The sequence below is a fragment of the Hydrogenophaga sp. L310 genome (assembly GCF_055703065.1).
The window spans coordinates 57,162-171,851 of sequence record NZ_JBVPZA010000005.1 but is presented as its reverse complement, the minus strand read 5'-3'; the positions used below and the strand labels follow the sequence as shown (position 1 = coordinate 171,851).

Annotated in this window: 103 protein-coding genes and 2 pseudogenes (2 of these 105 running past the window's edge); 33 read left to right on the top strand and 72 right to left on the bottom strand. The window is 63.6% G+C overall.

The genetic code is table 11. The features are described 5' to 3' along the window. The 10 genes from AC0GNO_RS11055 to AC0GNO_RS11010 all read right to left on the bottom strand — a co-directional run. Positions 1–513: the 5' end (the start) of an MBL fold metallo-hydrolase gene (locus AC0GNO_RS11055; RefSeq protein ID WP_008905368.1), read on the bottom strand. It extends 1,128 nt beyond the left edge of the window; the window shows 513 of its 1,641 coding nt (coding positions 1–513); its start codon is at positions 511–513; its stop codon lies beyond the left edge, outside the window. A gap of 31 nt (positions 514–544) precedes the next feature. Then, complete coding sequence (locus tag AC0GNO_RS11050) at positions 545–1,975, bottom strand: vWA domain-containing protein (protein WP_008905369.1); 1,431 nt, start codon at positions 1,973–1,975, stop codon at positions 545–547. Beyond that, positions 1,959–2,927 (bottom strand): AAA family ATPase, encoded by a 969-nt coding sequence (locus AC0GNO_RS11045; protein WP_008905370.1) that lies wholly within the window; start codon positions 2,925–2,927, stop codon positions 1,959–1,961. The genes AC0GNO_RS11050 and AC0GNO_RS11045 overlap by 17 nt, the downstream gene beginning before the upstream one ends. After that, a complete protein-coding gene (locus tag AC0GNO_RS11040) occupies positions 2,899–4,059 on the bottom strand; it encodes an acyl-CoA dehydrogenase family protein (RefSeq protein ID WP_472903943.1) in 1,161 nt (386 codons plus the stop codon). Before AC0GNO_RS11040 ends, AC0GNO_RS11045 begins: the two co-directional genes overlap by 29 nt. A 13-nt stretch (positions 4,060–4,072) precedes the next feature. Beyond that, on the bottom strand, positions 4,073–5,236 hold the full coding sequence (locus tag AC0GNO_RS11035) for an acyl-CoA dehydrogenase family protein (RefSeq protein WP_008905372.1): 1,164 nt from the start codon (positions 5,234–5,236) through the stop codon (positions 4,073–4,075). Positions 5,237–5,291: 55 nt separating this feature from the next. Next, on the bottom strand, positions 5,292–7,253 hold the full coding sequence (locus tag AC0GNO_RS11030; protein WP_008905373.1) for an acetyl-CoA carboxylase biotin carboxylase subunit: 1,962 nt from the start codon (positions 7,251–7,253) through the stop codon (positions 5,292–5,294). 8 nt (positions 7,254–7,261) lie between these two features. Next, positions 7,262–8,881: an acyl-CoA carboxylase subunit beta gene (locus tag AC0GNO_RS11025; RefSeq protein WP_008905374.1), complete on the bottom strand. Its 1,620-nt coding sequence runs from the start codon at positions 8,879–8,881 to the stop codon at positions 7,262–7,264. A gap of 51 nt (positions 8,882–8,932) precedes the next feature. Then, complete coding sequence (locus AC0GNO_RS11020; RefSeq protein ID WP_472903942.1) at positions 8,933–11,065, bottom strand: 3-hydroxyacyl-CoA dehydrogenase NAD-binding domain-containing protein; 2,133 nt, start codon at positions 11,063–11,065, stop codon at positions 8,933–8,935. A gap of 45 nt (positions 11,066–11,110) precedes the next feature. Then, a complete protein-coding gene (locus AC0GNO_RS11015; protein ID WP_008905376.1) occupies positions 11,111–12,319 on the bottom strand; it encodes an acetyl-CoA C-acetyltransferase in 1,209 nt (402 codons plus the stop codon). Between the two features lie 70 nt (positions 12,320–12,389). After that, positions 12,390–13,526: an acyl-CoA dehydrogenase family protein gene (locus tag AC0GNO_RS11010; RefSeq protein ID WP_008905377.1), complete on the bottom strand. Its 1,137-nt coding sequence runs from the start codon at positions 13,524–13,526 to the stop codon at positions 12,390–12,392. A 151-nt stretch (positions 13,527–13,677) separates the two neighbouring features. On the opposite strand from AC0GNO_RS11010, the gene AC0GNO_RS11005 reads away from it, so the two are divergent. The 17 genes and pseudogenes from AC0GNO_RS11005 to AC0GNO_RS10925 all read left to right on the top strand — a co-directional run. Beyond that, positions 13,678–14,367, top strand: coding sequence for a TetR/AcrR family transcriptional regulator (locus AC0GNO_RS11005; protein WP_008905378.1), 690 nt, complete (start codon positions 13,678–13,680; stop codon positions 14,365–14,367). A gap of 24 nt (positions 14,368–14,391) precedes the next feature. After that, on the top strand, positions 14,392–16,005 hold the full coding sequence (locus AC0GNO_RS11000) for a long-chain fatty acid--CoA ligase (RefSeq protein ID WP_008905379.1): 1,614 nt from the start codon (positions 14,392–14,394) through the stop codon (positions 16,003–16,005). Between the two features lie 79 nt (positions 16,006–16,084). Further along, positions 16,085–16,834: an electron transfer flavoprotein subunit beta/FixA family protein gene (locus tag AC0GNO_RS10995; protein ID WP_008905380.1), complete on the top strand. Its 750-nt coding sequence runs from the start codon at positions 16,085–16,087 to the stop codon at positions 16,832–16,834. Beyond that, positions 16,834–17,772, top strand: coding sequence for an electron transfer flavoprotein subunit alpha/FixB family protein (locus tag AC0GNO_RS10990; RefSeq protein WP_008905381.1), 939 nt, complete (start codon positions 16,834–16,836; stop codon positions 17,770–17,772). Before AC0GNO_RS10995 ends, AC0GNO_RS10990 begins: the two co-directional genes overlap by 1 nt. A 99-nt stretch (positions 17,773–17,871) precedes the next feature. Continuing rightward, entirely contained in the window at positions 17,872–19,464 is a 1,593-nt protein-coding gene (locus AC0GNO_RS10985; RefSeq protein WP_034694582.1) for an AMP-binding protein, read from the top strand. Between the two features lie 185 nt (positions 19,465–19,649). Beyond that, positions 19,650–20,468 (top strand): enoyl-CoA hydratase/isomerase family protein, encoded by an 819-nt coding sequence (locus tag AC0GNO_RS10980; RefSeq protein ID WP_372659430.1) that lies wholly within the window; start codon positions 19,650–19,652, stop codon positions 20,466–20,468. 14 nt (positions 20,469–20,482) lie between these two features. After that, a complete protein-coding gene (locus AC0GNO_RS10975) occupies positions 20,483–21,706 on the top strand; it encodes a CaiB/BaiF CoA transferase family protein (RefSeq protein WP_085942575.1) in 1,224 nt (407 codons plus the stop codon). Continuing rightward, positions 21,703–23,685, top strand: a complete 1,983-nt coding sequence (locus AC0GNO_RS10970; RefSeq protein ID WP_008905385.1) for an acetoacetate--CoA ligase — start codon at positions 21,703–21,705, stop codon at positions 23,683–23,685. Before AC0GNO_RS10975 ends, AC0GNO_RS10970 begins: the two co-directional genes overlap by 4 nt. Positions 23,686–23,717: 32 nt before the next feature. Further along, complete coding sequence (locus tag AC0GNO_RS10965; protein ID WP_008905386.1) at positions 23,718–24,503, top strand: enoyl-CoA hydratase-related protein; 786 nt, start codon at positions 23,718–23,720, stop codon at positions 24,501–24,503. 52 nt (positions 24,504–24,555) lie between these two features. Continuing rightward, positions 24,556–25,713, top strand: coding sequence for an acyl-CoA dehydrogenase family protein (locus AC0GNO_RS10960; protein WP_008905387.1), 1,158 nt, complete (start codon positions 24,556–24,558; stop codon positions 25,711–25,713). Positions 25,714–25,724: 11 nt separating this feature from the next. Continuing rightward, positions 25,725–26,903 (top strand): CaiB/BaiF CoA transferase family protein, encoded by a 1,179-nt coding sequence (locus AC0GNO_RS10955; protein ID WP_034694532.1) that lies wholly within the window; start codon positions 25,725–25,727, stop codon positions 26,901–26,903. A 16-nt stretch (positions 26,904–26,919) separates the two neighbouring features. Next, positions 26,920–28,290 carry an MmgE/PrpD family protein gene (locus AC0GNO_RS10950; RefSeq protein WP_008905389.1) on the top strand — a complete coding sequence of 457 codons (1,371 nt, stop codon included), beginning with the start codon at positions 26,920–26,922 and terminating at the stop codon, positions 28,288–28,290. Beyond that, positions 28,287–29,126 carry an HpcH/HpaI aldolase/citrate lyase family protein gene (locus tag AC0GNO_RS10945; protein ID WP_008905390.1) on the top strand — a complete coding sequence of 280 codons (840 nt, stop codon included), beginning with the start codon at positions 28,287–28,289 and terminating at the stop codon, positions 29,124–29,126. The genes AC0GNO_RS10950 and AC0GNO_RS10945 overlap by 4 nt, the downstream gene beginning before the upstream one ends. 34 nt (positions 29,127–29,160) lie before the next feature. Continuing rightward, positions 29,161–29,949 (top strand): citryl-CoA lyase, encoded by a 789-nt coding sequence (locus AC0GNO_RS10940; RefSeq protein WP_008905391.1) that lies wholly within the window; start codon positions 29,161–29,163, stop codon positions 29,947–29,949. 85 nt (positions 29,950–30,034) lie between these two features. After that, positions 30,035–31,081 (top strand): biotin synthase BioB, encoded by a 1,047-nt coding sequence (gene bioB, locus AC0GNO_RS10935; protein WP_008905392.1) that lies wholly within the window; start codon positions 30,035–30,037, stop codon positions 31,079–31,081. A gap of 49 nt (positions 31,082–31,130) precedes the next feature. Further along, positions 31,131–31,547, top strand: a complete 417-nt coding sequence (gene panD / locus AC0GNO_RS10930; RefSeq protein WP_008905393.1) for an aspartate 1-decarboxylase — start codon at positions 31,131–31,133, stop codon at positions 31,545–31,547. Then, a pseudogene (locus tag AC0GNO_RS10925) lies at positions 31,544–32,664 on the top strand (aminotransferase class III-fold pyridoxal phosphate-dependent enzyme); the annotation flags it as partial. The gene panD and the pseudogene AC0GNO_RS10925, both read left to right, overlap by 4 nt. Positions 32,665–32,696: 32 nt before the next feature. Here the strand turns inward: AC0GNO_RS10925 and AC0GNO_RS10920 are convergent. The 5 genes from AC0GNO_RS10920 to AC0GNO_RS10900 form a co-directional block, all read right to left on the bottom strand. Beyond that, positions 32,697–32,948 carry a hypothetical protein gene (locus AC0GNO_RS10920; RefSeq protein ID WP_472904019.1) on the bottom strand — a complete coding sequence of 84 codons (252 nt, stop codon included), beginning with the start codon at positions 32,946–32,948 and terminating at the stop codon, positions 32,697–32,699. A gap of 599 nt (positions 32,949–33,547) precedes the next feature. Next, positions 33,548–33,979, bottom strand: coding sequence for a Zn-ribbon domain-containing OB-fold protein (locus tag AC0GNO_RS10915; RefSeq protein WP_008905395.1), 432 nt, complete (start codon positions 33,977–33,979; stop codon positions 33,548–33,550). Next, complete coding sequence (locus AC0GNO_RS10910; RefSeq protein WP_472903941.1) at positions 33,976–35,175, bottom strand: thiolase C-terminal domain-containing protein; 1,200 nt, start codon at positions 35,173–35,175, stop codon at positions 33,976–33,978. The genes AC0GNO_RS10915 and AC0GNO_RS10910 overlap by 4 nt, the downstream gene beginning before the upstream one ends. Positions 35,176–35,198: 23 nt before the next feature. Then, positions 35,199–36,836 carry a class I adenylate-forming enzyme family protein gene (locus tag AC0GNO_RS10905; RefSeq protein ID WP_008905397.1) on the bottom strand — a complete coding sequence of 546 codons (1,638 nt, stop codon included), beginning with the start codon at positions 36,834–36,836 and terminating at the stop codon, positions 35,199–35,201. 47 nt (positions 36,837–36,883) lie between these two features. Further along, positions 36,884–37,669, bottom strand: coding sequence for a nitroreductase (locus AC0GNO_RS10900; RefSeq protein ID WP_164868400.1), 786 nt, complete (start codon positions 37,667–37,669; stop codon positions 36,884–36,886). Here AC0GNO_RS10900 and AC0GNO_RS10895 point away from each other — a divergent pair. Next, entirely contained in the window at positions 37,668–39,638 is a 1,971-nt protein-coding gene (locus AC0GNO_RS10895) for an AMP-binding protein (protein WP_008905399.1), read from the top strand. The two genes, AC0GNO_RS10900 and AC0GNO_RS10895, sit on opposite strands and share 2 nt — an antisense overlap. Before the next feature lie 54 nt (positions 39,639–39,692). Here the strand turns inward: AC0GNO_RS10895 and AC0GNO_RS10890 are convergent, their stop codons facing one another. The 3 genes from AC0GNO_RS10890 to AC0GNO_RS10880 all read right to left on the bottom strand — a co-directional run bounded on the left by AC0GNO_RS10890 (position 39,693) and on the right by AC0GNO_RS10880 (position 41,351). Then, positions 39,693–40,163 (bottom strand): luciferase domain-containing protein, encoded by a 471-nt coding sequence (locus AC0GNO_RS10890; RefSeq protein ID WP_008905400.1) that lies wholly within the window; start codon positions 40,161–40,163, stop codon positions 39,693–39,695. Between the two features lie 111 nt (positions 40,164–40,274). Next, a complete protein-coding gene (locus tag AC0GNO_RS10885) occupies positions 40,275–41,102 on the bottom strand; it encodes a DODA-type extradiol aromatic ring-opening family dioxygenase (RefSeq protein WP_034694537.1) in 828 nt (275 codons plus the stop codon). A 9-nt stretch (positions 41,103–41,111) separates the two neighbouring features. Continuing rightward, positions 41,112–41,351, bottom strand: a complete 240-nt coding sequence (locus AC0GNO_RS10880) for a CDGSH iron-sulfur domain-containing protein (protein ID WP_008905402.1) — start codon at positions 41,349–41,351, stop codon at positions 41,112–41,114. 189 nt (positions 41,352–41,540) lie between these two features. On the opposite strand from AC0GNO_RS10880, the gene AC0GNO_RS10875 reads away from it, so the two are divergent. Next, entirely contained in the window at positions 41,541–42,452 is a 912-nt protein-coding gene (locus AC0GNO_RS10875; RefSeq protein ID WP_008905403.1) for a LysR family transcriptional regulator, read from the top strand. A 66-nt stretch (positions 42,453–42,518) separates the two neighbouring features. Here AC0GNO_RS10875 and AC0GNO_RS10870 read toward each other — a convergent pair whose 3' ends face one another. From AC0GNO_RS10870 to AC0GNO_RS10775, 20 genes are all read right to left on the bottom strand, one after another. Continuing rightward, positions 42,519–43,496, bottom strand: a complete 978-nt coding sequence (locus AC0GNO_RS10870; RefSeq protein ID WP_008905404.1) for an acyl-CoA dehydrogenase family protein — start codon at positions 43,494–43,496, stop codon at positions 42,519–42,521. Positions 43,497–43,511: 15 nt separating this feature from the next. Continuing rightward, positions 43,512–44,681 carry an acyl-CoA dehydrogenase family protein gene (locus AC0GNO_RS10865; RefSeq protein WP_008905405.1) on the bottom strand — a complete coding sequence of 390 codons (1,170 nt, stop codon included), beginning with the start codon at positions 44,679–44,681 and terminating at the stop codon, positions 43,512–43,514. A 60-nt stretch (positions 44,682–44,741) separates the two neighbouring features. Next, on the bottom strand, positions 44,742–45,911 hold the full coding sequence (locus AC0GNO_RS10860; RefSeq protein WP_008905406.1) for an acyl-CoA dehydrogenase family protein: 1,170 nt from the start codon (positions 45,909–45,911) through the stop codon (positions 44,742–44,744). After that, positions 45,911–47,335 carry an MmgE/PrpD family protein gene (locus AC0GNO_RS10855; protein ID WP_008905407.1) on the bottom strand — a complete coding sequence of 475 codons (1,425 nt, stop codon included), beginning with the start codon at positions 47,333–47,335 and terminating at the stop codon, positions 45,911–45,913. The genes AC0GNO_RS10860 and AC0GNO_RS10855 overlap by 1 nt, the downstream gene beginning before the upstream one ends. Positions 47,336–47,368: 33 nt before the next feature. Further along, positions 47,369–48,019 carry a carbonate dehydratase gene (can, locus tag AC0GNO_RS10850; RefSeq protein ID WP_034694598.1) on the bottom strand — a complete coding sequence of 217 codons (651 nt, stop codon included), beginning with the start codon at positions 48,017–48,019 and terminating at the stop codon, positions 47,369–47,371. A gap of 20 nt (positions 48,020–48,039) precedes the next feature. Continuing rightward, a complete protein-coding gene (locus AC0GNO_RS10845; protein ID WP_008905409.1) occupies positions 48,040–48,828 on the bottom strand; it encodes an enoyl-CoA hydratase/isomerase family protein in 789 nt (262 codons plus the stop codon). A gap of 92 nt (positions 48,829–48,920) precedes the next feature. After that, positions 48,921–49,841, bottom strand: a complete 921-nt coding sequence (locus tag AC0GNO_RS10840) for an MBL fold metallo-hydrolase (protein WP_008905410.1) — start codon at positions 49,839–49,841, stop codon at positions 48,921–48,923. An 82-nt stretch (positions 49,842–49,923) separates the two neighbouring features. Beyond that, the gene (locus AC0GNO_RS10835) at positions 49,924–51,927 is read right to left on the bottom strand and encodes an acetyl/propionyl/methylcrotonyl-CoA carboxylase subunit alpha (protein WP_472903940.1); all 2,004 of its coding nucleotides are present in this window, start codon (positions 51,925–51,927) and stop codon (positions 49,924–49,926) included. A 1-nt stretch (position 51,928) separates the two neighbouring features. After that, positions 51,929–52,729, bottom strand: coding sequence for an enoyl-CoA hydratase/isomerase family protein (locus tag AC0GNO_RS10830; protein WP_034694601.1), 801 nt, complete (start codon positions 52,727–52,729; stop codon positions 51,929–51,931). An 8-nt stretch (positions 52,730–52,737) separates the two neighbouring features. Continuing rightward, the gene (locus tag AC0GNO_RS10825; RefSeq protein WP_034694541.1) at positions 52,738–53,898 is read right to left on the bottom strand and encodes an acyl-CoA dehydrogenase family protein; all 1,161 of its coding nucleotides are present in this window, start codon (positions 53,896–53,898) and stop codon (positions 52,738–52,740) included. A gap of 26 nt (positions 53,899–53,924) precedes the next feature. Further along, the gene (locus AC0GNO_RS10820) at positions 53,925–55,118 is read right to left on the bottom strand and encodes a CaiB/BaiF CoA transferase family protein (protein ID WP_008905414.1); all 1,194 of its coding nucleotides are present in this window, start codon (positions 55,116–55,118) and stop codon (positions 53,925–53,927) included. A 23-nt stretch (positions 55,119–55,141) separates the two neighbouring features. Next, positions 55,142–56,749: an acyl-CoA carboxylase subunit beta gene (locus AC0GNO_RS10815; RefSeq protein WP_034694543.1), complete on the bottom strand. Its 1,608-nt coding sequence runs from the start codon at positions 56,747–56,749 to the stop codon at positions 55,142–55,144. Between the two features lie 46 nt (positions 56,750–56,795). Next, positions 56,796–57,935, bottom strand: coding sequence for an acyl-CoA dehydrogenase family protein (locus AC0GNO_RS10810; protein WP_008905416.1), 1,140 nt, complete (start codon positions 57,933–57,935; stop codon positions 56,796–56,798). An 8-nt stretch (positions 57,936–57,943) separates the two neighbouring features. Next, positions 57,944–59,125 carry an acyl-CoA dehydrogenase family protein gene (locus AC0GNO_RS10805; protein ID WP_008905417.1) on the bottom strand — a complete coding sequence of 394 codons (1,182 nt, stop codon included), beginning with the start codon at positions 59,123–59,125 and terminating at the stop codon, positions 57,944–57,946. Positions 59,126–59,154: 29 nt separating this feature from the next. Then, entirely contained in the window at positions 59,155–59,982 is an 828-nt protein-coding gene (locus tag AC0GNO_RS10800; protein ID WP_008905418.1) for an SDR family NAD(P)-dependent oxidoreductase, read from the bottom strand. Between the two features lie 62 nt (positions 59,983–60,044). After that, positions 60,045–60,461, bottom strand: coding sequence for a MaoC family dehydratase (locus tag AC0GNO_RS10795; RefSeq protein ID WP_008905419.1), 417 nt, complete (start codon positions 60,459–60,461; stop codon positions 60,045–60,047). Positions 60,462–60,471: 10 nt separating this feature from the next. Continuing rightward, complete coding sequence (locus tag AC0GNO_RS10790) at positions 60,472–60,915, bottom strand: MaoC family dehydratase N-terminal domain-containing protein (protein WP_008905420.1); 444 nt, start codon at positions 60,913–60,915, stop codon at positions 60,472–60,474. A 33-nt stretch (positions 60,916–60,948) separates the two neighbouring features. Continuing rightward, positions 60,949–62,133, bottom strand: coding sequence for a lipid-transfer protein (locus AC0GNO_RS10785; RefSeq protein WP_008905421.1), 1,185 nt, complete (start codon positions 62,131–62,133; stop codon positions 60,949–60,951). A 71-nt stretch (positions 62,134–62,204) separates the two neighbouring features. Next, positions 62,205–62,447 (bottom strand): hypothetical protein, encoded by a 243-nt coding sequence (locus AC0GNO_RS10780; protein ID WP_008905422.1) that lies wholly within the window; start codon positions 62,445–62,447, stop codon positions 62,205–62,207. After that, the gene (locus tag AC0GNO_RS10775) at positions 62,444–62,608 is read right to left on the bottom strand and encodes a hypothetical protein (protein ID WP_008905423.1); all 165 of its coding nucleotides are present in this window, start codon (positions 62,606–62,608) and stop codon (positions 62,444–62,446) included. The genes AC0GNO_RS10780 and AC0GNO_RS10775 overlap by 4 nt, the downstream gene beginning before the upstream one ends. A gap of 180 nt (positions 62,609–62,788) precedes the next feature. Between AC0GNO_RS10775 and AC0GNO_RS10770 the strand changes: the two genes are divergently transcribed. From AC0GNO_RS10770 to AC0GNO_RS10715, 12 genes are all read left to right on the top strand, one after another. Continuing rightward, positions 62,789–63,967, top strand: coding sequence for an acyl-CoA dehydrogenase family protein (locus tag AC0GNO_RS10770; protein WP_008905424.1), 1,179 nt, complete (start codon positions 62,789–62,791; stop codon positions 63,965–63,967). A gap of 58 nt (positions 63,968–64,025) precedes the next feature. Next, complete coding sequence (locus AC0GNO_RS10765) at positions 64,026–64,826, top strand: enoyl-CoA hydratase/isomerase family protein (RefSeq protein ID WP_050813860.1); 801 nt, start codon at positions 64,026–64,028, stop codon at positions 64,824–64,826. A gap of 37 nt (positions 64,827–64,863) precedes the next feature. Next, positions 64,864–66,111, top strand: a complete 1,248-nt coding sequence (locus tag AC0GNO_RS10760) for a thiolase family protein (protein WP_008905426.1) — start codon at positions 64,864–64,866, stop codon at positions 66,109–66,111. Between the two features lie 9 nt (positions 66,112–66,120). Beyond that, on the top strand, positions 66,121–66,888 hold the full coding sequence (locus AC0GNO_RS10755; RefSeq protein WP_008905427.1) for an SDR family NAD(P)-dependent oxidoreductase: 768 nt from the start codon (positions 66,121–66,123) through the stop codon (positions 66,886–66,888). Positions 66,889–66,919: 31 nt separating this feature from the next. Continuing rightward, positions 66,920–68,080 (top strand): acyl-CoA dehydrogenase family protein, encoded by a 1,161-nt coding sequence (locus AC0GNO_RS10750; protein WP_182118905.1) that lies wholly within the window; start codon positions 66,920–66,922, stop codon positions 68,078–68,080. Between the two features lie 69 nt (positions 68,081–68,149). After that, on the top strand, positions 68,150–68,884 hold the full coding sequence (locus tag AC0GNO_RS10745) for an ABC transporter ATP-binding protein (protein WP_366935996.1): 735 nt from the start codon (positions 68,150–68,152) through the stop codon (positions 68,882–68,884). Continuing rightward, positions 68,881–70,833, top strand: coding sequence for an AMP-dependent synthetase/ligase (locus AC0GNO_RS10740; protein WP_139019383.1), 1,953 nt, complete (start codon positions 68,881–68,883; stop codon positions 70,831–70,833). The genes AC0GNO_RS10745 and AC0GNO_RS10740 overlap by 4 nt, the downstream gene beginning before the upstream one ends. Then, positions 70,830–71,717: a branched-chain amino acid ABC transporter permease gene (locus AC0GNO_RS10735; protein WP_008905431.1), complete on the top strand. Its 888-nt coding sequence runs from the start codon at positions 70,830–70,832 to the stop codon at positions 71,715–71,717. Before AC0GNO_RS10740 ends, AC0GNO_RS10735 begins: the two co-directional genes overlap by 4 nt. Before the next feature lie 3 nt (positions 71,718–71,720). Continuing rightward, entirely contained in the window at positions 71,721–72,773 is a 1,053-nt protein-coding gene (locus AC0GNO_RS10730) for a branched-chain amino acid ABC transporter permease (RefSeq protein WP_008905432.1), read from the top strand. Between the two features lie 71 nt (positions 72,774–72,844). Next, on the top strand, positions 72,845–74,074 hold the full coding sequence (locus AC0GNO_RS10725; RefSeq protein ID WP_008905433.1) for an ABC transporter substrate-binding protein: 1,230 nt from the start codon (positions 72,845–72,847) through the stop codon (positions 74,072–74,074). After that, complete coding sequence (locus tag AC0GNO_RS10720) at positions 74,068–74,928, top strand: ABC transporter ATP-binding protein (protein WP_008905434.1); 861 nt, start codon at positions 74,068–74,070, stop codon at positions 74,926–74,928. The genes AC0GNO_RS10725 and AC0GNO_RS10720 overlap by 7 nt, the downstream gene beginning before the upstream one ends. Positions 74,929–74,975: 47 nt before the next feature. Continuing rightward, a complete protein-coding gene (locus tag AC0GNO_RS10715) occupies positions 74,976–76,076 on the top strand; it encodes a CaiB/BaiF CoA transferase family protein (RefSeq protein ID WP_008905435.1) in 1,101 nt (366 codons plus the stop codon). Positions 76,077–76,240: 164 nt separating this feature from the next. On the opposite strand, the gene AC0GNO_RS10710 is transcribed toward AC0GNO_RS10715, so the two are convergent. From AC0GNO_RS10710 to AC0GNO_RS10650, 13 genes are read right to left on the bottom strand one after another with little or no spacing between them, the layout of a single operon-like run. After that, complete coding sequence (locus tag AC0GNO_RS10710) at positions 76,241–76,684, bottom strand: PaaI family thioesterase (protein ID WP_008905436.1); 444 nt, start codon at positions 76,682–76,684, stop codon at positions 76,241–76,243. Continuing rightward, complete coding sequence (locus AC0GNO_RS10705; RefSeq protein WP_008905437.1) at positions 76,681–77,559, bottom strand: SDR family oxidoreductase; 879 nt, start codon at positions 77,557–77,559, stop codon at positions 76,681–76,683. Before AC0GNO_RS10705 ends, AC0GNO_RS10710 begins: the two co-directional genes overlap by 4 nt. Further along, the gene (locus AC0GNO_RS10700) at positions 77,556–78,419 is read right to left on the bottom strand and encodes an SDR family oxidoreductase (protein WP_008905438.1); all 864 of its coding nucleotides are present in this window, start codon (positions 78,417–78,419) and stop codon (positions 77,556–77,558) included. Before AC0GNO_RS10700 ends, AC0GNO_RS10705 begins: the two co-directional genes overlap by 4 nt. 9 nt (positions 78,420–78,428) lie before the next feature. Continuing rightward, a complete protein-coding gene (locus tag AC0GNO_RS10695) occupies positions 78,429–80,027 on the bottom strand; it encodes an acyl-CoA carboxylase subunit beta (RefSeq protein ID WP_008905439.1) in 1,599 nt (532 codons plus the stop codon). A 10-nt stretch (positions 80,028–80,037) separates the two neighbouring features. Further along, positions 80,038–80,538 carry an acyl-CoA carboxylase biotin carboxyl carrier protein subunit gene (locus tag AC0GNO_RS10690; protein ID WP_008905440.1) on the bottom strand — a complete coding sequence of 167 codons (501 nt, stop codon included), beginning with the start codon at positions 80,536–80,538 and terminating at the stop codon, positions 80,038–80,040. 2 nt (positions 80,539–80,540) lie between these two features. Next, on the bottom strand, positions 80,541–82,010 hold the full coding sequence (locus tag AC0GNO_RS10685; RefSeq protein WP_008905441.1) for an acetyl-CoA carboxylase biotin carboxylase subunit: 1,470 nt from the start codon (positions 82,008–82,010) through the stop codon (positions 80,541–80,543). Positions 82,011–82,053: 43 nt separating this feature from the next. After that, the gene (locus AC0GNO_RS10680; protein WP_008905442.1) at positions 82,054–83,262 is read right to left on the bottom strand and encodes an ABC transporter substrate-binding protein; all 1,209 of its coding nucleotides are present in this window, start codon (positions 83,260–83,262) and stop codon (positions 82,054–82,056) included. Between the two features lie 55 nt (positions 83,263–83,317). After that, positions 83,318–84,520 carry an ABC transporter substrate-binding protein gene (locus AC0GNO_RS10675; RefSeq protein WP_008905443.1) on the bottom strand — a complete coding sequence of 401 codons (1,203 nt, stop codon included), beginning with the start codon at positions 84,518–84,520 and terminating at the stop codon, positions 83,318–83,320. Between the two features lie 41 nt (positions 84,521–84,561). After that, the gene (locus AC0GNO_RS10670) at positions 84,562–85,608 is read right to left on the bottom strand and encodes a branched-chain amino acid ABC transporter permease (RefSeq protein ID WP_008905444.1); all 1,047 of its coding nucleotides are present in this window, start codon (positions 85,606–85,608) and stop codon (positions 84,562–84,564) included. Further along, entirely contained in the window at positions 85,608–86,480 is an 873-nt protein-coding gene (locus tag AC0GNO_RS10665; protein WP_008905445.1) for a branched-chain amino acid ABC transporter permease, read from the bottom strand. The genes AC0GNO_RS10670 and AC0GNO_RS10665 overlap by 1 nt, the downstream gene beginning before the upstream one ends. Beyond that, positions 86,480–88,348, bottom strand: coding sequence for an AMP-dependent synthetase/ligase (locus AC0GNO_RS10660; RefSeq protein WP_472903939.1), 1,869 nt, complete (start codon positions 88,346–88,348; stop codon positions 86,480–86,482). The genes AC0GNO_RS10665 and AC0GNO_RS10660 overlap by 1 nt, the downstream gene beginning before the upstream one ends. Further along, positions 88,345–89,127: an ABC transporter ATP-binding protein gene (locus tag AC0GNO_RS10655; protein ID WP_008905447.1), complete on the bottom strand. Its 783-nt coding sequence runs from the start codon at positions 89,125–89,127 to the stop codon at positions 88,345–88,347. The genes AC0GNO_RS10660 and AC0GNO_RS10655 overlap by 4 nt, the downstream gene beginning before the upstream one ends. 9 nt (positions 89,128–89,136) lie before the next feature. Beyond that, positions 89,137–89,928 carry an ABC transporter ATP-binding protein gene (locus AC0GNO_RS10650; RefSeq protein WP_008905448.1) on the bottom strand — a complete coding sequence of 264 codons (792 nt, stop codon included), beginning with the start codon at positions 89,926–89,928 and terminating at the stop codon, positions 89,137–89,139. A gap of 571 nt (positions 89,929–90,499) precedes the next feature. Between AC0GNO_RS10650 and AC0GNO_RS10645 the strand changes: the two genes are divergently transcribed. Next, the gene (locus AC0GNO_RS10645) at positions 90,500–91,546 is read left to right on the top strand and encodes an IS110 family RNA-guided transposase (RefSeq protein ID WP_008905449.1); all 1,047 of its coding nucleotides are present in this window, start codon (positions 90,500–90,502) and stop codon (positions 91,544–91,546) included. A 476-nt stretch (positions 91,547–92,022) separates the two neighbouring features. Continuing rightward, positions 92,023–92,488, top strand: a pseudogene (locus tag AC0GNO_RS10640) (IS30 family transposase); the annotation flags it as partial. 120 nt (positions 92,489–92,608) lie between these two features. On the opposite strand, the gene AC0GNO_RS10635 reads toward AC0GNO_RS10640, so the two are convergent. The 21 genes from AC0GNO_RS10635 to AC0GNO_RS10535 form a co-directional block, all read right to left on the bottom strand. Beyond that, positions 92,609–94,315 (bottom strand): electron transfer flavoprotein-ubiquinone oxidoreductase, encoded by a 1,707-nt coding sequence (locus AC0GNO_RS10635; protein WP_008905451.1) that lies wholly within the window; start codon positions 94,313–94,315, stop codon positions 92,609–92,611. 61 nt (positions 94,316–94,376) lie between these two features. Beyond that, positions 94,377–94,886, bottom strand: a complete 510-nt coding sequence (locus tag AC0GNO_RS10630; RefSeq protein WP_008905452.1) for a MaoC family dehydratase — start codon at positions 94,884–94,886, stop codon at positions 94,377–94,379. Positions 94,887–95,030: 144 nt separating this feature from the next. Next, on the bottom strand, positions 95,031–95,663 hold the full coding sequence (locus AC0GNO_RS10625; protein WP_034694552.1) for a TetR/AcrR family transcriptional regulator: 633 nt from the start codon (positions 95,661–95,663) through the stop codon (positions 95,031–95,033). A 95-nt stretch (positions 95,664–95,758) separates the two neighbouring features. Further along, positions 95,759–96,550, bottom strand: a complete 792-nt coding sequence (locus AC0GNO_RS10620; RefSeq protein ID WP_008905454.1) for an enoyl-CoA hydratase-related protein — start codon at positions 96,548–96,550, stop codon at positions 95,759–95,761. A 59-nt stretch (positions 96,551–96,609) separates the two neighbouring features. Further along, the gene (locus AC0GNO_RS10615; RefSeq protein ID WP_008905455.1) at positions 96,610–97,407 is read right to left on the bottom strand and encodes an SDR family NAD(P)-dependent oxidoreductase; all 798 of its coding nucleotides are present in this window, start codon (positions 97,405–97,407) and stop codon (positions 96,610–96,612) included. Positions 97,408–97,655: 248 nt separating this feature from the next. Continuing rightward, positions 97,656–98,912, bottom strand: a complete 1,257-nt coding sequence (locus AC0GNO_RS10610; RefSeq protein WP_008905456.1) for an ABC transporter substrate-binding protein — start codon at positions 98,910–98,912, stop codon at positions 97,656–97,658. Between the two features lie 93 nt (positions 98,913–99,005). Continuing rightward, positions 99,006–100,262 carry an ABC transporter substrate-binding protein gene (locus tag AC0GNO_RS10605; protein WP_008905457.1) on the bottom strand — a complete coding sequence of 419 codons (1,257 nt, stop codon included), beginning with the start codon at positions 100,260–100,262 and terminating at the stop codon, positions 99,006–99,008. A 126-nt stretch (positions 100,263–100,388) separates the two neighbouring features. Further along, positions 100,389–101,240, bottom strand: a complete 852-nt coding sequence (locus AC0GNO_RS10600) for an ABC transporter ATP-binding protein (RefSeq protein WP_008905458.1) — start codon at positions 101,238–101,240, stop codon at positions 100,389–100,391. Between the two features lie 10 nt (positions 101,241–101,250). Beyond that, complete coding sequence (locus AC0GNO_RS10595) at positions 101,251–102,198, bottom strand: branched-chain amino acid ABC transporter permease (RefSeq protein WP_235501455.1); 948 nt, start codon at positions 102,196–102,198, stop codon at positions 101,251–101,253. Positions 102,199–102,329: 131 nt separating this feature from the next. After that, entirely contained in the window at positions 102,330–103,217 is an 888-nt protein-coding gene (locus tag AC0GNO_RS10590) for a branched-chain amino acid ABC transporter permease (protein ID WP_008905460.1), read from the bottom strand. A gap of 3 nt (positions 103,218–103,220) precedes the next feature. Further along, positions 103,221–105,164: an AMP-dependent synthetase/ligase gene (locus AC0GNO_RS10585; RefSeq protein WP_008905461.1), complete on the bottom strand. Its 1,944-nt coding sequence runs from the start codon at positions 105,162–105,164 to the stop codon at positions 103,221–103,223. Then, on the bottom strand, positions 105,151–105,948 hold the full coding sequence (locus tag AC0GNO_RS10580; RefSeq protein ID WP_008905462.1) for an ABC transporter ATP-binding protein: 798 nt from the start codon (positions 105,946–105,948) through the stop codon (positions 105,151–105,153). The genes AC0GNO_RS10585 and AC0GNO_RS10580 overlap by 14 nt, the downstream gene beginning before the upstream one ends. Positions 105,949–106,137: 189 nt before the next feature. Continuing rightward, a complete protein-coding gene (locus AC0GNO_RS10575; RefSeq protein WP_008905463.1) occupies positions 106,138–107,355 on the bottom strand; it encodes a CaiB/BaiF CoA transferase family protein in 1,218 nt (405 codons plus the stop codon). Between the two features lie 9 nt (positions 107,356–107,364). Further along, complete coding sequence (locus AC0GNO_RS10570; RefSeq protein ID WP_008905464.1) at positions 107,365–108,531, bottom strand: acyl-CoA dehydrogenase family protein; 1,167 nt, start codon at positions 108,529–108,531, stop codon at positions 107,365–107,367. A gap of 67 nt (positions 108,532–108,598) precedes the next feature. After that, positions 108,599–109,402 (bottom strand): enoyl-CoA hydratase/isomerase family protein, encoded by an 804-nt coding sequence (locus AC0GNO_RS10565; protein ID WP_008905465.1) that lies wholly within the window; start codon positions 109,400–109,402, stop codon positions 108,599–108,601. Positions 109,403–109,459: 57 nt separating this feature from the next. Beyond that, positions 109,460–110,317 (bottom strand): MaoC/PaaZ C-terminal domain-containing protein, encoded by an 858-nt coding sequence (locus tag AC0GNO_RS10560; protein WP_008905466.1) that lies wholly within the window; start codon positions 110,315–110,317, stop codon positions 109,460–109,462. 11 nt (positions 110,318–110,328) lie between these two features. Then, the gene (locus AC0GNO_RS10555) at positions 110,329–111,249 is read right to left on the bottom strand and encodes an SDR family oxidoreductase (RefSeq protein ID WP_008905467.1); all 921 of its coding nucleotides are present in this window, start codon (positions 111,247–111,249) and stop codon (positions 110,329–110,331) included. Positions 111,250–111,279: 30 nt separating this feature from the next. Then, on the bottom strand, positions 111,280–112,437 hold the full coding sequence (locus tag AC0GNO_RS10550) for a thiolase (RefSeq protein WP_008905468.1): 1,158 nt from the start codon (positions 112,435–112,437) through the stop codon (positions 111,280–111,282). Between the two features lie 61 nt (positions 112,438–112,498). Then, a complete protein-coding gene (locus tag AC0GNO_RS10545) occupies positions 112,499–112,906 on the bottom strand; it encodes a Zn-ribbon domain-containing OB-fold protein (protein ID WP_008905469.1) in 408 nt (135 codons plus the stop codon). Next, on the bottom strand, positions 112,903–114,072 hold the full coding sequence (locus AC0GNO_RS10540) for an acyl-CoA dehydrogenase family protein (protein WP_008905470.1): 1,170 nt from the start codon (positions 114,070–114,072) through the stop codon (positions 112,903–112,905). Before AC0GNO_RS10540 ends, AC0GNO_RS10545 begins: the two co-directional genes overlap by 4 nt. After that, on the bottom strand, positions 114,069–114,690 hold the 3' portion of the coding sequence (locus AC0GNO_RS10535) for an acyl-CoA dehydrogenase family protein (RefSeq protein ID WP_034694615.1). Its footprint extends 545 nt past the window's final position; the window shows 622 of its 1,167 coding nt (coding positions 546–1,167); the start codon falls outside the window, past its right edge — the gene reads right to left on this strand; the stop codon is at positions 114,069–114,071. Before AC0GNO_RS10535 ends, AC0GNO_RS10540 begins: the two co-directional genes overlap by 4 nt.

Genomic DNA, 114,690 nt, shown 5'->3' with positions numbered 1-114,690 from the left:
TTCGTCGGCCACCGGTTCCTGCTGGTCGGGCATCAGCGCAGCGAAGAAGACGGTGTCGAAACGCTTGGGCACGCTGCGGTCCGTGGTCCAGCAGGCCAGCATGCGCGCCTGATCGACCGCCAGTGACCAGCCCTGGGCTTGCAGTTGCGGGTACAGCGCCCGGCTGCGGTCCAGCGCTTGAAGGTGGGTGCGGGTGATGGGCCTGCCATCGGCCTGCACGGCCAGCAGGATGCCCAGTTCCTCGAAGGTTTCCCGCAGCGCCGCCAGCGCCGCCGTGCGGTAGCGTCCGCCCGCGTCGGGGGCGCGCGCCAGCGTGTGTGTCTGGTGGTCGTCGGCGTCCACTCGCCCGCCGGGGAACACATAGGCGCCGGGCAAGAAGCTGGCGTTTGGCGAGCGCCGGGTCATCAGCACTTCGACGCCCAGCGCTCCGTCACGCAGCAGCAGCAGGGTGGCCGCTGGGTGCGCCACGGCCGGTTCTTTGCGGGGGTGCAGTTGCAGGGTGGGGCGGGCCATGGCGGTGTTCCTTGCGCGGGGGATGGGGGCTCTACGCGCTGGCCGAATGGGTGCGCAGCAAGGCGTCGAGTGTGCTTTCCAGGTGGGTGAGGGAATTGCATTCGCGCGCGATGTGGCAATAGGGCGCGTAGCGCTTCATCTCCGAATCGCCCAGGCCCCAGAACGAGGTGGGCTCGGGATTGAGCCAGATCACCCGGCGCGCGCGCTCATAAAGCTGCTTCATGACCTCGACATGCGCCTCGCCGCGGTTGTTGCGCGCGTCGCCCAGGATCAGCACCGTGGTGCGGCGGTCGATGTCGCCCAGCAATTGTTCTTCAATATCGAGCAGGGTTTGACCGTAGTCGGTGCCGCTGCCGCCCACGGCCTGCATCACTTTGTCGACCGCTTGCTCGACCGGCAGCAGCTCGAAGGTGTCGCTCACGTCCACCAGGTGGTTGGTGAAGGCGAAACTGCGCACGTCGCTGACCTGCTCGCCCAGGCTGTGCAGGAACAGCAGCAGAAAGCGCGCGTACTGGCGCACCGAGCCGCTGACGTCGCAGATCGCCACCACGCGTGGCCGATCCACCACCTTGGAGCGCCAGAAGGTCTCGAACATCACGCCGTCGTAGGCCGCGTTCTTGCGCAGGGTCTTGCGGAAGTCGAGCTGGCCGCGCACCCGCTGCTTCTTGCGCCGCGAGTGGCGATCAGCCAGCCGCTTGGCGATTTTGCTGACGATGACGTGCATGCGCGCGAAATCGCGCTTTTCGATGTTGGAGAGCTTTTGCGTTTGCAGGAAGTCGTCGTGCAACTGGCGCGTCGGGGCCGTGCCGAAGAGCGCGAGTTTGCGTTCGACAAAATTGCGAACCTCCTCGAACAATTTTTTGCGCGCCAGTTCAAGCTCCTCGGCGCGCTCGGGCGCCAGCGTCTGGCGTTTGGCGTCAGAGATTTCGCGGTCCAGCAGTTCCAGGCCCATGGCCTGCTGGATCTTCTGGGTGTAAAAACCCTTTTGCGTGAAGAACCAGATGTCGGTCAGGCCCACCTCGCGCGCGGCTTCCTGCATGCGCTTGGCCAGCGCCGCCGAGTCGCCCGACAGCAACAACTGCGACAAGGCCTGGCCGCCGCTGCCCTGGCAACCGCCCGGCCCGCCGGAGCCGGTGGCTGTCTGGTTTTTGGGGCTTTGCTCGGGCGGGTCTTGCGCTGGTGTGGCGTCGGCGCCGGGTTGGACGCCGGGCCGGACCGCGCCGCCAGGGGCTGCCAGGTTTTCAAAAGAGCCGAAACGAAAGAAACGGTCAAAGGCCTCGTCGAACAGGGCGCGGTCGACCGTGGTCTTGGCCAGCGTGGTGCCCAGCGCGCTCTTGAGCAGGGCGCGGTCGCTCCAACCCACCAGTTCGACGGCACGCGCCGCATCGACCTGGGCGTTGAGATGGATTTCAAGGTCGCTGCCGCGCAGCGCCTTGAAAAAGTCTTCAAGCGTGGCTTGCACGGGGACTCTCCGCATCCTTGCGCGCTTGTTGCAGCAGGGTGGACATCTGCTCGTTGGCGGTGGCGATGTCTTGCTCGAACTTGAGGAAGACATTGAGCGTGTCGCGCACCACGTCCAGGTTCAGGTGTTCGGCGTGCAGCAGCAGCAGCGTCTTGGCCCAGTCGATGGTTTCGCTGACCGAGGGCAGTTTTTTCAGGTCCAACTGGCGCACCGCCTGGATGAAGGCCACCAGCTCCCGGTTCAGTGTTACCGACAGGCCGGGCACGCGCCGCTCCAGGATGCGCCGCTCCAGCGCGGCTTTGGGGAAGGAGATGTGCAGGTGCAGGCAGCGGCGCTTGAGCGCGTCGCTCATTTCGCGCGTGTTGTTGCTGGTGAGAAAGACGAGGGGCTTGACCTTGGCCTTGATGGTGCCGAGTTCGGGTACCGAGACCTGGTAGTCGGACAGCACTTCGAGCAGGAAGGCCTCGAATTCGGGGTCGGACTTGTCGATCTCGTCGATCAGCAGCACGCAGCCGCGCTCCTGGTGCAAGGCCTGGTAGAGCGGGCGCGGTTCGAGGAAATGCTCGCTGAAAAACAGGTCGTCGTGCGCATGCAGCTTGTCCATGGAGGCGGCCAGGCCGACGGCGCCCTGCATCATCTCGCCCAGCTTGTCCTTGAGCAGTTGCGTGTAGAGCAATTGCTTGCCGTATTTCCACTCGTACAAAGCCTTGGATTCGTCCAGGCCTTCGTAACACTGCATGCGGATCAGGGGCACGTCGAGAATCTCGGCCATGCCCTTGGCCAGTTCGGTCTTGCCGACGCCGGCCGGGCCTTCGACCAGGATCGGCTTTTCCAGGTTGAAGCCCAGATAGACCGAGGTGGAGATTTCGCGGCTGGCGATGTAGTCGACCGAGGCGAAGGCTTTGGCGACTAGGTCAACGGAATCAAAGTGGGCTTGGTGCAGTGATTTCATGGGTTGTCGTTGATTTCAAAAGGGTTTCTCCGGCCTGGAATTGCCGGGATTCGACGATGCTGCGGGCGATGCCCTGCACCAGGCGCAGGTCGCGCGCCAGGGTGAGCAGGGCCGGTTCATGGTCGTCCAGGGCTGCGGCAAAGGATTCACAGGTGCCTTGCCAGCGATCAAACAGGCGGCGCGCGCCCAGGTTGAACGCCGCCAGCGCCTCGTTGGGGCCATGCTGGTCCAGGTGCTGAGCGGCATGGCGTGCCACGGGCGAGAGGGCATCGAGTTCGAGTTGCAAGCCACCCAGGTCCCGGGTCAAAGCCGGCGTGCGGGCTGCATGGCGAAACCAGCGTGCCAGGGTATCCAGCTCGGCTTGCATGGCGCCGAGCATCGGGCCCAGCAGCAGCGCGTCTTCGATCGCGCGCAGTGGCCGCGCGATGGTGTCGAAAGCCTGCCCAAGCTCGCCCAGGCGCTGGCTTTGCGGCACCCGGCAGCCGACCAGGCGCAGGCCGCAATGGCCGAGCGGCGCCAGTCCGCGCACTTTGTCGTCCAGCTCGCGGGTCAGCCCCGGTGTGTTGGCTTCAACGACGAAGGCATCGAAGCGCTTGCGCCCTTCGTGTTCGCCGCTGACGGCCAGCACGATGATGGCATCGGCGGCCGGGCCGTTGCTGACGAAGGCCTTGTGGCCGTCAAGAAGCCATTCGTCGCCGTCCCGCACCGCACGGCAGCTCAGGTGTTTGGGGTGTGCGCCCGTGCCGGGCTCGGAGATCGCGAGTGCCAGCAGGGTGTCGCCGACCGCTATGGATTGCAGCAGCGCACGATGCCGGTCGCTGCGCAGATTCGGCGCCAGCACGAAGCGCGCCAGCATTTGCTGCATCATCCACGCCATGCCCAGCCCCAGACTGGCGGATTCCCGGGCGACGATGCCGGCCACAGTACTGACCAGCGCGGCGTCCGCTACGGGCGCCCCACCGTCGCTGTCGAAGCCCACGCCGAGCAGGCCGCTGGCGCCGAGGTGGCGCCACCAGGCGCGGGGGAAGCCGTGCGCGCAGTCAGGCGCTGGCGCGTTCGCCAGGGCCAGGCGCATGGCCTCGGGCAGCGCCGGGTCCGACTTGGGTTGCTCAGGGGATTGAGAGCGGCTCATAGGTCCATCCAGATCAGGCGTAAAACCCAAGCTGTCGCGCCGCCAGGTCGCGCATCACTTCTTCGGCGCCGCCACCGATGGCGTTGACCTTGACTTCGCGGTAAATGCGCTCCACCTTGACGCCGCGCATGAAACCGGCGCCGCCGTGCAGTTGCACCGCCTCGCTGGCGCAATAGGCCATGGTCTGGGTGGCCTGGTTTTTCAGCAGGCAGATTTCGCCCACCGGCGTGTCGCCCTCTTCGACGCGCCAGGCGAGCAATTCCAGCAGGGCCTGGGTCGCCTCGACGCGCATGGCCATGTCGGCGAGTTTGTGGCGGGTGACCTGCTGGTCGATCAACTTGCCGCCAAACATCTCGCGCTCACGCGACCAGGCCAGCGCCTCGTCCAGGCAGACACGGGCAAAACCGTTGGCGCCGGCGGCGAGAAAGATGCGCTCGCGGTTGAAATTCTTCATGATGGCTTTGAAGCCCTGGTTTTCCACCCCCACCAGGTTCTCCACCGGCACGCGGCAGTTGTCGAAATACAGGGTGGCGGTGTCGGAGCACCACCAGCCCATTTTTCTCAAGGGCGTTTGCGTAAAGCCGGGCGTGCCTTTCTCGATCAGCAGCAGCGACACGCCGCCCGGCCCCGGCCCGCCGGTGCGCACCGCCACGGTGTAGAAGTCGGCGCGCATGCCGGAGGTGATGAAGGTTTTCGAGCCGTTGACGACGTAGTGGTCGCCATCCCGGCGCGCCGTGGTCTTGAGGTTGGCCACGTCCGAACCGCCGGAGGGTTCGGTGATGCCGAGTGCGCTGATCTTCTCGCCCCGCAGCACCGGCGGCAAGACGCGCTGCTGGAGCGCCTCGCTGCCCACGTTGACGATGGGCGGGCAGCCGATGGTGTGCGACAGCAGACTCGCCAGCACACCGCCAGCACCGCAACGCGCCAGTTCCTGCGCGGCGATGATGGTCATGAACAGGTCGCCGTTGTTGCCGCCATGGCTTTGCGGAAAGCCCAGGCCCAGCAGGCCGATTTCGGCCGCCTTGCGGTACAGATCGACAGGAAAGGACTCGGCTTCGTCCCAGGCATCCACGTGCGGACTGATTTCTCGGGCGACGAAGCGGCGCATCGCATCGCGGAACGCCAGGTGCTCGGGCGTATAGAAGGGACTCTTGGCAGGCAGGGTTTCGGCAGGCATGGGTATTACTCCTCGTGGGTGTGGCGGATGTCGTGCGTGCAGGGCGGTGCGCGCCTCAATCAGGCTGCTCGACCAGCGACACCAACAAGGCGCGCGTGGCCACCTGGTCGCCAGCGCGCACCGCCACTTGGTCCACCACGCCGTCGCGACGGGCCAGCAGTTGGTGCTCCATCTTCATGGCTTCGAGCACCACCAGGCGTTGCCCCTTGGTGACGGTGTCGCCAGGTCGGACGTCAACGGCCAGTACCCGTCCATTCATGGGGGCGAGCACACGTGATTCCGCGCTGCCTGCAGCTGCGGCCGGTGGGTCATAGGTCAGGTCTTCAAAGCTGGCGCTCAGGTCGCCCAGTTCCAGGTGCAACACGCCGCCGGCAAACACCGCAGCCGCGTGCTGTTGCACGCCATCGGCGATCAGGTGCAGGCACTCGCCTTGACGCCCACTGAGGGTGACGTGGTGCAGCGCCGCGCCCACTTCGAGCGTGTAGCGGTGGGCGCCAGTGACCGTGATGTGCACGGCATGTCGGTGTTCGCCCTCGCCGATCAGCATCGGCCAGCGTGCCGGTCCGCTGGAGCGCCAGAGCGCGGCTGCGACCGGTGTGGCGCTGGCTTCAAACCACAGCGTGCCGGCCAGCGCCAGCGCCAGCGAGTCGGGCTGGGGCCGCACCAGCGCCGCAGCGCCGAAGTGATGGGCGATGAAGGCCGTGGTCGTTTCGCCAGCGGCGAAGGCCGGGTGGCTGGCCACGGCTTCGAGGAAGGCACGGTTGTGGGGCAGACCGAGCAGGCGGGTGCGTTGCAGCGCACCGATCAGGCGTCGCCGGGCTTCGTCGCGGGTGGCGCCGTGTGCAATGATCTTGGCGATCATCGGATCGTAGTGAGGGCTCACGGTCTGACCCGATGCCAGGCCGTGGTCAACGCGCACGCCTTCGCCCGTGGGCGGGCTCCAGAGCGCAACATCGCCACTTTGCGGCAGGAAGCCGTTGTACGGATCTTCGGCGTACAGGCGCACTTCGATGGCGTGCCCGTTCAAGTGCACTTGCTCCTGCGTCAGCGGCAAGTGCTCGCCACGGGCCACGGCGATCTGCCAGGCCACCAGGTCCAGTCCGGTGATGCACTCGGTCACCGGGTGTTCGACCTGCAGCCGTGTGTTCATCTCCAGAAAGTAGAAGCGCCCTTCGCTGTCGAGCAGAAACTCCACCGTGCCGGCGCCGACGTAGTTCACGGTGCGCGCAGCCGCCACCGCCGCCGCGCCCATTTGCTCGCGCAGCTGGGGCGTGACCGCCGGGGAGGGCGCTTCCTCGAACACCTTCTGGTGCCGGCGCTGGATCGAGCAGTCGCGTTCGCCCAGGTGGATGATGTGGCCGTGCAGGTCGCCAAAGACCTGGATTTCGACATGGCGCGGCTCAATCACCGCGCGCTCCAGGATGAGCTCTTCGCTGCCGAAGGCGTTGCCTGCTTCCGAGCGGGCGCTGGCCAGGGCGACCGCGAGGTCTTGCGGGCGTTCGACCAGTCGCATGCCTCGCCCGCCACCGCCCGCCGCCGCCTTGACCATGATCGGGAAACCGATCTCGGCAGCCTTCGTGAGCAGCGTGGCATCGGACTGGTCAATGCCCTGATAGCCCGGCACGCAGGGCACGCCCGCCGCCAGCATCAGGCGTTTGGCGCCGGCCTTGTTGCCCATTTTCAGGATGGCCTGCGGGTCCGGGCCGATGAACACCAGCCCGGCGTCCAGGCAAGCTTGCGCAAAGCCGTCGTTCTCGGACAGGAAGCCGTAGCCGGGGTGTACCGCGTCGGCACCGGTGCTGCGCGCCGCCGCCAGCAGCGCCGCAACGTTGAGGTAGCTCTCGCGCACCGGCGCCGGGCCGATGCACACGGCCTCGTCGGCCAGGGCAACATGCAGCGCCTGGGCATCGGCTTCGCTGTAAACGGCCACCGTGCGGTAGCCCAGCGCCTGGGCCGTGCGGATGATCCGGCAGGCGATCTCGCCGCGGTTGGCAATCAGGATTTTGGTGAAGTTCATCAGGGTTCTCACATCCGTGCCACGCCAAAAGTGTTCGAAAGCAAGGGCCTCAACCCGGCTTCCCGACACACCGCCAGGGTGGTGGCGAGCGCGCGGCGGGTGTCGCGCGGGTCGATGATGCCGTCGTCCCACAGGCGCGCGGTGGCAAACAGCGAATGCGATTCGAGGTCAAAACGTGCCAGGATCTCGCTTTTCATGGTGGCCATGGTTTCGGCGGGTGGCTCCTTGCCAGTGCGGGCAAATTTTTCTTCGGTGACGATGCGCATCACGGTGGCGGCCTGCTCGCCGCCCATCACAGCCACCCGCGCGTTGGGCCAGGCGAACACGAAGCGCGGATCGTAGGCGCGGCCGCACATGCCGTAGTTGCCGGCACCGAAGGAGGCACCTGTCATCACGGTGATTTGCGGCACGGTGGCATTGGCCACGGCCTGGATCATCTTGGCGCCATGCTTGATCATTCCGACCTGCTCCACATCCTTGCCGACCATGAAGCCGGTGGTGTTCTGCAGATAGACGATCGGGGTGCCCGACTGGCAGCACAACTGGATGAACTGGGTTGCCTTGGTGGCGCCTTGCGGATCAATGGGCCCGTTGTTGCCGATGAAGCCGCAAGGGTATCCCTCGATGGCACCATGGCCGCACACGGTGCCGGAGCCGTACAGCGGTTTGAATTCGAGGAAGTCGGAGTCGTCGATCACCCGCGCCAGCACTTCGCGCATGTCGTAGGGCTGGCGAAAGTCAACCGGCACCACGCCCGCCAGTTGCTCGACCGGATAACGCGGCTCTTTCCAGATCTTCACCGCGCGCATCGGCAAGCGGTCGTTCCACGGCAGCCGCGCCAAGATGTCGCGTGCGATGCGGATGCCGTCGGCGTCGTCCTCGGCCAGGTACTCGGCCACGCCCGACATCGAACAGTGCATCTCGGCGCCGCCCAGCTCTTCGTCGGTGGCGATCTCGCCGGTGGCGGCTTTTAGCAAGGGTGGGCCGGCCAGGAAAGCCTTTGCACGGCCGCGCACCATGATCACATAGTCGGACATGCCCGGAAGGTAGGCGCCGCCGGCAGTTGAGTGGCCGTGCATCACGCAGACCTGCGGAATGCCCCTGGCCGATAGCCGCGCCTGGTTGGCGAAGCCGCGGCCGCCTTCAATGAACACCTCGCCCACATGCATCAGGTTGGCGCCGCCGGACTCGACCAGTCGCACCACTGGCAGTTTGTTCTCCAGTGCGATGGCTTCGGCGCGCAGGCTCTTCTTCATGCCCATCGGTGTGATGGTGCCGCCCTTGATCGCGCTGTCGGAGGCGATCACCACGCAACGAATGCCCGACACCACCCCGGTGCCGCAGATGATCCCGCCCCCCAGCACGTTCTTCTCGCCGTCGTCGTCGTGCATCCTGAAGCCGGCCAGGGTCGAAAACTCCAGCCACGACGAGCCGCGGTCGAGCAGCAGCGCGATGCGCTCACGCGGCAGCAGCTGCTTGCGGGCGCGGAACTTGGCTTCTTGGCTGTTCGACGTGTTGCGCACACGGTCTTCGAGCGTGCGGAAACTGTCGATCAGCGCGAGCATCTGTGCGCGCTCGCGCAGGAAGCTCTCTGACTGCGGGTCGACTTGACTTTGAATGGCGGGCATGGGTGGTTCTCGCTGAAAGGTCGCAGTGAACGAATGGGGTCACAGGCCTGCTTACAGGTCGTAAAAACGCTCACCCTGATCGGCCATGCGGCGCAGCAGTTGCGGCGGCGCAAAGCGCGCACCGTGCCGCTCGGCCAGGGTCTCGCAGGCCTTGACAAAAGCGGCCAGCCCCAGGCTGTGGATCTGGCCGATTGGGCCGCCCAGGTAGGCCGGGAAACCCCAGCCCAGGATCGCGCCGACATCGGCATCGATGGGCGCCAGCAGCACTTTTTCTTCGAGGCAGCGCGCGGTTTCGACCGATTGGATGAACATCAGGCGTTGCTTGACCTCTTCGACCGTGGGTTGCGTGGCCGCCAGCGGGAACGCCTGCGCCAGGCCTGCCCACAGTTGCTTCTGGCCATCTTGCGGGTAGTCGTAGAAACCCTTGCCGGTCTTTTTACCCAGTCGTCCCAACTTGTCCACCATGCGGTCGCAGACGTCGTCGATGGCGCTGCGCTGGTAGGCCTTGCCGAGGTCGGCGGCGGTCTGTTTCCGGATGCGCGCCATCAATTCGAGCGAGACTTCGTCGGCCAGCGCCAGCGGCCCCACCGGCATGCCGGCCATGCGCCCGGCGTTGTCGATCAGCGCCGGCTTCACGCCTTCGGCCAGCAGCGCCAGGCCTTCGCCGACGTAGGTCGAGAACACCCGGCTGGTGTAGAAGCCGCGGCTGTCATTGACGACGATGGGCGTCTTGAGGATCGCCTTGACGAAGTCCATGGCACGGGCCAGGCATTCATCACTGGTGGCCTGGCCGCGAATGATCTCCACCAGCGGCATCTTGTCGACTGGCGAGAAGAAATGCAGGCCGATGAAATTGGCCGGACGTGCGGACGCCTCGGCCAGCCCGCTGATGGGCAGGGTGGAGGTGTTGGAGGCGAAGATGGCGCCGGGGGCGATCACCGCCTCGGCCTTGCGCGTCACGTCGGCCTTGATGGCGCGGTCTTCAAACACCGCTTCGACCACGATGTCACAGCCTGCCAGGTCGGCGAAGTCGGTGGTCGGTTTGATCAGGGTGAGCTTGGCATCACGCTCGGCCTCGGTCATGCGCTTGGCGGCCACGCGCTTGTTCCACAGGTTCTCGCTGTAGGCCTTGCCCTTGGCCGCGCTGTCGGTGCTGCTGTCGAGCAGCACCACTTCCATGTCGACCTCGGCGGCGGCGAAGGCAATGCCCGCGCCCATCATGCCAGCCCCCAGAATGCCGACCTTGCGGTAGCTGGCCTGAGGCACGCCCTTGGGCCGGGAGGCCAGCTTGCTGGCGGCGGGAATGCCAAAGAACAGCGAGTGAATCATGTTCTTGGCCTCTTTGCCGGTCGTCAGCTTGACGAACTCGCGCATCTCGACCTTGCAGCCGGTGTCGATGTCGACCTGGCAGCCGTTGTAGACGCAGTTCAAGATCGCCTCGGGCGCGGGATAGTTGCCAAAGGTCTTGGCGCGCAGCATGGCGTTGCCTGCGGTGAAGGTTTCGTAGCCCATGGGGCTTTGCACGGCGCCGCCCGGCAGCTTGAAACCCTTGCGGTCCCAGGGCTGAACAGCGGCAGCGGCACCGTCGGTCAGCAGCCACTGCTTGGCGCGGGCCAGCAGTTGGTCGGCCGGCACGACTTCATCGACCAGACCCGCTTCCAGGGCTTTTTTCGGGGCGAGCTTTTTGCCTTCGAGCAGGAAGGGCAGCGCGTTGCGCACGCCGATCATGCGCGGCAGACGCTGCGTGCCGCCTCCGCCCGGCAGTAGGCCAAGGGCCACCTCGGGCAGGCCGATGAGGGCCTTAGGGTTGTCGGCGGCAATGCGTCGGTGGCAGGCCAGCGCGACCTCGTAGCCGCCGCCAAGCGTGGTGCCGTTGAGGGCCGCGACGAAGGGCTTGCCGCTTTTCTCAATGCCGCGCATCAGGGCGTGCAACTGGGTGACAAAGTCCATCATGCCGGCCACGTCGGTGATGGCGAGCATCATGTTGAGGTCGGCGCCGGCGATGAATTCGGGCTTGGAGGATGTGACGACCACGCCCTTGACGGCAGAATCCGCTTGGGCACGCTTCACGGCGTCGGCGAAGGCGGGAATGGATTGCCCGTTGAGGACGTTCATCGGCACGTCCTGCATGGCCCAGGTGATGGTGGCGATGCCGTCGGCATCAACCTTGTAGTCAATAGTCATGGTGGTGGTCCAGGTCTGTGATGAGGATCGCGTCGTGCCGGGGCTTCAGACGCGCTCGATGATGGTGGCGGTGCCCATGCCGGCGCCCACGCACAGCGTGATCAGGCCAGTGGACAGGTTGCGCCGCTCGAGTTCGTCGAGCACGGTGCCCAGTATCATGGCGCCGGTCGCGCCCAGCGGGTGCCCCATGGCAATGGCACCGCCGTTGACGTTCATCTTGTCGTGCGGGACGTTCATCACTTCCATGAAACGCAGCACGACCGAGGCGAAGGCTTCGTTCAGTTCATATAGGTCGATGTCGCTGGCCCTCATGCCGGCGAGCTTGAGCGCCTTTTCCGCCGAGTAGGAGGGGCCGGTCAGCATGATGGTGGGTTCGCTGCCGATGGAGGCGAACGAGCGGATGCGTGCACGGGCTTTCAGGCCCAGCAGCTTGCCGGCCTCGGCGTTGCCGATCAGCACCGCGGCCGCGCCGTCAACAATGCCCGACGAGTTGCCGGCGTGGTGCACGTGCGCCATGCGCTCGATCTCCGGATAGCGCTGCATGGCCACCGCGTCGAAGCCGTATTTCTCGCCCTGCACCTTGAACGCAGGCTCCAGCTTGGCCAGCGACTCCAGCGTGGTTTCGGCGCGCATGTGTTCGTCGCGATCCAGTACGACGCAACCGTTCACGTCCTTGACGGGAACAATCGACTTGGCGAAGCGGCCTTCGGCCCATGCGAGTGCCGCGCGGCGCTGGCTTTCGACCGCGTAGCTGTCAACATCGTTGCGGCTGTGGCCGTAAAGGGTGGCAATCAGATCGGCTGAAATTCCCTGCGGCACAAAATAGGTCGGAATCGCTACCGCGGGGTCAGCCGCCCAAGCGCCGCCGCTGGTGCCCATGGGCACACGGCTCATGCTCTCGACGCCGCCGCCGATGACCAGTGGCGACTGGCCCGACATCACCTTGGCGGCGGCCATGTTGCAGGCCTCCAGGCCCGAGGCGCAAAAGCGATTGATCTGCACACCGGCAGCGCTTTCGTGGTAACCGGCGGCGATGGCCGCAACGCGGGCGATGTTGGCGCCTTGCTCGCCGGCGGGTTCGACGCAGCCGAGGATGATGTCGTCCACGAAGGCGGTGTCCAGGGTGTTGCGGTCGCGCAGCGCCTGCAGCGCGGTGATGGCCAGACTGATGGGCGTGCTGCCGTGCAGCGCACCCGAGCTGCGGCCCTTGCCGCGCGGCGTGCGCACGGCATCAAAAATGAATGTTTCGGTCATGGTGGGTTTCCTTCTTTCTGAATCTGTGGAAGCGATAGGCAAGATGGCGGAAAGCGGCTGGCGGCGTGTGCTACAGCGTACGGCTGATGATTTCCTTCATGATTTCGTTGGCGCCACCGTAGATGCGCGCGACGCGCGCATCCGCATAGGCGCGGGCAATCGGGTACTCCCACATGTAGCCGAAGCCGCCGAACATCTGCAGGCATTGGTCGATCACCTTGCAGTGCAGGTCGGTGGTCCAGTACTTGGCCATCGCGGCGGTGGCGGCATCAAGCTGACCATCCATCAGCAGGCCGAGCAGGCGGTCGACAAAGACCTGTGCGATCTGCACCTCGGTTTTCATTTCGGCGAGCTTGAAGCGGTTGTGCTGGAAATCGATCACGCGCTGGCCGAAGGCCTTGCGATCCTTGGTGTAGGCCAGCGTCCATTCGAGCGCGGCCTCGGCGCCCGCCACCGCGCCGATGGCGATCTGCATGCGCTCCCAGGCCAGTTCCTGCATCAGCAGGAAAAAGCCCTTGCCCTCGCCGCCGAGGATGTTGCTGACCGGCACGCGCATGTCTTCGAAGAAGAGTTCCGAGGTGTCCTGCGCCTTCATGCCGATCTTTTCGAGGTTGCGCCCGCGCGTGAAGCCGGGGCGATGGGTCTCAACCAGCACCAGCGAGGTACCCTTGGCACCTTGCGTCGGGTCGGTCTTGGCGACAACGATCACCAGGTCGGCGTTCTGGCCATTGGTGATGAAGGTCTTTTGACCATTGATCACCAGTTCGTCGCCGTCACGGACCGCGCTGGTGCGCACGCTTTGCAGGTCGCTTCCTGCGCCCGGCTCGGTCATGGCGATGGCGCCAATCACCTCGCCGGTGGCCATTTTCGGCAGCCAGCTGTGCTTTTGCTCCTCGGTGCCGTAGGCCAGGATGTAAGGTGCCACGATGTCGGAGTGCAGGCCGAAGCCGATCCCGCTCGTGCCAGCGCGCGCGACTTCCTCGATCAGCACGGCACTGTGCAGGCGCGTGCCGCCACCGCCGCCGTATTGCTCGGGTATGGCGGGGCACAGCAGGCCCGCGGCGCCGGCCTTGCGCCAGACGGCGCGCGGCACGATGCCATAGGTTTCCCAGCCAGCGTGATGGGGGATGACCTCTTCTTCCAGAAAGCGGCGGGCCTGGTCCCGGAAGAGTTCGTGTTCTTCACCGAAGAGGGTGCGGTTGAGCATGGGCCTGTCCTTGAAGTTAGATTGAGATTGACACTGGCATGGCCGACGGCTGCGAAGAGTGGCTCGTCCACGCGGGACGGCGCCGGAAGCACCCAGCACGCGATGGATAAGACCATCAACCAAACGCTTGTTAGATGATATAGTATATGGCATGACGAAGAAGCAAGACAACCCACTCCCGCGCAGAGATGCGATCCTGGCGGCTGCGGCGAGTCGGTTCCGGCGACAGGGTTTCGAGCGCACCTCGGTGCGCGAGATTGCCCAGGCCATGGGCATGACTTCGGGTTCGATCTTCTACCACTTCGCCACCAAGGAGGAACTGCTGGTGGCGATCATGGAGGAGGGCGTTCGCGACATCATGCAGTCGGTGCGCGACGGGCTGGCTGGCGAGACGCGCCTGCCCGAGCGGCTGCTGTCGATGGTGCGCAGCCACCTGAAAGCTTTGCTGGGTACGAGGTTCGACGCCATGACCGTGCTGCTCTACGAGTGGCGCAGCCTTTCGCCGGCCGCGCAGACCCGGGTGATGGCAACGCGCGATGCCTACGAGGCCTTGTGGATGGTGCCGATCAGCGAGGCTGCGGCGCAGGGCTTGGTCGACACCGATGCCGTGCTGGTGCGCCAGACGGTGCTCGGCGCCCTCAACTGGACGGCGCAGTGGTACCGGCCTGGCGGGCGTCTGGACGTCGATGCGTTGGCGCAGCGCATGTACACGATGCTGTTTCCTCGTGTGGTCGCATCCGATGTGCAAGGTGCGGCATGCGCAAGTAGGTCGAAGGCTATCGGTACCCCTTCGGAGAGCCCGGGAGCAGGGCCGTCCGAAACAGTACCTTCTTTGAATTGAAAGCTAAACAGGAGAAAAGCAGCTATGAAATCGACCATGATGCAAGTGCCGCTCTCGCTCAATCATTTCCTGGAGCGGGCCAAGCTGTACCACCCGAAGGTGGAGATCGTATCGAGGATGCCCGACAAGTCCCTGCATCGCCATACCTACGCCGACTTCCACCGTCGGGCCAAGGGTCTGGCCGAGGCGCTGGTCAAGGCCGGCATCCAGCCCGGTGACCGGGTCGCAACCCTGATGTGGAACCATTACGCCCACCTCGAGTGCTACTTCGGCATTCCGGCGGCCGGCGCGGTGATGCATAACCTCAACTTGCGCCTGTTCCCGCACGACATTGCGTTCACCGTCAACCACGCCAAGGACCGTTTCCTGATCGTCGACGATGTTTTGCTGCCGTTGCTGGCGCAGTTCGCCAAGGATGTCAACTTCGAGCGCATCATTGTGGTGCCGCTGACAGGCAAGCCGGTGCCGCAGGGGTACGAGGACTATGAAGGCTTCATCGGTGGAGCGACTGATGACTTCAGATGTGTTGAAGTCGATGAAAACGCGCCCTGCGGCATGTGCTACACCTCGGGCACCACGGGCAGCCCCAAGGGTGTCGTCTATTCGCACCGCTCCACCGTGCTGCACACGCTCGTGGCGGCACTGCCAGGGGGGATCAACGTGTCGGGTACTGACACAGTGCTGCCGGTGGTGCCAATGTTCCACGCCAACGCATGGGGTTTGCCATTCGTCTCAACTTTCGTCGGTGCCAAGCTGGTGTTTCCCGGCCCGCACCTCGACTCAGAATCGCTGCTCGACTTGTACCAGCGCGAGCGGGTCACCGTCACCGGTGGTGTGCCCACCATCTGGTTGTCGCTGCTGCAAACGCTGCGCGCAAACCCGGGCAAGTACGACCTGGTGCCTGGCATGCGCATGATGGTGGGCGGCTCTGCGGCACCCGAATCCTTGTTCCGTGGTTTCGATGAGTTTGGTCTTGAAGTCGGCACTGCTTGGGGCATGACCGAGACTTCGCCGCTGGGTACCGTGTCCTCGCTCAAACCTTCCATGCGGGCACTGCCCAAGGAAGAGCAATATGCCTTCCGTATCAAGCAGGGCATGGCCGCGCCATTGGTTGAGATTCGGCTGGTCGGCGACAACGGTGAAGTACCGTGGGATGGGCGGTCGGTCGGCGAGATTCAGGTGCGTGGGCCATGGATTACCGGCTCTTATCACGATCTGCCCATCAACGAAAGCAGCTTTACTGCCGATGGCTGGCTGCGCACAGGTGATGTCGGCTGCATCGACTCCGAGGGTTTTCTGCAGTTGACCGATCGCACCAAGGATTTGATCAAGTCGGGCGGCGAATGGATTAGTTCGGTCGATCTGGAAAACGCCGTGATGGGGCATCCGGCGGTGCTGGAGGCAGCTGTGATCGCGGTGCCGCACCCGCGCTGGGCCGAGCGGCCGCTGGCGGTGGTGGTGTTGCGCCCTGGCATGAGTGCCACTGGGGAAGAGATTCGCGATCATCTGGCCAAGACGTTCGCCAAGTGGCAGTTGCCCGAAGGTTTCGCTTTCGTGAATGAAATCCCGCGTACTTCGACCGGCAAGTTCCTCAAGACCAAGCTGCGGGAGATGTACAAGGACTGGAAGTGGGAGTGAGCCGTGATTGAAGGGGCCGGCTTCGGGCTGCGTTCTTGCCGGTTTTGAATTGTTTATTTTTTAACCCTATGGAGATAAAGTGAAGATATTGGTCGCTGTCAAGCGGGTGCTGGACTACAACGTCAAGGCCCGCGTCAAGTCCGACGGTTCGGGAGTCGATCTCGCGAACCAGAAATTGTCCATGAACCCGTTCGACGAGATCGCCTGCGAAGAGGCGGTGCGCCTCAGGGAGGCCGGTGTCGCTTCTGAAGTGATCGTCGTGTCCTGTGGCCCGACCGCTTGCCAGGAGACGCTGCGCAGCGCGATGGCCATCGGCGCCGATCGCGCCGTGCTGGTTGAAACCGACGCCGCGCTCGAACCGCTCGCGGTGGCCAAGCTGATGCAGCATGTGGCCCAAAAAGAGGGCGTTCAGTTCGCCATCTTCGGCAAGCAGGCGATTGATGACGACGCTGGCCAGACTGGCCAAATGTTTGGCGCGCTGATGGGCTGGGCCCAAGCCAGCTTCGCCTCCAAGGTGCAGATCGGCGGCGACACCGCCACCATCACGCGCGAGATCGACGGCGGCCTGGAAACCCTGGCCATGAAGCTGCCGGCCGTGATCACGACCGACCTGCGCCTGAACGAGCCGCGCTTCATCACGCTGCCCAACATCATGAAGGCCAAGAAAAAGCCGATGGAGGTGATCAAGGCGGCCGAGCTCGGCATCGACATCGCGCCGCGCACCGTGACCCTGCACGTCAGCGAGCCGCCGACCCGCAAGGCCGGCATCAAGGTGGCCGACACGGCCGAACTCGTCAAACGACTCAAAGAAGAAGCGAAGGTGATCTGATGACAACCCTGATCATTGCGGAACACGACAACGCCGTACTCAAAGCGGCCACGCTGAACACGATTGCCGCGGCCACGCGCATCGGCGGCGACATCCATGTGCTGGTGGCGGGCCGCAACTGCGCTGCCGTGGCCCAGACTGCGGCGGCGGTTGCGGGCGTGAGCAAGGTGCTGCACGCCGACGCGGCGCACTACGAGGCCCATATGGCCGAGAGCCTGGCCGAGCTGGTGCGCTCACGCGTGCGCGCCGATGCGGGCTACACCCATGTGCTGGCACCGGCGACGGCCTTTGGCAAGAACGTGCTGCCGCGCGTGGCGGCCTTGCTGGACGCCTCCCAGGTGTCGGACGTGATCGCGATCGAGTCGCCCGACACCTTCCTGCGCCCGTTCTATGCCGGCAACGCGCTGGCCCGCGTGCAATCAAAGGATGCCATCAAGGTGCTGAGCATTCGCACCACCGCCTTCGACCCGGTCGGTTCGGGCGGCACGGCAGCGGTCGAGACGCTGGACGCGGCTGGCGATCTCGGCTTGACCACCCTGGTCGGGCGTGAGGTGGTGAAGCTGGAGCGCCCGGAACTCGCCGCTGCAACGGTCATCGTATCGGGCGGACGCGGACTGGGCGCGGCCGACAAGTTTCACGCCGTGCTGGAGCCGCTGGCCGACAAGCTTGGCGCGGCGATCGGCGCCTCGCGCGCCGCCGTCGACGCCGGCTACGCGCCCAACGACTACCAGGTCGGCCAGACCGGCAAGATCGTGGCACCCCAGTTGTACGTGGCGGTCGGCATCTCGGGCGCCATCCAGCACCTGGCCGGCATGAAGGACAGCAAGGTGATCGTTGCGATCAACAAGGACGCCGAAGCGCCGATCTTCCAGGTGGCCGACTATGGGCTGGTGGCGGATCTGTTCACAGCGGTGCCCGAATTGGTGACTGCGTTATAGGTCGCAGCGGATGCCGAGGTAAAGCAGAGGCCAGGCTTGTTCCTGGCAGGATGGTCGGCGGCACCGGTCAAACAATTCAAAATGCAGGAGACATCGATCATGAACCCATCAACCTCCGTCATCGCTGGTGTGCCATCCCCTGGCGCAATTGCCCGCGTGGCCATCGGCGACTTCCTGCGCCGCTCGGCAGCTCGAGACCGCGCCAAGACGGCGTTCGTGCTCGGCGATCAGCGCATGAGCTACGGTGAGCTCGATGAGCGCGTGACCCGCTGCGCCAATGCCTTGCTGGCCGCTGGCTTGGTGCGAGGTGACCGCGTGACCACGCTATGCAATAACTCGCTTGAGTTCCTGGTGGCCATGTTCGGCATCCATCGCGCCGGCCTGATCTGGGTGCCGATCAACACCGGCCTGGGGCTGGATGACGTTCGCTACATCATCGACCACTCTGAGGCGCGCTTCCTGCTTGTGGATGCCGCTCTGCTGGTGCGCCCGGAGTTGCGTGCAGCCATCGAGGCGCAGCCCGGTCGCGGATGGGTGCTGGAAGGCGAGGGGGCTGGGGCTTTCAGCAGCTTCGCTGCAGCGATTGCTGCGCAGTCTGCCACTGAGTCCGAGGTTGAAATTCATGACCGCGACGTAGCCCAGATCATGTACACCAGCGGAACCACCGGCCGCCCTAAGGGGGTGATGCAAAGCCATTTGTCGGTGGTGATGGCAGCGATGAACAACGCGCTTGAGTTGGGGGTGTGGCGCGATGCCGTGAACATTGCCGTGCTGCCCCTCTTTCATTGCGCCCAGCACACGCTGATGTGCGGTGTGCTGGCGGGCGGCGGCACGGTGATTGTGATGCGCGCTTTCGAACCCGCCGCCATGCTCGACGCCATCGAGCGTGAACGGGTGACCTTGCTGGTGGGCTTGCCGCAGATGCACCAGGCCATGCTCGATCATCCCTCGCGCCCGGGGCGAGACCTGTCGAGCCTGCGCATGTGCGTGTACGCCATGGCGCCCATGGCCGAGACCCTGCTGCGCCGCCTGATCGCCGAGTTCTGCCCGAATTACTCATTGGCCACCGGTCAGACCGAGATGTACCCGCTCACCATGGCCTTCCGGCCGGAAGAGCAGCTTAAACGCTTTGGTTCCTACTGGGGCGTCAGTGCATTGATCAACGACACGGCGGTGATGGACGACGCGGGCCAGCTGCTCGGCCCCGGCGAGGTCGGCGAGATCGTGCACCGCGGTCCGAACGTGATGGAGGGCTACTACAAAAATCCCGAAGCCACCGCTGAGGCACGCGCTTTCGGCTGGCACCACACCGGTGACCTAGGCATGTGGGTCGATGGACAGATGATGTTCAGGGACCGCAAGAAGGACATGATCAAGACCGGCGGCGAAAACGTGCCGTCCATCAAGGTCGAGGCCACGTTGCTGCGCCACCCGGCGGTGGCCAATGTGGCGGCGGTTGGTTTGCCGCACCCGCGCTGGATCGAGGCGGTCACCGCCTTCGTGGTGCTCAAGCCAGGGGCGCAGGCCGACGAGGCCGAGTTGATCAACCACTGCAAGGAGCATCTCGGTGGCTTTGAGGTGCCCAAGGCGATCCGCATCGTCGATGCCTTGCCGATGACCTCCACCGGCAAGATTCAAAAGCATCCGCTGCGTGACAGCTATCGCGCCCTGTACGAGGACATTGAACGATAGGTGTCGGGAAGGTCATGGGGTGTGCAACACACGCCCGCGCCTGTGACCAGGCTGCTTGCAAGGCGTGCTTCGGCTTGCGGTCCTAACTAACCACCGTTCTATCAATATGTTCGCATGACGTTTATCGAAACCAGCCGGTTTCCGGCAGGCGCGGACAGTCGCCCTTGATCCTTGATCCTTGATCCTTGTTCATCCCACCGTCAGAAAGGTTTTCCATGTCCGTCGTTCCTGCCATCTTGCTTGCGGTTGATGCCGACGGCATTGCGACCCTGACCCTCAACCGGCCCGATCAGCTCAATGCCTTCGATCTTGAGATGGTGGATGCTTGGCGCGCAGCACTTGAGCAGGCCGAAGCTGATGAGCGAGTCAAGGTGATCGTGGTCACCGGTGCCGGACGCGCCTTCTGTGCGGGTGGCGACTTCGAGGAAATGGCTAAGTTCAGTGAAATGGACAGCATGGGACGCAAGGATTTTCTGTACCGCCACGTGCATCGCATTGCGCTCACGCTGGAGCGGATGGAAAAACCGGTCATTGCCGCTGTCAACGGCGCTGCGCGAGGCGCTGGCTGCGACATGGCCTTGATGTGCGATATCCGCTTGATGGCCAGCTCGGCCACGCTGGCCGAGAGTTATATCAACATCGGACTGATGGCCGGTGATGCCGGTGCCTGGTACTTGCCGCGACTGATAGGCACGGCGCGCGCGCTCGAGTTGTTCTGGACCGGTCGCGTGGTGGGGGCGGAAGAGGCCGACCGCATTGGCATGGTCAATCGCGTGGTGCCCGATGCCGAACTGATGACCGCCACCTACGATATGGCGCGCACCATTGCCGCCAAGCCGCAGCAGGCGGTTCGCTTCTTTCGCCGCGCCGTCTACCAAAGCCAGACCATGGCGCTCGCCACACACCTGGACATGGTGTCCTCGCACATGGCGGTGCTCGAAGACACGCCCGAGCATCGCGCCGGCATTGCGGCCTTCCGCACCCGCTCACGCGCCAGCAAGTAGAAAAGGGCGTTGCCGTGCAAGGTATTCTGAGTGGCATCACCGTCGTCGATCTGTCTCGCTTGATAGCCGGGCCTTACGCGGCCATGGTGCTGGCCGACCTGGGCGCCCGCGTCATCAAGGTCGAAGCCATGACAGGCGAGGAGGGGCGGCATTTCGGCCCGCCGTTTTATGGCGACTCCAGCGTCGCTTTCATGACCTGCAACCGGGGCAAAGAGTCGATCGCGCTGGACATACGCACCCCTGCCGGGCGCTCGGTGCTGGAGCGGCTGATTTCAAAAGCCCAGGTTCTGGTGCACAACTTTCGCCCCGACTTTGCCGAGACACATGCGCTGACCTACGACGCGGTGCGGCGCATCAACCCGACGCTGGTGTACTACATGGTCAGCGCCTTCGGTGAGCAGGGCGACTACCGGCTCAGGCCCTCGGTCGACAGCGTGGTGCAGGGCATGACGGGGGCCTTCTACGCCAGCGGGGAAGAGGGCAATCCACCGGTTCGTATCGGCTTGCCGATCATCGATGTGGCGTCCGGCATGTGCGGCGCGTTGGGCGTGCTGGCCGCGGTGATGCATTGGCAGCAGACCGGCCAGGGGCAGCGCGTGGAGTTGTCCCTGGTGGACACCATGTTCAATTTTCTTGCCAGCAAGGTGGGTGAATATGCGGTTGAGCAGCGCGAGCCGGTTCGTGCGGTGAACCTGCCGATTGCTGTGCCGAGCCGTCACTTTCGAGGCTCCGACGGTGCCTGGTTCAGCGTGTCGGTGGTGAATGAAGGTGCGTTCAAGCGGTTTTGCGCCGTCATCGAGCGGCTGGAGTGGCTCACCGATCCGCGTTACCAGCGCAATGCGGTGCGCATTGCCAACCGGCCGGCGCTGCTGGCTGAACTGGAGGCGATTTTCATCACCCGTTCGGCGGCTACCTGGGTGGCAGCCTTCGAGGCCGCCGATATTCCCTGTGGTCCGGTGAACACGGTGTCCGAGGCCATGGCCGACCCGGTGCTGGCCGCCCGTTTCGTGGAGCACCCCGAGATGCCGGGGCTGCCGCTGATCCCTTTTCCGGCGCAGCTGGCTGCAGGCATGCGCAAGATCGGTGAGATGCCGGCGCCTCCTGCGCTGGGGCAGCATACCGGGCAGGTGCTGGGCGAATTGGGCTACGGTGCGCCGGAGATTGCCCAACTGGTGCGCGACGGGGTCGTGCGCCTGCAAGAAACCGCCATGGCAAGCACAGCAGGAGGGAAGCCATGAGCCCGTCTTCCACCGACATCTTGTGGACCCCCCGCGCGGATCGCATCGCGGGTGCCGAGGTGACCCGTTTCCAACAATGGCTGGAACGCGAAAAAGGCCTGCGCTTTGCCGACTACGAGGCCTTGTGGCAATGGTCCGTGGATGACCTGGAGGGCTTCTGGCGCGCCATCGTCGAGTATTTCGAGTTGCCGCTCGACGACTGGAATGGCCCGGTTCTGAGCGATCGCCGGATGCCAGGCGCGCAATGGTTTGTGGGCGCGCGCACCAACTATGCGCGGCAGGTGTTCCGGCACGCCACGGACGCCAGACCGGCCATCGTCTTCCGCAATGAAGCGGGCGAGCGGGCGGACATGTCCTGGCGCACGCTGCAAGACCAGGTGGCGGCGCTGGCCCAGTGGCTGCGCGCGGCGGGCGTGGGGCCGGGCGACCGCGTGGTGGCCTACCTGCCCAATATTCCGCAGACCATCGTGGCTTTTCTGGCCACGGTTTCGGTGGGGGCGGTCTGGTCGGTGTGCTCGCCCGACATGGGGGCGCCCACGGTGCTGGACCGTTTCCGGCAGATCGATCCGAAGGTGTTGATCGCGGTCGATGGCTACCACTGGGGTGGCAAGCGCTTCGACCGGCGCGAAGCCGTGGCCACGCTGCTCGACGGGCTGCCCAGCGTCGAGCGCTGCGTGCTCTTGCCCTGCCTGGAGCGCAGCGCCAGCGCGGACGCGCTGCGCGGTGGCGTGCTCTGGAGCGAGGTGGTCAGCGCCCCGGCTGAACTGCGCATCGAGTCACTGCCTTTCGACCACCCGCTGTGGGTGGTGTATTCGTCGGGCACCACCGGCTTGCCCAAACCCATCGTGCACGGCCATGGCGGCATTGTGCTGGAGCAGGTCAAGCTGATGCGCCTGCACAACGACCTCGGTCCCGAAGACCGCTTCCACTGGTTTTCCACCACCGGCTGGATCATGTGGAACTGCCAGGTGGGCGGTTTGCTGGTGGGGGCGACGGCCTGCCTGTACGACGGCAACCCGGCCTGGCCCGACTACACCACGCTGTGGCGTTTCGCTGGGGAAGTCGGCGTGACGTTTCTGGGTGCCGGTGCGGCGTTTTATGCGGCCTGCCAGAAAGCCGATGTCGAGCCGCGCGAGGTGGGCGCGCTGGGGCCGCTGCGCACCGTGGGTTCGACCGGCTCGCCACTGTCCCCGGAAAGCTACCAGTGGATTGCCAAGCATGTCGGGCGCGATGTCTGGATCAACCCGATCTCCGGCGGCACCGACTTCGCCGGGGCCTTCGTCGGCGGCGTGCCGACCCTGCCCGTTGTCGTGGGAGAAATGCAGGGGCGCTGCCTTGGGGCGCGCGTCGAGGCCTTCAGCGAGCAGGGCCAGCTGGTCGTGGACGAGGTGGGTGAGTTGGTCTGCACCGCGCCCATGCCGTCCATGCCCCTCTACTTCTGGAACGACCCCGGCAACCGGCGCTATCTGGACAGTTATTTCGACATGTACCCCGGCGTCTGGCGGCATGGCGACTGGCTTCGCATCACACCGCGCGGCGGCGCAATCATCTACGGTCGCAGCGACACCACCATCAACCGCCACGGCGTGCGCATGGGCACGAGCGACATCTACAGCGTGGTCGAGGCGCTGCCCGAAGTGCTCGACAGCCTGGTGGTCGACCTTGAATATCTGGGGCGCGAAAGCTACATGCCGATGTTCGTCGTGCTGCGTCCGGGCGTGGCGCTGGACGCGCCGCTGATCGGGCGCATCCAGAGCGCCATCCGCGCGGCCGCGTCGCCGCGCCATGTGCCGGACGCGGTGTTTGCCGTGGCCGAGGTGCCGCGCACGCTCACCGGCAAGAAGCTCGAACTGCCGATCAAGAAGCTGCTGCTCGGCCAGCCCATCGACAAAGTGGTCAACCGCGATGCACTGACCAACCCCGCCAGCCTGGACTGGTTTCTTGAATTTGCACGCGGGCATGCCACGCAGAGCCGCTGATTTTCCCCAACTTTTTTTCACGAGGAAACACCATGAGCGATCAGGAAGTCATTTACGAAGTCAAGAACTTTGTCGCCACCATCACCATCAACCGACCCAAGACGCTCAACGCGTTCACCGGCGATACGATCAAAGAGATGGAGCGGCTGCTGGCCCAGGCCGGCAATGATCCGAAGGTCGGCGTGATCGTGCTGACCGGTACGGGCGAGCGCGCCTTTTGCGTCGGCGGTGATGTCAACTGGGAAAAGGGCGACAGCAGCGGCAAGAGCGGCCTGCAGGACCTGGAATTCAACTTCAACCGCCAGATCGCCGAATGCCCAAAGCCCGTGATCGCGCGCGTCAACGGCTACGCGATTGGCGCCGGTCACCACATTGCCTATTTCTGTGACTTCACGATTGCCGCCGAGCACGCGATCTTTGGCCAGAACGGCCCGCGCGTCGGTTCACCGGCGGGTGGTTACATCGTCTCGCATTCGGCCAATGTGCTTGGCCACAAGCGTGCGCGCGAGCTGTGGATGCTGTGCCGCCGCTACAGCGCGAAGCAGGCGTTCGACTGGGGCCTGGCCAATTCGGTGGTGCCCATGGCCCAGCTCGACGAAGAAGTGCAGAAGTACTGCGACGAATTGCTGTCGCTGTCGCCGACCTGCCTGAAGATCGTCAAGTGTTCGTTCTACCACCACATGGCCCCGATCATGGGCAAGGACATGAACGACCTGATCCAGGAAGTGGCACCCAACTATTTCAGTACCGGCGAGCAGCAGGAAGGGGCCAGCGCCTTTCTTGAAAAACGCAAGCCCGACTTCAGCAAATTCCGCTAACCGGTAATCTTTGTCCTGCGCGGCTCAGCGGGGAACTTTTAGAGACTGAAAAATGATGAACCAAGAACGTTACCCCGAGTTGCGCGCCGCCCTGCGCGATCTTTTTAAACGCTTCCCCGACGAGTACTTTCGCAAGATTGACGATGCCCGTGCTTACCCCGAGGCGTGTGTGGACGCGCTGACCAGGGCCGGCTGGCTGGCGGTGATGATTCCGCAGGAGTACGGCGGAGCTGGCTTGGGTCTGGCCGAAGCCTCGGTGGTGATGGAAGAGGTCAACCGCTGCGGCGGCAATGCCGGCGCCTGTCACGGCCAGATGTACAACATGGGCACCTTGCTGCGCCATGGCTCGGATGAGCAGAAGCGCCTCTACCTGCCCAAAATTGCCAGCGGCGATCTGCGCCTGCAGTCCATGGGCGTGACCGAGCCAACCACAGGCACCGACACCACCAAAATCAAGACCACCGCGGTCAAGCAGGGCGACCGCTATGTGGTCAATGGCCAGAAGGTCTGGATCTCGCGGATTCAGCACTCCGACCTCATGATTTTGCTGGCACGCACCACCCCGCTCAAAGATGTGAAGCGCAAGTCAGAGGGCATGTCGATCTTCATCGTTGACCTGCACCAGGCCATTGGCCAGGGCATGACGGTGAACCCGATCCGCAACATGGTTAACCACGAGACCAATGAGCTGTTTTTTGACAACCTCGAAATCCCGGCCGAGAACCTGATCGGCGAGGAGGGCAAAGGTTTCAAGTACATCCTGGACGGACTGAACGCTGAGCGCACGCTGATTGCCGCCGAGTGCATTGGCGACGCCCGCTGGTTCGTCGAGCGCAGCGCCCGCTATGCCAGTGAGCGCCGCGTGTTTGACCGCCCGATCGGGCAGAACCAGGGCGTGCAGTTTCCCCTGGCCGAGGCACACATCGAGACCGAGGCCGCTGACCTGATGCGCTGGCGTGCCTGCGAGCTGTTTGACGCCCACCAACCGTGTGGCGCAGAGGCCAATATGGCCAAGTACCTGGCCGCCAAAGCCTCCTGGGAGGCGGCCAACACCGCCATTCAGACCCATGGCGGCTTTGGTTTCGCCTGCGAATACGACATCGAGCGCAAGTTCCGCGAAACCCGGCTGTACCAGGTGGCGCCGATCTCCACCAACCTGATCCTGAGCTACGTGGCCGAACACGTGCTGGATCTGCCCCGTTCATTCTGAAAGAAATTGCCATGCGTCCATTGGAAGGAATGCTGATCGTTACGCTGGAGCACGCGATTGCCGCGCCGTTCTGCACCCGCCAACTGGCCGACCTCGGCGCGCGCGTCATCAAGGTCGAGCGCCCGGGTGAGGGCGACTTCGCCCGCGCCTACGACAGCCGGGCCCACGGCTCGGCTTCCCACTTCGTCTGGTGCAACCGCTCCAAGGAAAGCCTGACGCTCGACCTCAAGCACCCAGATGCCCGCGCCGTGCTGCAAAAGCTGGTGGAGCGCGCCGACGTGCTGGTGCAGAATCTGGCGCCCGGTGCTGCCGCGCGCATGGGACTGGACCACGCCAGCCTGGCGCCGGTCAATCCGCGCATCGTGGTGTGCGACATCTCGGGCTACGGCGACGGCGGCCCCTGCACCGAGAAAAAAGCCTATGACCTGCTGATCCAGAGCGAGGCCGGTTTTGTCTCCGTCACGGGCACGCCCGAACAGCCCTCCAAGGCCGGCCTGTCGATTGCCGACATCGCCGCCGGCATGTACGCTTACAGCAGCGTGCTGGCCGCCTTGCTGGAGCGTGGGCGCACCGGGCGCGGCCAGCGGCTCGAAATCTCGATGCTCGAAGCCATGTCCGAATGGATGGGCTTCCCGCTCTATTACACGCTGGACGGCCAGCCGCCGCCGCCGCGTGCCGGCGCCTCGCACGCCGCCATTTACCCCTACGGCCCCTTTGCCTGCGGCGACGGCAAGCAAGTGGTGCTGGCGGTGCAGCACGACCGCGAATGGGCCACCTTCTGCAACCAGGTGTTGCAATTGCCCGAGCTGACCGCACAGTACCTGGGCAACGCCAACCGGCTGGCCCAGCGCGAGAAACTGCGCGGCATCATCGAAGGCGTCTGCGCCACCCTGACCGCGGCGCAACTGGTGGCGCGGCTGGATGCGGCGCAAATCGCCAATGGCCAGCTCAACGAGATGGCCGACCTGTGGAAGCACCCGCAACTCGCGGCGCGCGGGCGCTGGACCGAGATCGGCTCGCCCGGCGGCACGTTGCCGGCGCTGTACCCGCCGCACCACGTCAATGGCAGCGAGCCGCCGCCGCCCATGGGGCCGGTGCCTGCGCTGGGCCAGCACACCGAAGCCATCCTGACCGAGCTCGGCTACGGCGAGACTGACATTGCCCGGCTGCGTGCGGACAAAGCCATCTGACTGCGAGATCGATGCCATGACCCTGGATACAAACCCGAGCGCGACGCTGGCTGCCTTTGCCGCCGATCTGTCATTCGACACCATTCCGGCGCCGGTGCTGCGCCGCACCGAAGACCTGTTCCTCGACTGGTACGCCTCCGCGCTGGCGGGCAAGGGCGCCCGGCCGGTCGAGGCCATCGAAGCCTATGCCCGCACCATGGGGCCGGACTCGGGCCGCGCCGAGGTGCTGATCTCGCGCCGCACCACCTCGCCCCATTTCGCCGCGATGGTCAACGCGGCCGCCTCGCACTTCGCCGAGCAGGATGACGTCCACAACGGCTCGGTGTTTCATCCCGCGGCCGTCGTGTTCCCGGTGGCGCTGGCCATCGCGCAGGACATCGGTGCCAGCGGCCGCGAGTTCCTGGCCGCCGTGGTGGCGGGCTATGAAGTCGGCATTCGTGTGGGCGAGTTCCTGGGCCGCTCGCACTACCGCATCTTTCACACCACGGCCACCGCCGGCACGCTGGCCGCCGCCGCAGCGGCCGGACGGCTGCTCAAGCTCGATGCCGCCACCATGCTGCATGCCTTCGGCAGCGCCGGCACACAAGCCGCCGGACTGTGGGAGTTTTTGCGCGACGCCGCCGACTCCAAGCAGCTGCACACCGCGCACGCGGCATCCTGCGGTCTGACCTCGGCCTACCTGGCGCGAAGCGGTTTTACCGGCGCGCGCCAGATTCTGGAAGGCGCGCAGGGCATGGCCGCGGGCATGTCGAGCGACGCCGATCCGGCGCGCCTGACCGACCGCCTGGGCCAGCGCTGGGCCACGGCGGAAACCTCGTTCAAATACCACGCCTCGTGCCGCCACACCCACCCCAGCGCCGATGCGCTGCTGACGCTGATGCAGACGCACGGCGTGAAAGCCGACGACATCGAAAGCGTCACCACCCAGGTGCACCAGGGCGCCATCGACGTGCTGGGCCGCGTCACCGTGCCGGCCACCGTGCACCAGGCCAAGTTCTCGATGGGCACGGTGCTGGCGCTGGCGGCCGAATACGGCTTTGCCGGGCTGAATGAATTTGAAGCGCATTACCTCGCGCCGCGCGTGGCCGCCTTGCGCGACCGCGTGACCATGCAGCTCGACGCCGAGGTCGATCAGGCCTACCCGCAGCGCTGGATCGGCAAGGTGACGGTGACGACGCGCGATGGCCGCAGCTTGAGCGCGCGGGTCGATGAGCCCAAAGGCGACCCCGGCAACACACTGACGCGCGCCGAGATCGAAGACAAGGCGCAGCGCCTGGCAGCCTACGGCAAGGGGGCTACGCCTGCCGAGGTTCAGGCGCTGATCGCGCGCGTCTGGGCGGTGGCCGAGGCGCCGCGCATGGACCGCTGGTTGGAGGCACGCGCATGACAGCCCATACCTCTGGCCCAAAGGCTTTGCTGCATGCCTATCTTTTTGTGCCCGCCGACCGGCCCGAGCGCATTGCCAAGGCGCGCGCCAGCGGTGCCGACGCGGTGATTGTTGACCTGGAAGACGCAGTGGCCCCCGAGGCCAAAGTGCGCGCGCGCGAGGCGCTGGCGGCGCTGCTGGACGAGGCCGCGCCGCTGGTGGTGCGCATCAACGCCGCCGGCACGCCCTGGTTTGACGATGACCTGGAACTGTGCCGCCACCCCGGCGTGGCCGCCATCATGCTGCCCAAGGCCGAAGGCATCGACGCCGTTTGCACCGTGGTCGAGACCACCTACCAGGACGTGCTGCCCATCATCGAGTCGGCGCGCGGCCTGCATGAGATGGACAGCATCGCACGCGTGCCGGGCGTGATCCGGCTGGCCTTTGGCAGCGTCGATCTGGCGCTGGATCTGGGCATTGAGTGTGCGCCCGATGGCACGGAAATCGAGCTGCTGGCCTTCCGCTCCCAACTGGTGCTGGCTTCGCGGCTGGCCGGGCTGGCGGCGCCGGTGGATGGTGTCAGCACCGCCATCGACGACCTGCAACGCTTGCAGGCCGACACCGAACGCTCACGTCGACTCGGCTTTGGTGCCAAGCTGTGTATCCACCCGAAGCAGCTGGCCACCGTCCAGGCGGTGTTCACGCCGAGCCCTGAACGGCTTGACTGGGCGCGCCGCGTCTGCAAAGCATTTGAAACGGCGGGTGGTTCCGCCGTGGCCGTGGACGGCCAGATGGTCGACCTGCCGGTGGTGCAGCGCGCGCGCGCCGTGCTGCGCGACGCGGGTCTGAGCGCCTGATTTTTTAACCCACTCCAATCGACTGGAATTCCTTATGACTCGCAAAGCCAAACCCATCCGCTCCGACATTGCCTGGAGTACCCCCGACCGCATCGAGGTGCACGGCAAGAGTCTGCCTGACGAAATCCTCGGCCATCTCAACCTGGGTGATATGGCCTTCTTGCAGATCGTCGGGCGCATGCCAACGCAGCAGGAGTCCAACGTCTTCAACGCCATCGCGGTGACGCTGGTCGAGCACGGCATCACGCCCAGTGCGCTGGTCGCGCGACTGACCTACGCCGGTGCGCCCGAGTCGTTGCAGGCCGCAGTGGCGGCCGGATTGTGCGGCCTGGGCAGCGTGTTCGTCGGCAGCACCGAAGGCACCGCCAAAATGCTCTACGAGGCCCTGCCACCCGGAACGAAAGGGGCTGACCTGGAGCGCATCGCCATCGACACCGTGGCAGCCTTTCGTGCCCGCGGCCAGATCATCCCCGGCCTGGGACATCCGCTGCACAAGCCGGTCGATCCGCGCGCCCCGCGCCTGTTCCAGATCGCCAAGGACAATGGCTTTTCCGGCGACTACATCCGGCTCGAACAACTGATCTGCGCCGAGGCCGAGCGCGTCGCTGGCAAGTCGCTTCCCGTCAACGCGACCGGCGCCATCGGCGCCATCAGCTGCGAGCTCGGGCTACCATGGAAAATTGTGCGCGGCATCGGCGTCCTGGCGCGTGCCATAGGGCTGGTGGGACACATCCTGGAAGAGAGCAAGAACCCGATGGCGGTCGAGATCTGGCAGCGGGTCGAAGACGAGGCCACCCAGCACATCAGACCACAAGGCGCCTGAAGCGCTGTGGCTGGCCTTGCAGGCACGATGCGCCCGCGTCGACCTATCGATTGAATTTTGCTGGACACCACTGGAGTATTGCGCAATGAATGACACGATCCTGAGAGAAGAACCCATCCACTGGGTGCAATCACCCCCGCAGCCTGCCGAGGCATCGAGCGTGGGAACCTTGTCGGTCGAGGCCCGCCAGCAGGCCTGGCCGGTGGCCGAGGTGCAGGCCCTGCTGGACCTGTCATTCCCTGAGCTGATGCACCGCGCGCAGACCGTGCACCGCGAGCACCACGACCCCACCGAGATGGAGCTGGCCACGCTGCTGTCCATCAAGACCGGCGGCTGCCCGGAGGACTGCGGCTACTGCCCGCAGTCGGTGCACTACGAGACCGGCGTGCCCGCCACCAAGATGATGACGCCCGAGGAAGTGCGCGAGGCCGTGCTCGGCGCCAAGGCGGCCGGCGCCTCGCGCTTCTGCATGGGTGCCGCCTGGCGAGCGCCCAACGACCGCGACCTGGAAAAGGTCGAGGAGTTGGTGCGCGTGATCAAGGACGAGGGCCTGGAGGCCTGCTGCACCCTGGGCATGCTCACGGGCGACCAGGCGCAACGCCTCAAGGGTGCTGGTCTGGACTACTACAACCACAACCTGGACACCGCGCCCGAGCTGTACGGCGACATCATCACCACCCGCGACTACCAGGACCGGCTGGACACGCTGGGCCACGTGCGCGGGGCCGGCATCCACGTCTGCAGCGGCGGCATCGTGGGCATGGGCGAGTCCCGCGCCGGGCGCGCCGGCCTGATCGCGCAACTGGCCAACCTGGCACCGTACCCCGAGTCGGTGCCGATCAACCACCTGGTCAAGGTGCCCGGCACGCCGCTGGCCGACGAGCCCGACCTCGACCCGCTGGAGTTCGTGCGCACCGTGGCGGTGGCCCGCATCACCATGCCCAGGGCCAAGGTGCGCCTGTCGGCCGGGCGCCGGCAGATGGACGAATCGACCCAGGTGCTGTGCTTCCTGGCCGGCGCCAACTCCATCTTCTACGGTGACAAGCTGCTGGTGACCGGCAATCCCGACGTGGAAGCCGACCAGGACCTGCTGGCCCGCACGGGCATGCACACCACGCGGGCGCACGCCTGACCTTGGCCCTGTCGATGGCCGAGGCTCCCTCCGTTCAAGCAAATCCCCTATGTTCCGCACCCTGCTGAAATCCAAAATCCACCGCGCCATCGTCACCCACTGCGAGCTGCACTACGAAGGCTCTTGCGGCATCGACGAAGACCTGCTGGAGGCGAGCAACATCCGCCCCAACGAACAGGTTCACATCTGGAACGTCAACAACGGCGAACGGTTCATCACCTACGCCATCAGGTCGCCGCGCGGCAGCGGCATCATTTCGCTCAACGGCTCGGCCGCCCGGCGCGCCAGCGTGGGCGACCTGGTGATCATCGCGGCCTTCGGCATGGTGCACGAAGACAAGCTCGACGAGGCCGTGCCCCAGCTGGTGTTCCCCGACGCTGCCAACCGCATCGTCGAGATCCGCAGCGAGCCCGCAGGTCCGCAGGCCGGCGACCCGGTCATCCTGCCCCTGGGCGCCGAGCTTTGACGCAGCCCGTGTCGGCCAACGCCGTGGCGCCAGCGCAGCCCTGGTGGGTCAACCTGTTCGGCCACAACCACCCCGCGATCCGCGCCGCGCTGATCGACCAGCTGCACACACTGGGCCACGTGATGCTTGCAGGCTTCACCCACGGGCCAGTGGTTGAACTCTCCGAACGCCTGGCCGCGCGCACCGGCCTTGGCCACGCCTTCTACGGCAGCGACGGTGCTAGTGCCACGGAGTTCGCGCTGAAGATGAGCGCCCACCACTGGCGCAATGCGGGCCGGGCAGGCAAGTGCCGGTTTGTCAGTGTCGCCGGGGGCTACCACGGAGAGACGGTGGGCGCGCTGGCCGTGACCGACATCGCGCTGTTCCGTGAAGCCTACGCGCCGCTGGTGCGCATGGCCGCCACCGTGCCCAGCCCCGACGCCAGGCAGGCCGCGCCCGGCGACACCCCGGCCGACGTGGCCGAGGGGGCCGCCGCCTCACTGGGCGACTGGCTGGCCGAACACGCGCACGAGACCGCTGCGGTGATCATCGAGCCGCTGATCCAGTGCGCCGCCGGCAAGGCCATGCACGACCCGCTGTACCTGAAATGTGAAACGCGCGCGTGAGCTTTGCGACCGGCACCAGGTGCACCTGGTGCTCGACGAAATCGCGGTCGGCTTCGGCCGCACCGGCACACTGTTCGCGCACGAGCAGGCGGGCATCCGCCCCGACTTTCTCTGCCTCTCCAAGGGCCTGACCGGCGGCACGCTGCCACTGTCGGTGGTGCTCACCACCGACGCGGTCTATGCCGCCTTCTACGACGACGAGGTGGCGCGCGGCTTCCTGCATTCGCACAGCTACACCTGCAACCCGCTGGCCTGCCGCGCCGCGCTGGCCACGCTGGACCTCTTCGCGCAGACCGACGCGCTGCGCCAGAACCTGGGCACCAGCGAGCGGCTGGCCGCGCAGTTCGCGCCGATCTCCAAGCACCCGCGTGTGCGCTTCGATCGACGCAAGGGCATGGTCTTCGCGTGGCACGTGCTCAGCACGCCTGCCCGACTTCGGCCGCCGCTATGCCTGCCGCGCGCTGGCGCAGGGGCTGCTGCTGCACCCCATCGGCCACACGATCTACGCCATCTTATCGACGATGCCCTGGTGCGACAGTAGTGGTCACGCCACCTCCAAATCCACCATCGCCTCGATGCACAGGTTGCGTTCGTACAGCAGCAACGCGCGGATCGCGCGCAGCCTGACCGCCAGGCACGAGGCGTCGGGAGCAAAAGCCAGCTCTTCGGTCAGCGCCGAGGTGCTGTCTGCCAGGGCCTCACGATGCCGCCCCGCCTTGAACAGCAAGGCGGAAAAGATCACCCGCACCCACATGTGGCCGAAAGGCGAAGGAGCCTCCCCGAACTTCACTTGCACCTCGCGCAAGGACTGGGGGGCCACGGTGAAACGTCAATTGCATTTGTGCGCATAGGCCAGAACCGTTTGTGCGGCGCCATAGTGGAATGGGTCCTGATCTTGTGGTCCTGCCGGCCACTGGCGCACAAAGACCTGGCATAGCGGCGCAAAAAAGCATCATGGGACGACGACGTTGTCCAAGGGCCTGCAACAACGCCAGCAAGCCGCTCTCGACCACCGCCGCCGCGTCAATGGCCCCCATCGCGACCGGCTCCGACGGGCCTCCGATCGCATTCAACAAGGAGCGAACAAAGAACACCTGGTCGCGCCAGGAAGCATCGAGTCCCACCCACACGGGGTCTGCGTCTTTGCAAGCGCGAAACCATCCGCCCATCAATGTCGTCTTGCCATAGCCGACCGGCGCAACGATGGCCACGATCCGTTCATGCATGGACAAGGGCGCAATCGCCCGCCGCGCCACTGTGGCCGTCGTCAGGTCAGGAGGAGCCCCCTCGACTGCCGCCTGGGAGGACGGCGCAGCAACAAGCTGCGGCCACCGAAATCCCGCGTTGGGTTGGGTCATGTCCTCAGACGCTCAGAAGGCGCACGACGACGCTGCCTCACGCTGGAGGTCCGGCCGCCCGGAATCGCGGCAGCGACACACCACCACCGACGGGTTCGCAAACCAACTCGACAGCCATGTCGAAAGTGACTGCTGAAGGGTCTGCGCCGATGAAGGAGCTGATCATCCGCGGACCTTCTTCGAGTTCGACCAGCAGCACCGCATAGGGCGTGTCCTGTTTGAAAGCCGGGCCGGGCGCCCGGTGAACCACGCTGAACGAATGCACCTTGGCGCGACCGCTGGCGGCCCGGTGCTCTAGGCGCTCGCTACCGCACTCACGGCAGATCGCCTGTTGGTAGAGCTGCACGTGGCCGCACGCTGGGCAGTGCTGCAGCAGCAGCTTGCCCTCCTGAATGCCGCGCCAATAGATGTCCGAATCTGCATCTGGCATCGGCTGTGGCTTGAGGTGGGCGTCTTTGAGGTTGATCACAGCGTGGCCTCCGTTCCCAGGATGGTGGTGGCGTTGGTCGCAAAACCGGCGCCCAGGCTGTGCACCAGGCCAAGTTCAGCGCCCGCGACCTGGCGTTCACCGCAGCTTCCGCGCAGCTGGTTGACGACCTCGTAGAAATGAAACAGCGAACCCGGCATGCCCGAGTGCGCAAACGACAGCAGGCCTCCATGGGTGTTGCAGGGGATGGCGCCGCCGTAGGTGATCTGCCCGTCTTCGACGAAGCGCCCACCTTCGCCCTTGGGGCAGAAGCCGAGGTCCTCCAGCATCATGATCACCGTGCCGGTGAAGCAGTCATAGATCCCGGCCACGTCGATGTCCTTGGGCCCGCAGCCGGCCATGGCGTAGGCCTTGGTGCTCGACTGCACCGCGCCCGTGGTGGTCAGCGAGGGCATCAAGAAGATGTGCTCGTGCGTGTAGCATTCGCCGCCGCCGAGGATGTAGATGGGCTTGGCAATTCCCAGCGCCCTGGCGCGCTCGGTCGAGGTGACGATGAAAGCTGCTGCGCCGTCGGAGATGAGCGAGCAGTCGAGCTTGTGGTAGGGCGTTGTCACCCAGCCGGAATTCAGCACGTCATCGACGCTCAGCGGATCGGTCATCTGCGCCCCCGGCGTGCGGCGTGCGTGTTCGCGGTGGATCACCGCCACCTTGGCAAATTGCTCGGAGGTGGTGCCGAACTCCTTCATGTGGCGATGCGCTGTCATGGCGAAGGTGTTGGCCACGGGAATGCCGAATGGCATTTCGTATTGCTGGTCCCGGCTTTCGGTCATCGAGCGCAGGGCCAGGTCGGGCGACAGACCAGTCAGCAAGCTGTCGCCGCCCACCACCAGAACGGTCTCGGCCAGGCCGCCAGCAATGGCGGCGGCGGCGATGTTGAACAGGGTGGCCGCCGTGGCGCCGGAGACCTGCATCGTGTTGGAGAACGTCGGCTGGATGCCGAGGTACTCACTGAAGGCTACGCTGAATCGGTGAAACGGCGAGGCGAAGGCGGAGCTGGAAAGCACGCCATCGACCTCGTGCTTGCCGATGCCGGCATCGGCAAGCGCCTTGCCTGCTGCGTCGGCGGCCAGCGCGAGCGCGCTCTTGCCCGGCACGCGGCCGACGGCCGAAATGCCGGCGCCGATGATCGCGGTTTCACCGCGGAGACTGCGCGGCGATGAGTTCGTTTGAGGGGTCATGATTGAGTGTCCAGAGTTGGAGGTCACGCCCCCGAAGCATGCACGCGTTGTCGCAATTGCGCCTTCAAAATTTTCCCCACCGGGTTGCGCGGGATGATGTCAAGGTACTCAATATGCTCGGGCAGCTTGTAGACCGCCACGCCAATTTGTTTCAAGTGGTCAACGATATCTTCCAGCGTCGGCAGCCGGGCCTTGTCCTTGGGCACGACGTAGATACAGGTCTTCTCGCCCATGATTTCGTCGGGCACCGCCACCGCTGCTACCTCTTGCACACCGGGGTGGGTGAGTACCAGGTTCTCGACCTCGGCGGCGCTTATATTGAAACCACCACGAATGATGATGTCCTTCTTGCGGTCAAAAAAGCCGATGTGGCGTTCATCGCGCACGATGAAAAAATCACCGGTGCGAAAGAAACCGTCGGCCGTGAACGAATTCTGCGCGAGGTCTGGCCGCCGGTAGTAGCCGGCAAACACGTTGGGTCCGCGATAGACCAACTCGCCCACCTCGCCTGGCCGCGTGCATTCTTGGTCTTGCTCGTCAAGCAGCTTGGCTTGTACGCCTTCCATTGTCGACGGCCATTCAAGTCCCGGCTTGCCCCACCAGGGAAAATGGTCCGATCGCATAGCGAAGTCCGGCACGTCAACCGGGCCGCCAACCAAGCCTGTGCCCTCGGTCTGCCCCCACAGGTTGCAGATCTCGATGTTCCAGCGGCGCTTGAACTCCTCCATGCTCCAGCGCGAGGGCGGCGCTGAGCCTGTGGCGATTGAGCGGATGGATGACAAATCGAGGCAGTCGACATTGGGCAGCTTGAGGATCATGTTCAGGATTGCAGGCACCAGAATCGTGAACTGAACCTTTTCCGTGAGTATTTGCTTGAGGAACAGTTCGACATTGAGCGGATGGTGCAGCAGCAGCGTGCCACGCGCTGCCAGCCAGCTCAGCCAAGCCACGGCACCCGTCATGTTGACCATCGGTGCTGGTGCCAGTACACGGTCACCCTCTTGAATGCCCGCCGTATTGGGCACCAGCCGCATCTGGTAAAGCCAGTTGTTGTGCGACATCGGACAGCCCTTGGCATGTGATTCAGTACCCGAGGACCAGCACAGGCTGAAAATATCGTTGGCACTGACGCTGACAGCGTCCAGCAGGGCCTGGTCTGGTGCCTGTGCGGCCAAAGCGGTGACGTCTTCAATCGCCACGGTGGCGTAGCCTAGCTTGGCAGCCATCGAAATGTGGTCGAAGCCCTTGAAATTTTTTACGCCGATGTAGAGCTGCGCCTGACTGGCCTCTGCGACGTTGCGCAACTCGGTTTCGCGCCACTGCATGGCCACCGGAGACAGCACGCCTCCGGCGCGGGACACAGCAAAGTACAACGCAATCAACTCCCAGACATTGGGTAACTGCGCAACCACAACATCGTCTTTTTTAAGTCCACGGCGAATCAGCCCGGTGGCAATCGCGTCGACGGCTTTGCCGAACTCGCTCCAAGTTACCGAGGTGGCGGGCGTGCCGATGAGCGCCTCACGGTCTGGTGTATCGACGATGGCCACTCGTTGCGGAACATCGACAACATGTGCCGCAACCACATCAAGCAGGGTGCGGCCCCCCCAAAGTTTGGCGGCAGTGTAGTGTTCAATCGTAGAAGGCGAATGCAGGATCATGAGTAGTTTCTTCAGAAAATTTTGATTAAATCAACGAAAAGCTTTGGTCAGCTCTGGGGATCGAAACCATGGAAGCTGGCAAACGCCTCCACATCGGTTCGTTCGGTAATGAAGGCATTCTCCGGGGCCGACAGATCCTCGTGCCCGAGGGCGATGCCGCAGGCGAGGATTTCGTGGTCACTGATCGGCAACTGGGCGCGCGCCACCTTGTGGAACCAGGCAAACGCGGCCTGCGCACAGGTGTGCAGTCCCTGCGCGCGCGCGGCCACCAGAATGTTCTGGATGAACATGCCCAGGTCCATGAAGCTGCCAGTGTTCAAACGGCGGTCGAGCGTGACGAGCAGCCCCACCGGCGCGTCGAAGAACGTGTAGTTGCGCAGCATCTGGCGCTCGCGTGCCGCCGCGTCGTCGCGGGCGATGCCCAGGCTGGCATACAAACCGAAACCGCAGCGACGCCGGCGCTCCAGATAAGGCTCGACCCAGGTCGTGGGGTAATACGCGTACTCGGGCTGATGCCGGTCAGGCTCGTGCGTGGCCGCCTCAATGAAGGCATCACACAGGCGCTGCCGGGCCTCACCCGCCACCGCATACACCTTCCACGGCTGCACGTTGTTGCCACTCGGGGCACGCGCCGCCACGCTCAGAATGTGCTGCACCACCGAGGAAGGAACGGAGGCAGGTAGAAACCGCCTGACCGATTTTCGGCTGCGGATCGCTTCGTCGACATGCACGGATAGACCGCCTTTCTGACTACGTAGAGCTGCGGAGAAGAAACGACGCGGTGAGACTGCACCGCTGGACTCCAATACGACGTTCGGATAGGATTGCCACATGAATTCTACCAAACAACCGTTTGATTGGGCGCCTTCCCCTGAACTGATGGCGCAGTCCAACCTGACCGCTTTTTTGCACAAAGTGGGCGAGTCCGACTTCGAAAACTTGAGTGCCCGTGCCGACGCCGATCCGGCCTGGCTGATGCAAGAGGTGTTCGAGTTCTGCGACTTCCGCTTCTACCAGCCCTACACGCAGATGCTTGACACCTCGCGCGGCATCGAATGGGCACGCTGGTGCATCGGCGGCACCACCAACATCGTGCTGAACTGCCTGGAACGGCACCGCGGAACGCCGGTGTGGGACCAGCCTTTCCTGGTGTGGGAGGGCGAAGACCCGAAAAACCGCAAGTCCTTGAGCTACCGCGAATTTGACGCCGAAGTCTGCCGCCTGGCCGGAGCGCTGCAGTCGCTGGGCATCGGCCAGGGCGACCGGGTCGGCCTGTACCTGCCCAATCTGCCGGAGACCTTTGTCGCATTCTTTGCCGTACTGAAAATTGGCGCCGTGTTGATGCCGCTGTTCTCCGGCTTCGGGCCGCAGCCCATTGTCGCCCGCCTGAACGACGGCGAGGCCAAGGCGGTGCTGACGGTGGACGGCACCTGGCGGCGCGGCACGCCCGGCGTAATGAAGTCGGTGCTGGACGAAGCACTTGCCGAGGTGCCCAGCGTGCAGCACGTGGTGGTGCTGCGCCACCTGGGCGACGCCGCCCCCTGCCCGATGACGCCGGGACGCGACCACGACTGGGCCAGCCTGGTCGCCGGCCAGCCTCACGACATGCCGACCGCCGAGATGGCCGCCGACGCGCCCGCCGTGCTGCTCTACACCTCTGGCACCACCGGCAAGCCCAAGGGCTGCGTCTGGACGCACGTCGGCTTCCTGGGCTCGATGGTCACGCGCGACATGCACATCTGTGCCGATTTCAAGTCGAGCGACCGTTTCTTCTTCATGAGCGACATGGGCTGGATGGTGGGCGCCATGTGCGCCTGCATTCCGAGCTATTTCGGCGGCAGCCTGCTGGTGGCCGAAGGCACGCCCGACTTCCCCGACACGGGCCGCTTCTGGCGCCTGGTGCAAGATCACAAAGTCACCTACCTGGGTGTCGCGCCCACGCTGATCCGCAGCCTGATGCGCTACGGCGACGAAGAAGTCCAGCGCTACGACTTGTCTTCGCTGCGCATCACCTGCTCCGGCGGCGAGGCCTGGACCGAGGCGCCCTGGCGCTGGTTCTTCAAGCACATCTGCAAAGAGAAATTGCCGTTCCTCAACATCGTCGGCGGCACCGAGGTGGGCGGCTGCAACTTCACCGGCACCCTGCACCATCCCTTGCGGCCAGGCTCGTTCGGCGCGCGCGGGCTCGGCGCCGGGGTTGACATCGTCGATGAAAGCGGCGAGCCGGTCGGCGCGGGCCAGGTCGGCGAGCTGGTGCTGCGCAACCCCAACATCGGCTTCACCAAGAGCCTGTGGCGCGACGACGAACGCTACCTCGACAGCTACTGGCGCACCATTGCGGGCGTCTGGGTGCATGGCGACTTTGCGATGCGCGATGCGGACGGCCTGTTCTACATCCTCGGACGCAGCGACGACACGATTAAGGTCTCAGGCAAGCGCACCGGCCCGTCGGAGATCGAAACCCTGCTCACCGGCACCGGCAAGGTGTCAGAGGCGGCGGTGATCGGCGTGCCCGACGAGATCAAGGGCTCGGCCATCGTCTGCGTCTGCGTGCCGATGCCCGGCGTGGCGGCGGACGCGGCGCTGAAGGCCGAACTGTCGCAGGCGGTCGTCCATGGCATGGGCGCCTCCTACCGCCCCCGGCAGGTGCTGCTGGTCAGCGACCTGCCCAAGACGCGCAACATGAAGATCATGCGCCGCGTGGTGCGGGCGTTGTACAAGGGCGACAGTCCGGGCGACTTGTCGTCGCTGGTCAACCCGGAAACGGTGGCCGAGCTGCAGGGCAAACTTGCAAAAGCTTGAGCCTGGTTGTGCGCCATATCCTGCCCTGACGGGCAGGATGTGGCCCCGGATTTTTCACGCCTCTGACGATGTCGCCGCAGTATGCGACGCCGTCAGCAAATCGCAAACCACCTGCAGTTCCTCGTCGTCACGCGGCCCATAGACCATCACGATGTTCCCGGGCAGGCCATATTGACCCGCCAGCGGATGCAACTCCGCCCAGCCGTTTTCGATGACCTGGGGAACGATCTCGGGCGGCAAGGTCATGTGCAGACTGCCGTCACTGGGCGGGTGGATGTGGGCGAACTCCTTGCCGAACATGAAGGCGCCGAAGGACTGGCATCCGCATCGCGGTAAATAAAAAGCACGCGCTCCGGGAACAGACACCTGGCTCGGACCAACTTCCACGCTGCCCAGGGACTGCCCCCTCTCGAAAACCAGCTCTTGCAGTTCTACCGGCGCATTCTGTTCAAGCTGCGTGTGCGGGTCGCTTGGCGTCGTTTGTGGGCGAGCGCCACGGCGCTGATGGCTGAGATAACTTGTCATGCGGTTCTCCGTCTTCGCACTTCATCGTTTGTTGCTGTACACCTGCCGCGAGGGTAACCGGCAACACCCCTCCGGCGACAAGCGCCTACCGGCCCAGCAAGCCACCGCCACTCAGACCCCGCCTTCCTGGCCGAACCTGAAGCTGGAGACGGTGACGCCGCCAAAGAAGCCTTCCTCGTGGTACACGCACACGGTTTCATCATGCCCGGCGGCACCCACCGCCACCATCAGGGGCAGCAGATGGTCTTCTTGCGGATGGGCCACGCGGGCGGCCGGCGCGTCTTGCCAGTCGATCAGCCGCTGCTCACGCTGGTGCGGCTCGGTGGTGATCAAGGTCTGCTGCAGCCAGTCGTCGAATTGCATTGACGGCCCTGCGGCGGACGGCCCCATGCGGCGCGTGTTGTCGTAGCTCAGCCCGCTGCCGACGATCAGCACGCCCTGCTCGCGCAGCGGCGCCAGGGCACGGCCGACGGCCAAATGCTCTGCCGGGTCATAGCCCGCGCGCAGTGACAGTTGCACGACCGGCACATCGGCCAGCGGGTACATCACCACCAGCGGCGCGAAGCTGCCGTGATCGAACCCGCGCTGGGCATCGAGCCGCGCCGAGAACCCTGCGGTCTGGATCAACTGCCGCGCCTGCTCGGCCAGCGCTGGCAGGCCCGGAGCCAGGTACTGGACATGGTAGGTATGCTCGGGGAAGCCAGCGTAGTCGTAAACCATGGGAGGCCGTTCGGCGGCCATCACGGTGAACTCGCGCTCCTCCCAATGGGCGGAGATCACGAGCACCGCCTTCGGTCGCTCGCCGAGCTGGCGCGGCATGTCCCGCAGGGACTGCGCCAGACGGTCGTACATGCCGTTGGACTGCGCCATCATGTATCGCCAGGGCCCACCGCCGTGTGAGATGAAGTAGGTCGGCAATCGCTCCGTTGTCACGGGCATGGTCCGCTCTTACAGAGCTTTATGCGTGCCGTCGCAAAGCGCGCCGTTCTTGCTTTGCTTGCAGCCGCAAAAATAGACAGTCTTGCTTTCGTCGGCGCTGTAGTTGGTCGGCACGAACTCGCCGCCCTTGTGGCTGCCGTCGCAGAACGGCTGCGATTTGCTGAGACCGCAGGCACACCAGTAGTAGTCCTTGCCTTTTTCCACGTCGATTGCGAACGGCGTGGTGGCGGCGATATGCGGCTTACTCATGTTGAGCTCCTGAGGATGATTAAGAAGTGATACGGCATTGGTTGAAGGCATCAACGAAAGCGCGGCTGATGGGCAGCCTCTTTGAGACTGGATGTCTACCCGACTGACCATGAGGAATAGCTTAATGTTTAATTTTGGTTAATCAATAGCTGTATTATTAACACATCATTTCCTCACAAGAAACCATAAATGGATCGTCTGACCAGCCTTCGCGTTTTCAGGGAAGTGGTCGAGGCTGGCAGCTTTTCCCGCGCCGCGGCGCGCCTCACCATGTCCGCTCCGATGGCCAGCAAGCATGTCGCCCAGCTCGAACGAGACCTCGGTGCGAGGTTGCTGCACAGGACCAGCCGCAAGCTCAGCCTGACGGAGGCCGGCGCGATGTACTACGCACAATGCCGCGAGGCGCTCGACACGCTGCAGGCTGCCGAAGCGGCGCTTCGGCAAAGCGCGCAGGCACCACGCGGACAATTGAAAATCAGCGCGCCCGTCTGGTGTGCAAACCGGCATTTCGCCAGCGTACTGGCGGCCTACCGCAACACCTATCCGGAGGTGCTGGTCGACATGCGACTGGAGAACCGCAAGATCGACCTGGTCGCCGACGGCTACGACCTCGCGCTGCGCGCCACGCGCGAACTGTCCCCGGCGCTGATTGCACGGCCGATTTGTCCCGTGCAGTTCCACCTGGTCGCAACCCCGGCTTACCTGAAGCGCGAAGGCTCTCCGCGCAGACCCTCCGATCTGGTCAGGTGCAGCGCCGTGGTACCCAACTACGTGAACCTCGATGGCCTCGAAATGCAGGGACCTGCCGGCAAGGCGCGGATCAAGCTGAATGCGGTGATGCGCTCGGACGACAGCACGCTCACCTATCACGCGATGCACGCCGGCATGGGCATGGCGTTCCTCCCCGAATGGACGGTCGACGACGATCTGGCCGCGGGCTGCCTCGCGCGCGTGCTGCCGACCTACACGGTGCCCCCTTTCACGCTGTATGCGGTTTACACGAATCGGCAGTACGTGACACCCAAGCTGAGAACCTTCATCGACTTCTTCAGTGAAGCGCTTGGCGGGGGCAAGTCGTTAGCGCAACAGCCGGATCGATGAACCGAAACTGTTGCAAGCCCCGGGTGTCGATCACTTCGCCGCTGATCGTGGGCACAAAAGCGGCGGCTAAACAGACCGCACAAAATCAACGATGGACACATCGGCAGAAAGCACGCGCTGGCCGATCAACACATTCCAGTGCGCCTCCGAGCCATGCGCCATGCGCCACTCGTGCAGGCGCCGGGTCAGCAATTGCAGGTCGTATTCTTCCGCAATACCGATAGCGCCGTGCAGTGCATGCGCGATGGAGGCGACCAGAACCGCCGCCTCACTGGTGCGGGACTTGGCCATCGCTGCGGCGAGCAGGGACGGTGCCGCAGCGTCGGTGTGGAAGGCCGCTTCGGCTGCCATCGAGGCAGCAGCCACATGTTCGGCCATGACGCTCAACTGGTGCTGCACCGCCTGGAACTTGCCCAGGGTTTTGCCGAACTGGATGCGGTCATTGCAGTGTTTCAGTGTCATTTCGAACACACGGGTCATGGCCCCGCTGAGCACGGCGGCGTGCAAGGCCGCCGCGAACGTCGGCAGCAGCGGGCCAGCGCCGGGCACGTGCGTCGCGACGCGCGCATCGGACCAGCGCAGGGTGGCCGTCAGGCTCCCGTGCACGCCGCTTGCTTCACGCTGCGCCGCTGCGCAGTGCAGCAGCAACAAGGCATCACCATCTTGGGCCAGCACGAAATCCGCCAGCATGCCGTAAGGTGTGAAAGAGCACACGATAGCGCCACCGGCCTCGCGCCGCAACGCAGCGCCCAGCGTAATCATGCCGCTGGGCATCGCAAACTGCGACCCCAGCAGCGCTCGCGCCACAATCGTCTGCGCCACCGGCACCGGCACCGTGTAGCGGCCGAAGCTGCACAGTATCGGGAACAGATCGGCCAGCGGGAGGCCGGCACCGCCAGCGTCCTCGGACGCCAGCAGTTCGAGGAAGCCGGCACCTTGCAGCGCCTGCCACAGCTTAAGCGGCGAGCCGCCCGCTTCAATCGCGCGCACCACGGCGGGCGTGCACTGGTCCTGGAGGATATCTTCAATCGCTTGTGCAAACATGGAATGCTTTCTTTTTCAGCGCAGACCCAGACCGCGCGCGATCATGCCGCGCAGGATCTCGCGCGTGCCGCCGCGCAGGGAATAGGTGGGCGCCATCTGGCTCACATAAGCCACGGCGCGGTACAACTCGGCATCGACCAGGGCGTCCGGGTCCATGGCGAGGGCGGCTTCGATCACAGAGGGAATGCTCTGCTCGAATTCGGTGCCAATGTCCTTGACCAGGGCCGCTTCGACCAACGGGCTGTCCCCGTTGACGAGCTTGGCCGTGACGGCGATCGACATGTTGCGCAGCGTGGCCAGGTGCGTGGCGAAACGCCCGATGGTGGCGGCATGGACCGAGACCGCCGGTGTCTTGCGCAGGCAGGTGATCCAGTGCTCCAGCAGCACGATGCTGGAGTACACCCGCTCCGGGCCGCTGCGCTCGAAGGCCAGTTCGGCATTGACTTGCGCCCAGCCGCTGCCTTCATGGCCGATCAACGCGTCGTCGGTCAGCAGCACGTTGTCGAAGAACACTTCGGAAAAATGTGCATCACCCGCCAGGTCACGGATCGGGCGCACCGTCACGCCGGGCAATGCCAGATCGACAATGAACTGCGACAAGCCTTTTTGCCGGTCCTGCGGCTCGCCCGACGAGCGCACCAGCGCGATCATGTAGTGGCAGTGCTGCGCGTTGGTGGTCCATATCTTGCGGCCGTTCAGCCGCCAGCCGCTTGAACCGTCAATTTGGCAGCGCGTGGCCCGCGTGCCGACGCTGGCGAGGTCGGAGCCGGCATTGGGCTCACTCATGCCGATGCAGAAAAACGCCTCGGCGGCGCAGATTTTCGGCAGGTAGAACTGGCGTTGCGCCTCCGTGCCGAACTTGAGGATCAAGGGCCCGCTCTGGCGGTCGGCGATCCAGTGCGCGGAAACCGGGGCGCCGGCGGCCAGCAGTTCTTCCACCAGCACGAAGCGCGAGAAGGCGTCCAGGCTGGCGCCACCGTATTGCGCCGGCAAGGTCACGCCGACCCAGCCCCGTGCGGCCAGCTTCTTGCTGAAAGCGGCATTGAAACCCATCCATGAACGGGCCCGGATGTCGGCGGGCATTGGCTCAAAACTGGATTGGAGAAAGGCCTTCACCTCGGCGCGAAATGAATTCGTCCCGGCGGGCAGGGCGGCGAACCGGAAAGCGGACAGCAGGTTGTTCAAGAAATTTTCCTCCGAGGGGTTCATTCACCGCCGAGTTGAGGCGCCGCCCCAGGCGATACATCAGATCGGGCTGCGCTCCACCAGCTGGGCGGAAATGATCAGGCGCTGCAATTCGTTGGTGCCCTCGCCGATGCACAGCAGCGGCGCATCGCGGTAGTAGCGCTCGACATTCATTTCCTTCGAGTAGCCATAAGCCCCGTGGATGCGCAAGGCCTCCATCGAGTTCTCGACCGCCGCCTCGCTGGCGAACAGCTTGGCCATGCCGGCTTCCATGTCGCAACGCTGGCCGGCGTCATAAGCCCGCGCGGCCTGTTCAACCAGCAGACGCGCCGCCTCCGCCCGGGTGGCCATGTCGGCCAGCTTGAGTTGGATCGCCTGGTGTTCGCAGATCGGCTTGCCGAAGGTGCGACGCAGTTGGGCATAGGCTACCGACTCCTCCAGGCAGGCGCGCGCCACACCCACGCCGCGCGCAGCCACATTGATGCGCCCAAGTTCCAGTCCGCCCATCACGTGCTTGAAACCCTGTCCCTCCACGCCACCGACCAAGTTGGCGGCCGGCACGCGAAAGTTGTCGAACACCAGCTCGGCGCTGTCGATGCCCTTGTAGCCGAGCTTTTCCAGCTTCTTGGTGGACGTGAAGCCCGGGCCCTTCTCGCAGATGAACAGGCTCATGCCGCGATGGCGCGGTTGCGCTTCGGGGTCGGTCTTGACCAGCACGGCAAAGACCTGGCCATGGATGCCGTTGGATATCCAGGTCTTGGTGCCGTTGATGACGTAATGGTCGCCGTCGCGGCGCGCCACCGTGCGCACCGCCTGCAAGTCGGTGCCGCAATCGGGCTCGGTCAGCGCCAACCCGCCGCGCAGTTCGCCGCTGGCAAAGCGCGGCAAAAAATGCTGGCGCTGCGCCACGGTGCCGTTGCGCTGCACGCAGGCGGCCATTATGAGGTGCGAGTTGATGATGCCCGACACCGACATCCAGACCCGCGCGATGCGCTCCACCACCTTGGCATAGGTGCTGGCCGACAGGCCCAGGCCGCCGTACTCCTCGCGGATGATGCAGCCGAACAGGCCCATCTCGCGCATGCCGGCCACAATGTCGGCCGGCCATTCGTCGGCATGCTCGAGCCGCTGCGCCACCGGCTTGATCTCGCGGTCCACAAAGCGTTCGACGGCGTCGAGCACCATATTTTCTTTTTCGGCATCAAAGGCCACGGACTGGCTGGTCGTCATCAGAGGGTTCCGGAAGTGTTGGAATGGGTCAGGGTCTGCGCCAGGACGGCGGCATCTGGGGCGCGGTCGGCTGTCAGCAGCGCGTCGAGCAGGCGTAGCGCCTGCTCGCGCGGCAAGGTCAGTAGCGCATTGCCCATGAATTTGGCTTCGATGTCAGCGGCCGTGATGGGGCGCCCCGGCGCGCCGCGGTGCGCGGCCTCGCGGTGGCGCAGCTCGCGCCCATCGTGCGTGCGCACGCGCAGCTCGCCGGAAAAGAAGGTGGGGTAATCGGCATCGGGGTCGGCCGCGTGTTCGATGCGGTCAGCCAGCGCCTGCACCTGCGGGTCGCTCAGGTTGGCGGCATCCAGTTCGGCCAGCCCCAGCTCGCCGCGCAGCAGGGCCAGCGCGACCAGATGGTGAATGCTGAACTGCGATTCATAGACGTTGGCCGGTCGCCGCTTGGCCGCCACCGGCTCGCACACCACCGGGTGCACCCCTTGCGGCAGCAGCACCTGTACCGAAGCGATCTCGTCAGTGCGCAGACCGGCCGCGCGCAGCGCCAGCGCGGCATCGATGCTGGCGTGCGTGAAGTGGCAGGTTGGATACAACTTGACCGCCACATCCATCAGTTCCCAGCGCTCGCCCAGGCCGCGCGCGCACAAGGACAAATCGGCGTTTAGGCCGCGCGCGGCCAGGTGACTGGCGTACAGACCAAAGCGGCCTTCATAGGGCTGCGACGGGCCGCGGAATCCGGCACCGGCCAACGCCGTGGCGGTCAGCCCGCTGACACCGGCCCAGCCCGAGTGCATGCGCTTGGTCCAGGCGCCGTCGCTCAGAAATTCCATGCTGCCTGATGCCATCGACAGCACCACGCCTTGCGCGTGCTCAAGGCCCGCCTGATCCAGTCCCATCAGCTTGCCGGCCGCCAGTGCGCACCCAAAAGCCCCCACCAGGCCAGTCGGGTGAAAGCCCACGTCGTGGAAGCGTCCCTGGGCCGCTGCACCCAGACGTGCCGCCACCTCGATCGCCAGCACATAGGTCATGATCATCTCGGCCCCGCTGGCATGCCGCTGCGCCGCCAGACCCAGCGCCAGCGGAAAGGCGCTGGCGCTGGGGTGGGTGATCGCGCCGGGGTGGGTGTCGTCGAAATCCAGCCCGTGGACCAGGATGCCATTCATCAGCACCGCATCGCGCAGCGGCAGGGGGGCAAAGGCACCCATGACGGCGCTGTCACCCGCACCGCCCAGGGCGTGCAAGCCGCGGTAAGCGCAGTGCGCGAAGTCGTGCTGGGACGAAGCCAAGGCGATGCCCAGTGCGTCGAGCATCAGCAGCTTGGCCTGTTCGACCACGGCTGCGGGCAGCATGTCTGGCGTCAGGCCGTGCGCGAAGGCGGCCAGTTGGGCGGCGATGCTGGGGGCAGGGAGGGTTGTCGTGTCGGCTGGCATGTGGAATAACCTTACTTGTATTCTTCGTATCACTCAGAGTGTGCCAAGCGCAGCAAGAGACTGGGCGTATTGCTTCTGCTGGTCCTGACCGCGGTTGACGCTGCCCCCGACCGGCCGCAGCAAGCCGTCGCGCAGGCCGTAGACCAACCCGTGCACCTCGACTTGCTGCCCGCACTCCCAGGCGCGGCGCAGGGTGGTGGTGCGGCACACGTTGCTGACCTGCTCGATCACGTTCATCTCGCAAAGCCGCGCTGCGCGCTCGTCAACGCTGGAAATGCCGTCGAACCGATCAGCGTGTTTGCGCGCCACGTCCTCCAGATGGCGCAGCCAGTTCTCGGCCAGACCGGTGCGGCGCTGTTCTATCACCGCCTGCACGCCGCCGCAGCCGTAGTGGCCCACCACGAGAACATGCTCGACCTTCAACACCTCGACCGCATACTGCAGAACCGTCAGGCAGTTCAGATCGGAGTGCACCACCAGGTTGCCGACGTTGCGGTGCACGAACACCTCGCCAGGCCGCAGGCCCAGAATTTCGTTGGCCGGCACCCGGCTGTCGGAACAGCCGATCCACAGGTAGCGCGGCATCTGCTGGTGCGCCAGCCGCTCGAAGTACTGCGGATCTTCCGCAGCGCAGCGCGCCGACCAGGCACGGTTGTTCTCCAGCAGAGGGGCCAGGCTGGACATGGCATCTCCACGGAGCGACATCAACGCCCCTTCCACACCGGCTTGCGCTTCTCGGCGAAGGCACGCGGACCTTCCTGCGCGTCCTCGCTGGCGTAAGCGGCACGGTAGATGTTGTGGGCCAGCGCCATACCGGCCTCGCAGCCGGCGCTCATCGCCGTCATGATCGATTCCTTGCCCGCCATCACCGACAGCGGCGCGTTGTCGCGGATGCGTTCGGCCAATGCGGTGGCGCGAGCGCGCACGGCATCCGGCGTGTCTTCCAGGTAGTTGATGAAACCGAGCCCATGAAAGGTTTCGATCGGATACAGGTCGCCGGTCAGCACCATCTCCATCAGCAGCGGCTGCGGCAGCATCCACAGCAGGGGAATGGCCCACGGGCTACCGCGCCCGGCGATGCGGGTTTCGGTGATGCCGACCTGCGTGCCCTTGAGGCCGACGCGCAAATCCGAGTTCAGGCTCAGCATCATGCCGCCGGCAATCAGGTGCCCGGTCATGGCCGCGATGATGGGCTTGGCCACACGGCGCTGGCGGCCATGGAACGGGTCCTTCATCTTGGTCAGGATGTCCACGCCTTCTTCCTTCTTGACACGCGAAGCCTCACGCAGGTCGAGCCCGGCGCAGAAGGTGCCGCAGTCGGCAGAAGTCAGGATTGCCACGCGTATGTTTTTGTCGGCATCGACTTCACCCCACAGATCGTGCAGCCGGTTGGCGGCGGCCGGTGACAGCGCGTTACGCATCTCGGGGCGGTTGATCTTCACGGTGGCAATGCCATCGCGCACTTCGTACAAAACCGTTTCTGCTTCACTCATATCCTGATCTCCTGTTAAAAAATTGCTTGCTCTGCACATACGAACGCTGATTCGTCAGCGCCTTCGTCGCATGATTCACTCCGTGACCGATTTCACGCGTTGTAGACCATGTCACCTTCTCTTCGTGCGGCTGCTGAACGCACAAGCTCTTGCGTCAACTGCTCCATCCAGCGGTCGATGGGAACAGAAGGAACAAACCTCTGGTGAATGAGCTGGAAGTAGCGGGTGTTGGCGGCCCAGTCGACAAAATCGGCAAAAGGCAGTTGCTGCTGATCCAGCAATTTGAACTTCAGCAACACCTTGACTGCGTGGTGCGCATGTCGGTCAGGGCTCTTGACAAAGGCGTTGAGGCGCGCGCGCGCGTAGGCCAGCACCTCGGCGCGGTAGCGGAATACCGGGCCGTGGCCAGGAATGACCCAGCACGGGTCAAGCCGCTCGATCAGGTCGAAGGTGGCGGCCACTTCGTCGAATGCGGCGTCGCCCTCAAGCTCCGGAAACACCACGCCGAAGCCTTTTTCCCACAAGGCATCTGCCGAGATCAGGGTTTGGGACTGCGGCTCAAACAGAATGACTGAATGGGGATCGTGGCCCGGCGCCGCATGAATTTGCCACGCCGTGTCGGCCAGCTGAATTTCCGTGCCAGGTAAAAGAAGACCGTCGAACTTGAACCGGGGGCAGTGTTGCCCGGATGGCACATAGTTCAGGGCGACGGGGTCCCATGACGAGACAAGTGATGCATGGCCTGGCGGAATGAGGGTTTGAAGTTCTGGGTAATTGCCCTGGAGGACGGCATTGCCGCCGCAGTGGTCGCTGTGTAGATGCGTGTTGAGCAGCAAGTCCAGCGGACCCTGCTGCAAAGCGGCGCTGACCAGCCCGGTCGTTAGTTCCGCGTGCGTGCTGTAGCCACTGTCAACGAGTGCGCTGGACTGTGCTCCGATGAACAAAATATTGTTCGAGGACAGCCAGCCGCGCTCAAAAACCTGAATACCGTTCGGAAGTTGGATGCCGGTCATGGGCCGTCTCGGGCACGTCATTTTGAGCAGTGGATAACACCAGGTTTGCAAAGAGGGGCGCGCATGCTGGATTTGCTGCCGCTCATTCCGCGGCGCCCTCGGACTCAACCACGGCCACCACCAGGCCGCGCTCGACCATCTGCCCGGGCTGCACCGACAGCGAGCGCACCACGCCATCGTGATCGGCGTTGATGCGCATCTCCATCTTCATCGACTCCATCGTCGCCACCACGTCGCCGGCACGTACCCGCTCGCCAACCTCCACATGGGTCTTCAGGATCATTCCCATCATCGGCGTGCGCAACTGTCCGCTGGCCTGGCGGCCAGTGGCGACCTGGCTGAGGTAGGAGGTCACGCCGATGGCGTGGGCGGTGCCGCCGCTCTGCACAAACACGGTATCGTCGCTGCGCACGATGGTCAGTACCTCATGACAATCCCCTATGCGCAAACGCCAATCGCTCCCGGCGCTGGCGGTCAGCGCCAGGCGAACCCGTTCGGTGCCGATTTGCACCGTTACTTCGGACTCGGGCGAGACGGCGCCGAACCGGGCTTCGTGTGTTGTTCCTCCCGAGCGCAGCAACAGCGCCGGAACCGGCGTGAGCCGATCGTCGCCAGCGTGCATCTGCCAACCCGTCACGTCCAAGGCCGACCAGGCTCCGAATGGCTTGCTGCTGCGCCGCGCATCGAGCAACCACCAGGCCGCCGCTGCAGCCAGCCGCTCCAGCGGCGCGCTACCCGTGCCCTGACTCCCCTCTGCCAGCACCTCGTCAATCAGACGGGTGTGGAAGCTGGCGTCTAGCGTTGCAGGCAGGGCCAGCAGACGCTGCAGAAAAGCGCAATTGGTTTCGACGCCGTGCACCTGGGTATCGCCCAGCGCCCCACTCAGACGGTCCAGCGCAGCCTCGCGCGTGGGCGCATGAACGATCAGCTTGGCCAGCATCGAGTCGTAGTAGGGCGTGACCACCATGCCGGCCCGCACCCCCGATTCAACCCGCACACCCGAAGTCGGGAACCGCACCGCGATCAGTTCGCCGGTGGATGGCAGGAAATTTTGCGCTGCGTCTTCAGCGCAGACCCGCGCCTCAATCGCGTGGCCGCGCACCTGCACTTCGCTCTGACGCAAGGGCAAGCCCTCGCCGGCGGCAATGCGCAGCATGATCTCGACCACATCCAGCCCGGTCACCTCCTCGGTCACCGGATGCTCAACTTGCAGCCGCGGGTTGACTTCGAGAAAATGGTGACGGTCGCCCTGCACGATGAATTCCACCGTGCCGACACCGCGATAGCGCAGTCGCTGCCCCAGGCGCACCGCGTCACCGAGCATCGCCTCGCGCAGCGCCGGGGCGAGATTCACCGCTGGCGCCTCTTCGATGACTTTCTGATGACGCCGCTGCAGCGTGCATTCGCGCTCGAACAGGTGAATCACTTCGCCATGGCCATCGCCGACGATCTGCACCTCGATGTGGCGCCCGCGCTCGACAAAGGCTTCGACGATCAACGCCGCGTCGCCAAAGGAACTTTTGGCTTCGCGCATGGCCGACTCGATGGCCTCCATCAGCCCGTCCAATTGCTGCACCACCCGCATGCCCTTGCCGCCGCCACCGGCGGCCGCTTTCAGAATCACCGGCAGTGGCAGGCCGCGTACGGTGGCCGCCACTTCAGCCGCGTCGCGGCTGGGCAGCTCGCTGCCGCCGAGCACGGCCACGCCAGCGGCGCGGGCCTCGCGCTTGGCCGACGCCTTGTCGCCCAGGCGCTCAATGACCTCGGGCGTCGGGCCGACGAAGACGAGGCCGGCTGCCTCGACCGTGCGCGCGAAGACCGCGTTTTCGGCCAGAAAGCCAAAACCAGGATGAATGGCCTGCGACCCGGTCCGCCGGGCCGCATCGATCACCGCATCAATGCGCAGGTAGCTCTCGGCTGGCGTTGCCCCACCGATTTCGATCGACTCGCCGATCAGGTCAACGTGCAGCGCATCGCGATCAGCACTCGAATGCACACCGGCCACTGCAATACCGAGGCGCCGGCAGGTGTGTGCAATGCGGCAGGCGATTTCGCCGCGGTTGGCGATCAGGATTTTTTTGAACATGTCAGAGTCCGCTCCAGCGCGGTGGGCGCTTTTCATTGAAGGCCTTCACGCCCTCCAGCCTGTCGGCCGAGGACACCAGCACGTTGTAGGCGGCGATGTCGAGCATGTAGCCGCTGTGGAAGTCAATCTCGCCGCCGCGCGAGGCGGCGAGTTTGGCGTAGTGGGTGGCCATCGGTGCGGCCAGCACGATGTCGCGCGCGTCGGCGACTGCGGCGGCCAGCGCCGTACCCGGCTCGGCAAGGTCGGTGACCATGCCCCATTCGGCGGCTTCTTCGGCCGAGAAGCGGCGCGCGGTGAACAGCAGCTTCTTGGCGCGCCGCGCACCGACGGCGCGCACGAGGTTCTGGATACCCCCGCCGCCGGGCATGATGCCGCGCCGCAGCTCGGGCAGCGAAAATACCGCAGCGCGCGAAGCGACGATGTAGTCACACATCAACGCCAGTTCGCCGCCGCCGCCATGTGCGTGGCCTTCGACGGCGGCGATCACCGGTTGCGGGAAATCCTTGACCGCCAGCAACACCTCTTCGGCGAGCTGGTGTTGGCGCCGCCATTGACCGTCGGTCATGCCGTCGCGCTGCTTGAGGTCGCCGCCGGCCGAGAAAGCTCGTTCACCGGCGCCGGTGATGATCAGCACACGCAGGCCGTCGTCGAAGGCCAGTTCGTGCAGGGCGTTGCGCAGGTCGACGAACATCTGCGTGTTCATCGCGTTCATCACCTCGGGGCGGTTGAGCACCAGGCAGCGGATGCCGTCCTCCGGTGCGGTGCCCGGCGCGGGGTGGATCAGCAGGGTTTCGTGGTGCATCTGGGCCATCAGTAAGAGCGGGGCATACCCAGCAGATGCTCGGCCACCTGCGCCAGCACCAGGTTGTTGGAGATCGGCGCGGTGCGGAACAGCCGGCTCTCTTTCCATTTGCGCTCGATGTCGTACTCGCAGGCCACGCCATAGCCGCCGAAGGTGGTCATGGCCGCCTCGGCTGCCTCCCAGGCGGCTTCGCTGGCCAGGTACTTGACCATGGTCGCTTCGCGCCCGCAGGGCAGGCCGGCGTCGAACAGCGTCGCGGCCTTGTTGCGCATCAGTTCGGCGGCCTCGATGTTCATGTGGGCGCGCGCGATCGGAAACTGCACGCCCTGGTTGGCGCCGATCGGGCGGTCGAAGACGACACGCTCGCTGCCGTAGCGCGCGGCCTTGCCGACGAACCAGTGGCCGTCGCCGATGGCCTCGCTGGCCACCAGCAGCCGCTCGGAATGCAGCGAATCCAGCAGGTAGTAAAAGCCCTTGCCTTCCTCGCCGATGCGGTCGTCGTCGCTCAGTTCGAGGTTGTCGATGAAGACCTGGAAGGTGTGGTGATTGATCATCGTGCGGATCGGCGTGGCCTTGAGCGACGCGCCCGCCTTCTTGATGTCGATCAGGAACAGGCTCAGGCCATCGGTCTTCATCTTCACCGCGTCGATCGGCGTGGTGCGCGCGATCAGCAGATACATGTGCGAGTGGCTGTAGCGCGAGGTCCAGATCTTCTGGCCGTTGACGACGTAGCCGCCCGGCACCTTGCGCGCGAAGGTCTTGATCGCCAGCGTGTTGGAGCCGGCGTCGGGCTCGGTCACGCCGAAGGCCTGCAGCCGCAGGCTGCCGTCGGCGATGCGCGGCAGCGTGCGGCGTTTCTGTGCCTCGGAGCCGTGGCGCATGATCGACGCCATCGTGTACATCTGCGCATGGCAGTGCACCGCGCTGCCGCCGTTCTGGTTGATCTCCTGCAGGATCAGGCAGGCGTCGAGCAGCGGCAACCCGGCGCCGCCGTATTCCTCGGGGATCAGCGCGGCCAGCCAGCCGGCCTTGGCCATCGCGTCGACGAAGGCTTCCGGATAGGCGCCGTCCTGCGCGCACTGGCGCCAGTATTCGGGGCCGAAGCCCTTGCACAGCTCCTTGACGGCGGCGCGGATCTGGCCCTGGGTCTCGGTGTAGTCGAAGTTCATGGGGATGTTGGCCTTGTTTGTCTGTGTCAATTGACGACGCCTTGCTGTCGCAGCGCCGCCAGTTCATCGGCCTGCAGGCCCAGCGCTGTCAACACCTCGTTGGTGCTCGCGCCCAGCACGGGCGGCGGCGGGCCGCTGCGCCCGCGCCGGCCCTGCGAACTGAAGGGCAGGCCCATGGTCTGGTGTTGCGGCGCGCCCGGCAGCGGCAGCGCGCCCAGCATGGCGACCGCTTGCACCTGTTCGTGCGCCAGCATCTGGGCCACGTCGTGCATCTCGCTGCAGGGCGCACCGGCCGCGCGCAGCGCCGCCACGCAGTCGGCGGTGCTGCGCTGCCGGGTGCGCGCTTCGAGCTCGGCGTGCAGCGCCTCGCGATGGCCGATGCGCGCCGAAATGTCGATGAAGCGCGGGTCCTGCGCCAGCTCTGGGCAAGCCAGCGCGCTGCAAACGCAGCTGAACAGCCGGTCGTTCGCTGCAGCAATGAAGACCTTACCGTCGGCGCTGTCGAAGAGCTCGTAGGGCGCCATCATCGCCATCGCCGAACCCATCTTGCGCGGTAGGCGCTGGGTGGCCAGGTAGTTCGCCACCGGCACCGTCATCCACGACAGCCCGGTCTCGAGCAGGCTGGCGTGCACGCGCATGCCTTCGCCCGTTGTGGCGCGGCGCAGCAGCGCGGCCAGGATGGCCATCGTGGCCCACATGCCGGTGCCCATGTCGATGAGCGACACGCCGACGCGCGCCGGCTCGTCACCTTCGTGGCCGCTGACGCTCATGATGCCGGTGAAGGCCTGCATCAGCGGGTCGTAGCCGGGCAGCGCGCGCATCGGGCCGACCTCGCCGAAGGCGCTGATCGCGCAGTACACGAGGCGCGGATTGGTCGGTCGCAGGTGTTCGTCGCCGAGGCCGCGCGCTTCGGCGCTGCCGGGCTTGAGCGAATGCACCAGCACGTCGGCACCGGCCGCCAGGCGCGCAACCAGCTGCTGGCCGGCCGCGCTGTCGAGGTCGATGCAGACGCTCTTCTTGTTGCGGTTCAGCGCCACGAAGCCGGTCGAGACGCCGGCCACTTCGGGCGGTTTCCACTGGCGCGCATCGTCGCCGCTGCCGGGGCGTTCGATCTTGATAACCTCGGCGCCGAGGTCGCCGAGGGTCTGGGTGCAAAACGGGCCGGCCACGTTTTGGGTCAGGTCGAGCACGCGGCAGCCGGAGAGAATGGCGTCGAGCATGTTCAATTCGGTGGGCCAAAGGATTACATGCGGAACACGCCGAAGTGCGTGTCGCGCGCCGGCACGCGGCCCGCCAGCTCCAGCAGCAAAGCCATGGTGTCGCGTGTTTCCAGCGGGTCAATCACCATGTCGCACCACAGGTTGGAGGCGTAGTTGTAGGGACTGGAAAAGCTCTCGAACTGCTCGCGTATCGGTTGCTTGAATTGCTCGCGTTCTTCGTCGCTCCAGCTAGTGCCCTCGCGCCGGTGGATGTTCTCGCGCACCAGGCCCAGGGTGGTGGCGGCCTGCTCTGGGCCCATCAGCGCGGCGCGGCCGGTAGGCCACATCATCATCACGTTGGGCTTGAACGGGCGCCCGCACATCGCCAGGTAGGCCGCCGCGTACGAGCCTCCGGTGATCAGCGTGTAGCGCGGCACGTTGGCCGAGGCCATGGCCGTCATGAACTTGGCGCCGTGCTTGGCAATGCCCTGCTGCTCCACGGCTTTGCCGACCATGAAGCCCGACACATCGGCCATGAACAGCAGCGGAATGTCGCGCTGGCAGCACAACTCAATGAAGTGCGCGCCCTTGAGCGCGCTCTCGGAGAAGATCACGCCGTTGTTGGCTAGAATGCCGATCTGAAAGCCCTTGATGCGAGCAAAGCCGCAGATCATGGTGTCGCCGTACAGGGGTTTGAACTCCTGCAGGTCACTGTCGTCGATCAACCGCAGCAGCACTTCGCGGTTGTCGGTCGGATGCCGGTTGTCGGCGCTGACAATGCCGTAGATCTCGCGCGGGTCATGGCGCGGCGGCAGCGGCGGCACCACGTCCCAGCGCTGCTTGGCTGCGGTACCGAGGTTGGCCACGATGCCGCGCACGATGGCGATGGCATGGCCATCGTTCTCGGCCAGGTGGTCAGTGACGCCGCTGATGCGGCTGTGCATCTCGCCGCCGCCCAGGGTTTCAATGTCAACCTCTTCCTTGGTGGCGGCGTACACCAGCTCGGGCCCGGCGAGGAACATCGCACCCTGGTTGCGCACGATCACCGCTTCGTCGCACAGCGCCGGGAGATAGGCGCCGCCGGCGGTAGACGGCCCGTGCACGGTCGCGATCTGGGTGATGCCCTCGGCCGACATGCGGATCTGGTTGTAGAAAATGGAGCCGAACTGGCCGTCGTCGGGGAAAATATGCGCCTGCTCCGGCAGGTTGGCGCCGCCCGACTGGACCATGGTGATGCACGGCAGCCGGTGCTGCCAGGCGAACATCTGGGCCCGCACATGCTTTTTAGCGGTGATGCCGTAGTAGGTGCCGCCCTTGACCGTGGCATCGTGGATCATCAGCATGCAGGCGCGCCCGCACACCAGCCCCACGCCGGTGATGATGCTGCCGCCCGGCGGCACGCCCTCGTACAGGCCGTCGCCGGCAAGCTGCCCGAACTCGAGGAAGGGCGAGCCGGGGTCGAGTACGGCAGCCAGGCGCTCGCGCGGCAGCAATTGCTTGCGCTTCTTGTGCAGCAGGCGCGCCTTTTCGGGGCCGCCGACCAGGGCACGCGTGCGGCGTTCATGCAGATCAACAATGCGCGCCTCGTAGGCTTCACGGTTGCGCTGGAACTCGGGCGAGTTCGGCGCGGCGGTGGATGTCATCAAGCTCATTTTGGCAGCCCCTAAAGTGGCTCAGTGTGGGTCGGTCATCAGGCGATCAGGCCTCCGCACGCAGCGCCGCAAAGCGCTGCAGGTGGTGGTCGGTGCTGCCCAACAGGTTGCAAAAGAGCGTGAGGCGGCGAAAGTAATGGCCGATGTCCAGCTCATCGGTCATGCCCACGCCGCCGTGCAGCTGCACCGCTTGCTGCGCCACATACCGTGCGCGTTCGCCGATGGCCGACTTGGCCGCCGACACGGCACGCGAGCGGGTGGCCGCATCAGCATGATCGGCATGCAGGGCCGCCATCAGCACCAGGGAGCGGCTGGCCTCGACCGCGGCGAACATGTCGACCAGCCGGTGCTGGATGACCTGGAAGCTGGCAATCGGCACGTCAAATTGTTTGCGCGTGCTGACGTATTCGCCAGTTTTGCGCAACAGCGCGCCCATGGCACCCAGGGCGTCGGCGCAGGCGGCAACAATGCCAAGATCAACCAGGTGCTCAAGCAGCCCCAGGCCCTCGCCTTCCGTGCCCAGCAGTGCGTCGGCCCCGAGCACGACCTGTTCGAGTATCAGATCACCGGCGCGACTGCCGTCGTAGGACCGGTAGCCCGCCACCTGCACGCCCGGCGTTTTGGCACTCACTAGAAACAGGCTGATGCCCTGGCGCTCGTCCGCTGCGCCCGAGGTTCTGGCGACGACCACGAAGCCATCGGCCCAAGGGGCGCCCAGCACGCCGCTCTTGCGACCCGACAGCAGCCAGCCACCGTCCTTGGCCGTGGCACGCGTGATCACATAGCTGAGTTCATGACGGGCATCGGCCTCGCCGTGCGCCAATGCGAGTATCCGCTGGCCGGACGCGAGCCCGGGCAGCCAGGCCGCCTGCTGCGCAGCACTGCCCGCGCGCGTCAGCGCCTGCGCGCCCAGCACCGTGCTGGCCAGGTAGGGCTCGACCACCAGCGCAGCCCCCATCGCCTCGGCGATCTGGATCAACTCGACCACGCCGCCAAAGCCGCCATGCGCCTCGGGCAGCCCGAGCCCAAGCCAGCCGAATTCGCCGAATCGCTGCCAGTGCTCCCGGCTCATGCCGGACGCTGACGCAACGATCTGGTTGCGGGCATCGAAACGGTATTCGGTGCGCAGAAATTTCTGTGCCGCGTCGCGCAGCATCTTTTGTTCTTCGGAGAGATCAAAGTTCATGACGATCCTTAGCGCGTGCCGCCGGCCAGCAGCATCTTGGCCAATACATTCTTTTGCACCTCGTCGCTGCCGCCGTAAATCGTGGCAGCGCGCGAGAAACAGTAGTGCGGCATTGCATGGGCATGGCGTCCGCTGCCAAACTCGCCGCCGTCATGCCAGGGCCAGGCTTGCTCGGCGGCGATCTCGACGCCCAACTCGGCCAAGGTCTGTTGCACCGCAGTGCCCATGGTCTTGAGCAGCGAGGATTCCGGCCCCGGCGCCTTGCCCGAGGCGGTGGCGGCCAGCACGCGGAAGTTGGTGTATTCGAGCGCCATCAGTTCGATCTCGGCGCGCGCCAGCTTGAGCCGCATCGCCGCGTCCTCCATCAGCGGTTGGCCACCCGAGCGGCGCTCGGCGGCGGCCACGCGCAGGTTGGACAGGTGCGCCTTGCAGTCGGCCACGCCGGCAATGCTGGTGCGCTCGTGTGTGAGCAGGTACTTGGCAATGTCCCAGCCCTGACCTTCGCGACCCACCAGATTACTCTTGGGCACGCGCACATCGGTCAGAAAAACCTGGTTCAGGTGGTGTTCGCCGTCGATCGATACAATAGGTTTGACATCGATGCCGGGGCGGTCCATCTCGATCAACAGGAAGGAAATGCCCTCTTGCTTTTTGCCGCTGTTGGCGGTGCGCACCAGGCAGAACATGTGCGTGGCCCAGTGCGCGTAGGTGGTCCAGATCTTGGAGCCGTTGATGACGTAATCATCGCCATCGGCCACGGCCGTGGTCTTCAGGCTGGCCAGGTCGGAGCCGGCGCCGGGCTCGGAATAGCCCTGGCACCACCAGTCCTCGCAGCGGCGGATGCGCGGCAGGTACTGCGCCTTTTGCTCTGGCGTGCCGAAGGCAATCAGCACCGGTCCGAGCATGATGACGCCCATCGACAGCCCCACCGGCGCGCTGGCCGCCGCGCGCTCCAGGTCGAAAATGTAGCGCTGCGTCGGCGTCCAGCCCGGCCCTCCATGCTCCTTGGGCCAGCCGGTGACCAGCCAGCCCTGGCCATCGAGTCGGCGCTGCCATTGAACGATGTCGTTCTTCTGCAGCATCTCTCCGGTGACGGCCTTGCGCTTGAGATCGGACGGTGTGTGGGCTTTGAACCAGGTGCGAACCTCTTGCTGGAACGCCATGTCTTCCGGGCTGAAATCGATGTCCATCGTGGGCCTTTCTGCGTTCGGCTTGCGCTTTAGATCGAGATGCCGCCGCCGCAGATCAGCGTCTGTCCGCTGACGTAGTTCGACTCGGGAATGCACAGCAGGTAGACCGACCCGGCTGCCTCCTCGGGCGTGCCGCCGCGACCCAACGGAATGGTGCGCTCCATCATTTCCAGCAGCTCGGGGTTGACGCCGACCTTGATCTTGCGACCCTCGACGTCGATGGAGGCATCGCCACTGGCTGGTGCCTCGGTCAGCCGCGTCTTGATCATGCCAAAAGCAACGGCGTTGACGTTCACCTTGTAGCGACCCCACTCCTTGGACAGCGCCTTGGTCAGACCAATGATGCCGGCCTTGCCCGCCGAGTAGTTGGCCTGACCGGCGTTGCCACCGGTGCCGGCGATGGACGAAATGTTGACCACCTTGCGAAACACCTCCTGCCCCGCTTCGGCTTCCTTGCGCGAGGCGACGCGGATGAACTCCGAAGCAGCGCGCAAAATCTTGAACGGCGCGGTCAGATGCACGTCGATGATCGCGTTCCATTGCTCGTCCGTCATCTTCTGAACCACGTTGTCCCAGGTGTAGCCGGCGTTGTTGATGATGATGTCCAGGCCGCCGAAGCCGTCGATTGCGGTCTTGACGAACTTTTCAGCGAAGCCGTCGGCAGTGACGCTGCCGGCACAAGCCAGCGCCATGCCGCCAGCGGCCTTGATGTCGGCCACGGTCTGCTCGGCCGGGCCGGCGTCCAGGTCATTGACGACCACCTTGGCGCCTTCGCGGGCGAGTTTCATGGCGATGGCGCGGCCGATGCCGCGACCCGATCCGGAGACGATGGCAACTTTGCCTTCAAGTGTTTTCATGGTGTGTCCTTGCTTGTGATTAAAAGGAAATAAATAAAAAGTCGGGCCGCCAAACGGAGGCCTCAGTTCAAGGCAACCAGTGCCTCGCCGGCCAGCGTGATTTCGCCTGTCGCCTTCGTCGCGCTGATTTGAACGCGCACGCAGGGCCGACCTGCATGCTCAATCTTTTCAAGCACCTTGCCCGTGCAGCGTATGCGGTCGCCGAGGTGGGTCATGGCCGCGAAGCGAACGCCATAGCTGAGGAGCTGGCGCTGCGGCACCCATTCGGTGAGCGCACGCCCGAGGTAGGCCATCGACAACATACCCTGCGCGAACACATCCTTCATACCCGCGCTGCGGGCGAAGTCGATGTCGATGTGGATCGGGTTGTGGTCACCCGACGCACCGGCGAACAGTGCCAGTGTGGTGCGGCTGATCGGTGGCAATTCCAGTACAGGCATTTCGTCACCAACATCCAGGATTTTTACTTGAGTGTTCATGAATAGTCCTTCAGGCGTGGCGCACGACGACCACCGAATGCAGGTCAGAGACATGCTCGCCGAGCTGATTGGTGACTTTCGTGTCGTTGACGACAAACTCGAGCGCGCCGCCCTTCTTGTCGTAGATGTCGGTGACGCGGGTCTGGAAGCGCAGCGTGTCGCCAGCGCACACCGGGGCGTGGTAGTCAATGCGTTGCTCGCCGTGCAAGACCTTGCGCAAGTCGATCTTGAGCGTGTCGAGCAACGTCATCAACACCCCCGAATCGCTCTCGGCGCCAAAGATGAAGGTCGGTGGTGCCACGACGTTGCGGTAGCCAGCGGCCTGGGCGGCGCTCGCGTCGAAGTAGATCGGGTCGGTGGCACCGATCACCTCGGCGAAAAAGCGGATGCGCCCCTTCTCCACATCCCACAGCGTGGGCGGCACCTCGTAACCGATGAATTGCTTGTCAATCATGGGACTCCAGCTTCTGGTTTGCTGCGCCTGCGCTCAGCCGGCTTGGTAAAGCGTGACGACGCAAGCGCCGCCCAGCCCGAGGTTGTGCTGCAAGGCCACACGCGCACCCTTGACCTGGCGTTGCTCCGCCGTGCCGCGCAGTTGATGGGTCAGCTCGAAACATTGCGCCAGGCCGGTCGCGCCCAGCGGATGACCTTTCGACAACAGGCCGCCCGACGGGTTGGTCACCACCTTGCCGCCATAGGTGTTGTCGCCATCGAGCACGAACTTCTCCGCGCCGCCCTCCGGGCACAGGCCCAACGCCTCGTAGGTGATCAGTTCGTTCTGCGCGAAGCAGTCGTGCAGCTCAACCACGTTCACGTCCTGCGGCCCGATGCCGGCCTGCTTGTAGACCTTTTGCGCCGCATCGCGCGCCATGTCGAAGCCGACCACGCGCATCATGTCGTGCGACTCGAAGGTGCTGGGGAAATCGGTCGTCATTGCCTGGGCGGTAATCGACACGCGGGTGTCGAGCCCATGCTTTTTGGCGAAGGCTTCGGAGCAAATCACCGCAGCAGCGGCGCCGCAGGTCGGCGGGCAAGCCATCAGGCGGGTCATCACGCCCTCCCACAGCATCGGTGCGTTCATCACGTCATCGACCGAGACCTCCTTGCGAAACAGCGCCAGCGGGTTGTTGGCGGCATGGCGGCTGGCCTTGGCGCGAATGCTGGCAAAGGTCGCCAGTTGGGTGCCGTACTTGTCCATGTGCGCCTTGCCGGCACCGCCGAAGTAGCGAATGGCCAGCGGGATTTCCGGATGACCCACAAGCTCGGCGGTGGCCCGGTCAAACTCCTCGAACGGTGTCGGCCGGTCCTCGAACTGGGCCTTGATGGCTCCGGCGGCCATCTGCTCGAAGCCCAGGGCCAGCACGCACTCGGCGGCACCGCTTTCGACCGCCTGGCGCGCCAGGAACAGCGCCGACGAGCCGGTGGAGCAATTGTTGTTGACGTTGACGATGGGGATGCCACTCATGCCCACCGGGTAGAGCGCCCGCTGGCCGCAGGTGGAATCGCCATACACATAGCCCACATAGGCTTGCTGGATCATGGGGTATTCGACGCGCGCATCGGCCATGGCCTGGCGCACCGCCTTTTCTCCCATCACGTGATAGGGCTCGCTGGCGCCCGGTTTGGTGAACGGGATCATGCCCACACCGGCAACAATAACTTTCTGGTTCATCGCACTGACTCCTTGGGTTGAAATGTTTCGATCGAAACGTTTTGGACTCGGACACCGGGAGGCCGACGGCCTCAGCCGCCCTTGTCCGCGTTGGCATACTCGGTTTTGAGGTCCTTCTTGAGGATCTTGTTGGCCGCACTGATTGGCAGCGAGCTTCGGAAGTGAATCCGCTTCGGCGCCTCGAAGCCGGGCAGGCGGCCACGACAGAACTCGAAGATGACCGTATGTTTTTCTCCGGTTGCCTTCACCGCGCGGCGCAAGTTGTCGCCCACGTTTTGGCGGCGCAGCAGGTTCATCCCGCGTTCGTGGGTCAAGGCTGTTTCCTTAGGTCGAAGCGTCGTTTGTCACTGATGAAGGGTCGCGCCGCGAGCGGCGTGATCCGATAGGTGTCACGGGTGAATGCGGCACGGGTGACCACCTGCTTGAGCAACAGGTCGGCCCCCGCCAATGAATCCGCACCGATTCCGCCTCCCATGGCCGAAGTCTCCAGATCTCTGGCACTTCAGGTGAGCGCCTGCAACGAATCCTACCTAACGCTTGACAGTTTGGCAATCCCTCATTAAATTCGCGCAAACCCAAAGAGACCTCGTCCCCGCAGCTTGGGCGCGCGCCGTGACACCTTGACCCGCAGCCCACGCATTGATAGGCACCCTTTATGTCCACGCCTCGCAGTTTTGCCCTCTCCGCCGACGACCGTGCCGTGCTCGAAGCCGCCGACAAGTTCGCGCGCAAGGAATTCGTGCCACTCGCGCGCCGCATGGACGACGAGGAGTGGTGGCCGTCTGATGTCTTTCAGAGAATTGGAGCGGCTGGCTTCATGGGGGCCACCGTGCCTGCCGAGCATGGTGGCGCGGGCATGGACCTGTTCAGCTCGGGCCTGATCTGCCAGGCCTTTGCGCGCTGGAACCCCGCCATCGCCTTGTCCTGGGCGGCGCACGACAACCTGTGCGTCAACAACATCTACCGCAACGCCAACGAGGCGCAGCGCCGCCAATACCTGCCCGATCTGTGCAACGGCACAAAAATCGGCGCGCTCGGCCTGACCGAACCCGGCGCCGGCTCGGATGCGCTGGGCGCGATGCGCACTAGCGCGCGCCGCGAGGGCGACCACTACATCCTCAACGGCACCAAGATCTACATCACCAACGGCCCGGTGGCCGACGTGCTGCTGGTTTACGCCAAGACCGCGCCGGAGTTGGGTGCCAAGGGCATTTCGGCCTTCATCGTCGAGAAGAATTTTCCCGGCTTCAAGGTGGCTCAAAAGCTCATCAAGATGGGTTTTCGCGGCAGCCAGACCGGCGAGCTGGTGTTCGACAACTGCCGCGTGCCGGCAGCCAACCTGGTGGGCAAGGAAAACGAAGGCGTCAAAATCGTCATGAGCGGGCTCGATCTGGAGCGCGCGCTGGTGGCTGGCTTGTGCGTGGGCATCTGCGAACGTGCGCTCGAATTGAGCGTCGAGTACGCCAGGACGCGCGTGCAGTTCGGCAAACCCATCGGCAGCTTCCAGATGGTGCAGGCCATGCTGGCCGAGATGTACACCGAGATCGAAGCCATGAAAACCCTGGTCTGGCGCACCCTGGCCGAGGTCAATGATCTGGAAGTGGGCGGCGGTGGCCGCGGCGATGCGCACAAGCTCACCGCAGCGTCCATCCTCTACGCCGGCGAAGCCTGCAACCGGGTGCTCAACAAGGCCGTGCAAGTGCATGGCGGTAGCGGCTACATCTGGGAGTCCGAGATCAACCGCCTGTTCCGTTGCATCAAGATCCTCGAGATCGGTGCAGGCACATCCGAGGTGCGCAAGATGATCATTGCCGAAGAACTCCTGCGCGGTTGATTCCCAAACCCGCATGGCAAGCGCAGCTGACCCCCACATAAGCAAGGATGCCTTGAAGATGCAACCCCCGTTGACCATCCGCTTTGAACAACGTGGTGCCGTGGCGTGGATCACGCTGAACCGGCCCGATGCGATGAATGCCCTGTCGGAGACAATGTGCGCCGAATTGCGCGATGTGACCGAACGTTGCGAGCGTGACCCTGCCATCCGCGTCATCGTGCTGACCGGTGCAGGCCGAGCCTTCTGCGCCGGCGCCGATCTCAAAGGCGTGTTCGAGAGCAGCGCTGGCGACCCCGGCCCGAGCGACCCGATGGGTGAGTTTCTCGATCTCGTCGGCGGCATGATGGATCGGCTGCGCGTGTGCCCCAAACCCACCATCGCCGCGCTGAATGGCCTGACGATGGCCGGCGGACTGGAGCTGGCCATGGCCTGCGACCTCATCATCGCCGCCGAAAGTGCCCGCATCGGCGATGCGCATGCCAACTTCGGCGTGTTTCCGGGCGCGGGCGGCGCGGCGATCCTGCCACGGCGCATCGGCGCCACCGCCGCCAAATACCTGCTGTTCACCGGCGACACCATGCCCGCACGCGAACTGGTTCCGTTGGGCCTGGTGAATCGCGTGGTGCCGGATGCCGAGCTGGTGTCCGAGGTCGAAAAAATCGCCTTGCGCATCGCCAGCAAGAGCCCGTTGGTGCTGCGCCGCATGAAACAGGTCGTGGCCGACGGGCTGGAACAGCCACAGGCTTCGGCACTGCGGCTGGAGCGACTGGTGCTCGACGCGCACCGCCATTCGCACGACATACAAGAGGGCCTCGCGGCTTTCGTCGGCAAGCGCACGCCCGATTTCAAGGGCTACTGATTTCACACCGCCTCTTCTTCTGAATGGACGCATTACCATGACCAACCCGCAAGCCGCCGTTTACATAGTCGGCGTCGGCATGACGCCGACCGGCAAGTTTCTTGACCGCGATATCAAGCAACTGACCGCCGCTGCCGTGAACGCCGCGCTGGCCGATGCCGGACTGTCCGTCAGCGACATCCAGTCGGCATACTTTTCCAACGCAACACAGGGCGCACTCGAAGGCCAGACCATGATCCGCGGCCAGATTGCGTTGCGTTCGATGGGCTTCGAGTCCATCCCGATTTTCAACATCGAGAACGCCTGCGCCAGTGCCAGTTCGGCTTTCAACCTGGCGGTGCAGTATGTGCGCTCGGGGGCAGGAGAGATAGCGCTGGCCATTGGTGCCGAGAAAATGTTTTGCGCCGACAAAGCCAAAATGTTCAGCGTTTTCGACGGTGCCTGGGACGTAGCCACGGTCGAGGATAACAAACGCAGGCTGCTGCAAATGGGGCACGGTATTGAGCCACCGGAAGGGTCCATGTCCAAGGCGCCCTACAGCCTGTTCATGGACATCTACGCTGCCTTTGCTCGCTTTCACATGCGCGAGTTCGGCACCACGCAGCGACAAATTGCCGCCGTGTCCGCCAAGAACCACGGCCATTCGGTGCACAACCCGCTGGCGCAATACCGCAACGCCTACACCATTGAAGAGGTGCTGGCCGCGCCGCCGATCACCTACCCATTGACGCTCCCGATGTGCGCACCCATCAGCGACGGGGCTGCTGCGGTCGTCGTGTGTTCCGAAGCAGCATTGGCGCGTTTGGCCAACCGCGGGCGCGCCATCAAGGTGCTGGCATCAATCATTGCCACCGGCAGCAACCGCCTCCCTGAAAACCTGGATCAACACATCACCGTCAAGGCATCCAAACAAGCCTACGAACTCGCTGGCGTCGGCCCGCAAGACATTTCGCTGGCCGAAGTCCACGATGCCACGGCCATTGGCGAAATCGTACAGAGTGAGAACCTTGGCTTCTGTGCGTTCGGCGAAGGCGGGCCGCTCGCCGAGAGCGGCGGCACCACGATTGGCGGACGCATCCCGATCAACACCTCGGGTGGACTGGAGTCCAAAGGGCACCCGATCGGCGCCACCGGGCTGGGTCAGCTGCATGAACTGGTCGTGCAGTTGCGCGGCGAAGCGGGAGCTCGCCAGGTGCAAGGGGCCCGCCTTGCCATCGCAGAAAACGGTGGGGGCCTGTTCGGAATTGAAGAAGCCGTGGCCGCCATCACCATCCTCGGTCGCTGAAGGACAAAAATGATTCTGCATGACAAGGTGGCCATCATCACAGGTGGTGCTTCAGGCTTGGGGCGCGCGGTGGCTGATGCGCTCGCCGCAGGCGGCGCACGGGTGTCATTGTTCGACCGCGACAGCGAGCGTGGTGTACAGGCAGCCACCGAACTGGGTTCTGCCGCCATGTTCGAGCAGGTAGATGTCACCAGTGAGTCACAGGTGCAGGCGGGCATCGACGCAACCCTGGCCCGTTTTGGCGCCATTCACATTTGCATCAACTGCGCTGGCGTGCCCGACGCAGCCAAGACCGTGGCCGATGGAAAACCCTTTCCCCTGGCACTGTGGGACAAGGTGATTGCCGTCAACCTGACCGGCACGTTCAACGTGCTGCGCCTGGCCGCCGTGGCGATGGCGCGCAATGAGCCTGAGGGTGATGAGCGCGGCGTCATCATCAACCTGTCGTCCGGTGCCGCACAGGACGGCCAGATGGGACAGGCGGCCTACGCCGCCAGCAAGGCCGGGGTGATCGGCCTCACGCTGCCAGTGGCACGGGACCTGGCCGATCTGGGGATCCGCTGCGTAGCGGTTGCGCCTGGCTTGTTCGAAACGCCAATGGTCGCGGGCCTGCCAAAGAAAGTAGCGCAGGCCATTGTTGACCGCATGATTCTGTTCCCCCGCCGCATGGGCCAAGCCAGCGAGCTGGCCCACCTGGTGCGCTCCATCGTCGAGAACCCTTACATCAACGCCACCTGTCTCCACATTGATGCCGGCGCACGCATGAGCTCACGCTGAACGAAATCAACACCACACAAAGAACACAATCATGAACTTTCTCCCGACCGAAGAGCAACGCATGGCCGTCGAAGGCTTCACTCGCTTCCTCGAAACCGAGCTGCGACCCATCGTTGAACGCTACCAGCCCGACAAGCTGATCGAAAAAGAGCTGATGCTGGAGATATTTCAAAAGATGCTGCCCTACGGCATGGGCGGCAACGGCATCATTGCCGAGGAACATGGCGGCATGGGCATGCCCTGGCTCACCTATGCACTGATGTACGAGCAACTCGCGCGCATTTCCGGCGACGTGGCCATCTCGCTGCTGATCCAGCAGCTCGGCGCTTACTCGCTACAGGAGTGCTCCAACACCACCATGCGCGAAAAATACCTGCCGCGCATGGTCCGCGCCGAGATCATCGCATGCAGCGGCATCAGCGAGCCCGGCGTCGGATCCAACGTGGCTGAAGTCACCTGCCGCGCCCAGCGCGATGGTGACCACTACATTGTCACCGGGGAGAAAACCTGGATATCCAACGGCCACTACTCCGACTTTTGCATGGTCATCGTGCGCACCTCACAAGAAGGTTCGGGCGCCATCTCGATGATCCTGGTGGACCGCGCCGAACACGGCTACGAAAGCCGCAACATCGACAAGCTGGGGCTCAACAGCACGTCAACCGCACAACTGTTCTTCGACGGCGCTCGCGTACCGGCCGAGAACATGATGATTGAACCCGGCACCGGTCTGAAGAACACCATGGTGCTGTTCGAGAAGGCGCGTCCCATGGTCGGCATGACTTCGATCGGTATCGCCCAGGCGGCACTCGACAAGGCGGTGGCCTATTCGAAGGAACGCCGCCAGCATGGCAAGCCGATCGGTGGTCATCAATTGATCCAGGGCATGCTGGCCGAGGCGGCCACCGAACTCGACGCCGCGCGATTGCTGGTCTACCGCGCGTTCAACCTGATCGACCATGGCGTGCGCAGCGAGGTGCAAAGCGCCATGGCCAAGTGGTACGCGACCGAGATGGCGGTCAACGTCGCGTCGAAAGCATTGCAGATTCATGGCGGCAACGGCATCACCAAAGACTTCGGCGTTGAACTGTTGTTCAGAAACGCCCGCATGATGCCGATTCCCGACGGCACCACCGAAATCCAGAAACTCATCATTGGCCGCGCCCTGACCGGTATCAACGCCTTCTCCTAACCCATGACCTCTAACTCCTTGAATAGCCCGTCCAGCGAGGCTTCGGTGCTGCAGGCGCGGGACATCACCTTGCGCTTTGGCGGTGTCACCGCGCTGGCCGAGGTCGCCATCGATGTGCGTGACAACGAGCTGCTGGCCATCATTGGACCCAACGGCGCAGGCAAGAGCTCGCTGATGAATGTGCTCAGCGGCTTTTACCTGCCGCAACAAGGCAGCGTGCACTACCGTGGTCAAGACATCAAAGGCCGCGCGGTGCATGAGATCGCGCGCGATGGTGTGGTGCGCACTTTTCAGGGCACCCATTTGTTCTCCAACATGAGCGTGATCGACAACATCCTGGTCGGCCGCTACAGCCAGATGCGATCAAATCTGGCGCAGGCATTTCTCTACTTTCCCTGGACCCAGCGTGAAGAAACGCTGCACCGGGAAGCAGTCGAGGAAATCATCGACTTCCTTGAAATTGAGAATATCCGCCACCAGCCGGTAGGCGCACTCGGCTACGGTCTTCGCAAGCGCGTTGACCTGGGCCGTGCGTTGGCGATGAAACCCAAGGTTCTGTTAATGGATGAACCCATGGCCGGCATGAACACCGAAGAAAAAGAAGATCTGGCCCGTTTCATCATAGACGTGCGCGAGGCCAAGCGCATCCCGGTTGTGCTGGTGGAGCACGACATGGGGGTGGTCATGGATCTGGCAGACCGCGTGGCGGTGCTCGACTTTGGCCGCAAGATCGCCGACGGCACGCCAGCACAAGTGCAGGCCGACCCGGCCGTGATCCAGGCCTACTTGGGAGCTGCGGCATGAGTGCGACACACCCCACCCCGGAAGTCGTCATGACCCTGCCGCAGAAGTTGTTCGCCCACGCCCGGGAACATCCCCAGGTGCTGGCGCAGCGCGTCAAGCGCAAAGGTATGTGGCGCTGCCATACATGGGCCGACGTGTTTGATCGAACGCGCAGCATTGCGCTTGGCGCGGCGGCACAGGGCCTGCAGCGCGGCGAAACCGTGATCGTGATCGGCGAGAACGAACCCGAGCATTACTGGGCGCTGTTTGCGGCCCAGTCACTGGGCGCCAAAATCGTGTCGGTCTACCCGGATGCCACCGTCGACGAATTGCATTACCTGTGCGAGGATTCAAAGGCCCGTTTCATCTTCGCGCAGGATCAGGAGCAGGTTGACAAGGCGCTCGCGCTGCTGGAGCGACTGCCTGATATCCAGGGCATCGCCTACTGGGACAACTCGGGCATGTGGTCGTACCGGCATCCGCTGCTGCAATCCTTTGATGACCTGACCGCTGAAGGTCGGCGTCAGCACGAGAAGCACCCGCTGCGCTTCGAACGTGAAGTCAACGCCGGCCAGGCGGACGATCTGGCGCTACTGACCTACACCTCCGGCACCACCAGCAAGCCCAAGGGCGTGATGATCAGCCACCGTTGGCTGATGGACAACGCGGTTCGGATGAGGAGCGCGTTGCCGCTGCAAGCCGGCATGGAATATTTGTCTTACACGCCGCTGGCCTGGATCACCGAGCAGTTGCTGGGTGTGACCCTCGGGCTGATCACCCCCCTGGTGGTCAACTTCCCGGAGGGCCCCGACCAGGTCTTGCCGAACTTGCGCGAACTCGCGCCACACATCGTGCTGTTCGGCCCGCGCCAATGGGAGAACATCGCCGCCACCATCGAGGCGCGCATGCTCGCCGCGAGCTGGATGGCGCGCGGCATCTACCGCTGGGGCATCCGCATCGGCCACGACGTGCATGTGGCGCGGCTCGAAGGGCGCACGGCACCGTGGCTGTCGCGCCTGCTGCTGCCGGTGGCCGAAGCGCTGGCCCTGCGTCCGGTGCGCGATCAGTTCGGCTTTGTTCGCAGCGACGTCGCGGTTTCAGGCGGCACCGCCATGGCGCCCGACGTGTTTCGTTTGTTTCACTCCATGGGCGTCCATTTGCGCAATATTTATGGCTGCTCGGAGTTTGGTCTGATTGCTGGCCACCGCGGCGAGCGCTACGACCTCGAAACCGTGGGCCCGCTGCTGGATGTGGACCCAGCCTTCGGCGCACCGCTGGAATCGCGCATCGAGGACAACGGCGAGCTGCTGCTGCGCGGCGGTACCGGCTTTCTCGGCTACTGGGGCAAGCCCGACAAGACCGCCAGCATCCAGCGCGACGGCTGGTACGTCAGCGGTGACGCAGTGCGCAAGACCGAGCGCGGAGAACTCGTGTACCTCGACCGCGTGGAACACCTGGTCAAACTCGCCAGCGGTCACTCGTATCCCCCGCAGTTCATCGAGACGCGGTTGCGCTTTTCGCCCTTCATCAAGGACGTGATGGTGCTGGGCGACGCCACCCGGCCCTGGGTTGGCGCGCTGATCAACATCGACATGGCGGTGACCAGCCGCTGGGCCGAGGAGCGGCGCATCGCATTCTCCACCTTCACCGACCTGTCGCAACGGCCCGAGGTGCGGCAACTGGTGCAGGGCGAAATCCGCCGCATCAACAAACTGCTGCCAGAAAGCTCGCGGGTGGTGCGTTTCGCCAATTTTCCGAAGGAGCTCGATCCCGACGAAGGCGAACTCACCCGCACGCGCAAGCTGCGCCGAGAGTTTCTCGAGGTGCGCTATGGAGCGCTGATTGACGGACTGTATGCAGGTGTCGCCGACATTGCCTGCGAAATAGCCGTGACCTACCAGGACGGCCGCCAAGGCGCGTTGCGCGCAACCGTGGTGGCCACCGACATTGAAGGAACACACACCCCATGATCATCGAATTCATCAACTACACCATCAACGGCGCGCTGCTCGGCCTGCTGTATTCGCTGGTGGCAATGGGCTTTGTCGTCATCTACCGCGCCAGCAAGGTCTTCAACATGGCGATCGGCGAGATGATCGTGCTGGGCGCCTTCCTGCTGTGGTGGGCGATCCAGTCGCGCGGCATGCATCCGGCGCTGGGCATCGCCGTTGCACTGGGCATTTCGGTGCTGATCGGGCTGGCGATTGAACGCCTGTTGTTCAGGCGGCTGATTGGCGAGTCGGTGTTCTCGATGATCATGGTCACCATCGGGTTGCTGATCCTGATGCGCGGACTGGTGCTGGTGATCTGGGGCCCGCAGGAGCGCCAGTTCCCCGCCATCTTTCCCCTCACGCCCATCATCCTGGGCGAGATGATCATCCCGCGCTCGCTTGCCATCGGTGGCCTCATCGCGGTGGTGGCGGCTGTGGCGCTGCACTGGTTCTTCAACCGCAGCCGCACCGGACTGGCGATGTCGGCGGTGGCCGAGGACCACCAGATCGCTCTGGCCATGGGCATTAGCGTGCGCCGCTCCATCGCCTTCGCCTGGGCGCTAGGCGGTGTGCTGTCGGTCATCACTTCGATGGTCTACCTGAGCGGCAAGTCGCTGACATTCCTGTCCTCCGAAATCGGCTTCGCCGCCCTGCCGGTGGCCCTGCTGGCAGGGCTCGAATCCATCGGCGGCCTGCTGCTGGCGGGCATCATCGTCGGGGTCGTGCAGGGACTGACCGCCGCCTACATCGACCCGCTGATCGGTGGCAGTGCCGCTGCCGTCGTCCCCTATATCTTCATGCTGGTGGTGCTGGTTGTTCGTCCGACCGGCATGTTCGGCTGGAAACGCATTGAAAGAGTCTGACCCATGGATCCATCCGGCATTTTTTCCACCAGCTATGCGCGCGACCGCGCGCTGATCCGCACGCGCGCCCAGTGGGTCACCCTGGCGCTGTTCATTGTCATTCTGCTGATCCTCCCCTGGTTCGCCTCGGAGCGTCTGGTAGCCGTAGCCAACCTGATGCTGGTCACGTCCATCGTGGTGGTCGGGCTGCAAATCACCACCGGCTACGCCGGGCAGATCAACCTGGGCCAGGCTGCCTTCATGGGGGTCGGTGCCTACGCCGCCAGTGTGGTCGAGGTCAAGGCCGGGCTGCCGTTCTGGGTGGCGGTGCCGGTTGCCGGCCTGGTGGCTGCGCTGGCCGGTTGGCTGTTCGGCATGACAGCGAAACGCATCAAGGGTTTCTACCTCGCCCTGACCACCATCGCGGCCCAGTTCATCTTCCACTTCGTTGTCCTGAACCTGCCCTCATCCTGGCTCGGCGGCGTCAATGGTTTCAGCCTGGAGCCTGCGAGGCTGGGCACATTTTTGTTCAACACCGACCGTTCTCTGTATTACCTGTTTCTTGTCGTCACCATGGTGATGGTATTCGGCGCTTTCGGCATCCTGCGCAGCCGCCACGGGCGCGCCTTCGTCGCCGTGCGCGACGACGATGTGGCCGCCGGTATGATGGGCATCGACGTGGCCGGCGCCAAGTCGCGCGCCTTTGTGCTCGGCGCTTTTTACGCTGGCATCGGCGGTGCCCTGTGGGCCTACCAGGTGCGCTTCGTCTCGGTCGACCAGTTCACGCTGTTCAACTCGATCTGGTTCATTGCCATGATGATCGTCGGCGGGCTCGGTTCGATCGTCGGGGCACTGATCGGCACCGTGCTCATCCGGGGCGTCCAAGAAGTCATCACCAGTCTGGGCCCCGACCTGGTCGAGCGAATTCCCAGCCTGAGCAGCGACCTGATCTTCGCCAGCATGAATGTGTTTCTCGGCCTCATCATCACGCTGTTCCTGCTGCTTGAACCGAAAGGCCTGATGCACCGCTGGAACATCCTGAAAGCCAACTACCGGCTCTGGCCGTTTCACCACTGAGCCCGCCCGGCACAGCGAGTCGCAATTCCCCCCGCCCCTTTTCCTCACCACCACCACAACTGGAGACAAGCATGCAACGAAAAACCTTTCTGAAACTCACGACCGCCCTGGCCACTGGCCTGCTGCTGAACGCGCCCGCCCACGCGCAAACGACGACGATCAACGTGGCCGCCTTTGCCGACTTCGCCGGCCCCTACGCCAACGTCATGCCACAGATGCAAGGCGGGCGACTCGCCGTGATCGAATGGTGGAACAAGGAAGTCGGCAGCAAACTCAACGTGCAGATCGTCGTCAAAACCTTCGACACCCGCTACGACGTGGCGCAAACCGCCAGCCTGTGGCCCGGCATCAAGGCCGAAGTCAAACCCGCGATCCTGCTCGGCCTCGGTGGCCCGGATGCCGCCGCGTTGCAGCAGCGCTTGCCGGAAGACAAGATTCCCATGGTCATGGCTACCGCCACCTACGGCTTCGGCTGGAAACCCAACCAATGGGCCCTGAACCTGCGCCCCACCTACGCCCACGAGGCGGGCGGATTCCTGGAATGGTTCCGCACCACCAAACTCGATGGCAAGCGCCCTGTCAAGGTTGCGATCATCACCTCCGAGGCCACCCCCGCTTATGCCGACATGGCCAAGGGCCTGCAAAGCTACACCAAGGCCAACCCGGACAAAGCCACCTTCGTCGAGGCGATCTGGACCGAAGTGCAACCGGCCGACCTGACCCTGGCGGTGCGTCGCCTGGTCAATGCTGGCACCGATGTGATCGTGATCCAGACCAACACCGCCCAGGCCGTGGCCACCAAACGTGCGCTGCAGGCGCTGGGCAAAAACGTCCCGATCATGCTCTCGCTGCACAACGGCGTGGTGGGATCATCCAAGGCACTGGGCGACCCGAATGGCTTCGCCGGTGATTTCGAAGTGGGCGCCATCGCCGATGCCAGCGAAGACGACACGACCGCACGCAAGTTCTACAGCATGTTGCAGGAAAAGCATGGCCTGAAATCGGGCTGGAATGCCATGACCATCATGGGCCTGGGCCAAAGCGTCGTGGCAGTGCGCGCGATTGAGGCCACGATCAAGGCCAAGGGTGCCGGCAAGGTCACTGGCGAAGCGGTGCGCGAGACCTTGATGAACAGCCAGTTCACCAGCAACGACCTGATGGGCATACTGCCAGGCGTGGACTTCAGCAACGACACCCCCTTTCCCACCGGCACCGCCAAGGTCAACATCGCGACCATGAAGGACGGCAAGGTCGTTCGGGCGGCGGGCGATGTGGCCGTCCCAATGGTGCCCAAATGGTGAATTCAGCCCTTGCTGCAGCACCGGATCAACGGACCACGCCCGATGCGGCCGCCAATCCGGCGGTGCTGACGCTGTCCAACGTCGAGGTGCTGTATGCCGAGGTGATCCTGGCGCTCAAGGGCGTGTCGATGCAGGTCCCCGAAGGCGGATGTGTGGCGCTGCTGGGCGCCAACGGCGCAGGCAAGAGCACCACCCTCAAGGCCATCTCCGGCGTCATTGACTCGGAAGATGGCCGCGTCTCAGGGGGGGTGATCACCTTCGACGGCCGACCGATTCAGGGGCACGACCCGGCGACCGTGGTGCGCGGTGGTCTGGTTCATGTGATGGAAGGCCGGCGCGTGCTGCAGCACATGACGGTCGAGCAAAACCTCATCATCGGCGGCCACATGTTTCCATCGGCGCAGGCGATGCGCCGGGCGATGGACAGCGTGTACGAAGCGATTCCGCGCCTGGCCGACCTGCGAAAACGCACGGCCGGTTATCTGTCGGGCGGCGAGCAGCAAATGCTGGTGATCGGGCGCGCGATCATGGCCGAGCCGAAACTCATGCTGATCGACGAGCCGTCACTCGGGCTGGCGCCGCGCATGGTCGAGGAAGTCTTCAGCGTGCTGCGCCACCTGCGTGAGCAGGGGCTGTCGCTGCTCATCGTCGAACAAAACACACGCGTGGCCCTGGAGATCGCCGACTATGGTTATGTCATGGAGAGCGGTCGCATCGTGCTGGAGGGGCTGGCCCAGGAACTCCGCGACAACGAGGATGTGCGCGAGTTTTATCTCGGCCTGGACCGCGAGGGGGTGCGCAAGAGTTTCCGAGAGGTCAAGCACTACAAGCGGCGCAAGCGCTGGCTGGGGTAACAAACGGCTGGCTTGTGGTTCTAATTCAGTTTCAGGAGTAACGACAAATGAGTGGTCCCTTGCAGGGGTTGAAAGTGATCGAGTTCGGCGGCATCGGCCCCGGACCGTTCTGCGCGATGATGCTGTCCGACATGGGTGCGGACGTGATCCGCCTGGACCGCAAGGCCGACAAGGGCAAAGACCGCGGGGAAGGCGCCTTCCTGGCCAGTGGTCGGCGCAGCGTGCTGCACCGCGGCCGGCGTTCGGTGGCGGTCGATCTGAAGTCACCCGCAGACGTACAGCGGGTGCTGGAGCTGGTCGACGGTGCCGACGCGATCATCGAGGGTTTTCGCCCGGGCGTGATGGAGCGGCTGGGATTGGGCCCGGACGTGCTGCTGGCACGCCACCCGCGACTCGTCTACGGACGCATGACCGGCTGGGGTCAGGACGGCCCGCTCGCGCAGGCCGCCGGGCATGACATCAACTACATTGCGCTGTCGGGCGCGCTCAGCATGATTGGCCGCTCGGACGGCGGGCCAGTAGCGCCGCCGGCGATGGTTGGCGACCTGGGCGGCGGCGGCATGATTCTAGCCTTTGGCATCGTTTGCGCTTTGCTTGAAGCGCGCTCCTCTGGCCATGGTCAGGTGGTCGATGCTGCGATCACCGACGGCGCTGCGCTGCTGACCTCCATCGTCTGCGACCTCAAGGCGCTGGGAATGTGGAAGAATGAGCGGCAGGCCAACCTGTTGGATGGCGGATCGCATTTCTACGACACCTATGAGTGCGCTGACGGGAAATGGATCTCGATCGCATCACTGGAACCCCAATTCTATGTGCTGCTGCTGGAGAAGCTGGGCATCAGCGATCCCGAGTTTCAACGGCAACGCGATCCGGCCGTCTGGCCGACACTCAAACGACAGGTCACCGACATCTTCCGCACCCAGCCGAGCACGCACTGGTGTGCGTTGCTGGAAGGGACCGACGTGTGCTTTGCGCCGGTGCTGACTCTGGAAGAGGCTGCACATCATCCACACAACAGCGCGCGCGGCACTTTCTTTGAGCGAGACGGCGTGCTCCAACCTTCGCCGGCACCAAGGTTCAGCCGGACGGTGACTGATCGCCCAGGCCCCGCACCGTTCATTGGCGAACACGACGACGAACTCTTGTAGTCGAAGAATTGTGGGGGCTGGGGAAAACGGACCACAGGCATTCGACGCAGTTTCAGCCCGACCAAATCGAACGCATCAACCGCGAGCTGAAAATCCTTCCGCCGCCCGATGATCATTTGCATTGAGCGGCAGTGATTTGCCGGGCGGTCTCCGCCGAGCACCGATCAGACCGCTTTGACCAGTGACTTGGTGTAGATGCGGTAGGTGCCGATGCCGCGCGACACGATGTCTCCGTCGAGTGCGTCGAGCGTGACCTTCACCGACACATAGGCCAGCGTCTTGCCGATGTGGTCCGGCGTTGCCGATGCAAACAGGATTCCTGTGCCGACCGCACGCATGAAATCCACGGTGAGCGTGACCGTTACCGACGACTGGATGAGCTGGCCGCTGCCCGGGATCGGCCGGTCGATCAGGGTTCTGCCCCCGACCGCATCGAGCAAGGTCAGGGGCACGCCGCCGTGGAGCACGCCGTGGGGGTTGAGGTGGTCGCGCCGGATCGGCAGCCGGAAATACAGGCCGCGCTCGTTGTGCAGGATGTCGTACCCGACGAGCTGCTGAAAAGGCCCGTGGGAGCACGTTGCCGACGGAAGAGGGGGTTGTGAGGTCACTCTTGATCGACCTTGAAGTAGTCGGGTTTTCCGGCTGGCCAGAACTCGCCCCACAGCAGCATCCCGCCTTCGACGTTGAGCACCTCGCCGGTGATGAACTTGCCCGAGGGTGCGGCGAGGTAGACCACCGCCTCCGCGATGTCCTGCACGTCGCCGGCCCGTTTCATCGGATTGCACGAGTAGAAAGTGGAAACGTTTTCTTCGCGGTAGTTGTTGAAACCGTTGCTCTCGATGGCGCCGGCGCCAATGCAGTTCAGGCGGATGCCGTGCTCTGCCCACTCGATGGCCAGCGTGCGCGACAGCGCGATGACGCCCGCGCGCGAGGCGGTGGTGTGCGCCATGCCCGTGAGGCCGCGGTCGATGGCGGCGGTGATGTTGACGATGTTGCCGGGCCGGCCTTGCTCCACCCAGCGCCTGGCCGCGCCCTGCATCATGTACCAGCTGCCATTGAGGTTGGTGTCGATCACCGCGTTCCAGCCCTTGACGTTGAAGTCCATGGCATGGGCGGCAAACTGGCCGCCAGCGTTGTTGACCAGCACGTCGACGCCGCCCAAACGTTCCCACACGGCACTGAGCATGGCGTCCACCTGCTCGGGGTCGCGGATGGTCATCGGGTAGGTGAATACCTCACGGCCCGACAGCGCGCGCAGTTTTTCGGCGCAGTCCTCGAGTTTGTCGGCCTTGCGCCCGCAGATGGCGAGCGTGGCACCCAGCCGCGCGAACAGGAAGGCAATCGCCTTGCCGATGCCACTGCCGGCGCCCGACACCAGCACCACTTTGCCGGCGAAAAGGTCGTCGCGATAGACCGTCGGGAGTGCGGCCAGGGCCTCGTCGCCCGGGCCGAACTTGGGGTGTTGCGAGTCAGCCGAATTCATGTGTTCACCTTGAAGTAATCGGGTTTGGCGATGGTCCAGACTTCGCCCCAGAGCACGCCGCCGCCATCCACCGTGAGCAGTTCGCCGGTGACGAACTTGCCGCTGGGCGCGCTGAGGTAGACCGCTGCCTCGGCCACGTCCTGCACGTCACCGACATGTTTCATCGGGTTGGCTCCGGCGAAGGCCTTCACCGCCTCGGGGGAGTACTGACGAAAGCCGGTGCTGGCGATCGCTCCAGGCGCTATGCAATTGACGCGGATGCCATGCTGCGCCCACTCCACTGCAACAGTTTTAGACAGGTGAGTCACCGCGGCGCGCGCAGCGCAGGTGTGCGCCACGCCCGGCATGCCCCGCTGGAAGGTGGCGACGATGTTGACGATGTTGCCCCGCGTGCCGGTGCCCTGCCAGCGGCGCGCCATCGCATGCATCATGTACCAGGTTCCGTTCAGGTTGGTGTCGATCACCGCCTTCCAGCCCTTGACGCTGTAGTCCAGCGCCCGCTGCGGGAATTGCCCGCCGGCGTTGTTGACGAGCACGTCGATGCGTCCGAAGTGCAGCCAGGCCACGTCGATCAACTGTTCCACCTGCTCGGGATCACGGATCGTCATGGGGTGCACCAGCACATCAGGGCTGCCGAGCCGGCGCAGCCATTCGGCGCAGCTCTCTAGCTTGGCTGGGTCGCGCCCGCAGATGACCAGCTTGGCGCCCAGGCGCGCGTACAGGAAGGCGATGGCTTTGCCGATGCCGCTGCCGGCGCCGCTGACCATCACCACCTGGCCTTCGAAGAGTCCGCTCTGGTAGACGGTGGGGCGGGTTGCGAGGGCTTCATCGTCGAAGCCGAAGGTGGTGTCTTCTGTCATGTTGTCCCTTCAGAATCGGAAAATTCCGTAGTGCGGGTCGGCGATCGGGGCGTGTGCGGCGGCTGAGAGTGCCATGCCCAGTGCGTTGCGGGTGTCAGTGGGCGCCAGCAGACCGTCGTCCCACAAGCGCGAGGTGGCAAAGTAGGCGTTGGATTCGCGTTCGGCCTTTTCGTACACGCGCTGGCGCAATTGCGCCATCTCGGCCTCATCGGGCGTGTGGCCCTTGCGGCGCAACTGGGCGATTTTCACGTCGGCGAGGGTGTTGGCGGCCTGATCGGGGCCCATCACCCCCATGTGCACGTTCGGCCAGGCCCAGATCATCCGTGGATCCCACGCCCGTCCGCACATGCCGTAATAGCCCGCACCGAAAGCTGCGCTGGTGATGACGGTGAACTTGGGCACCTCGCTGCCAGCCTGCGCCATCAACATCTTGGCGCCGTCCTTGGTGATGCCTTCCATTTCGTAGTTGCGGCCGATCATGTAGCCGGTGGTGTTTTGAAAAAACACGAGCGGTGTACGGTTCTGATTGCACAGCGAGATGAAGTGCGCCGCTTTCTTGGAACTGTCGCTGAACAACACGCCGTTGTTGGCGAGGATGCCCACGCGGTACCCCCAGATGTAGGCGTAGCCGCAGATCAGCGTGGTGCCATAAGCGGGTTGGTATTCGTGGAAGCGGCTGCCGTCGACGATGCGGGCAATGAGTTCGCGCTGGTCAAACTGCACCCGGTGGTCGGGCGAGACGATGCCCAGCATTTCGTCGGGGTCGTAGTAGGGTGGCTCGGCATCGCGTTCTGGCAGGTAGCTTTTCGTCGCGGGCTTGAACTGCGCAACGATCTCGCGGCAAATCGCGATGGCGTGGGCCTCATTGTCAGCCGGGTAGTCGACCGTGCCGGATACCTGGGTGTGTAAATCACAGCCTCCGATCTCGTCGGCGGTGTGCTCCTCACCGGTGGCGGCCTTCACGAGCGGTGGCCCGCCGAGGAACACGCCGCCGGTGCCACGCACGATGATGCTGTAATCGCACAGCGCCGGGATGTAGGCACCGCCGGCGGTGCAGTGGCCGAACACCATCGCGACCTGCGGCACGCCGGCCTTGGACAGCAGGCATTGGTTGCGGAACACCCGGCCACCCTCGATGTACACGCCTGACAGTTCTTCAAGGAAGGCGCCGCCGCTGTCGCACAAATGCAGGACCGGCAACCGGTTCTCCAGCGCGATGTCCAGCAGTCGTGCCAGCTTGCGTGGCGTGAGCGTGTACCAGACACCGCCCTTGACGCTGGAATCGTCGGCGTGGATCAGCACCTCGCGGCCACTGACCACGCCCAGGCCAGTGACCACGTTGGCACCCGGGACCTCGCCGTTGTAGTCCTCGCAGGCAGCCAGCGCCGAGAACTCAAGAAAGGGCGTACCGGGATCTAGTAGCAGGTCCAGCCGTTCACGTACCAGTAATTTGCCCTGCGCGCGCACGCGCTTGATCTCATGCGGCGGACGTTGGTGGCGCGTGATTTCCATGCGCTCGCGAAAATTCGCGACGATGGCGCTCATGGCTTGATGGTTTCGCCGGAACGCTTCGGATGCGGTGTCGATGCGGGAGTCGATGCGTTTCATCAATCGGTTCTCAGGGGTCTTGCAGCGTCACGAGGGTGGACTTGAGAGCGAAGGTGTTGCCAACGGCAAAGTGCACAGTCTTGACCCGGGCGTCGCGCGGTGCCGTCAGCGTGGTTTCCAGCTTCATGCTTTCGATCACGATGAGCGGTTGGCCCGCATGCACGGCATCGCCGACTGCCACATGAACCGCGATCACCGTGCCGGGCATTGGCGCCTGCAGCAAGTCGGAAGCGGCACCGGCCCGGTCGCCGCCGGAGGCTGCGCTGAGATCGATCACCTCGACTTCAAGGGCACCGGTGGCCGCACTGTGCACGAATCGACTGTCGCCTTGCGCGGCGATCCAGACGGCTTGCGGGCGCTGATCCACGGTGACCCGCCAACGGCCATCAGGCAGCGTCTTCCCCTGCATCTCGAATTTGCGTTCGCCATGGCTGACGTGGAACACGCCATTCGCTCCACGTGTTACCACGAGGTCATGGACCTTGCCATTGATGACATAGCGGCGGCGCATCGTCAATTCCTCCAGGGTCCCATGGCGGCGTGCATCGCTGGAATGGAGTGAACGGCGCGCAACAGTTCGCGGTCGGCGAGCACCGCCGATGCCAGTACCAGGTCGATGTCATCGGGGGTGAGAGACTCGCGCAGCTCGTCGGCACAGCGTGCAAGCATGCCGGTGTCGGCCTGCCCAGCACGGAACTCGGCATGGCGCAGTGCCCGCGTGAGGTAGCGTGCGTTGGTGGTCAGACCCAACAGCACCGATTGCTCTAGCGCCAGGATGGAGCGTTCGATAGCCTGTGCACGCGTGTTGCCATGGCAGATAATTTTGGCGATCATGGGGTCAAATGCGGCAGTTACCGCCTGTCCTTCGCGCACGCCGGCATCAACCCGCACGCCTGGACCAGAGGGTGGTCGCCAGCACAGGATGTCACCGGTGGAGGGGCGAAAATCATGCTCGGCGTCTTCGGCGTAAAGCCTGCATTCGATGGCGTGACCAAGCTGCACGATGTCCGCCTGGGTGTAGCCGAGCGGCTCACCCTGGGCGACGCGTACCTGTTCGCGAACGAGGTCAAAGCCCGTCACCATTTCGGTGACCGGGTGTTCGACCTGTAGACGCGTGTTCATCTCAAGAAAGTAAAACTCGCCACCGGCGCCGTAGATGAACTCCACGGTGCCGGCGCCGCGATAGTTGGCGGCGCGGGCAATGCCGGCTGCAGCTTCGCAGATATCGTGGCGCTGCACCGGTGAAAGGGCCGGGGAGGGGGTTTCTTCAATGATTTTCTGGAAGCGTCGCTGCACTGAACATTCACGCTCCCAGAAATGCACCAACTGGCCATGCGCGTCGCCCATCACCTGCACCTCGATGTGCCGCGGGCGCTCCACATAGCGCTCGACAAACAGCCGACCGTCGCCAAAATAGCGCTCACCTTCGCGCCGTGCGGTCTCGATCTCGCGATCCAACATGGCGAGGTCACGCACGATGCGCATGCCCTTGCCGCCACCGCCGGCTGAAGGCTTGATCAGCAGCGGCGCGCCGAGCGCCCTGGCGCGCTCGACGAAGCTGGCCGGGTCATCGTCCTCGATGGCGCTCGGTGCCACCGGAAAGCCGCGATGGGCGACGAAGCTGCGCGCGCGCACCTTGTCACCCATCAGTTCGATGCTGTCCGGACGCGGGCCAATGAAGACGATGCCATCAGCTTCCAGCGCACGCGCAAACGCCGCGTTTTCAGACAGGAAGCCGTAACCGGGATGCAGCGCCTGTGCCCCACTGCGCCGACTCGCTTCAACCAACTGCGCGATATCGAGGTAGGCCGCCACGGGCGTCAAGCCGTGCAATTCGACCGACTCGTCAGCCTCCAGCACGGCCGGGCTATCGGCGTCCACCGCGTGGTGGGCCACCACGGTGGCGAGCCCCATGCCCTTGAGTGTGTGCAGGATCCGCAGCGCGATCTCGCCACGGTTGGCGATCAGAACTTTTTGAAACACGGGCGGAACCAGTTGTACGGCGGGTGACGAACGGCGTCTGGTGTCAATCGAGCACGGGGATGGGGTCGGACACGCGCTCGAAGCGGGAGTTTTTGGCGTCCGAGCGCAACACGAGCACGCTGCTCGGCGAGTGCCGGTCATTGGGGCCAAAACTGATGGGGGAAGCCAGCCCATCGGTGCTGAAGTTCTTGGTTGTCTCCAGCTTCTCGACGACACAGGCGCGGGTCAGCGCCTTGCCACAGCGGCGGATCGCGTCTTCCATCAGCAGCGCACCGACGTAGGCTGTGATCGAATAGCGGTTGAGCGACTTCAACTCGTCGGCTGACAGATATTTCTGTGCCAACCCCATGAACTTGGCCATGCCTGGCACCGACAGGTCGGTCAGAGGCGGGACATAGTCTGCGACGAAGTAGCCGTCGCCCGCGGCACCGGCGAGCGCCTGAACAGGGGTCAGGTGGGCCGAATGCACGGCAAGGAAGGTCAGCGACATCTGGTTTTTAGCGGCTTCCTTCATCAGCATCGAATGCTCGGCCACCACGCCACCCGACGCGAGAAAGGTCGCGCCCACCCGCTTCAGACTCAGCATCTCAGCCGAGAAGTCCTTGGTGCCACGCTTGAAGGAGATCTCGGACACGCTGTTGAGCCCCAGGTCCTTGATCGCCTTCTGGTAGCCGCAACGCACGTCGCTGCCAAACTCGTCATCCTGATAGACCAGTGCAAACTTCTCCTTTTGCAACTTCTTGCTCGTCACCATGTATTTCATGGCGGCGCTCAACTCCTGACAATAGGTTGGGCCGACCACGAATACCGTTTTGTTCGGTGGAGTGAAGTGCGCTGCTGCCACGGCCATCGCGTTGATGGTTGGCAAGCCTTGCTCGTTGATGTAGGGCACCATGGCTTGCAGCATCGCTGAACCCGAGGTGCCGATCAGGCCGAAGATGCCTTCCACGTCGACCAGTCGCTTGACGCCTTGCACAGCACGCTGAGGCACATAGCCGTCATCTTCCTGGCGCATTTCCACCTTGCGGCCGTTGATGCCACCGCGGGCGTTGACATCCTGTTCCCATACCCGCAAGGCAAGCATGTGGGCCTTGCCCAGCAGGCTGGCGGGGCCGCTGACGGGCGTGATCGAGCCGAGGACGATTTTGGCGTCGGTCACCCCAGGGTCGGCAGCAGCGGCGGTCGTGGCCGTCAGGCCAATGACCATGCCGAGCAGACTGGTGGCGGCGTATCGAAAGTATTTGCGTGTCATGGAAAGGCACTCCTGGTTGAGAAATGGGGGAGGGGCTGGTGGCGCGTCGTCAGGATTACTTGGAACTCAGAAATTCAGAGGCTCGCTCGAATTTCCCGGCGCTGGCATTCGCCTTGAGCAAAATGGGGCGGGTCCCCGACTGTCGAATTTTGGGCCCGAAGGTCAAGGGGGCCATGATGCCGTCGCTGGTGAAGTTTTTGGTCTGCTCGAGCTTTTCGACCACGCAGGCACGCGTGAGGTTTTTGGCACAGGCGTTGAGCGCTGATTCGAGCAACTGAGCGCCTACATAGGCGGTCAATGAATACCGATGCATGGCCTTGACTTCATTGGCTGAAAAATACTTGTAGGTCAGTGCGGTGATTTTGCCGATGCCCTGAGTTTGAGTGTCGGTCACGGGGGGGACAAAATCGGCGATATACATGCCGTCGGCAGCCGGGCCAGCCAGCGCCAGCACAGCATTCAGATGCGAAGGGTAAACGGCCAAGCGCACGGCTTGCATCTGGTTCTTCGCGATCTCTTTGAGCATGGCGGCGGTTTCGGTGATGATGCCACCGGTCAGCACAAAGGTGGCGCCGGCGCGCTGCACGCTCAGCACCTCGGCGGAAAAGTCCTTCGCGCCGCGCTTGTAGGGGACTTCAATGACGCTCTTGAGGCCGAGTTCTTTCAGTGCCAGGTCGTAGCCGCATTTGACGTCGGTGCCGTAATCGTCTTCCTGGAAGATCAGGGCAAACTTGGAGCCCTGCAGCTTCTGAGTTGTCACCAGATGCTTCATGCTGGCGGAGACAGCCTGGCAGTAGGTTGCCCCGATATTGAACAGCGTCTTGTGCGGTGGGTTGAAGTGGGCGCTGTTGACGGCGATATGGTTGATGGCGGGAATTTTCTGCTCGTCGATGATGGGCAGCATGGCCACCAATTGCGATGAGCCAGATACCGCGATCAAGCCAAATACCTGGTCAACATCAATCAGTTTCTTCAGGCTTTGAACCGAGCGCTGCGGCACATAGCCGTCGTCCTCGATGCGAATGTCCACCTTGCGTCCGCCGATGCCGCCGCGCGAATTGACATCCTGCTCCCAAACTTTCAGGGTCGTGGCAATGGCCTTGCCAATGATGCTGGGCGGGCCGCTCAGCGGGATGACCGCGCCAAGCACGAGTTTCTCGTTCGTGACCCCGGGATCTGCCGCCAGTGCGCTGCCGAAGGTCAGTGCGGCGAGGGCGCCGAGGCAAAAGCGCTGGGTCAGCTTCTGTAGTGTTCGCATCGCAGGTCTCCCATGGAATAAGCAGCGCGTGTGCTGCGGGGTCAGAATCGGAAGGGCCAATGGGTCCAGTAATGCTTGATGTCGCGCCATCGCCCCATCAGGCCATCGGGCTCAAAACGCAGGAACAACACAATCGCGAGTCCATAAATGACGCCTTTGATCTCATAGGCGGCAGTGGAGCCCGACCCGCCGAAGCTGGCGCCGATCATGCCGAACACGAAGCCCAGGCTTTCGTTGAGCAGGACGATGAAAGCCGTGCCGAGCAAGGCGCCGGCTACAGAACCCAGGCCGCCAACTATGAGCATGGAGAGCGCCTCGATCGATATCAGCAGGCTGAAGCTGTCGACATTCAGGTAGCGTGTGTAGTAGGCCAGCAAGCCCCCGGCGATGCCGGTGTAGAAGGCGCTGACCATGAACGCCAGCAACTTGTAGCGCACCAGGTTGACGCCCATGGCCTTGGCGGCGATGTCGTGCTCCCGGATCGCCAGGAACGCTCGGCCAATGCGGCTGCGCAGGATGTTCAGGGTGATGAAGGTGAACATCACCACAAAGCACAGCACCACGTAGTAGTAGCCACGTTCGGCATCCAGCGCCTGGCCGAACAGCGAGGGTTGTGGCACCGTCAGTCCTTCCGAGCCTCCGGTCAGGTCGCCACCGTTGAGGATCAGGTGGTTGATGATCACGGCAAATGCCATCGTCGTGATGGCCAGGTACAGCCCTTTGAGACGCAGCGAGGGTATGCCCACGATGATCCCGGCGATGGCCGCGCTCACGCCACCGGCGAAGATGGACGCCAGCATTGGCCAACCAAGTTTGCTGGCCACGATGCCGGCCGTGTAGGCGCCGACCGCCAGAAACCCCGAGTGCCCGAGCGAGATCAGCCCGGTGGTCCCGGTCAGCAGGTTCAGGCCCAACACCCCCACCGCTGTGATCAGCAGCAGCAGAATGACGGAGACATAGTACTTGGCCAGCAGCAGTGGCGCGGCCGCCAGCAGCGCCACCAGCAGACACGACCAGACGATGACAGGAACCGAGTCGGTCAGTGCCAGCAGCTGACGATAGTTTTGTTTGAAGTTTCCGCTACGCATCAGACACGCTCGATTTCAGGTTTGCCGAACAGGCCATAGGGTCTGACCATAAGGACGACGAGGATCAAAACAAAACCGGCGATCTCCTTCATGCCGCGGCCGATATAGCCTTCCGACAGATTCTCGACCACCCCGATCAGGATGCCGCCGAGTGCGGCGCCGAACACCGAGTCCAGCCCGCCCAAGATGACTGCGGGAAAGCTGCGCAGACCTGTCGTCCACATGCCGGGGTTGACGTCGTAGATCACGCCGATCAACACGCCCGCAATGGCGGCGAGCCCCGCCGACAGGGCCCAGGACAAGGCGAAAATGCGCTTGACATTGATGCCCATCAGCAGGGCTGCAGTTTGCACGTTGGCGGTGGCACGCATGGCGATACCGACCCGCGAATAGCGAAAGAAGGTCCACAGGCCGAGCAGTACGGCCGCCATCAGCCCAACGGAATACAGCTGCGCCGGGTACAGGCCGGCCGGGCCGATCTTGATGACCTCCGTTGGCAGGCCGGCATTGAGCGGCATGGGGTCTGCGCCCCAGATCAGCACCACCACCGAGCGCAGGATCACGGCCAGGCCAATGGTCACCATCACCGTGGAAAACACCGGCTGACCAAGCATCGGACGGATCAGCAAGACCTCGATCAGCAGGCCGATCAGCACCGAGGCCGCGACAGTTGCTGCCAGCATGGGCCAGAAGCCAAATTGGAAGGTGCCGGCCAGGGTGAAGGCGATGTAGGACACCAGCATCATCAGCTCGCCCTGGGCGAAGTTCACCACGCCGGTGGCGCGGTAAATCATCGCAAAGCCCATGCCGATGAAGCCGTAGAGCAGGCCCACGGCGATGCCGGAAATGACCAGTTGCAGAAAATAGTCCATCAGCCTGCTCCTCCACCGTAGATGATCTCGATCTCTTTCGCGAAGGTTTTTTCGATGACGTTGCGGCGCACCTTCTGGGTGGCGGTGAGTTCGCCGTCGTCGTGGTCGAGTTCTTTTTCCAGGATCAGGAACTTGCGGATGTTCTCGACCCGGGCAAACAGCTTGTTCACACGCTTGACGTCCTCGTCGATCAGTTCGCGCACCTCGGGCAGCGCGGCCAGGCTCTTGTAGGTGGTGTAGGCCAGTTTGCGTTCTTGTGCCCACTTGCCGACTGTTTCGTAGTCGACCTGGATCAGCGCCGCCAAATAGTGGCGTCCGTCGCCCAGGATGATCGCCTCGCGCACATACAGGCTGTCCTTGAGCGCGTTTTCGATCTCCGAGGGAGCGATGTTCTTGCCGCCGCTGGTGATGATGATGGCCTTCTTGCGGTCAACGATCATCAGCTCGCCGTTGTCGGCCAGTGCCACGATGTCGCCGGTGTGCAGCCAGCCGTCCACCACGGTCTTGGCGGTGGCGCCTTCGTCGTGGATGTAGCCCTTGAACACGGCGGGGTGCTTGACGACGAGCTCGCCGTCCTCCGCGATCTTCCAGTTCAGGCCGTCGATGGGCAGGCCGGTGGCGCCCAGTTTGATCGCTTTTTCATGCTGGAAGAAGATCACCCCGCCGGACTCGGTCATGCCGTAGACCTGGTACACCGGAATGCCGAGGATGCGGAAGAACTTCAGTACCTCGGGTGAGACGCTGGCGCCGCCACAGAAGCCGCACTGCATGCGGTCCAGGCCGACGAACTTCTGCAGATTGCGAAACATCAGCAACCACAGAACGAAGAAGTGCAGGCGATCCGACAGACTGCGCTGGCCCCCTTGCGCCTCGACCTTTTCGAACAGACGGCGCCCGGCATCGAAGCAGCGCTGGAAAGCCCAGCGCTGAAAGCGCGAGGCGTCCTGCATGCGGATCAAAATGCCTTGCTGCAGCTTCTCCCAGATGCGCGGCACGCCCAAAAACACCGTGGGTGCGATCTCGCGCAGATTGACGGCCACCGTGTCGATCGATTCGGCGTAATTGACCACGCCACCGGTGAGCAGGTGCATGACCGTCGAGAAGGCACGCTCGGCCACGTGGCACAACGGCAGGTAGCAGACCACTTCGTAGTTGTGCCGGTCGAGCTTGAAATGGGTTTTGAGCTTGTCAACGGTGACGATCAGGTTGCGGTGCGACAGCATCGCGCCCTTGGGCGGCCCGGTGGTGCCCGAGGTGTAGACCAGCATGCAGGTGTCGTCGGGTTGGGTGTCCTCGATGGCGCGATCAAAGGTTCCCGCGTGCTGGGGCGATGCCGCGGCGTATTGGTCGCCAAGCTCAAGCACGTCCTCGAACGACATCAGCTTGTCGTGTTTGTAGCCGCGCATGCCCTTCATGTCGACGCAGATGATCTTCACCAGGTCGGGCAGGCCGGTGGCGTGCTTGTCCATGGCGTCGAGCACTTTGTCGACCTGTTCCTGGTCGCCGCAGACCACGAACTTGCTGTTCGAGTGGTGCACGATGTACTGCAGCTCCGGCCACGGGTTGGTGGGGTAGATGCCCACCACGACGCCGCCGATGGCTTGCGTGGCCAGGTCGGTGAACATCCACTGCGGACTGTCCTCGCTGGCAATCGCCAGCCGGTCGCCCTTGTCGAAGCCCAGAGACTTGAGACCGAGTGCGAAGCGGCGCGCCGTTTCGAAATAGTGCTGCCAGGTCATCCGGTTCCAGATACCGTAATCCTTCTCGCGAAACGCGAGCGCATCCGGAAAGCGCTGTGCCCAGTGCTGGAGCAGCTTGGGCAGGGTGGTGTTGCCGTTGCGCAGCAACGCGTCCAGGTTGTCGATCACGCGGCCTCCTTGGTTTTGCTGCCCAGGTAGGCGTCGATAACCGCCGCGTTGGCCGATATTTCGGCCGGCGTGCCCTCGCCGATCTTGCGGCCGAAGTTGAGCACGCAGACGCGGTCGGAGATGTCCATCACGATGCCCATGTCATGCTCGACCATGAGGACCGAAATGCCGAGTTCGTCGCGGATGTCCAGCACGAAGCGGGCAATGTCTTCGGTCTCCTCGCTGTTCATGCCCGACACCATTTCGTCCAGCAGCAGCAACTTGGGCTCGGTGGCCAGTGCGCGCCCCAACTCGACCCGCTTTTGCAGGCCATAGGACAGGGTGCCCACCGGCATGTCGCGAATTTCCTCGATTTCGAGAAAATCGATGATCTCTTCCACCTTGCGACGGTGTTCGAGCTCCTCGCGCCGCGCCCGTCCGAAGAACCACGAGGCATCCAGCACGTTGGTGGCCATGTGGCAGTGGCGGCCGACCAGCAGGTTGTCCACCACGCTGGCATGTTTGAACACCGCCAGGTTCTGGAAGGTCCGACCGATGCCGATGGCGGCCAGGCGGTGTGCCGGCATGCCGGTGATGTCGCTGCCATCGAAATGCACGGTGCCGCTGCTGGGCTTGACGACGCCGCTGATCATGTTGAAGGTGGTCGTCTTGCCGGCCCCGTTGGGGCCGATCAGGGAATAGATTTCACCGCGCCGAACGTGAAAACTGACACCGGCAACGGCTTCGACGCCGCCGAAGCGCTTGGACAGGGTTTCGACCCTTAACAATGTGTCGTTCATGTTTTTTTCTCAGGACAGCCAGCGTTTGCGCCGCTTGTAATGCTTCACGTCGCGCATGTTCTTGCGCGATCCACCTTCGCCGAAGCCTAGGTAGAACTCGCGCACGTCGTCGTTGCGCAGCATCTTGTCGGCCTCACCGTCGAGCACCACGCGGCCGTTTTCCATGATGTAGCCATAGTCGGCAATGGCCAGCGCCATCTGTGCGTTCTGCTCCACCAGGAGAATGCCCATGCCTTCCTGGCGGCACAGGCGGGTGATGATGTCGAAAATCTCTTCGCTGATCTGTGGCGCCAGACCGAGCGTGGGCTCGTCGAGCATCAGCAGTTTCGGGGACGACATCAGCGCGCGGCCGATGGCCACCATCTGCTGTTCGCCGCCCGACAGGTAGCCCGACACCGTGCTGCGTTTTTGCACCAGACGCGGGAACAGCCCATACACCATCTCCATCTGGCGCCTGGCGTCTGTCAGACTGCGTGTGTAGCCGCCCATCACGAGGTTTTCCTCGACCGTCAGCTGGTCGAACAGGCGGCGCCCCTCGGGCACCATGACCACGCCGGCGCGCACGATTTCGTCCGGCGCCAGGCCGGTCAGCTGGCGGTTTTCAAACGTGATCTGGCCACCCTTGATCTCACCGTCTTCCGGATACAGAACGCCCGAAATGCCTTTGAGCGTGGTTGATTTCCCGGCCCCGTTGGAACCGAGCAGGGCGACTATGCGACCTTTGCCGACGGCCAATGAGGCCTCTCGCACCGCCTCGATGGTGTTGTCGTAAACGATCTGGACATTGGTGAGATTCAGCATGACAGGCCGTTACTTGCGCTGTGCTGCGGCGACTTAACCATTGAACGGGTTTGCCGGTCGAGCGTAGTGGATGGGTGCGCCAGGATGGCAGCCGCAGTCGTGCAGACCTTCGGCTCGGATGGGCCGGGTGCATGGGCGCGACCATGGTCTCTGGTTGCCAGGGTGCCGGTCGAGGGGGCAGTTAATTTTCTCAAAGGTTGTCCCGTGTTGGCCGTGTTGGCCGTGTTGGGCAGCGTGCCTGCCATGTGCCTTGCCGTTCGGTAGGCGCCATGCCTTGTTTGCATGGCGTTAATCTAACGGTAGTTAGGCTGGCGTCAACTCGGGAAATCCCTATGCAGGTGCCATCAAGTCCGGGTGCAAGTGCGGGCGGCAACTTCTGGCCAGGCTCGCTACAGCATGAATGCCGGTGATTCACCGTCGGCGCATTCAAGACTGAAGATGGCACGGTCCGCCCACCTACAGCGCTGCTGCTGAAATGAGGCTGCCATCGGTCGACGGTGGGGCCTCGCAGAAACGGCATCCGAGTGCCAAAGTGGAGGTTCTTGCAACCACTTGATCTGGAGGCCCCACCATGCAATCTACTGCAAATCTGCCCGTCATTGGTCTGGATCTGGCCAAGTCCGTCTTCCAGTTGCACATCGTCGATATTCAGACTGGTGAAATCCAGCGTCGCCAGATCAAGCGCGCCAAGCTCACCGAGTTCTTCGCCAAGTGCCAGCGCAGCCTAGTTGCGATGGAGGCGTGCGGCACAGCCCACCACTGGGCGCGGGTGATCAGTTCCCTGGGGCACCAGGTCAAGCTGCTGCCTGCCCAGCACATCAAGGCCTTCTTGCTGCGCGACAAGACCGACGCCATGGACGCGCAAGCGATCTGGGTGGCTGCTCAACAGCCGCACCTCAAGCCCGTGCCTGTCAAGACGGAGCGCCAGCAGACTTGCATGGCGTTGCACGGCATGCGTCGTCAGCTCATGAAGATGCGGGTCATGCAAACCAACGCACTGCGCGGCATGCTGGCCGAGTTCGGCATCGCTCTGCCGGTCGGGCACAGCCAGTTGCTCAAGGCGATTCAGGGCGAGCTGGCCAAGGCGCAGCAGGCTGATCAGCTAACAGCCGATCTGGTGCTCAGCGTGCAAGAGCAACTCAAACGCATTGACGCCTTGCAAGAAGACATCGACCACCTTGGTCAGCGGCTGCGTGCCATGATTCGCGAGGACCGCCAGATGCAGGCGATCCAGCAAATCCCGGGCGTTGGGGACTTGACGGCCTCGGCGCTGGTGGCGGCCGTCGGAGACTTCTCGACCTTCAAATCCGGGCACCAGTTTGCATCGTGGGCAGGCTTGACACCGCGACAGGTGGGAACAGGTGGAAAGACACAACAGCTTGGCATCTCCAAGCGTGGTGATACCTACTTGCGCACCCTGCTGATCGCGGGAGCCAGGGCCGTGATTGCCAGAGCCGACAAGTCGAGTTGGATCACTCGACTTCTGGCGCGGCGGCACTACAACGTGGTCGTCGTGGCATTGGCTAACAAGATGGCACGTACGGTCTGGGCGGTCCTGGCCAAAGGCACAGTCTTTGAACAAGTCAAGTGGAATCCCATTGATCCGGTCGCTGTCTGATGTAACCACAACAGAACGCCATACCGTCAAACAACTGAACCGAACCGTTTTGAAGGAGCGCCTGCAGAAAGCGGAGTGATGGATTGAAGGTCAAACCAGGTAGGGGACATTCCGGTGTTGCACTAGTACCTTGAGTACGGTCTGAAGATTGGAGCCTCGACCGCGAATAGCCATCATGGGCAGCAGAACCAACTGCACAAACAGCCCGAATGTAAGGCAGCAGTCCTTTCAAGCTTTCACGACGCCAACGCTTGCACTCCTTGGGCGGACCATGTAAGTGCAACACCTGCCCCCGAGTACGGTCCGCAGATTCAAAGCAGCCCACCCAAGCGCAAACGACTACCTCGCAACAAAGGAAAAGGCCGAAGAGCTCAGATACTATTGCTCCGGCCCCATGAATCTTGAACTTTCGTGGATCGTTTGCCTGTGGCAGTCCGTCCACGACTCGCGACTTCAAAGGGCCGGATCAATAGATGGACATGGTGAGCATCCATGTGCGTCCGCCCGAGATTGAAGACCGGCAGTTGCCCGGGCACGGGGAGGGTGACCTGATCAAGGGTGCTGCGAACGCCAGCGCGGTGGGCACCCTGGTGGAGTGCACCAGTCGGGCTGCTCATGCTCATCAAGCTGCACGGGTTCAAGCCCGCCAGCGCGGTCAATGTCCTGCAGGCCTTCTCTGACAAGCTGCTGAGGCTCGCTGAGCCTATGTGCCAGAGCATGACGTACGACCAGTGCCGGGAGAAGGCGATGCACAGGGAACTGAGCCGACCCACGGACATTGCGGTGTACTTCTGTTACCCCCACAGCCCTTGGCAGCGAGGCTCTAACGAGAACTCCAACGAACTGGTGCGCCAGTACCAGCCCAAGGGCTCGGACCTCTCAGGGTACAGCCAGGAGCAGCTCGATGCGATTGCCGATCAGATCAACAACCCGCCCTGGAAGGGGTAGGGCGCACGATCCCCCTCTGGCAGTCTATCGGGACCTCCTGCTCAATAGCACGCAACACCCACCCTCGTTCATTGAAACCCAGGGTATTGCACTTTAGATTTGAATCACTCTCGGCTACATTCCCGCGTAGTTCGGCCCGCCGCCGCCTTCGGGCGTGACCCAGACGATGTTCTGAGTCGGATCCTTGATGTCGCAGGTCTTGCAGTGCACGCAGTTCTGCGCGTTGATCTGCAGCCGGTCCGAGCCGTCGTCGTTCTTTACGAATTCGTAAACGCCGGCCGGGCAGTAACGGCTCTCGGGGCCGGCGTATTTCGCCAGATTGATCTGCACCGGCACGCTGGCGTCCTTGAGCGTCAGGTGCGCGGGCTGGTTTTCTTCGTGGTTGGTGTTGCTGACGAACACGCTGGAGAGCCGGTCGAAGGTGAGCTTGCCGTCGGGCTTGGGGTAGCTGATCTGCGGCATCTCGGCGGCCGGGCGCAGGCTGGCGTGGTCGGCCTGGGTGCGGTGGATCGTCCAGGGCGGACGCTTGATGCCAAGCCTGGGCAGCAGCCACTGTTCAATGCCGGTCATCAGGGCTCCGACGAGGCTGCCCTTCTTGAACCACTGTTTGAAGTTGCGCGACTGGTCGAGTTCGGTGTGCAGCCAGCTGTTTTTGAACGCAGCGGGGTAGGCGCTGAGTTCGTCGCCGCTGCGTCCGGCGGCCAGGGCTTCAAACGCGGCTTCGGCGGCCAGCATGCCGCTCTTGATGGCGGCGTGGCTGCCTTTGATGCGTGCGGCGTTCAGGTAGCCGGCATCACAGCCGACCAGCGCGCCGCCCGGGAACACGGTCTTGGGCAGGCTGACCAGGCCACCGGCGGTGATGGCGCGCGCGCCGTAGCCGATGCGCTTGCCACCTTCGATGTGGGCGCGAATGGCGGGGTGGGCCTTCCAGCGCTGCATTTCCTCAAAGGGGCTGAGCCATGGGTTCTTGTAGTCGAGCCCGGTGACGAAGCCCAGCGTGACCTTGTTGCCTTCCAAGTGGTAGAGAAAACCGCCGCCGTAGGTCTGGCTGTCCATCGGCCAGCCGGCCGTGTGCACCACCCGACCAGGTTGGGCGCGGGCCGGGTCGATCTCCCACAGTTCCTTGATGCCGATGGCATGGCTTTGTGGATCGCGGCCTTCGTCGAGCTTGTATTTCGTGATGAGCTGTTTGCCCAGATGGCCGCGCGCGCCTTCGGCAAAGATGGTGTATTTGGCATGCAACTCCATGCCGAGCTGGAAGCCGTCGTGCGGCAGGCCGTCCTTGCCAATGCCAAGGTTGCCGGTGGCGACACCCTTTACCGAAGGTAAATTCCCGCTCTCCGAACCGTTGTCGTTGTACAGCACCTCGGCGGCTGTGAAGCCGGGGAAGATTTCCACGCCCAGGGCTTCCGCCTGCTCGCCCAGCCACTGGGTCAGGGCGCCCAGGCTGATGACGTAATTGCCCTCGTTGTGGAAGCAGTCGGGCACCAGGAAGTTGGGCGTGCGCTTGGAGCCGGTTTCGCTCAGGAAAAGCACGTCGTCACCGGTGACGGGTTGGTTCAGCGGTGCGCCCAGCTCCTTCCAGTTGGGGAAGAGTTCGTTCAGCGCGATGGGGTCCATGACCGCGCCGGAGAGGATGTGAGCACCGGGCGCGGAGCCTTTCTCCAGCAGCACCACGGAGACGTCCGCGCCCTTTGCTGCCGCGAGCTGCTTGAGGCGGATGGCTGTGGCCAAACCGCCGGGGCCGGCACCCACCACTACCACGTCGTATTCCATCGCCTCGCGCGGGCCGTATTGTTCGAGCAGGGAGGTGGGCTTCATGCGGAGAGAGTCAAAAAGTTGGCGACCCTGGGGCCGAAGTTGACGAAATAAAAAGGGGAGGTCAGGGCCGGCTGTCGACCGGCAGCGGCGGTGCGGTGCGCGGTGCGCCGTCACGTTTGTAGACCATCACCGTGCGTTTGAAGGTGCAGACAATCACGCCGCTCTGGTTGTAGCCTTCGGTGCGCACCGTGACGACGCCGACATTGGTTCGCGACCGCGACTCGCGCCTATCCAGTACCGTGGTGCGGGAGTAAATCGTGTCGCCTTCAAACACTGGATGCGGAAGTCGAACTTCGTCCCACCCCAGGTTGGCCATGACGTTTTGCGAGACATCGCTCACCGTCTGCCCCGTCACGAGGGCCAGCGTGAGGCAGGAATTGATGAGCGGGCGGCCGAACTCCGTCTGCGCGGCGTAGTGGGCATCGAAGTGCAGCGGAGCCGTGTTTTGCGTCAGCAACGTGAACCAGATGTTGTCGTTCTGGGTCAGGGTGCGGCCGAGGGCATGCCGATACTCGTCGCCGACCTCGAAGTCTTCATAGAACCGGCCGGGCCACCCTTCCTTGACAGTCATTTTTTGATCCTTCGGTGTGTTGTTCAATTTGCGATTTCCAAGATGCAGTCGGTTGGCGTGCCACTGAGCCACGTAGGCGACATGGGGACCATGGTTGTCCGTCTCTCTGCCCGGCCTATTGAAGTTGCCGGCAATGCATTGCGGCTATGCTTTGTCATGCAGGAGAATTCCATCGAACACGATCGCTGTGATTTGGCGTGAGAAATCCTGAAACGAGCCTCGTTGGGGGTTGTACCACTCGACGGTCCAGTTCAATGCACCAATCACGAAAAGCCGAATCATGGCCGTGCTTGTGTCCTGGCGCAACTCGCCGCTGGCGAGCGCTGATTCGAACAGCCGATCCCAATAGTCTGCGTAAGCCCGCCGCACGATCCGGTGGCGATTTTTTGCGCTGATCGGGATTTGGCCGTAGATGCGGATGTTGGCTGACGTAAAGTCGCCATAATGCAGCATTCCCCAGAGATGGCCTTCAATGCCAGCGGCGATTCGGTCTCGCCAGGGTGCACTTTCGGGAAGAGCCGCAACACGGGTGCGCACGGCATCGGCGACGATGGTGATACCTTTGTCCAGTACCTCGCCCAGGATCTGCTCTTTCGATTCGAAGTGATAGTAGATGCTGCCGGCTTTGACGCCGGCAGCATCCGCAACCTCGCGCAAAGTAGTTGCCGCATAGCCATGATGCCTGAACAGCCGTGCAGCTTCGAGCAGCACCCGTTCACGTGTAGCGGGGCCATCTGCGTTATCTTTGCTGAGCTTTGCTTCTGTACTTGGCTTCATAATGACCGATAGTTAGATCCAAAAAAGCAAATCGTATCAAACTTGGCTTTGGTCGAAGGGGCAGACTCGTGCATTGGCGCGTCGCAAGTAGTTGCTCACTTGCTCCCGTTGGTCCACTGCCTGAAATCAGGCCGGCGTTTTTCCAGGAAAGCGCTCACGCCTTCTTTGGACTCTGCCGTGTCGTAGTACAGGCTCAGCGCTTGAAGTCCCAGGCTGCCGATCCCGCGAATGTGCTCGGTGGATGCATTGAACGAACGTTTCGCGATCGCCAGAGCCGTCGGACTTTTTTCGACAATTTCCTTGCACCAGCGGGCGACTTCGGCGTCGAGCCGGTCGTGGGGCACGACGGTGTTGCACAGACCCATGGCCAGGGCCTCCTGTGCACTGTAGCGGCGGCACATGTACCAGATCTCGCGGGCTTTCTTTTCGCCAACCACATGGCTCAGGTAAGCCGTGCCCCAGCCAGGGTCGACCGAGCCTACTTTCGGGCCGACTTGGCCAAACACGGCCTTTTCCGAGGCAATGGTCATGTCGCACAAGGTGGCCAGGACATTGCCGCCGCCAATGGCGTAACCCTGCACGCGGGCGATCACGGGCTTGGGCACGTCACGAATGGCGCTGTGAAACTCTTCCACCGGGATACCGATGGTGCCCCGGCCGTCATACTGGCCGGCATGAGCCGACTGATCGCCGCCGGTGCAGAAAGCACGGTCACCCGTCCCGGTGAGCACAATGGCGGCGATTCGCTTGTCCCAGCCTGCTTTCATGAATGCCTGCAGCAGTTCCTCGACGGTCTGGCCGCGAAACGCATTCATCACTTCGGGGCGGTTGATCGCGATGTAGGCCACCGAGTCGAGTTCTTCGTAGAGGATGTCCTTGAATTCCATGGGTTTTCCTTTTTGTCTGTTATTTCAATGCCGCATGTCTTTCGACCGTGCCCGGGCGTTTACCCAATCATGCTGTAACCACCAGACACTGAAAGAACCTGCCCGGTGACATGGCCCGCAGCCTTCGCTGAAGACAGGAAGACGACGGCATTGGCAATATCCTGCGGCCGTCCCACCTTGCGCAACGGCAGCGCCTTGGCGACTTTTTCCAGTTGCTCCGGCGTGAACATACTGTCGGCATCAATCCACATGCTGCTTCCGCCCACTTCGTCGGTGGTACTGGGGATAGTGACGCCGGGGCATACCACGTTGCAGCGGATGCCGTAACGCCCGTTTTCCTTGGCGATCGTTTTCATGAAGCTGTTGATGGCAGCCTTGACGCCGCCATACACCGCTTCACGTGGCTCACCTTGCCGACTGGCATCAGAGCTGATGGAGACGATTGAGCCGGCGTTGCGAGGAACCATGACTTCAAGCGCGGTCTTGGTGCAGTTGAGAACGCCGAGGTAGTTGATGTTGATGATCTTTTGCCACAGATCGGGGGTCGTCTGCGTGAAGAACATCAACTGGTCCCAGCCGACGTTGTTGACGAGGACATCGACGCCGCCGAACTTGTCCGAGGCTGCCTTGAACATGGCTTGCACCTGGTCAAGTTGGGTGACATCGGTCTTGACAACCTGCGCCGACGCCGCGCCGCTCGCCAGCGCGAGTTCTGCCGTCTTTTGCGCCTGACTTTCGTCGATGTCGCCGATGGTGATGTTGGCGCCTTCCGCGGCGAAGCCGAGCACGATGCCGCGGCCAATGTTCGAGCCGCCACCCGTGACGATGACCGATTTTCCTTTTAGTTCGAGATCCATACTGATTGCTCCTTGCGCTTTAGGCGCCACATTGGTGAGGATGAAATTATAACTATCTAACGATAGTTAGACAGCGAGCGAGATTTCCTGTGTTGGATGGTGCGCCTGGCAGCTACCACTGCAATCCACTGTGGCATAGGCTGCCACCTGTCGATTCAAGAGAGGGATGAAAATCCGAGAAACAAGATGGGATGGTTCACTATCAGTGCGCAACGCGCCTGACCGTGAACCATCCCAAGGGAAGGCAATTACTGTTTGTTCTTGGCGAACTCGCCAGATTCTTTCTTCACGATGTCCTGGACCACGTCGTCATACGCCGAGAACCAGTCAGTCTGGGGCACCCACTTGGCGCCGTCCCACATGTCGATGCGGGTTTTGCCGCCGCCGCCATGGTCTTTGGCGGTCACCGTCACGGGGGCGATCAGGCCTTCGGCATCAAAGTTTTTCAAGCTTTCCAGTCCGCGCTTCATTTTGTCAGGGTTGAGGGGCCAGCCACTTTGTTTGATGGCTAGGCGAGCGCCTTCGAAAACGCTGGCATAGATGGCCAGACCGGTGTTGTAGTAAACATCGTTGAGATGCTTGCGGTCACCGCTGCCCTTGTTTTTCTCATACAGGTCCTTGATGATCTGCTGCATCAGCGGGTGGCTCTGTCCACCCGTAACGTTGGTGCCGCGCTTGAGGCCTTTTGCGTTTTCCAGACCAATGTTGGCAAGGTCAACTTCGTTGAGCCAATTGACGGAAATGTACTTGTCCATCGGGATGCCGTTGCGCTTCATTTCGCGCGAGGCGACGACGTGCATGCCGGCCAGGTTCCAGCTGATCACCCAGTCGGGGTTGTTGCGGCGGATCTGGGACCAAGCGGCGGCCTGGTCATTGCCCGGCATCGGGTTGGGAACCAACTGCAGGTCAAAGCCCTCTTTGGCCGCAAGTGTCTTCAACACGCCGATCGGTTCCTGCCCGAACGGATAGTCGGGGTAGATGAACGAAATCTTCACGCCCTTGAGATTGTTGTTGGACTTGGTTTTGATGTAGTGGATATTGTTGGCCATTTGACCCCAGTAGGTGGGCCCAATGGGGAAAATCCACTTGAACACATCACCATCGACCGCATCGCCACGACCTACAAAGGATTGCACCATCACATTGCCATCCGCCATGGCGCGCGGCAGAACGGCGCGGGAAACCGGCGTGGACAGGAAATCAAAGGCAACGGCGCCTTCGCGTTTCATCTTTTCGTAGCACTCGATGCCACGCTGCGGCTCGTTGCCATGGTCTTGAACCAGTATCTCGATGGGGTGGCCTTCAATGCCGCCTTTCTGATTCAATACCTTGGCATAGTCATTCGCCGCCTGGGCAATTTGTGGCGTCACAAAGCCGTAGGATTTACTCAGGTCATAACAAAGCGCGAATTTGACGGGCTGGGCTGGTGCCTGCGCCTGCGCGGACTGCAGACCGGCCAGCGCCAATCCCAGGCCAGCAAGAATGGAAAGCAGTTTGATTTTCATGATGATGTTTCCTGTTTAGTTAGTACGGGGTGAAATGCAGTCTGTAGAAGGCACGCCGTACAGTCGTGCCCGAGGCCTGACCGAGGCGTATCGCTACTGCTTCGACTTGGCGAACTCCGCCGATTCCTTCTTGGCGCTTTCCTGGACTACATCGTCGTATGCGGAGAACCAGCCAGTCTCTGGCACCCACTTCGCGCCATCCCACATGTCGATGCGCGTCTTGCCGCCGCCGCCATGGTCCTTGGCCGTCACAGTTACAGGGGCGATGAGGCCGTTAGCGTCGAAGTTGCGCAGGCTCTCCAGCCCGCGCTTCATCTTGTCGGATGTCAGAGGCCAGCCATACTGCTTGATTGCCAGACGCGCGCCTTCGAAAACAGGAGCGTAGGTGGCCAGCCCAGTGTTGTAGAAGATGTCATTGGTATGCTTGCGGTCGCCGTTGCCCTTTCCCTTGTCATACAGATCCTTCAGGATCTGCTGGATCAGCGGGTGCTCCTGACCGCCCACCACATTAGTGCCGCGCTTGATGCCCTTGGCTGCGTCGGCGCCAATGTTCGCGATGTCCACTTCGTTGAACCAATTGACTGCGATGTACTTGTCCATCGGCATGGCGTTGCGTTTCATTTCGCGCGAGGCAACAACGTGCATGTTGCCCAGATTCCAGCTGATGACCCAATCGGGGTTGAAGCGGCGGATCTGGGACCATGCCCCTGACTGATTGTTACCAGGCAGCGGGTTCGGGAACAATTGGAGGTCGAAGCCTTCCTTGGCCGCGAGTGTCTTCAACACGCCGATGGGTTCCAACCCAAACGCGGTGTCCAGGTAAAAGAATGCGATCTTCACCCCCTTCAGGTTGTTGTTCGACTTGGACTTGATGTACTGGATGTTATTGGCTGCTTGGCTCCAATAGGTGGGCCCGATGGGGAATATCCACTTGAACACATCGCCGTCGACTGCATCGCTGCGGCCAGTAAAGGATGAAATCATCACATTGTTGTCCTGCATTGCGCGCGGCAGCAGCGCGCGCCCGACCGGCGTGGAAAAGAAGTCGAAGGTGATCGCACCCTCGCGCTTCATCTTTTCATAGCACTCGATGCCCCGCTGCGGTTCGTTGCCATGGTCTTGAACCAGAATCTCGACCGGATGGCCTTCGATGCCGCCTTTCTGGTTGAGTATCTGCGCATAGTCGCGCGCGGCCTGGGCAACTTGCGGTACGGCGAAGGCGTAAACCTTGCTCAGGTCGTAACATAGCGCAAATTTAATCGGTTCGGTCTGGGCCTGGGCCAGCGCGGGCTGGACATTGGACATCGCCATCCCCACGCCAGCAAGAATTGAAAGCAGTTTGATTTTCATGGTGATGTCTCCTGTTTAGCTAGCACGGGGTGAAATGCAGTCTGTAGTAGGCATGCCGGTCGTGCCCAAGACTTAATGCGAGAGCTCGACGCGATGTGGAGGTGTTCATGCTACGAGAAACTCGTTTCAGGTGAGCCAGCGTTTGCGCCGACTATAGTGTTTGATGTCATGGAAGCTTCGCCCTTCGGTGCCTCCTAGATAGAACTCCTGGATGTCCGGGTTTTTCTTCATGGCTTCTGCGCTGTCATGCATCACCACGCGTCCGTTCTCGATCAGATAGCCATGCGAGACGACCTCTAAAGCTGCAATTGCGTTTTGTTCCACCAGCAGAACGGACAGGCCTTCTTCCTTGTTGATGCGCCGAACAATGTCGAAAATCTCGGCCACCAGAAAAGGCGCGAGACCAAGACTCGGCTCGTCAAGCATCAGCAGCTTGGGTTGCGTCATCAAGGCACGGCCAATGGCCAGCATCTGCTGCTCGCCGCCTGACAGGTAGCCGGACTGCGCGGTGCGCCGCTGATGCAAGCGCGGGAAGTAGCTGTAAACCATATCCTTGTTACGCAGCATGTCTTGGCGGGTGCCACGAACCGCCGAGGCCGCCACCAGGTTTTCGTCAGGCGTCATGTGTTCGAACACACGCCGCCCTTCCAGCACATGCACGATACCGAGCTTGACGCGCTCCTGCGGCGCCAGTGCATCGATGTTCTGACCCAGGAATTGCACCTCACCGCGGGTTACCAGGCCGCGCTCAGGGCGCAGCAGGCCGCTGATCGACTTCAGCGTCGTGCTTTTGCCAGCGCCGTTGGCGCCCAGCAGTGCCACCATGTCGCCTTGCGGCACATCGATCGAAACGCCCTTGATGGCGAGCGATACATGATCGTAGATGACCTCGACATTGTTCAGTGACAATATCAAGGCAGGTTCCGCAGTCTGGTTTTGCATCAGCGTTGGGGTGGAAGTCAAGTTGTCAGTCGCCATGATGTCGTTTTTACTTTCGGGCGTAGCCGAAGGGCCAGACCAGCAGGTAGTTGCGCAGATTGGTGTACATCTTGCCCAGCCCCATAGGCTCAACCAGCAGGAAAATAATGATCAGCGCGCCATAAACCGCATGTGGAATGTGGGCCAGCGTTTCGATCCCGAGCGAGATGCCCAGGAGCTGCGCCAGCCAGCCGATCAGACTGTTCATCAGGCCGGGCATCAACAGAATGAAGGCGGCCCCAAAATAGCTGCCGATGATGCTGCCCAGTCCGCCGACGATCACCATGGCCAGCAACTCGATGGAGACATTGACGGCAAATTGCTCCGGTGTGGCTGCTCGGTAGAAGGTGAAGATCAGGATGGCGCCGCTGATGCCGCCAATGAAGGACGAGGTGGCGAACGCCACCAGCTTGTAATACAGGCTGTGCACGCCAATGACCGCCGCAGCGAAGTCCTTTTCACGCACCGCAATGAGCGCGCGGCCAAGCCCGGTGCGGCGCAAGTTGAGCATGAACACGGTGACGATCAGGCACCAGCCCAGCGCCACGTAATAGAGTCCGGTATCCGAGGTGATGGCCTGGCCGAGCAGGCTGATGTCAGGTGCCTGCAGTGTGGCCTGGGTGCCGCCGCTGATGGCCGGCACGTGGGAGATCACCCAGTCCATGACGAACTGCAGGGCCAGCGTGCTGAGCGCCAGATACAGGCCTTTCACGCGCAGCGCCGCGAAAGCGAAAACGATGCCGATCACAGCGGCCATCACGCCGCCGAGCACCATCGCGATCTCCCAGGGAATGCCGTTGCGTACGCCGTGCACCGCCGTGTAGGCGCCGATGCCCATGATGGCGGCATAGCCGAAGTGGAACTGTCCGGTCCAGCCCAGGATCAGGTTCAAGCCGAGCACGGCCGCAGTCCACACCAGCCACGGTAACAACTGGGTGCTGAGGACGAGCGTGCTCATGGTGAATGGCGCAGTTAACGCAAAGGCCAGCAACAAGCCGATCATCCAGCGATCCGCGGGGAGCGGAAAAAGCGAGCGCGCGTTGGCGTAATTGGTATGGAAAATTCCTGATTGACGAAATAGCATGACCTTCAGATCCTTTCAATGTCGTGGCGCCCGAACAGGCCATGCGGCCGAATCAGGATGGTCAGAATCAGTATTGTGGCAACCACCAGGTCGCGGCTACCACCGCCAACCAAGGGGTCGAGATAGCCAGATGCAACGCCTTCAAGAAGGCCCAGCAGCAAGCCGGCCAGAATGGCGCCGCCGATGCTGTCAAGACCGCCCAAAACGGCGACGGTCAAGCCCTTGAGCAAAAGCAGCGCCAGCGCCTGGCTGACCCCTTGAACCGAGCCCCATAACACGCCGGCCGTGGTGGCCAGAACCGAGGACATGGCCCAGGAAAACGCCACCCCGCGTTCAACCGAAATACCGATCGACCACGATGCGATGTAATCGTCGGAGATGGCGCGCAGGACAATGCCCCTGCGCGTGCGAAAGAAGAACATCAAGACCAAAAACAGCGCGATGGCCATCACGGCGCCCACCACATAAGCCCGACTGAGCAGCACCGGCCCCAGAAACAGCGGGTCGTCGCTGATGCCAATGGACAGCGGAAGGCCAGAGCCGCCCCAGATGGCCATTGTTGTCGCGCGTATAAAGATGTCCAGCCCCAGTGTCATCATCAGGATCATGATGATGGGGCGGCCCGCCAGCCGGCGCAACGCCACCCGCTCGATGCCCATTCCGACAAAGAACATCGTTCCCATGGCCAGCGGGATGGCGACCCACATCGACACGCCCAATCCATTGGCGATGGCCAGCACGACATAGGCACCCAGCATGGTCATCGCACCTTGCGCCAGGTTAGGCACCGAGGATGACTTGTAGATGATCACGATGCCCATGGCGACCAGTGAATACATGAGCCCCGACAGCGCGCCATTGATGGCCAATTCGGCAAACAGTGAAAAATCCATAATTTAAATCTCCTGCACCGAGAGTTGGCGCTCGATGGTGCCGACTTCACCGGATTCATACGTGATCTGCGCCTTCATCGTGACCGTCTGCTGGCCGCCGTAGATCGCATCAATGATGGGCGCATAACGCTCCTCGACCACGTTGCGGCGCAGCTTGCGGGTTCGCGTGACCTCTCCGTCGTCGGGGTCGAACTCCTTGTGTAAGGACACGAAGTGATGCAGTTTCAACCCGTCTGGCAGGATGCTGTTGACGCGCTTGACCGCTGCCGTGACCAGTTCGATCACCTCGGGTTTTTGCGACAGGTCGGCATAGGACATGTAGGAAATGCCCCGTACCTCAGCCCAATGGCCCACCGGCTCCATGTCGATGCAGATGATGGCCGCCAGCGTGTCGCGGCCGCTCCCGAGCACGGCCACATCCTTGATGTACGGACTGAATTTGAGGCGGTTCTCAATGTAGTTCGGAATGTAGCGTTCGCCTTTGGAGGTATACACCACCTCCGACAACCGTCCGAGCACCACCATGTGTCCATCAGGCTCGATATAACCTGCATCGCCCGTGTGCAGCCAGCCGTCCTCAAGTGCTTCACGGGTGGCATTTTCAAGTTTGTAGTAACCGGAAAACACGCTCCCGGAGCGAATCAAGACCTCTCCGTTGTCGCCGATCTTGACTTCCACACCGGGCAGCGGTTTGCCGACCGTGTGCAGGCGTACTTCTTCGGTGTCCTGCAAGGCAGTGAAGGCGCTGCTTTCAGTTTGACCATAAAACTGTCGCAATTTCACGCCCAGTGCGCGGTAAAAAACAAAAGTGTCTTCGCCAATGGCCTCGCCGCCGGTGAAAGCACCTCGCAGGCGGGTGAGGCCAAACTGGTCCTTGATCGGTCCGAAGATCAACCACTCTCCCAGTTGCCGCTTCAGACGCTCTGTCAGGCTGGGCTGTTTTCCCTCGAGCTTGCGTCGTTCGGACGCCAGCGCCGAGTTCATGAAAACATCGTAGAGCCATTTCTTGAGTGGCGTCGAATCCTCCATGCGAACCTGGATGGTGGTCAGCATGTTGTCCCAGCTGCGGGGTGCCGCCAGATAGAAAGTGGGAGCCACCTCGCGCAGGTCGTGCAGCACCGTTTCCTGGCGTTCGGGGATATTGATGGTGAAGTGCAGCGCAACACCGGCGCCGACCGTGATGGCAAAGTCGCCCACCCAGGCCATGGGCAGATAGGCGAGGATGGTCTCGCCAAATGTGAAGGCGCCCCCGCGATGGGCGTTGCGCACCCCCGCGAGGAAATTGCGGTGGCTCAGTACCACGCCCTTCGGCTTGCCCGTGGTCCCCGACGAGTGCACGAACACCGCCGGTCCGTCGGGCAGCGCCCGTTCGATCAAGGCATTTCGCAGTTTCGGCTCGGCACGCAAGCGATCTGCACCGATGGCCTGCAACTTTTCCCACGAAATCAGTCCGGGATTCGAATAGTTGGTCAAGCCGCGTGGCTCGTCGTAAATGATGTTCTTGATCGTTGCACCCTGATCGCCCAGATCAAGCACCTTGTCGACTTGCTCCTGGTCTTCTGCCAGGACAAAGCGGACATGCGTCTCATGCATGAAGTGACGGATTTCGTCGGGTGTTGCAGTAGAGTAGACGGGCATCGCGTAGCCGCCCAGCACGCCGGCCGCGAGCATGCCCATGTAGAGCCGGGGTCGGTTGTCGCCCAGGACCAGCAAGGCATCCTCTGCGCTAAAACCCAGGCTTTCCATGCCGGCCGCGCAGGCGAGCGTGGTATCCAGCATCTGCGACCAGGTGGTCTCCTGCCATATTCCCAGGTGCTTTTCGCGCATGGCCACGCGATTGCCCAGCAACTCGGCGTTGCGAGCCAGAATGTGGATGAGGGTGGTGTCGGTGCCCATATCCCATGTGGTGTTGCTGCCCTCGGCAGCATTGGTTTCAGTGCTTTGCATGCGCACCCCCCAGGTAGGCCTTGATCACACGTTCATCCTTCATCACGTCGGCAGGAATACCGGTTCCGATGGTTTCACCATAGCTGAGCACCATCATGCGGTCGCAGATGCCGGTGATCACATCCATGTGGTGCTCGATCAGCAGCACAGTGACATTGCGCTCGGCACGCGCATCGAGGATAAAACGGGCCATGTATTCCTTTTCCTCCTGGTTCATGCCAGCCATCGGTTCGTCAAGAACCAGAAAGCTGGGTTCGGCCACCAACGCGCGTGCCAGTTCGACGCGCTTTTTCAGTCCGATCGGAATGCTGTCCACCAGCTCGTCGCGCACGCTCTGCAGCTGCAGGAAATCGATAATCTCTTCGACCTTGAGCCGGCTCGCCATCTCATCCTTGCGACCCAGCCACCAGTAGAGGGCGGTTTTTGCCACGCCGGGCTTCATGTGGATGTGACGCCCCAGCAGGATGTTGTCAAGCACGCTCATGCCGTTGAAGAGCGCCAGGTTCTGGAACGTGCGCGCGACGCCCAGAGCTGCGACCTTGTGCGGCGCCATGCCGGTGATGTCGCGGCCATTGAGCCATATGCTGCCGACTTGGGGTGGAAAGAAGCCGGTGATGGCGTTGGTCATGGTCGTCTTGCCGCTGCCGTTGGGGCCAACCAAGCCGAAGATCTCTCCACGCTCAATGCGCAAATTGGCATCCTTCAACGCGACGAGGCCGCCGAATCGCCGCTCCAGCCCTCGGCATTCGAGGGCGGGCACTGCCGCCGCGTTGCTGGCTTTCATCGGAGTTGGCCGCTGCTCTTTGGTATTGATGGTGTTTATCACTGAGGGTGCCTATGACATAGCACGGTCGACCAACTGCCTGTGCACAGCTTGCCGACCCGATTTTCTGTTCTGCATAAAAGTTTTTCATTGTTGCACCTAACATTAGTTAGGTATATGGGGTTTGCCCTAATCTCTGGCACGCGGAGTTCATGTCGCAACGTGTTCTACGATGCTTCCCCGTGCGATCAGGGCATCAATGGCGGCGGCGCCGTAGCCGTGCTCCGTCAGCAGCTCACGCGTATGTTGGCCGAAGCGCGGCGGCGCGCTGTGGGCGCGCCCGGGTGTGCGTGACAGCTTGACCGGGATGCCGATGCCAGGCACACCCTCGACCTGCACCACCATGTCCCGATGCAGGGTGTGGGGGTCCGTCAATACCTGCGGAATGGCCCTGACGGCGCCGGCCGGAATACCGGCGGCCAGTAGGTCACGGCACAGCTGTTCGCCATCCACCTCTTGCAACTGCGCCTCTAGCAAGGCACGCAGTTCGTCGCGATGGCGAAAACGCTCGGCGTTGGTGGCAAAGCGCGGCTCACTGGCCATGTCGTGATGGCCGAGGAACTCGCACAGTTTTTTCCACTGCCCGTTGTTGCCGATGCCCAGGAAGACCTCGCAGGTCCGGGTCGGAAACTTGTCGTAGGGCACGATGTTGGAGTGCGCATTGCCGCTGAGCCTGGGTGTCTGGCCCGACTGCAACCAGTTTGCACTTTGCGGATGCAGCAGCGACACGGCGGTGTCGTACAGCGTGGCCTCGACGAACTGCCCTCGCCCGGAGCGCTGCCGCTCGATCACCGCCAGTAGCACGCCTATCACGGCCGACAGGCCGGTGGTGATGTCGACCACCGGGACACCGACCCGCAGCGGGCCGGTGTCCGGCGTGCCGTTGACGCTCATCAGGCCGCCCAGTGCCTGCGCCACCGCGTCGTAGCCAGGCGCGCCGCCGAGCGGCCCATCGGCGCCGAAGCCGCTGACCCGGCAGTGGATCAGGCGCGGGAAGCGCTCGCGCAGCGTTTGTTCATAGCCGATGCCCCAGCGCTCCAGCGTGCCGATCTTGAAGTTCTCGATCAGCACGTCGGCGTCCGCCAGCAGCTTGAGAACGATCTCGCGCCCTTCGGGCTTGGACAGGTCGATCACGATGTCGCGCTTGTTGCGGTTCAGGCCGTTGTAGTAGGCCGCCGTGCCGTCGTCGGCAAAGGGTGGGCCCCAGGCGCGGGTCTCGTCGCCAGCGGGCGGCTCGACCTTGATGACCTGCGCGCCGTGGTCGGCCAAAATCTGTCCACAGTACGGGCCACCGAGCACGCGTGAGAGGTCAATCACCTTCAGGCCGGCCAGGGCACCAAAGGCGGGCAGGGGAGCGCTGTTACCCATGGTGGCCTGTCAATAGGAGCGCGGCAGGCCCATCACATGCTCCGCGATGTAGTTCAACACCAGCTCGCGGTTCAACGGAGCCGTGCGCAGCAGCCGCACCAGACCGTACAAGTCGTAAATGCCGTATTCCTTGGTGAAACCGTTGCCGCCATGGGTCTGGATGGCCGCGTCAACGGCATGGATGCCGGCTTCGGCACCCGCGTACTTGGCGATGTTGGCAAACTCCCCGGCAGGCAGACCCTGGTCGAAGGCCCAGGCGGCCTTGAGCGCCATCAGCGAGGCCATCTCGATCTCGCTGCGGGCTATCGCGAGCGGGTGCTGAACGCCCTGGTAGGCGCCGATGGGGGTGTTGTTGAACACCTTGCGGTCGTTGGCGTAGGCCACCGCCTTCTTCAAGGCGAAGCGCCCGACACCGGTACACAAGCCAGAGAGGATGATGCGCTCGGGGTTGAGCGTGTCGAACAGGATGTTGAAGCCTTTGCCGACTTCGCCCAGCACATCGGCCTCGGTGAGCTCCACGTTGTCGAAGAACAGTTGCCATTGTGTTTCGGGCACCGGGAAGGCAACTTCAATCAGCGTCTTGCTGATGCCTTTTTTCTTCATGTCGACCATGAAGATGGTGAAGCCGTCGGTTTTCTTTTTCACGTCAGCGCGCGCTGTGGTGCGGGTCACGACCATGGCGTAGTCGGCGCAGTTGGCGTCGGTGATGAAGACCTTCTGGCCGTTGAGCTTGAAGCCGCCCTTGCCGTCGGACTTGGCGATGCTGGTGATCTCGATCGAGTTCGAGCCGGCGTTCGGTTCGGTGATGGCGAAGCAGAACTTGATGTCGCCGGTGCAGCCGCCCGGCAGAAAGCGGCGCTTCATGTCCTCGCTGGCGTGCTTGGCCAGCAGACCCATGGTCATGGTCGGTCCGACCACCAGGTTCAGCAGCGGAATGCCGTTGTTGGCCAGTCCCTCCATGAACAGCAGCATCTCGGTCATGCCCTGGCCGGCACCGCCATAGGCTTCGGGCACCATGATGCCGAGAAAACCGTCGTTGGTGATCTGCTCGTACAACTCGGTGGGGCGTTCGTTCTTGTTGGCGTAGCCGCGCCAGTAATTGTGGTCGAACTGCTTCGAGATACGGTCGCCGTACTCGTAGATCATCCGTTGTTCTTGGGTCAGCGCGAAATCCATGGGGTGTTCTCCTGTGTACTTGGGAAATTCAGGCTCCTTCCCCGAGAGGGAGAAGGAGCGAACTCAATCAGTTCTGGGCCGAGGGGAACTCGGGCGCGCGCTTCTCGCGCACCGAGGCCACGCCCTCCTTGGCGTCTTCGCCCAGGAAGCACAGCATTTCCATCGCCAGCGAGCTCTCGAAGATCGGGCGCGCCACGTTCATCCAGCCGTTGAGCGAGCGCTTGGTGAAGCGGATCGCCTGCTGGCTGCCATTGGCCAGTTTGTTGGCCACGGCCATGGCCTTGTTCATCAGCTCGGCGCGCGGCACGCACAGGCTGACCAGACCGATGCGCTCGGCTTCCTTGCCGTTCACGAACTCGGCCGTCATCAGGTAGTACTTGGCCTTGGCCATGCCGCACAGCAGCGGCCACAGAATGGCTGCGTGGTCGCCGGCGGCGACGCCGATCTTGACATGGCCGTCGGTAATCTTGGCCTCCTCGGCCATGATGCTGATGTCGGCCAGGAAGGCGACTGCCAGACCGGCACCGACGGCCACGCCGTTGATGGCCGAGATGATGGGCTTGTCGCAGGCCATCATGTTGTAGACCACGTCCGAAGCCTCGGTCATGGTGTTGGCGATTTCCTTCGGGTTGCCGACCATGCCGGCCACCCATTCCAGGTCGCCGCCGGCCGAGAAGGCCTGGTCGCCCGCGCCGGTGATGACCGCCACCTTGGTCTTGGCATCGTCAGTGACCACGCCCCAGATCTTGGTCAGCTCCCAGTGCAGCCGGCCATTGGTGGCATTCATGACCTCGGGGCGGTTGATGGTGATGACCAGCACGCCGTTGGGCTTGTGGTCGAACTTGAGGAATTGAAAGTCAGCGTAGTTCATGTTGAGGCTCCTTGAAAAAAATTGAAAACGAAAACGAAAATGAAAGGCAAAGGACGGTCAGCGCAGCTCGGCGCGTCCGTTGTTCAGCACGACGATGTCGCGTTCGACGGCGCGGGCGCGAAAGGAAACGACCTTGCCATCCACCCATAGCTCGGTGCGTATCGTTTCGCCGGGGTAAACGGGTGACGAAAAACGCACATCCAGCGACTGCAGGGCGCTCGGGTCGCCGCCGCAGACGCGCTGGGTGAGTGCCCAGCCGGCGATGCCGTAGGTGGCCAGGCCGTGCAGGATGGGCTGCTTGAAACCAGCGGCGCTTGCCACCGCGGGTTCGGCGTGCAGCGGGTTGTAGTCGCCCGAGAGGCGGTAGATCAGCGCGGCACGCGGCTGGGTGGCGAAATCGTCGCTGTGATCAGGCGCGCGCGTGGGCAGCTCATGCACGGTTTTGACCGGCCCGGCCGGGCCGCCAAAGCCACCGTCGGCGCGGCAGAAGGTGGTCGAGGTCAGCGTGGCCAGCAGTTCGCCGCTGGTGGCGTCCGTCACCGTGCGCTCGGTGTAGATCAGAGCCCCCTTGTCCGGCCCCTTGTCGATGATCTGGCTCACCCGCGTGCGCCCGATCACTTCACCCTCGGGCGGCACCGGCCGGTGCAGGCGCAAGCCCTGTTCGCCATGCACCAGCCGCACCCAGTCAACGCCGGTGGCCGGGTCCTTGAGCCACATGCCGGGATAGCCCAGCACCACCGGCAGAGTGGGCAGCGCCAGCAGGTTCTTTTCATAGACAAAGCGCAGCTCGGTCTCGTTGGTCGGGTCGGTGCCCAGGCCCACGCCCAATGCGTAGAGCATGGTGTCGCGCTGGGTGTAGCGATGGCGAACGTCCTCGAACGGCCATGCCATCAGTTTCTCGTAGTTGATCGCCATGGCAGATGACGTCAGACGGGATCCCAGGAGAACACGATGTTCGAGCTCTCCAGCGGATAGAAGTTCTGCTTCATGGCGGGCAACACGCGCTCGGCGATGGTCTCGGGTGTCCAGCCCTCGGCGGTGTGCATGCCGCGGATCGGGCGCGACTGGCTCATGAGGAAAATCTCGTTGCCGCGCACGGCGAAGATCTGGGCCGTGACGTCGGCTGCAGCATCGCTGGCCAGGAAGGTGGCCATGGGCGCAATCTGCTCGGTACCGAGTTTTTTCAGTTTTTCCACGCGTGCCTGTTGCTCGGGTGTGTCGGTGGGGATGGCGCCGATCATGCGGCTCCAGGCGAACGGCGAGATGCAGTTGGAACGCACGTTGTAGCGTTGCATGTCGCCGGCGATGTGGCGCGACATGGCCACGATGCCCAGCTTGGCAGCGGCGTAGTTGGCCTGGCCCAGGTTGCCGATCAGGCCGGACGTGGAAGTCATGTGCACATAGGCACCCGACTTCTGCGTCTTGAAGTGCGGGGCGGCGGCGCGCGAAGTGAAGAAGCTGCCGTTGAGGTGCACGTCGATGACGGCGCTCCACTCCTCGGGCGACATGTTGAAGAACAGGCGGTCGCGCAGGATGCCGGCGTTATTGACGACGATGTCGATGCGCCCGAAGGTGTCGGCCGCGCATTCGATGATGCGGTTGGCCGTGGGCCAGGTCGAGACGCTGTCGGTGCTGAGAACGGCCTGGCCGCCAGCGGCCTTGATCTCGTTGACCACCTGCTGGCCGTGGCTGGCGTCATTGCCTTCGCCGCCGACCGAGGCGCCGATGTCGTTGACCACCACCTTGGCGCCTTGCGCCGCCATCATCAGTGCGATGTCGCGGCCGATGCCCCGGCCCGCGCCGGTGACCACGGCGACTTTGTCTTGCAGCATGTTGCCCTTGCTCATGAAATGACTCCTGGTTGTTGATATGAAAAATCAGACGGTGGCGGCCGTGCCCAGCAGGGCCGTCACCTGGCTGGAAAGAACGCCGCCGTTGCCGTGGCACAGGGCGATCTCCGCATTCGGCACCTGGCGGTCGCCGGCCTCGGCGCGCAGTTGCTGCACGGCCTCGATCAGCAGGAACATGCCGTACATGCCCGGGTGACAGCACGACAGGCCGCCGCCATTGGTGTTGACCGGCAACGCGCCCCCCGGTGCGATGCGCCCGTTGCGCACGAAAGCGCCGCCTTCGCCCTTGGCGCAAAAGCCCAGGTCTTCGAGGAACAGCAGCGTGTTGATGGTGAAGGCGTCGTACAACTCCAGCACGTCCACGTCCTTCAGGGCCAGCCCGGCCATGGCGAAGGCGCGCGGCCCGGACTCGGCGGCGGCGGTGACCGTCAGGTCGGGCATGGAGCCGATCTGGCGGTGCCAGGTGGCCGCAGCCGCGCCGAGCACATAGACCGGCGGTTTGGGAAAGTCGCGCGCCCGCTCGCTGCGCACCAGCACCAGGGCGCCGCCGCCGTCGGTGACCAGGCAGCAATCGAGCACCGACAGCGGGTCGCTCACCAGACGCGAATCCAGCACCTGCTCGATGCTGAGCGGATCGCGTGCATGGGCCAGCGGATTGAGTTGCGCCCACTGGCGCGCCGCCACCGCGATGTGCGCCAGGTCCTCGCGCGTGGTGCCGTACTGGTGCATGTGGCGAGCGGCCGCCAGCGCGTAGCTGGAGATCGGGTAGCGCGGCTCGTAGGGGGCTTCGTACAAGGGCGTTTCGGCCATCGACTTGAGCTTGCCGAAGCCCGAGCCCTGGTTGCTGCCGTAGCAAATGAGCGCCACTTCGCACTGGCCGGTGTGCAGCGCCATGGCGGCGGTAAGCAGGTGGCTCACATAAGACGAGCCGCCAACCATCGTGGCTTCGCAGAACTTGGGATGGATGCCCAGGTATTCGGCCACCGATAGACCGGCGAGGAAGTGGTAGGACGAGCCGGTGAACAGGCCATCGACATCGGACAGCTTCAAGCCGGCATCGGCCAGCGCGCCGTGCACCGCTTCGCCCAGAATTTCGAGCGCGCTGCGACCGGGGGTCATGGGCACGCCGCCCAGGCTGGCACCCACGATGGCGGCCGCGCCGCGCAGGGGAGATGTGGTGCTCATGGAGGACCTTCGTGCTGCGCACAGCGGTGCGAGCTTGCTTGGGAACGGCCCGACGCGGCGCTCATGGTGTGGCGCCCGCGGGGAAGAAGACCAGCAACTTGCCCTTGGCCGGATCGTCGATCACGCGCGCCTGCACGCGCATGCCGATGCGCACCTGGTCAGGCGCAATGCCATCGATGCGCGACATCAGCCGCGGCCCTTCGGCCAGGTCCACCAGCGCCACGTTGTAGTCGCCACCGGCTTGCGGCTTGCGGCGCACCGTGGTGCTGGAATAGACGCAGCCGACCCCGCTGGGTTCAATCCAGTCGAGCTGGGCCGAGCCGCAATGGGTGCACAGCGCGCGCGGATAAAATACATGCTGGCCGCAGGCCATGCAGTGCTGGATCTGAAAGCGGCCTTGCGCCAGCGCCTGCACGAACTGAGCATCCGGGCCGGGGCCGTCAAATGCCGGATAGCCCGATGCGCTCATGACGGCAGCCTCAGCACGCTGGCAGCCAAGATGTTGCGTTGCACCTCGTTGCTGCCGCCGTAGATGGTGGCTGGGCGCGCGTTGTAGAAGCTGGTCAATGCATCGGTTTTGCCACCGGGCAGGGCGGTGGATCCGGGCGTGCCACCACTCGATCCCATGACATCGACCAGCAGGTCGGCCAGGCGCGAATAGGTTTCGGTGCCGAACAGCTTGAGCATGGAGACATCGGGGCCCAGGGTTTCGCCACGTTTGACCTGCTCGATGAAGCGGCCATAGAGCGCGCCCAGGTCGGCCACGTCCAGCGCCAGCTTGGTGTAGCGGTCCACGAAGCCGGTGTCTTCGAACAGGCCGAGCCGCTGCGCGGCTTCCTGCACGCGCGCCAGCGCGTACTGGCTTTGCTTGGGGCTGCCCAGGAAGATGCGTTCGAAGCCGAGCAGCGCCTTGGCGATGGTCCAGCCCTTGTTGAGCTCGCCCACGATGTTGCTGCGCGGCACGCGCACGTTTTCCAGGAAGACCTCGCAGAAGTCTTCGCTGCCCGCGATGTTGCGGATGGGGCGCACCGTGATGCCCGGCGTTTTCATGTCGGCCAGCAGGAAACTGATGCCTTCCTGCTTCTTGGCCGTTTTGTCGGTGCGCACCAGCAGGAAGATGTGGGTGGCGTCCTGCGCCAGCGTGGTCCAGGTCTTTTGCCCGTTGACGATGAAGTCGTCGCCGTCGACCACCGCTTCGGTGCGCAGGCTGGCCAGGTCGGAGCCCGAATTGGGTTCCGAGTAACCCTGGCACCAGATGTGCTCGCCGGCAATGATTTTGGGCAGGTAGTAGGCGCGCTGGGTCTGGTTGCCGTGGTTGATCAGCAGCGGGCCGACCATGGTGATGCCCATGTCGGGCGCGCGCGCCACGCCCCAGCGCTCCTGCTCTTCGATGAAGATGATGAGTTTCTCGGGGCTCAGGCCCATGCCGCCGTACTGCGTGGGCCAGCTCGGCGCGACCCAGCCTCTTTCCGACAGCTTCAGGTACCAAGGGCCGATTTCGGACCAGCGCAGGCGCCGTTGCGGGTAGCGCCATTCGCTGGGGAAATGTTTTTCAAAAAATTCGCGCAGGGCGGCGCGGAAGCTGGCGTTGTCGAGTGCATTCCAGTCGGTGGCCCTGGAGGCGGTGGTGTTCATGCGTGCTCCTGCGCGGTGGCGTTTTGGGTGAGGTTGGCGTAGCGGCGGCGCTGCTGGGTGCCATTGCCCAGCCAGGCGGACAGCACCAGGGCACGCTGCAGGTACAGACCGATGTCGTTTTCATCAGTGACGCCAATGGCGCCGTGCAGTTGCACCGCTTCGCGCGCCACTTGCAAGCCGGCGTCCGACGCGCGCGACTTGACGCGGCTGGCCATGGCCGAGCGGGCGCTGGCGTCGCCGTCCGGGTCATCGAGCAGGGCCAGGGCCTGGGTCACCACGCTGGCGGTCAGTTCCTGCTGAATCAACAGGTCGACGGCGCGGTGCTGCAGCGACTGGAAGCTGCCGATCGGCTTGCCGAACTGGATCCGCGTGCGCAGGTAGTCTTGCGTCATGGACAGCATGCCGCGCGCCAGGGCCAGCAGTTCAACACTGGTCAATACCAGGGTTTCATCGTAGGCGCGGGTCAGCGCGGCCTCGGCGGCGGCCCCTTCGGCCAGCAGGTGGCTGGCGGGCAGGCGAACGCTGTTCAAGTCGATCTGTGCCGCATAGCTGCCGTCGGCCAGCGACTGGCTCGACAGGGTCAGGCCGGCCGCATCGGCCTGCACCCACACCAGGGCC

Coding starts and splice junctions, on each gene's coding strand:
- AC0GNO_RS11040 (WP_472903943.1), bottom strand. CDS start 4,059: ATGAGCCGCTCTCAATCCCCTGAGCAACCCAAGTCGGACCCGGCGCTG.
- AC0GNO_RS10800 (WP_008905418.1), bottom strand. CDS start 59,982: ATGAAAACACTTGAAGGCAAAGTTGCCATCGTCTCCGGATCGGGTCGC.
- AC0GNO_RS10605 (WP_008905457.1), bottom strand. CDS start 100,262: ATGAAAATCAAACTGCTTTCAATTCTTGCTGGCGTGGGGATGGCGATG.
- AC0GNO_RS10690 (WP_008905440.1), bottom strand. CDS start 80,538: ATGCGCCGCCGCTATGTCATCAATGGCAAGGTCCATGACCTCGTGGTA.
- AC0GNO_RS10730 (WP_008905432.1), top strand. CDS start 71,721: ATGGATCCATCCGGCATTTTTTCCACCAGCTATGCGCGCGACCGCGCG.
- AC0GNO_RS10905 (WP_008905397.1), bottom strand. CDS start 36,836: ATGATCCTGCATTCGCCTTCTACGATTGAACACTACACTGCCGCCAAA.
- AC0GNO_RS11015 (WP_008905376.1), bottom strand. CDS start 12,319: ATGACCGAAACATTCATTTTTGATGCCGTGCGCACGCCGCGCGGCAAG.
- AC0GNO_RS10635 (WP_008905451.1), bottom strand. CDS start 94,315: ATGAAGCCCACCTCCCTGCTCGAACAATACGGCCCGCGCGAGGCGATG.
- AC0GNO_RS10985 (WP_034694582.1), top strand. CDS start 17,872: ATGAACCCATCAACCTCCGTCATCGCTGGTGTGCCATCCCCTGGCGCA.
- AC0GNO_RS10885 (WP_034694537.1), bottom strand. CDS start 41,102: ATGCCCGTGACAACGGAGCGATTGCCGACCTACTTCATCTCACACGGC.
- AC0GNO_RS10855 (WP_008905407.1), bottom strand. CDS start 47,335: ATGCCAGCCGACACGACAACCCTCCCTGCCCCCAGCATCGCCGCCCAA.
- AC0GNO_RS10970 (WP_008905385.1), top strand. CDS start 21,703: ATGAGCCCGTCTTCCACCGACATCTTGTGGACCCCCCGCGCGGATCGC.
- AC0GNO_RS10765 (WP_050813860.1), top strand. CDS start 64,026: ATGCAACCCCCGTTGACCATCCGCTTTGAACAACGTGGTGCCGTGGCG.
- AC0GNO_RS10795 (WP_008905419.1), bottom strand. CDS start 60,461: ATGAACACTCAAGTAAAAATCCTGGATGTTGGTGACGAAATGCCTGTA.
- AC0GNO_RS10955 (WP_034694532.1), top strand. CDS start 25,725: ATGCGTCCATTGGAAGGAATGCTGATCGTTACGCTGGAGCACGCGATT.
- AC0GNO_RS11045 (WP_008905370.1), bottom strand. CDS start 2,927: ATGAAATCACTGCACCAAGCCCACTTTGATTCCGTTGACCTAGTCGCC.
- AC0GNO_RS10545 (WP_008905469.1), bottom strand. CDS start 112,906: ATGAGCGCATCGGGCTATCCGGCATTTGACGGCCCCGGCCCGGATGCT.
- AC0GNO_RS10840 (WP_008905410.1), bottom strand. CDS start 49,841: ATGACCGGCATCCAACTTCCGAACGGTATTCAGGTTTTTGAGCGCGGC.
- AC0GNO_RS10595 (WP_235501455.1), bottom strand. CDS start 102,198: ATGAGCACGCTCGTCCTCAGCACCCAGTTGTTACCGTGGCTGGTGTGG.
- AC0GNO_RS10590 (WP_008905460.1), bottom strand. CDS start 103,217: ATGGATTTTTCACTGTTTGCCGAATTGGCCATCAATGGCGCGCTGTCG.
- AC0GNO_RS10860 (WP_008905406.1), bottom strand. CDS start 45,911: ATGACGACCAGCCAGTCCGTGGCCTTTGATGCCGAAAAAGAAAATATG.
- AC0GNO_RS10630 (WP_008905452.1), bottom strand. CDS start 94,886: ATGACTGTCAAGGAAGGGTGGCCCGGCCGGTTCTATGAAGACTTCGAG.
- AC0GNO_RS10625 (WP_034694552.1), bottom strand. CDS start 95,663: ATGAAGCCAAGTACAGAAGCAAAGCTCAGCAAAGATAACGCAGATGGC.
- AC0GNO_RS11005 (WP_008905378.1), top strand. CDS start 13,678: ATGACGAAGAAGCAAGACAACCCACTCCCGCGCAGAGATGCGATCCTG.
- AC0GNO_RS10890 (WP_008905400.1), bottom strand. CDS start 40,163: ATGACAAGTTATCTCAGCCATCAGCGCCGTGGCGCTCGCCCACAAACG.
- AC0GNO_RS10940 (WP_008905391.1), top strand. CDS start 29,161: ATGACTCGCAAAGCCAAACCCATCCGCTCCGACATTGCCTGGAGTACC.
- AC0GNO_RS10665 (WP_008905445.1), bottom strand. CDS start 86,480: ATGGACTATTTTCTGCAACTGGTCATTTCCGGCATCGCCGTGGGCCTG.
- AC0GNO_RS10645 (WP_008905449.1), top strand. CDS start 90,500: ATGCAATCTACTGCAAATCTGCCCGTCATTGGTCTGGATCTGGCCAAG.
- AC0GNO_RS10680 (WP_008905442.1), bottom strand. CDS start 83,262: ATGACACGCAAATACTTTCGATACGCCGCCACCAGTCTGCTCGGCATG.
- can (WP_034694598.1), bottom strand. CDS start 48,019: ATGTCCAGCCTGGCCCCTCTGCTGGAGAACAACCGTGCCTGGTCGGCG.
- AC0GNO_RS10565 (WP_008905465.1), bottom strand. CDS start 109,402: ATGAACTACGCTGACTTTCAATTCCTCAAGTTCGACCACAAGCCCAAC.
- AC0GNO_RS10695 (WP_008905439.1), bottom strand. CDS start 80,027: ATGAAACGCATCGACTCCCGCATCGACACCGCATCCGAAGCGTTCCGG.
- AC0GNO_RS10825 (WP_034694541.1), bottom strand. CDS start 53,898: ATGAACTTCGACTACACCGAGACCCAGGGCCAGATCCGCGCCGCCGTC.
- AC0GNO_RS11000 (WP_008905379.1), top strand. CDS start 14,392: ATGAAATCGACCATGATGCAAGTGCCGCTCTCGCTCAATCATTTCCTG.
- AC0GNO_RS10540 (WP_008905470.1), bottom strand. CDS start 114,072: ATGAACACCACCGCCTCCAGGGCCACCGACTGGAATGCACTCGACAAC.
- AC0GNO_RS10790 (WP_008905420.1), bottom strand. CDS start 60,915: ATGATTGACAAGCAATTCATCGGTTACGAGGTGCCGCCCACGCTGTGG.
- AC0GNO_RS10675 (WP_008905443.1), bottom strand. CDS start 84,520: ATGCGAACACTACAGAAGCTGACCCAGCGCTTTTGCCTCGGCGCCCTC.
- AC0GNO_RS10830 (WP_034694601.1), bottom strand. CDS start 52,729: ATGCACCACGAAACCCTGCTGATCCACCCCGCGCCGGGCACCGCACCG.
- AC0GNO_RS10705 (WP_008905437.1), bottom strand. CDS start 77,559: ATGAATTCGGCTGACTCGCAACACCCCAAGTTCGGCCCGGGCGACGAG.
- AC0GNO_RS10740 (WP_139019383.1), top strand. CDS start 68,881: ATGAGTGCGACACACCCCACCCCGGAAGTCGTCATGACCCTGCCGCAG.
- AC0GNO_RS10945 (WP_008905390.1), top strand. CDS start 28,287: ATGACAGCCCATACCTCTGGCCCAAAGGCTTTGCTGCATGCCTATCTT.
- AC0GNO_RS10655 (WP_008905447.1), bottom strand. CDS start 89,127: ATGAACGACACATTGTTAAGGGTCGAAACCCTGTCCAAGCGCTTCGGC.
- AC0GNO_RS10580 (WP_008905462.1), bottom strand. CDS start 105,948: ATGAAAGCCAGCAACGCGGCGGCAGTGCCCGCCCTCGAATGCCGAGGG.
- AC0GNO_RS10810 (WP_008905416.1), bottom strand. CDS start 57,935: ATGAACTTTGATCTCTCCGAAGAACAAAAGATGCTGCGCGACGCGGCA.
- AC0GNO_RS10650 (WP_008905448.1), bottom strand. CDS start 89,928: ATGCTGAATCTCACCAATGTCCAGATCGTTTACGACAACACCATCGAG.
- AC0GNO_RS10815 (WP_034694543.1), bottom strand. CDS start 56,749: ATGAGCTTGATGACATCCACCGCCGCGCCGAACTCGCCCGAGTTCCAG.
- AC0GNO_RS10835 (WP_472903940.1), bottom strand. CDS start 51,927: ATGTTCAAAAAAATCCTGATCGCCAACCGCGGCGAAATCGCCTGCCGC.
- AC0GNO_RS10750 (WP_182118905.1), top strand. CDS start 66,920: ATGAACTTTCTCCCGACCGAAGAGCAACGCATGGCCGTCGAAGGCTTC.
- AC0GNO_RS10950 (WP_008905389.1), top strand. CDS start 26,920: ATGACCCTGGATACAAACCCGAGCGCGACGCTGGCTGCCTTTGCCGCC.
- AC0GNO_RS10615 (WP_008905455.1), bottom strand. CDS start 97,407: ATGGATCTCGAACTAAAAGGAAAATCGGTCATCGTCACGGGTGGCGGC.
- panD (WP_008905393.1), top strand. CDS start 31,131: ATGTTCCGCACCCTGCTGAAATCCAAAATCCACCGCGCCATCGTCACC.
- AC0GNO_RS11035 (WP_008905372.1), bottom strand. CDS start 5,236: ATGCCTGCCGAAACCCTGCCTGCCAAGAGTCCCTTCTATACGCCCGAG.
- AC0GNO_RS10875 (WP_008905403.1), top strand. CDS start 41,541: ATGGATCGTCTGACCAGCCTTCGCGTTTTCAGGGAAGTGGTCGAGGCT.
- AC0GNO_RS10575 (WP_008905463.1), bottom strand. CDS start 107,355: ATGGGTAACAGCGCTCCCCTGCCCGCCTTTGGTGCCCTGGCCGGCCTG.
- bioB (WP_008905392.1), top strand. CDS start 30,035: ATGAATGACACGATCCTGAGAGAAGAACCCATCCACTGGGTGCAATCA.
- AC0GNO_RS10755 (WP_008905427.1), top strand. CDS start 66,121: ATGATTCTGCATGACAAGGTGGCCATCATCACAGGTGGTGCTTCAGGC.
- AC0GNO_RS10700 (WP_008905438.1), bottom strand. CDS start 78,419: ATGACAGAAGACACCACCTTCGGCTTCGACGATGAAGCCCTCGCAACC.
- AC0GNO_RS11030 (WP_008905373.1), bottom strand. CDS start 7,253: ATGAACTTCACCAAAATCCTGATTGCCAACCGCGGCGAGATCGCCTGC.
- AC0GNO_RS10760 (WP_008905426.1), top strand. CDS start 64,864: ATGACCAACCCGCAAGCCGCCGTTTACATAGTCGGCGTCGGCATGACG.
- AC0GNO_RS11025 (WP_008905374.1), bottom strand. CDS start 8,881: ATGCCCGCCATTCAAAGTCAAGTCGACCCGCAGTCAGAGAGCTTCCTG.
- AC0GNO_RS10770 (WP_008905424.1), top strand. CDS start 62,789: ATGTCCACGCCTCGCAGTTTTGCCCTCTCCGCCGACGACCGTGCCGTG.
- AC0GNO_RS10550 (WP_008905468.1), bottom strand. CDS start 112,437: ATGAGCACCACATCTCCCCTGCGCGGCGCGGCCGCCATCGTGGGTGCC.
- AC0GNO_RS10900 (WP_164868400.1), bottom strand. CDS start 37,669: ATGTGGCAATCCTATCCGAACGTCGTATTGGAGTCCAGCGGTGCAGTC.
- AC0GNO_RS10785 (WP_008905421.1), bottom strand. CDS start 62,133: ATGAACCAGAAAGTTATTGTTGCCGGTGTGGGCATGATCCCGTTCACC.
- AC0GNO_RS10820 (WP_008905414.1), bottom strand. CDS start 55,118: ATGCTCGACGCCATTCTCTCCGGCTGCCGCGTGCTCGACCTGACCCAA.
- AC0GNO_RS10775 (WP_008905423.1), bottom strand. CDS start 62,608: ATGGGAGGCGGAATCGGTGCGGATTCATTGGCGGGGGCCGACCTGTTG.
- AC0GNO_RS10620 (WP_008905454.1), bottom strand. CDS start 96,550: ATGGAATTCAAGGACATCCTCTACGAAGAACTCGACTCGGTGGCCTAC.
- AC0GNO_RS10965 (WP_008905386.1), top strand. CDS start 23,718: ATGAGCGATCAGGAAGTCATTTACGAAGTCAAGAACTTTGTCGCCACC.
- AC0GNO_RS10600 (WP_008905458.1), bottom strand. CDS start 101,240: ATGGCGACTGACAACTTGACTTCCACCCCAACGCTGATGCAAAACCAG.
- AC0GNO_RS10715 (WP_008905435.1), top strand. CDS start 74,976: ATGAGTGGTCCCTTGCAGGGGTTGAAAGTGATCGAGTTCGGCGGCATC.
- AC0GNO_RS10805 (WP_008905417.1), bottom strand. CDS start 59,125: ATGGACATCGATTTCAGCCCGGAAGACATGGCGTTCCAGCAAGAGGTT.
- AC0GNO_RS10845 (WP_008905409.1), bottom strand. CDS start 48,828: ATGAGTGAAGCAGAAACGGTTTTGTACGAAGTGCGCGATGGCATTGCC.
- AC0GNO_RS10570 (WP_008905464.1), bottom strand. CDS start 108,531: ATGGATTTCGCGCTGACCCAAGAACAACGGATGATCTACGAGTACGGC.
- AC0GNO_RS10910 (WP_472903941.1), bottom strand. CDS start 35,175: ATGACCCCTCAAACGAACTCATCGCCGCGCAGTCTCCGCGGTGAAACC.
- AC0GNO_RS10560 (WP_008905466.1), bottom strand. CDS start 110,317: ATGGCGATCAACTACGAGAAACTGATGGCATGGCCGTTCGAGGACGTT.
- AC0GNO_RS10895 (WP_008905399.1), top strand. CDS start 37,668: ATGAATTCTACCAAACAACCGTTTGATTGGGCGCCTTCCCCTGAACTG.
- AC0GNO_RS10990 (WP_008905381.1), top strand. CDS start 16,834: ATGACAACCCTGATCATTGCGGAACACGACAACGCCGTACTCAAAGCG.
- AC0GNO_RS10870 (WP_008905404.1), bottom strand. CDS start 43,496: ATGTTTGCACAAGCGATTGAAGATATCCTCCAGGACCAGTGCACGCCC.
- AC0GNO_RS10555 (WP_008905467.1), bottom strand. CDS start 111,249: ATGAGCAAGGGCAACATGCTGCAAGACAAAGTCGCCGTGGTCACCGGC.
- AC0GNO_RS11010 (WP_008905377.1), bottom strand. CDS start 13,526: ATGCTCAACCGCACCCTCTTCGGTGAAGAACACGAACTCTTCCGGGAC.
- AC0GNO_RS10610 (WP_008905456.1), bottom strand. CDS start 98,912: ATGAAAATCAAACTGCTTTCCATTCTTGCTGGCCTGGGATTGGCGCTG.
- AC0GNO_RS10720 (WP_008905434.1), top strand. CDS start 74,068: ATGGTGAATTCAGCCCTTGCTGCAGCACCGGATCAACGGACCACGCCC.
- AC0GNO_RS10960 (WP_008905387.1), top strand. CDS start 24,556: ATGATGAACCAAGAACGTTACCCCGAGTTGCGCGCCGCCCTGCGCGAT.
- AC0GNO_RS10725 (WP_008905433.1), top strand. CDS start 72,845: ATGCAACGAAAAACCTTTCTGAAACTCACGACCGCCCTGGCCACTGGC.
- AC0GNO_RS10880 (WP_008905402.1), bottom strand. CDS start 41,351: ATGAGTAAGCCGCATATCGCCGCCACCACGCCGTTCGCAATCGACGTG.
- AC0GNO_RS10585 (WP_008905461.1), bottom strand. CDS start 105,164: ATGCAAAGCACTGAAACCAATGCTGCCGAGGGCAGCAACACCACATGG.
- AC0GNO_RS10670 (WP_008905444.1), bottom strand. CDS start 85,608: ATGCGTAGCGGAAACTTCAAACAAAACTATCGTCAGCTGCTGGCACTG.
- AC0GNO_RS11020 (WP_472903942.1), bottom strand. CDS start 11,065: ATGACTATTGACTACAAGGTTGATGCCGACGGCATCGCCACCATCACC.
- AC0GNO_RS10735 (WP_008905431.1), top strand. CDS start 70,830: ATGATCATCGAATTCATCAACTACACCATCAACGGCGCGCTGCTCGGC.